Consider the following 115,343-nt stretch of genomic DNA (forward strand, 5'->3'; position numbering starts at 1 on the left):
AGGATGAACAAGTGTTATTTTTAACTGATATACTTCCAACATCCTACTGGGCAGTTGAAAATGGAGGAGTTAAATTAAATGACACAGTAGTAGTCTTAGGTTGTGGTCCTGTAGGCCTATTAACACAAAAGTGGGCCATTTTTCATGGAGCAAAAAGAGTAATTGTAGTAGATAGAGTAGATTACAGGTTGAATCATGCTAAGAAATTTAATCAAGTAGAAACAATAAACTTTGAAGATTATGATAATACTGGTGAATACATAAAAGAGATAACTGGTGGTGGTGCTGATGTAGTAATAGATTGTGTTGGCATGGATGGAAAAATGTCTGGTATAGAAAAGATGGAAACTATGCTTAAGCTACAAGGAGGCTCAAAATCTGCCATTGAAATTGCAACGCAAGCAGTAAGAAAAGGTGGTACTATATCTATAGTAGGTGTATATGGAAGTAAATATAATTTATTTCCGTTTGGAGACTTATTTTCAAGAAACATAACTTTAAAAATGGGCCAATGTCCGGCTCATTCTTATGTAACTAGAATATTGAACTTAATTAAAGAAAACAAGTTCGATCCTAGGGATATCATAACTCATACACTTCCATTAGTTAAAGGTGATTATGCCTATGAAATTTTTTACAAAAAATTAGATAATTGTATTAAAGTGGTTTTAAAACCATAAATATATATATATAATTAGTATAACTTTTTACTCTATGTATAATAATAATTTTAAACAATTATTTTTTCCGAGGAGGAATAGTATGGATAACGATACAATAAAAGTGAACACCCCAACTAAAAGAATTCCAATAGAGCAGCATAACACTGCTGCTTGGGCAAACATAGAGTATATGAAACCTGAATCCCAAGTTACTGTACCTAGCGAAGTAGAAACCTTTAACGCTAAGGAATGGGTAGATTCTAATCAAAAATAACATTGATATTTATTAAAAATCACAATATAAAGAGCACCATGAAATCATGGTGCTCTTTATATTGTTTAGAAGTTTTCAGACATTTTTTTATAGGTGACATATCTTTCCTTTGCATGCTTTTCTGCCGCAGCAAACATTTCTTCTGCGACTTCTGGAAATACATTAGCTAATGAAGTATACCTTATTTCTCCCTTGATAAAATCTTGGAAGGATGCTTCTGGCTCTTTAGATTCAAGAATAAATGCATTCTTTCCTTCTTCTTTTAACATTGGGTTATATCTATATAGATGCCAGTATCCTGCAGCTACAGCTTTCTTTTCTTCTGCTACACTGCTTCCCATACCTGACTTTATGCCATGATTTATACAAGGTGCATAAGCAATTATTAAAGATGGTCCTTTATATTCTTCAGCTTCTCTTATTACTTTTAATGTTTGATTCATATTAGCTCCCATAGCTATTTGAGCTACGTATACATATCCATAACTCATAGCCATAAGTCCTAAATCTTTTTTTCTTATTCTCTTCCCTGCTGCGGCAAATTTAGCTACTGCTGCAGTAGGTGTAGATTTAGACATCTGTCCTCCAGTGTTGGAATAAACCTCTGTGTCTAATACAAGTACATTCACATCGTCTCCTGATGCCAATACTTGATCTAATCCACCAAAACCAATATCATAAGCCCAGCCATCTCCACCAATTATCCATATAGATTTCTTAGTAAGATAATCTTTCTTATCCATTATTTCTTTTAATATTGGATCCTTAGCATAATCCTCTTTTTTTAATATTTCTATAATATTTTCTGAGGCATACTTAGATTTTTCTCCATCTTCCATTGAATCTAACCAATTTGTAAACGCTGCCTTTATTTCTTCCTTATAATTGTTTGTATTTAGAGCTTCTCTAATTAATTCTTCTAATCTTTCTCTAATATGTTTAGTAGCTAAATACATTCCGTATCCATATTCTGCATTATCCTCGAATAAAGAATTTCCCCATGCGGGTCCTTGACCTTTGCTATTTGTAGTATATGGATTAGATGGAGCACTTCCCGCCCAAATAGATGAACAGCCTGTAGCATTAGCAATCATCATTCTATCTCCATATAGCTGAGTTATAAGTTTAACATAAGCAGTTTCTCCACACCCTGGGCAAGCTCCATTAAACTCTAACAATGGCTTTTTAAATTGACTACCTTTAACAGTATATATATCCATAGGAGATTGTTGATCTTCAATAGTCACTGCAAAATCCCAATTATCATTTTCCATTTCTATTTCTTCTTCTGCTGGCTTCATAATTAAAGCTTTTCCTGGAGCTGGACATATATCAGCGCAATTACCACACCCAGTACAATCTAGTGGATCAACTTGAATTCTATATTGATAATTTTCAAGCCCCTTACCTGTTGCCTGCTTAGTCTTAAATGTATCAGGAGCTTTCTTTAAGTCTTCCTGGGTAAGTAAGAATGGTCTTACAGTAGAATGTGGGCAAATATACGAACACTGATTACATTGAATACATCTATCAATTTGCCATTCTGGAATAAGTACTGCTATTCCTCTTTTTTCATAAGCTGTAGTTCCTAATGGGAATGAACCATCTTCCATTCCAAGAAAAGCACTTACAGGTAGTTCATCACCCTCATGTCTTGCCATAGGTATTTGAATATTTTTTACAAAATCTGGAACACTTCTTTCTACAACCTTTTCCTGCACTGCATTCTTCCATGACTCAGGAACATTTATCTTTATCAATCCATTTATTCCTTCATCAACCGCTTTCTTATTCATTTCAACAATTTTTTCGCCTTTTTTACCATAAGTAGTTTGTATGGAATCTTTTAAATATTTTGCTGCATCTTCTATAGGTATTATATTAGCTAATTTAAAGAAGGCAGATTGCATTACCATATTTATTCTTCCACCAAGACCAATACTTCTAGCAATACTTATAGCATCTATTACATAAAAATTAATATCATTTTCAGCAATATATTTTTTTAGATAACTTGGTAACTTTTCGTCTAATTCTTTTTCTTCTTTCCATGGACAATTTAATACAAATGTTCCACCTTTCTTTAATCCTTTTAATAAATCATAATTATACAAGAAAGATTTATTATGACAAGCTATATAATCTGAATTAAATACTAAGTAAGCCGATCTTATTGGCTTTTTACCAAATCTTAAGTGGGAAACTGTAGTACCTCCAGATTTTTTACTGTCATATGAGAAATATGCCTGAGCATATAAATCTGTTTTATCTCCTATTATTTTAACTGCAGTTTTATTTGCTCCTACAGTTCCATCAGATCCAAGTCCCCAGAACTTACAGCTTATAGTTCCTTCTGGCGTAGTATTTACTATTCCTTCTGAAGGAATAGATGTATTAGTTACATCATCTACTATTCCTATAGTAAAATGATCCTTAGGATCATCTTTTTGTAGATTTCTAAATACTGCAATTAATTCTGAAGGCGTTGTATCTTTAGATCCTAGTCCATATCTTCCACCAACTATTATAGGTTTACTTTCTTTTTTATAAAACAATTTTGCTATATCTAAGTACAAAGGTTCTCCTATAGAACCAGGCTCCTTTGTTCTATCTAAAACTGCAATTTTTTCTACAGTTTTTGGTAATACATTAAAGAAATACTTTTCTGAGAAAGGTCTATATAGATGTACTTTTATAAATCCTACCTTTTCTCCTTGAGTTAACATATAATCAACAGTTTCTTCTAAAGTATCACATACAGATCCCATAGCGATTATCACATATTTTGCATCTTCTGCACCGTAGTAATCAAATGGGTGATATTCTCTTCCTGTTATATTCTTTATTTCTTTCATATATTCTTCTACTATATCAGGCACTGCATCATAAAACTTATTGGAAACTTCTCTTCCTTGAAAATATATATCAGGATTTTGAGCTGTTCCTCTAAGAGTAGGGTGCTCTGGATTTAATGCTCTTTTTCTAAATTCATCTATAGCTTTATAATCAACTAACTTTGCTACATCTTCATATTGAATTACTTCTACCTTTTGATATTCATGAGAAGTTCTGAAGCCATCAAAAAAATGTAAAAATGGTATCCTGGACTTTATTGCTGATAAATGAGAAATAAATCCTAAATCCATTACTTCTTGAACACTTGAAGATGCCAGCATAGCAAATCCCGTTTGTCTGCAGGCCATTACGTCTTGATGATCCCCAAAAATGGATAATGCATGAGCTGCAATAGCACGAGCACTTACATGGAAAACACCTGGTAACAATTCTCCTGCTATTTTATACATGTCAGGTATCATAAGCAAAAGTCCTTGTGACGCAGTATAAGTAGTAGTCAAAGCTCCTGCTGCTAAAGAGCCATGCACTGCTCCTGCTGCTCCTGCTTCAGATTGCATTTCTGCTATCTTTACCCTTTGACCAAATATATTCTTTTTACCATGAGCAGACCATTCATCTACCCCTTCTGCCATTGGACTAGACGGAGTAATAGGAAATATAGCTGCAACCTCAGTAAAAGCATAAGATGCATATGCTGCTGCACCATTTCCATCCATTGTTTTCATTATTTTTTTCATAATTCAACCTCCTTATGTAAAATTACAATACATATAGTTTATTATTGGGTTAATATTTATTTTTTATGTACCAAAAAATATGCTTTTTCCTATATAGATTTTGTATAAAAAATCATAAATAAAAAAACTAGCTCATAATACTTAAGAGCTAGTTTCGTTTTTTACTTAAATATTTCTTTTTTTAATTTTAAAGCTGTTGGAGTAATAGCTATACCTCCTAATGCAGTCTCTCTTAATTCTGGAGATAATTGTTTTCCAACCTTATACATTGCCCAAACTACTTCATCAAAAGGTATCATACTTTTAACTCCGCTCATAACAATATCTGCAGTAGTAAGTGCATTTACTGTTCCAGCAATATTTCTCTTAGCACAGGGTACTTCTACAAGCCCAGCTACAGGATCACATACAAGTCCTAATATATTTTTTATAACTATGGCTGCTGCATCCAAAGCTTGCTCAACAGTTCCTCCCATCATTTCTACTACTGCTGCTGATGCCATGGCAGCTGCTGATCCACATTCCGCTTGGCACCCTCCTTCTGCTCCTGATAAGGTAGCATTTTTAGCTATTATAATTCCCACTCCCGAAGCAGTAAATAATGCATTAACTAATTCTTCTTCTGATTTATTTAGCTTTTCTCCTGCTGATATTATTACTGCTGGTAAAATTCCACAAGAACCAGCTGTTGGACAAGCAACTATTTTTCCCATAGCTGCATTAACCTCTGAAGATGATATAGCTCTTGCCATTGCTCTTACCATAAATTCTCCAGTTAAAGTTTTTCCACTATCTGCAAATTCTTTAAGTTTTACAGCATCTCCTCCTATAAGTCCGCTTACAGATCTTACCTGATTTTCTTGAGCAAACTCTGATGAATTTTTCATTACATTTAAATTTTGAGCCATTTTATCCATAATCTTTTTTCTATCAATACCACTTTTAGATATCTCTTCTCTTATTGTATATTCACTTATAGTTAAACCTTCTTTTTTACATATTTCTATCAATTCTTTGCCGCTACTAACAAACATATTAAATATCTCCTTCCACAATAGGATTTATAAATTTTACATTTTCAATTTCAGGAATTACTTTTATTTTGTCAATTATTTCATGAGATATTAAACTATCAGTTTCTAAAGCCATAGTAGCCTGTTTCCCTCTACTATTTCTATAAACTCTCATATTTGCGATATTCATCTTTTCCTCGTATAATATGGAAGTTATTTTAGATATTACACCTGGCATATCTCTGTGCTGCGTAAGTAATGTTGGATATTCCCCTGTAAACTCTACTTCTTGTCCCTCTATATCAAATATAACTATATTTCCTCCTCCTATTGATGAACCAGATACTTCTGATGACTGACCATCATCTTTAGTTATTATAAATTTTACCGTATTAGGATGTACATCTCCTAAATCTGTCTCAATAAATACTACCTCAATTCCTTCCTTCTCAGCTATTAAAAAAGAGTCTTTTAAATTTTCATCCCAAGGATCCATTCTAAGAATTCCTGCCACTAAAGCTTTATCTGTACCATGTCCTTTATAAGTTTTTGCAAAAGAACCATGAAGTAAAAATTGAACTTTTTTTATTTTTCCTCCTGCAATTATACTAGCTACTTTAGCAAGTCTTGCAGCTCCAGCTGTGTGTGAACTAGAAGGTCCTATCATTATTGGTCCAACTATGTCAAACACTCCAAAATCCTTCATAAATTTTCCTCCCTTATATTCAATTAACCATTATATTATGCATATATTCTTTCACATTACACTTAATTTTTCATGATTATATATCATTATTATATAATAAATTTAAACTTTGTCATCATAAATTTAAAAATTAAATTTGAATTGTTATAAAATTTCGAATTGAATACGCAAATGTGTGACAATAAGGCACTTGTTAATACATAAATGTAAAAAAATATAAAAAAAGTTATTTTTAGTTGAAATTTAAAATCTAGTATGATATACTTCATTTGAATATAAATCTGTATGATATTATTCATATAAAATATCAGAAATTTTCAACAGATTAATCGATTAATCTAAAACTAATTTTCAGTAATTAAAACAATTCTAGGGGGAATATTTATGGGTAGTAAAAAATTTCATTTAGGATTAATTCCTAAAATTTTAATTGGTATTTTAATTGGTGTACTAATCGGTAAATCATTGCCGGTTTGGTTTACTAGAATTTTTATAACATTTAGTTCTATATTTGGTAACTTTTTAGGATTCATTGTTCCACTTCTTATCCTAGGTTTTGTAACTGCTGGTATAGCTGAACTGGGTACTGGAGCTGGTAAACTTCTAGGAATAACAGTAGGAATAGCATATTTATTTACCCTAATCTCAGGTTTTTTTGCATATGGTGTTGGAAAAACATTATTACCTTTGATAATAACTAATGATACTACTAAGCATATATCTTCTGCCGCAAAAGATTTAGAACCTTTCTTTAAAGTTGATATGCCTCCTGTTATGAACGTTATGACAGCTCTTATTTTAGCATTCTTATTAGGTTTAGGAATTGCAGCTATTAACAGTAAGCCTCTTAGAAAAATAGCTGAAGATTTTCAAGCAATTATAACAAAAGCAATCGAAAACATTATTATACCATTACTTCCAGTACACATAGTTGGAATATTTGCTAATATGACATATACAGGACAAGTTGCAACAGTATTTTCTGTTTTCTGGAAAGTATTTATTATAATAATTTGTTCTCATATTATTATACTGTTATTTCAATTTACAATTTCATGTTCTATCAGTAAAAAAAATGTATTTAAATCTCTAAAATTACAAATACCTGGATATCTAACTGCTTTAGGAACTCAATCCTCAGCTGCAACCATTCCTGTTAATTTAAAATGTGCAGAAAATATTGGTACTTCTAAGGGTATAAGAGAATTTGTAATTCCACTTTGCGCTACCACTCATATGTCTGGTAGTACAATTACTTTAACAACTTGTGCTATGTCAGTTATGATGCTTAATAGTATGCCTGTGACTTTAGGTAATTTTGCTGGCTTTATTGCAATGTTAGGAATTTCAATAGTAGCTGCTCCTGGTGTTCCTGGTGGCGCGGTTATGGCATCACTTGGCGCATTGGAATCAATTTTAGGATTTAGTAAACCAATGCTTACTTTAATGATTGCTTTATATATAGCTCAAGATAGCTTTGGAACAGCTTGTAATGTTTCAGGTGATCAAGCTGTTGGTATGATAGTAGATAAAATTCAAAAAAATTCTTCCACTATTGAAGAAAGTTCCTCTGTAAAAGCATAATTATTTTCAGTTTGTTTAAATAATTTAATAAAAACATGCCCTAAATTCATAGCAACTAAATTTGGGCATGTTTTTTACTAAATTTTATATCCATTCTTTTTAGTTTGTAATACGCTATCATTCAACTCCCTTTCTTCAATAGTTTGAGGTATTTGATTTATATTAAATTGTCCTTGATTTTTTTCTCCTTTTTGATTATAGTTTTTTCTATTTTGGCTTTTCACTTCATTTCTATTTTTCACATTTCATCTTCCTTTCTAAAGATATTTTTATCAGCTTCAATATATATTTATATTACCCACAATATATTTAATCTATCCTAAGTATAAATAACTCCTTTATATAAAAATAGAAAAAATAGACTAAAAAACTTAGTCTATTTTATAAAGCTATTAAAATACTTATTTATTGAATTTAATATTCTTTCTTGTACATTAAATCTATTTTTTAATCTTTTTTCTGTAGGTGTTTCTACTAGTATTTCATCAGGTTCCATCTCCTTAATTAACTTCTTAAACTTCTCTATAGAATCATAGTCATTAGAATAATTTTTCAATATAATTATATCTAATATAAATCTGCCTTTATATTGCTGTCTAAATATTTTTAAATTTTTTATGTATTCATTTAATGTAAATTCCTCTAAAGGTCTTTGTAATTTTTTAAAATATTTATTCTCCATTACTGCAATCTCTGCTATAACTTCATCACAATAATTATAAATATTTATATACTCACTCATATTAAAAATATATCCATTGGTTATTATTCTTACTTTAATTTTTTTCTCTTTGATATAAGTTATTATTTCTTTTATCTTGTTATTTAAAATAGCTTCCCCACTTGGATTTATGAATACCATATCCACTGAATTATTATTTAAAAAGTTTTTTAATCTTTCTAAAAATTCCTGTGTCCCTTTAAAATCAATTGCCTTATCAGTTTTTATATCCGTTTTGCCTATAGGACAGAATACACAATCAAAAGTGCAACAATTCTTTCCTATTGGATTTATATCAACAATTCGCATATTATTATCATCATAATATATATCTCCTATGGAAAACGGCTGCATATAATCCCTCCTTAAATTAAATCCTAACTATATAAATATAATAACATCAAATATAAAATTTACAACATTATTTGACAACAAATCTTGTAAATTTTCTCAGATTGTAATCCATTCTTAACAATATTCTATTGTCGCCATATAAATAGAAATATTTATATATAGACTACTGTAACACTTTAATCTTATGAATCATATTTTTTACTATCAATACTTTTTTGGGAGTGCATTTATGATAATCCATTTAAGTTTATTACACTATATTTATCTTCTTATAATATTTATAATTCTTGTACTTATGATATTGAAAAAAGATATAACTTTAGTATGTATATTAGGTATATTTATTTTAGGATTATTTGCAACATCTTCACTTTCTAGTGCTATAATTGGAGTTTTTAATAGTTTCATTCTTGCTATAAATGAGCTATTAGGAACTATACTTATTATTTCTGTTATAACTGCCATGGGAATTATTTTAAACAAGACAGGTATTAACACAGCTATGGCTAGTCCTTTTACTAGATTCATGAAAACTCCTGCTCTTGCTTACTGGATAATAGGTATATTTATGATGATAATATCTTTTTTCTTCTGGCCCTCTCCTGCTATAGCTTTAATTGGTGCTATATTGGTTCCTGCTGCAGTTAAAATAGGGTTGCCTGCCTTAGGTGCTGCCGTAGCTATGAACTTATTCGGTCATGGTATAGCTTTATCTGGTGATTTTGTAATCCAAGGTGCCCCAAAACTTACAGCAGATGGAGCTGGTATACCAGTAAGTGAAGTTATTTTAGCCTCTATTCCTTTAGTAATAGTAATGGGACTAGTAACCTCTATAACAGCTTTCCTAATGATAAAAAAAGATATGAAATCTGGTAAACTTACTCTAGATAACAATGAAATTAATTTAGAAGAAGATAATCAAGAATTTAAACACCTTATTTCAGAAAAAGGTAAAAAATTTTTTGCTTTTTTAATAACAATTATATTTATTTTTGATATATATATAATGTATAAACTCAAATTACAAGGAGGAAATGCTACAGCTTTAATTGGAGGTACTGCTCTCCTTATACTTGTAGTATTAACCCTATATATAAAGAAAAAAAATGCATCTTCTTTAATAATTTCATATATAGTTGAAGGTTTTGTTTTTGGATTTAAGGTGTTTGGTCCTGTAATTCCTATAGCTGCTTTTTTTTACTTGGGAGATACAGGTTTCATAAAAATATTTGGTGACGTATTGCCTAAAGATTCTACTGGACTTGTTAATGATTTAGGAATAGCTCTTGCAAATATAGCCCCAATTAATGCTCCAGTAGGAGCTACTACCATTACAGCAGTGGGTATAATAACAGGATTGGATGGATCTGGATTTTCTGGAATATCCTTAGCTGGCTCTGTAGCTAAAATATTTGGAATTTCATTAAAAAAAGGTACCGCCACTTTGACAGCTTTAGGTCAAATATCTGCTATTTGGGTTGGTGGTGGAACAATTGTACCTTGGTCCTTAATTCCAGTAGCAGCCATATGTAAAGTCCATCCATTCGAATTAGCAAAAAGAAATTTAAAACCTGTTGCTCTAGGATTGATAATAACCACTATAGTTGCTATATTTTTAATGTAGCTATCAAGTGATTCTTATTTTGAGATGGAGTTTGCTTAATAATCATCATATAAAAAGGACTAAGTATAAAATATTTAGTCCTTTTTATATGAATTTTTTACTATACTAATATTATATAAAATGTTATGTATAATATTTGCAAAGTATTAGATATTATTCTAATTTCATATTTCTTAATTTATCCTTAAATAAATCTCCTAATGTAAGTGCTTCACTTTTATCATTATATTTTGAAATTTCTTCCTCCAAAATATTATTTGCATTCTTAATACTTAAAGACAATTTTCTGTTTTCTTCATTAATTTCAATTATTTTCACCTTTACTCTATCATTTAATTTTATTACATCAGAAGGCTTTAATATTCTTTCTTCACTAATTTCAGATATGTGTACAAGTCCTTCTATTCCATCTTCTAATTGAACAATAACTCCAAAATCTAAATTTTTAACAACTTTTCCTTCTACTATATCTCCTATCTTATATTTTGCGGATATATCTTTCCATGGATCTTGTTCTACATCTTTAAGTCCCAAAGATATTTTATTCTTTTCATTATCAAAATCTAATACATAAACTTGTACTTTATCTCCAATAGATACTACTTCTGAAGGATTATTAACTCTTTTCCAAGATAAATCATTTAAGTGTATTAGTCCCTCAACTCCACCTAAATCTACAAAAGCTCCAAATTTAGCAAGTCTAGTTACAACTCCTGATCTCTTTTCTCCCTTTTGAAGAGATTTCCAAAATTGCTCTTTACTTTTTTCTATTTGTTCTTTTTCTAATTCTTTCGCTGATAATATAACTCTCCTTTTATTTTTATCAAATTCTATTATCTTTACCTTCAAATTTTTATTTAAAAATGAGCTTAAATCCTTAACATAAGAATAAGATAGATGAGACGCTGGTATAAAAGCTCTTATTTCATTTATATAAGTTACAGCACCACCTTTAACAATTTCTTTTACTATAACATCATATACAGTTCCTAACTTAAAATCTTTTTCAAGCTTATCCCAAGTTTTTATTTCGTCTGCTTTCTTCTTAGAAAGTAGAACATTCCCTTCTCCATCGTTTACTTTAATTATATAAACATATATTTCATCTCCAGATTTTATAGTATCTTTTAAATTACAATCATTATTATTTATCTCTTCTTTATTTATAATCCCATCTGCCATATATCCTATATTTACCATAATCTCTTCTTCTGAAACAGATATAACATTTCCTTTTACTATTTCTCCTTCATGAATTCTTTTCATAGATTTCTCTATTTCCCCCATCATATCCATCATTGAAACTTCTTTATTATTATTTTCCATTTTTCTCTCTCCCTATCTTATAAAATGATTTTAAAATTTTATTTACTATTCTGTATTTTCTCCATATAACAAATTAAATATATTATATTAAATTATTTTTCTATAAAACAATTAGTATTATAAAATATAATATATTATTTAATCTTTAATCACACTATACAGTATTTATTATATTGTCAATTTCTCCTCTATTTTCTTCAACTATTTCTATAAATGCTTCAACTATTTTAGGATCAAATTGGCTCCCACTACACCGCTTCAATTCGAAAATTGCATCTTTATAATTCTTCTTCTTATTATAAGGTCTGTTAGATGTCATTGCATCAAAACTGTCTGCAACAGTTAATATCCTTACAAGATAAGGTATTTCCTCTCCTTGTAATCCTTCTGGATATCCTTTTCCATCATACCTTTCATGGTGATATTTTATTAATGGTATAACCTTTTCTAAAGAATTTACAGATTGAAGTATCTTAACTCCATTTTTAGGATGGCATTTTATTATATTCCATTCCTCATCGCTTAAAGGTACCTTCTTATTTAAAATATCTGCAGATATATTTATTTTTCCAATATCATGCATATATGCACCATACTCAAGTACTTTTTTATCTTCCTCACATAAATTTAGCTTACTTCCTAAAAGTTTAGAATATACTACTACTCTTTCTACATGTGCATATGTATATCTATCTTTAGCATTTATAATACCAATTAATGTTTTAATTGAACTTATTAAATTTACATGTTCTTTTTCAATGTCATTTTTCAATTCATCTAAAACAGAATAATAACATTCTACTCTATTTTTATTAAAAAATTTTGCTCTATACAAAGCATCATCTGCACTATTTACTAATTCATTTTCATTTTTAGACTTGTTTGGAAATATAGATACTCCTATTGATACAGTTACTTTACCATTTGGTTGATTTTCTTCTCCTTCAAATTTATATTCTTCTATCTTCTTCCTTATACTTTCTGCTAAATTTAATGTATACTTTTCATCCTTATAAGGTATTATGATGGCAAACTCTTCCCCTCCGTATCTACAAGCAATTTGTCCATCTTTTACACTATTTTTTAATATAAATCCAATAGTCCTTAAAACCATATCTCCTTTTTGATGTCCATATAAATCATTATAATTCTTAAAATAATCAATATCTATTAAAATAAGTGCTACATTTTTCCCTAATCTTCTACATCTTTCTATACTAGTTTTTAAATATTCATGAAAATATCTATGATTATATAATTCTGTCAATCCATCAATATTAGCCAAATAGGATAAATATTTTATATGTTTATTCTCAATTTTGCTATAATACCCTAAAGTACAAGCTGTTAGTAAAAATACTCCAACCAAGATTAAATCATTTTCAAAATATTGATTTATTTCTATTTCAGTTCCACTAATTAAATCCATTGTAAGTAACATTAATGAACAAACCATAGCTAAAGTAACTCCATATTTTATACCAAATTGTATACTTGAAGTAATAATAATAAATAAAAAAATGAACTTATAATTACTTTCATTAGCACCAGACATTAAAACTAAGATAAAAAAACATAAAACAAACAAAAAATTTTCAACATATTGAATCCATTTAATCCATTTCCATTGAAATTTATTAATTATAAAAAATGACCATACTCCATATAAAAAAGTCAACATTAATGCTATGGATACGCATATAATCATATTAAAATATCCACCGCTAGTAGTTATATCAAAGTTTGAACATCTACTTATAAATATAATTGAACTAAAAAGCAACGAAATTAATTTTACAATAGATAGAGTTTCTAAAATTACTTTTTGCCTGTTCATTTTATTCTGATTCATTTCTCCACTTCCATACTTTTAAATAAAAAATCACTTTAAATATAAAGGACGGAAATACCCGCCCTTTATATTACTTTTCTTGCAAACATTTAGGCTCTTTAGGTTGATAATAACTCCATATACAAGCAGAAGCTGATGTAGAAAGTGCAAAAAAAGTAAAAGCACCTGCTAAAAATCCTATAATTTTATTAGTTAGTTTAAATTTCACTTAAATCACCTCCTCTACCCCATCTCATCTATTCTTATAAATCATATAAAAATTCATGTTTTTTTACTTATCTGGATTTTTTTATGAAAGAAAAATAATACTATTGAAAATATCAATAATGATGGTAATCCATATAATGTTTTTAAAATAGGGTCTTCAAAAATGATTTTAATATTAACATGTAAAATATTTACTAATATTATTGCATTAATACCTTCACAAATAAGCAAAAATATTGTAGATACAATTACAGATCCAATAGATTCAATAACTCCTATTTTATTAATAAAGACTGAAATACACACATAAAAAAAGAATAAAATTATTGTATGTACCCCTAGGTGAATAGGTAACATTCTTATAAAAAAGTTACATATAGATAATAGTACTACAGATATAATTACTTTTTTAATACATATATCCCTTTTATTCAGTATAAAAGATACTAAAATAAGCAATATCCATTCTGGAATAGTCCTAAAGAAAAATTCTATAAAAGTTAATTTCAACAAATTCATCACCTTTTACGCCATAAATTATTGCTCGTTATATTATACTACTATTTGCATACAATTTAAACCATTTATAATATATTTAATATATATATTTTATAAATAAAAAAGTAGAGCTTTTTACTACTCTACCTTTTATAATTATAAATTTCTTTATTTAATGAACTTATCTATCAAAGAATTTTTATTGAATATACCTAGTTTATAATTATTATCAGCAACCAAGCTTTCACTAAAAATTAATTTATCTTCTTTAAATACAAAAATACTGCCAATTTTATCTCCTTTTGCTACATCATCCTTTATTTCTTCTGGAACTTTAACACTTGTTTTGTAATTACAATCTTTTTTTATAGGTATTACTATATCTTTGCTACAAGTTAATTTTATATTCTTTTTATCTCTAGGAGCTTCTCCAATTATTTCTCCTTTTGAATATAATTTTTTATATTCAAAATTTTTCTTTACATATTCATTAATTTTAATAGTTTCATTCCATCTACTTGGTGAATTTAATACTACTATAATAACATCATTTCCATAATTATTTACTGATGTAACAAGGCATTTTCCTGCACCTCCAGTATATCCAGTTTTTACTCCATTGGCTTCTGGTATCTTCCATAATATTTTATTTATATTATGATAACTTCTAGTAAATCCATTACTCTTTCCATCAACATCTTTAGAACTAACAATTTGATCAAATAATTTATGTTTTTTACTTTCGGCTGTAACTACTGCTAAATCATATGCTGTAGAATAATGATCAGAATTATCCAATCCATGAGGGGTATGAAAATGTGTATCAATAAGTCCTAGTCCCGCTGCATATTCATTCATAAGCTTCACAAATTCCTCTACACTTCCACTTATACCCTCTGCAATAGCAATAGCTGCATCATTACCTGATCGCAACATAAGACCATATAGAAGCTCTTTTAGAGTTACCTTCTCTCCCTTTCTATATCCAACTGTTGATCCATGTATTGCTGCTGCTCTCGAAGATATCTCAATTACTTTATCTAAATCTCCATGATTTAATGCTACTAAAGCTGTTATTATCTTTGTTGTACTTGCCATAGGCATAATAATCTCTGAATTTTTCTCCGCAAGTACTACTTTTGAATTAGCATCTAATGCTATATAAGCTTTTGCATTTATTTGCAAATTATTTATATTAGTTTTATTTTTCTTTTCTGGAATTATCACTTGTGATACATAATTTTTACATATACTATCTTTGCTATAAGCTTTTACAACTTTACAACTATAAAGTGTACTATAAATAATCATTGAAAAAATAATAATATAACATATGTTTATTTTTCTTTTTTTCAAAGTTATCACCTCTCTCTACTTCAATTATTTTTCCACCTATATATATTTATTACTCATAAAATTATTTCCATATAATTTTGTATATTATATCCTTCTATGGATATAATATTTAAATGTCATATGGAGGATAAATTATGATTGAGTTATGGATTTTTATATTACCCCTAATTCTCATATTTATAATTCCCTTTCCTATAAAGCTTTATTTTATGTATGACATAGATAAACTTGTTATAAAAATTTTATGGAAAACTTATGAGTTTACTTCTAAAAACTTAAATAAAAAGCGAAGGGATATTATTAATAAAGCAGAAGAAAATACTAAAAAAGATTCAAAAACAAAAAAATTTAAACAAATAAAATATATTGCACTAAATTTAAAAAATAATAAGCTTAAACCTAGTATAAAACTTTGCTGTAATTTAACTTATGGTTTAGGAGATGCAGCAATTACAGGTATAGTTTATGGATTGATCCATAATATTTATTCTTACATACAATATTACATTTACTCCTATTTTAAAGTAAAACAAATAAAATTTGATGTTCAACCTGAATTTAATAAAAAAACAATTTATACAGAAATAAACAGTATAATTTATATAAATTTAGTTAAAATTATCTATATATTCATTATCATACTCATAAGCTTACATAAATTTAATAAAAAATATAAACCATGCTTAACAAAAAATTAATATTCTATAATAGAGGAGGTATATTAAATGGAAAATCATCCAATTGAAAATTTAATGAAAACTACCATGGAAAATATCAAAAATATGATAGATGTTAATACTATAGTTGGAGATCCTGTTGAAGCAAAAGATGGATCATTAATTATACCTATTTCTAAAGTATCCTTTGGCTTTGCCTCAGGTGGAAGTGAATTTAATACTTGTCTTAATACTGACAATGCTAAATATCCTTTTGGAGGAGGCTCTGGTGCTGGTGTTTCAGTTAAACCTGTAGCTTTTTTAGTTATCAAATCTGATTCTGTAAGACTTCTTCCTCTTGAGCAAAATGGAAGCTATGATAAACTTATAGATTCTTTTCCTCAAATAATAGATACGCTAAAAGGGCTAGTAAACGAAGATTCTTCAAAGAAAAATGAAAAAAATCAATGTAAATCTAATGAATCTCCACATATAAATTAATATCATATTATAAAAATAGTGTAGAGGACTTAAAACCCTTTCTACACTATTTTTCTTATTCTGAACTATCATTTACTTTATCCCCGAAATTATTCAAAATATCCTCTAAACTAGGCATTTGATTTAAGTTTTCTAATCCAAAATGTTTTAAAAATTCTTCTGTAGTTCCATAAAGTATAGGTCTACCTGGTACATCTAATCTACCACATTCTTTAATTAGCTTTTTCTCTAATAAAGTTTGTATAGCTCTATCACTCTTTACTCCTCTTATATCATCTATATCAATTCTAGTTATAGGTTGCTTGTAAGCTATAATAGCTAAAGCTTCTAATGCTGCTTGAGAAAGTGTTTGTCTTACATTTGTCTTAAGTAATTTTTCAATAAATTCACTATTTTCTTTTTTGGTAGCTAATGCATAGCTATCATCTATCTCTATTACAACTATTCCCCTATCTTCTGCTTTATATATTTTTTTCATTTCATTAATAAGATCTCTAATAAATTTAACATCACATTCTAATATGTTAGCTATTTCTTTAGCTTTTAAAGGCTCCCCACTAACAAAAAGAAGTGATTCTATAACAGAAATAAGTCTATTTTTAACTGAAACCTGTTCCATCTCAATTTGATTCATATTTATGTTCTTCATTTGAATCTGTCCTTTCTAAATGTATTTCTTTAAAATTACCTTCTTGAGCAACTCTTATAATCCTTAATTTTATTAACTCTAAAAGTGCTAAAAAGGTTACTACAATTTCCATTTTTGCTGAGCAGCTTTTCGTTAGTTCAGTAAAAGACACCCTCTTATTTCTAAGAATCCTATCTTTTATATATACCATTTTGTCCTCTATTTTGTATTGATCCACTATTATTTCTCTGGAAATTATATTAGTATTTATCTTATTCTTATATATTGTAACTAATTCATTATAAAGGTTGTACAAATCTAACATACTAATATTTTTTAAAATATCTGTATCTTCACATTCCTTTCTATTTTCTATTATCTCCGGCTTCTTTGTAAATCTAATACCTTCTATTGCCATTTTTGATTTAAAAAATTCTGCTGCTGCTTTAAACTTTTTATACTCAATTAGCTTTTGAATTAATATCTTTTCTGGATCTTCATCTTCTTCAGCAACTATATTTTCATCATTTTTAATTTTAGGTAATAATTCTTTAGATTTTATCTGTAATAAAGTAGCTGCAATAACTATAAATTCTGATGTAATCTCCAAATCCATTTCTTTTAATGTATTTATGTATTGAATATATTGATTGGTTATTTCAGATATTCTTATATTGTATATATCCATTTCATTTTTCTTTATAAGATGTAATAACAAATCAAAAGGTCCTTCAAAATTATGTATCTTTATTTTTAATGCCATTTAGTATCTCTCCTAGATCATTTATAATATAAATTATATCATTTTCTATAAACATTTTATGAAAAATTATATGATAGCCTAGGCTATCATATAATTAAAAGGATTTATATTCCGTTGTTAAAAAGATTATTAAAGTTATATTTCAAATTATCAAAAAAACCAGATTTTTTTATTTCTCTATCACAATATATTTTTCCTTTTCCTATTAAATTCTCATTTAAATATACTTCACAATATCCAATTACTTCTCCTTTATTATAATGTTTCTTATCCAAATTGACTACACATTTTTTAGTTATCTTGTTCTTAGATCCTCTTTCTACTACTACATTTAAATCTTCCAAAGCTTTAGCCATGAAAAATTTATCGTCTCTTTTACCAAGTTGTATCTTTTCTACATTAGAATCTTTAGTCAGTATTTTTTTGCATTCGAATTTAGAAAAGCCATGATTCATAAGCATACTTGCATCTCTATTCCTTACTTTATATGTAGGGGCTCCCATAATAACCGCTAACATTCTTACACCATCTCTTACAGCTGTTGCAGAAATGCAATATTTAGCCTCATTAGTAAAACCAGTTTTAAGTCCATCACAACCTTTGAAAAATCTAACTAATTTATTATGATTTACAAGTCCAATAGGGCTTTTTCTCCCTTCGGATATGGTTTCCATATAAGTACCTGTATATTTTAGTACTTTGGGATGTCTTAAAAGTTCCCTAGACATTAAAGCTATATCATATGCTGTAGTAAGGTGTCCCGGTGCAGATAGCCCACTACAATTTTTAAAACTAGTATTTTTCATTCCTAAAGACTCAGCTTTATCATTCATCATTTTTACAAAGGCTTCTTCACTTCCACCAATATACTCAGCCATAGCAGTTGCAGCATCATTACCTGAAGCTATAGCTATTCCTTTAAGTATTTCTTCTACAGTTCTTATTTCTCCTGTATCCAATAACATACTGCTATTTCCGCCTTTTCCTTTCATTTTAGCATTCTCACTTACTGTTATTTTATCTGTTAACTTTATTTTACCTGAATCAATAGCTTCCATAGCAATAAGCATAGTCATTATTTTTGTTACTGAAGCTGGAGCAAACTTTTCGTGAGGATTTTTTTCGTATATTATTTTCCCTGAAATAGGCTCCATTAAAAGTGCAGAGGATGCCTCCACATTTATTCCTTCTCCTTCTGCCTTTACTTTAATTGGTACAAATAAAATTTGTACAGCAAAAATTAATAATACAATAATACTAATTAATCTTTTTTCTTCTCTTTTCATAACACAAATTCCTCCTTCCTTCAATAATATTTTCTCCTGGATTTTAGAAATTTATCCATATAAAAATATTCATAATAATCCTTATGATGCAATGGAAATTATATAAATAACTGTAAATTTTTCAAAAATAAATAATTATCCCTAAGATTTAAATCTTAGAGATAATTATTTATTTAACTATACCATATATTAATGGCACAGTTTCATTATATATATCACTTATTATATAGCTTTCCAATATATCTTTTTCAGCTTTTTTTGCCTTTTTTATATCATTAGCATATATATATGCTAATACATCACCTTTATATACTTTATCTCCTCTTTTTTTACTTAAAACTATTCCTACAGCAAGATCTATTTTATCTTCTTTTGTAGCTCTTCCTGCTCCAAGGTCCATAGCAATTACTCCTATATTTTCTGCATGAATTTTTCTTACATATCCATCTATTTTGCTTTTAACAGGTATTATATATTCAGCTTTAGGAAACTTATCAGTATAGTCTACAAAAGACGAATCTCCTCCTTGTGCTTCAACAAATTCCTTAAGCTTAGATAGCGCTTTACCAGTTTCAATTGTTTCTATAAGCATTCTTCTTCCTTCTTCTTCATCTTTAGCCCTTTTAGCAAGTACTAACATATGTGAACCTAATGTTAGACATAATTGAAGCAAATCATCTGGTCCTTTTCCTTTTAATGTATTTATAGCTTCCTTTACCTCCAATGCATTCCCTACTGCAAATCCTAATGGCTGATCCATATCAGATATCACAGCTACCGTAGTCCTATTAACATTCTTCCCTATACTAACCATTTCTTCTGCAAGGTGAAAAGCATCCTCCTTTGTTTTCATAAAAGCTCCTTCTCCCACTTTAACATCAAGAACTATGCAATCTGCACCTGCTGCTATTTTTTTACTCATTATACTAGAAGCTATTAAAGATATATTATCAACAGTAGCAGTTACATCTCTTAAGGCATATAGTTTTTTATCAGCTGGAGCCAAATTTCCTGTTTGCCCACCTACTACTAATTTTATCCTATTTACATTTTCTATGAATTTATCTTCTGGCATTTCCACGGAAAAGCCACTAAAAGATTCTAATTTATCTATAGTTCCCCCTGTATGACCAAGACCCCTACCGGACATCTTAGCTACAGGTATTCCAAGAGATGCCACCATTGGACCAAGAACTAAAGTAGTAGTATCTCCTACACCTCCAGTGCTATGTTTATCTACCTTTATTCCATTTATAGAAGATAAATCCAATACATCTCCTGAATGAGCCATAGCCATGGTTAAATCTGCCGTTTCTCGTTTATTCATTTTCTGAAAATATATTGCCATAATTAAAGCAGCTGCCTGATAATCTGGTATATATCCTTTAGTATAATTGTCTATAAAATAATTTATTTCCTCAGAAGTTAATTCTTGTCCATTCCTCTTTTTTAAAATTATATCGTACATCCTCATTTTGCTTTCACCCCATTTATCCATAGTTGCTATCATTTATATATTATTCTAATAATTTTTATTAAAGGCTAGATACTATTTCTTTGACTAAAGATACAAATCTTGTCATAGCTTTATTAGCTGTTTCTACTACTCTTGCATGATCTAAAGGTTCTAGATTATCTCCTAAGGCCATATCCGTTATACAGGATATTCCTAAAACTTTCATACTCATATGATTAGCTACAATTACCTCTGGTACAGTAGACATTCCTACTGCATCTCCTCCTACAGCTCTTAACATTTTAAGTTCTGCTGGTGTCTCATAAGTTGGCCCAGATACTCCTATATATACGCCTTTTTGTAACTTTATATTCAATCTATCTCCAGCACTTTCAGCAAGTCTTAGCAATTCTCTATTATAAGCTTGTGACATATCTGGAAATCTTGGACCAAATTCTTCATAGTTTCTTCCTATTAACGGATTGTCTCCCATAAAATTTATATGATCTGTAATCATCATTAAATCTCCTGCTTCAAAGCTAGGATTCATTCCTCCAGCAGCATTAGTAATAATTATTTTCTCTATTCCTAAAGCTTTTATTACTCTAACTGGGAAAACTACTTCCTTCATTGCATATCCTTCGTAATAATGAAATCTTCCATTTAACGCCAAAACTTTTTTCCCCATAAGTTCTCCAGTTATAAGCTCTCCTGCATGACCTACTACAGTTGATACCGGGAAATTAGGAATATCTTTATATTTTATAATCTTCTTATTCTCTATATCCTTTACTATACTCCCAAGACCAGTACCTAATATTATTGCAATATCAAATTTTGAAGAGTCAATAGATTGTATATATTCTTTTGCTTCTTTAACTTTTTCTATTAAATTCAAAGTTACCATCCTTCCTTAAAAATCAATAACATATCATCTTTATTAATAATCGTATTATATTTCTTTAATTATACCGCTTACTAATTTTATAAACTTATCTTTTACTTTATTGGAAGTTTCCATAACTTCTGCATGATTTAAAGGTTGATCTAAAATTCCTGCTGCCATATTAGTAATGCAAGATATTCCTAAAACTTTTAGTCCACAATGTTTAGCTGTTATAACATCAGGAACTGTAGACATTCCTACTGCGTCTCCTCCTAATATTCTTATCATTCTAATTTCTGCTGGTGTCTCATAAGTTGGACCTGTCATCATTACATATATTCCCTCTTTAACTTCTATCTGCTCATTCTTAGCTACTTTATTAGCCAAATCAACTAAATCCTTGTCATATGCATTACTCATATCTGGAAATCTTGGTCCTATTTCTTCTTCATTTTTACCTATTAATGGATTAGTAAATGCAAAGTTTATATGATCCTTTATAATCATTAAATCTCCTGGTTTAAAACCTTCATTTACTCCTCCTGCAGCATTGGTTACTATTAATGTTTTTATCCCTAAATATTTCATTATATGTATTGGAAGAGATAATTCATCCATTTTATGACCTTCATAATAATGAACTCTTCCTTGCATCATAACTACACTTTTACCATTTAATTTTCCAAAAACATATTGTCCTGCATGCCCAACTACTGTTGACTTAGGCATATTAGGTATATTTTCATATTTTATATTAATTCTTTCCTCAACTTTATCCGCTAAATCTCCCAAACCTGAGCCAAGTATTATTCCTATTTCCGGTATCATGTCAACTTTTGATTTCACATAGTTTACACTCTCTTTAATTTTAATTATATTCATTTTATAAATCCTCCTTTTATATTATCAAATGGTTCTAAGTTTCATATGAACTTCGCTTAAAAGATCATTAATATTATATCCAAATTATATATTTAATTAGACTTTTTCTATTTACTCTTCTAAGCTCTTGGATGAGTTTTCTTATATATTTCGGCAATCTTACTTTTTCTAGATATAGTAGAGTAAATTTGAGTAGCAGACATGTCACTATGCCCTAATAATTCTTGTACTGCCTTTATATCCGCTCCATTTTGAATTAGATGGACTGCAAAAGAGTGCCTTAATGTATAAGAATTTATCTCTTTATTAATTCCTGATAACTTAGCATATTGTTTAACTATTTTCCAAAATCCTTGTCTTGTCATTTTTGTTTTTTGAAGATTTAAAAACAAATAATCTAAATTATAGCTATTTAAAGAAGGCCTAATTTTTAGATATTCATTTAAACAATTAACAGCATAGGATCCTATAGGTATTATTCTTTCTCTATTCTTAGTTCCCTTACACTTTATATAACATAATTTTAAATTAATATCAAACATGGTTATATTTAGTAATTCGCTCACTTTCATTCCTGTAGCATACATAACTTCTAGCATTGACTTATCTCTTATTCCTTTTTCTGTATTTAAATCTGGTGCTTGCAATATTTTATCTACTTCTTCTATTGTTAATATTTGTGGAATATTTCTTTTTAGCTTTGGCATTTCATAATTTATAACTGGATCTTCTTCTAATATTCCCTGTTTATTTAAATACTTATAAAAATTTCTTATAGAAACTATGTTTCTTACTATAGAAGAATTAGCTTTTTTACTTTTTTGAAGCTCCTGTACATATGCCATTATAGTTACTTCTTCTACTAATTTTATATCTTCTTTTCTATCTTTTAGAAACTCATAAAATTTCTTAATGTCTCTTTCATATGCATCTAATGTATTTTTGCTTAATTTTCTTCCTTTTAAAAAATTTATATACTTGTTTATTAATTCATCCATAGTATTTCTCCTACTATAATCTATTTTTCTATTATATTAATTCAACAAAAGAGAAAAAAAACCTTCACATCTTTACAAATTCATTGAAAATATATATATAATTATATAATATTTTTTTATTTTTGGTAATTATATTGTAAACTAAAATACTGTTATGATGAATACTTATCTTTTCTAAATATTTATATAATATGTAATCTATTACTTTGGGAAGAAACTCTCCTAAAACTAACAATATAAAAAAACATTTTAATATACATATAAAAAATTCTATTAGATATATATTGTTTTCTCTCATATTGTCACTCTCCAAAATCAAATTTATTTCCTATTAAATAATTATTTTTAGTATGTTAGGTGTTCCATAGGCTTCAAAAATAAATCCTAAAAACATAATGAGGACTATAAATAGAAAAGATAATGAATATGAAAAAACTCTAATCCACAATCCATTATTGGTTCTTTTTCCAATTCTTTCTCTTAAAAAATTAAGTGAAAACTCCATAGCCAGTACTGATGATAATATTATACAGGGTATATAAATTACATTTTGCGGAATCACTGTTAACAATGATATTAATAAGCCTTTCGTTCCAACACTGTTAATCATAATACTAACTGTAAATCCTAAAGTATATCCTTTTATTAAATCTATAATGAGAATTATAGGAATTCCTATCATAGTCATACCTAAAAACCAAATTAATATTATAAATGGCATATTATTTTTTATAGTTCCTAACAAAACAGTTTTATAATCTATATCTCTATTTCCTATATATTCTGTAAAACTAGTTATATAGCTTAAAAGATCATTTTTATATACTTCACCCATATACTTAACACTATATATTCCTAAAACTATTCCTGTAAAAATACACAGTAAACTTATTATGTAAAGCCAAAAATTTTCTTGTAAATGTCCACCAAATTCACTTGTTAATCCATTTTTTATCATATATATCCCCCTTTGTTATTTATCTTTTTCAAAGCAAAATATTATCTATCTTTTTATATTTATGATTTTTATAATAACTATATGAATATTAATATTTAAGCTTCTCAATTATAAAGAATAATTTTTATACTAAATAAATTTATTTTGCACATAATAACATGGAGGTGATTAATTATGATATCTACTATAAGCAAAAAAATAATTCCTTTTCTTTTAGTATCTTTTATATCCTTAAATATAACAGCATGTACAAATAAAACTACACCACCACCTTCTGACACTGGTAATAAAACTGTAGAAAAAACAAATGATTTATCGTCTAGAGCAGATAAAATAGCAAAAGAATTAATTACTATAAAAGGAATAAAGAGTGCTAATGTGGTAATTTCTGAAGAAAGGGCTCTTGTAGGTGTAAATTTAGATGAAAAAGCAGAAGGAACTTTAACAGATAACCTTAAAAATGAAGTAGATAAAAAGGTAAAATCAGTAGATCCTAAAATAAAAACTGTAGCTGTATCTGCAGATCCAGATGTAATCCAAAGGATCACTAATGTTGGAAAAGGAATTAATGAAGGAAAACCTTTATCTGAATTTGGAAATGAAATAGAAGAAATTTTTAGAAGGATTATGCCTAAATAAAGTAAAATTAAAAATACTCCTTTAGTTAAATAAAACTAAGGAGTATTTTTAATTGAAATTTGTTACTTTAAGACACCCTATTCTTTAATCTTAATTTATCTGCTACCATAGCAATAAACTCTGAGTTTGTTGGCTTACCTTTATCATTATGTATTGTATATCCAAATATCCTATTTATTGTGTCAACTTGTCCTCTAGACCATGCTACTTCTATAGCATGTCTTATAGCTCTTTCTACACGACTGGCTGTTGTATTATATTTTTTGGCTATTGATGGATAAAGTTCTTTAGTTACTGCTGATAAAAGTTCCATATCATTTACTACCATAGTTATAGCTTCTCTCAAATACATATATCCTTTAATGTGTGCTGGTACACCAATTTCATGAATTATATTTGTTATTTCTGCTTCTAGATCTATGGGTTCATTTCTATTTATTCTTATTTCACTACTTTCTATTACTGGAATTGTTCTTTTAACTTCATCACCACTTGAAATTGTATTATTAAACATCTGTCTTATTCTTTTCGTGAAAACATCCATATCAAATGGCTTTACCACATAATAATCAGCACCTAAAGTAATAGCTCTTTGAGTTATCTTATCCTGTCCTACAGCTGATAATACAATTATTCTTGGCATTGGTTCTATATCCATGCTATTTAATTTTTCTAGTACACCTAAACCATCAAGATGTGGCATTATAATATCCAATACAACTAAATCTGGTTTCTTTTCTTCTATTAACTTTAATGCTTCAACTCCATCTTTTGCTACACCAACTACTACAATATCTCTTTGATTTAAAAGATAATCATTAAGAATATTACAAAACTCCTTATTATCATCAGCAATAACCACACTAATCTTTGAATCTTCCATAAAACTACTCCCCTTTACAATAAATTCCCATATCTTAGCAATTAATAAATTCGACAAAAGAATGATAATTCCTTCTTAAACAAGAAAATATTTTCAATTAACTATATAAAATAATAGATAGCAGTAGAAGCTATCTATTATTTTGATTCTATGTGTAATGAATAGACTTTTATTTTAATATATCAGCATCCTTAAGCATCCATTCAATATAAATTCCATACCCTGTATCTGGTTTATTTATTAATACATGAGTTACTGCTCCAATTATTTTATTATCTTGAATTATTGGACTTCCACTCATACCTTGAACTATTCCGCCAGTCTTTTCTAAAAGTTCTTTATCAGTAACTTTTATTACCATACTCTTAGGCCCAGGTGAATTCTGAGGTAATAACTTTTCTACCATTATATTATACAACTTAGGCTCACTTCCGTCAATTGTTGTATAAATTTGAGCTGGTCCTTCCTTTATTTCGTCTCTTAAAGCCAATTTCATTTTTTTATTGTTTTTATTCTTTATAGGAAGATTGCTTTTTCCAAATATTCCACACTGTGTATTCTTAATTATCTGTCCTAATACTACATCTTCGTCAATAAATATACCTTTTAATTCTCCTGGCGTTCCTCTTACTCCTTTTCTTACAGAAACTATGGATGAATTAACTATTTGTCCTGAATTTACATTTAATATTGTTCCTGTATCTACATCAGTTATAGGATGGCCTAAAGCTGCAAAAGTACCTGTTTTATTATCATAAAAAGTTAATGTACCTACTCCCGCAGTAGAATCCCTTATCCATAGCCCTATTTTGTATTGATTATCTTTTGATTTTACAGGTTTTACTTTTTTCTTCAAAGTAGTTCCTTTTCTTTCTATTGTAACTTCTATTTCTTTTCCTTCACATTCATTAATTAAGGAAGCTGCTTTCTCTGAATTTATAACTTTTTTATTATTTATTTCTACTATACTATCTCCTATTTCAAGACCTGCTTCAGATGCTGGACTTGTTACTTTCCCATTATCTGTATCTAAATCTGATAACGCAACTATTAGTACACCTTTCGTATTAAGTTTAACTCCTATTGGCTGTCCTCCAGGATATACTGATAATTCATTAGGTATTGATTTTATAGCTACAGATTTTACTTTAAATATTCCAAGTAAACTTACATCTGCATTTTGATCAGTTCCAGTTACTCCTTTTGAAGTATTAACACTATCATCTTTCACCAACTTTACAATATTATTAGATTTTAATGATTTACCTTCTCTTAAAAATATAGTAGTTGGTACATTAAAAGCTTTGTAATAGGCAACTAAAGTTATTAACAGGATGGATATTATAAAAGGATAAATAAACTTATTTTTTTTATTTTTCATGCTTATACCTCCTGTTTGTTTCCTTTGTATATTTTTAAGTTGCCCTGTGCAAGCTCTTCTTATGCTATAATATCTTTGTATAAGTAGTTAACAATTACTTTTAAAAACTAAATTTAAGAGTAAAAATAAAAAGGTTACAATAATATTAATATTGTAACCCTTTTAGTAAAAAATATATCAATATGTAATTATGCAATTATAAATATTTTTTTACATCTGAGATATGCTTATTACAATTATGATAATAATTGTAATTTTTTTTCATCTGCCATGTTAATCATTTCTTGAGCATTTTTTATTGTCAATTCTGTTACTTCTGTTCCTCCTATCATCCTTGCTATCTCTGCTTCTTTTTCTTGTTTACTTAGTTTCTTAATTAAAGTATAAGTTTTATTATCCAATACTTTTTTAGATACTTGATAGTGATTATCTGATATACAAGCTATTTGAGGAAGATGAGTTACACAAAACACTTGATGTAAGCCAGATATACTGTACATTTTTTCAGCTACACTTTGAGCAATTCTTCCACTTATTCCTGTATCTATTTCATCAAAAATAACAGTAGGGATCTTGTCCTTATCTACAAATACAGTCTTTAATGCTAACATTATTCTTGAAAGCTCTCCACCAGATACTATCTTCTCTAAAGGCTTTAATGGTTCTCCAGGATTTGTAGATATTAAAAATTGAACTTTATCCAATCCATTTTCATTAAATTCTTCTTTTAATTCTATGGATATTTTAAACACACTCTTCTCTAATCCAATATAACTTAACTCTTCTTTTATTTTTTTCTCTAGCATATCTCCTATACTTAATCTTATATTATGAATTTCCATAGCCTTATGTTTAAGTTTATCTAACAATGCTTTCTTTTTATTATTTAATTCTTCAATTATTTGGCCACTATTTATAAGTTCTTCATATTGATGAGTTATCTTATCTCTATATTCTAATATACTTTTTATATCTGGAGCATATTTCTTTTTTAATGAAGCTATTTGAAACAATCTACTATTTATAGAATTTAACTCTTCTTCATCATAATATGTTTCATCTTTTATTTTCCTTATTGCTTCTATATTTTCTTCTATATTATAATATATTTCTTCTAAAGAATTGCTTATATTCTCTATTTTACACATATGCATTTGTACAGATTTTAACTCTTTTACAATAGTTCCTATACTATCCAATATAGATAATGTATTTTCATCTCCATTATAAAGATTTTGATAACTAAAATTTAACACTTTGCTTATCTTTTCTGCATTAGATAATACATCATAGTTTTCTTGTAATTCTTTTTCTTCCCCAATTTTAAAATTAGCATTATTTATTTCATCTATTTGAAATTTTAAAAAATCAATTATTTTTTCTCTTTCTCCATCTTCTCCTGAAAGCTCAATTATCTTTTTATCAATTTCTTTTAACTCTTCATAATACTTCTTATAACAACATAGCAGCTCTAAAATATTTTTCTCTCCAAAATAATCTAAGTATAAAATATGTTTTGAAGAATCTAAAAGATTTTGATTTTCATGTTGTCCATGTATATCTAATAAAGTTTCTGTTATAAGTTTTAATTGTGAAATTAAAATAGATCTACCATTTACTTTAGTTATACTTTTACCTGATTGAAAAGTTTCTCTGCTTATAATTATCCAGTCTTCATATTCTATTCCTTGCTTAATAAGCTCTTCTTTTGATTTTTCATTTTGAAGCGTAAATATTGCCTCAACAAAAGTTTTATCTGTGCCTGTTCTTATTAAGTCCTTATTAAATTTCCCTCCAAGCACATAATTAATAGCGTCAATTAATATAGATTTACCTGCACCAGTTTCTCCAGATAAAACATTGAATCCATTTTCAAAAGAAATACTTAAATCTTCTATTAAAGCAAAATTCTTAATATTTAATTGAAGGAGCACCCTTAATCCTCCTATTCTGTAATCATTTTTTTCATCCTTTGAGTTATTTCAATCGCTTGCTCATTAGTTCTTGTCATTACAAAGATGGTATTGTCTCCTGCTAAGCTTCCAGCTATTCCCTCAAAATTCAAAGAATCAATAGCTTCAGCAGCTGCAGAAGCTGATCCTGATAGGGTTTTTATAACTACAAAGTTTGATACATTCTCTACAGTAACCACAGACTGTGAAAAAATATTCACAAGTTTATTAGAAAGATAATTTTCCGTATGGCTTATAGTTGAATATTTATACTTACCATTACTAGACAGTACTTTTATAAGCTTTAATTCTTTTATATCTCTTGATACTGTAGCTTGAGTTACATTCATACCCGATTTTCTTAATTCTTCCGCTAATTCTTCTTGAGTTTCTATATCCCTTGAAGTAATTAACTCCAATATTTTAGCATGACGGGTTACTTTCATATAATTTCACCTTCACCTTCTTAAAGTTTATAAATGTAGTTTTTTTCTTAATATGTTAAAATAATCGTTATGCTCCTCTTTTAATTTTATAAGTTTACACTTATAAGGTGAAGAACATATATCCACATATTTAGTGTCGTCTAAATTTATAATTTCCTGACCATCCACAGCTAAATGTACATCTCCACGTTTTCTTTCCATAATAACTTTTATACTGCAGTCTCCATTAAGTACTATACTTCTCACTCCTAAAGAATGTGAACATATAGGTGTTAAAGAAATAACATCTAATGTAGGATATATAATAGGTCCTCCAGCAGATAACGAGTAAGCTGTAGATCCAGTAGGAGTAGATATTATTACTCCATCAGAAACAAATGTTGTATAATAATTATTGTCTATATAAATTTTACATTTTACAACTCTACCAATTACTCCCTTTGCAACTACTATATCGTTTAATCCATGAAATACTTTTATTTCATTCTTAAGTTCTACTTTGCACTGAAGCATTTTTCTTTCTTCTATGTAATAATCATTATTTAATATGCTTTTTATCGCATAAAAAAAATTTGAACTATCTACTTCTGTTAAAAAACCTAAATGTCCTACATTTATTCCTAAAATCGGTACATTATATTTAGCCAGAAACTTTGACGCTTTTAAGATGGTTCCATCACCACCAAGAACTATAGCTGCATCTAATTTTCTAGTATCTTCACTATCCAATCCTATAGAATCTTTATATATTTTAACATTAACATCATAATAGTTTTTTTTTATATTTTCAACTATTCTTTCTAATATTTCTCCTCCAGCATCCTTATTAGTATTAACATTAATACCTATAATCTTCATGTTATAATTTTTCATCTAACTTTCTATGAGATAATTCTACTATTTCATATACACTATCCATTGAAAAAGTTTCCTCATATTTTTTATCTTTAGTAAAATATATAAGATATTCTATATTTCCTTCTGGTCCCTTTATGGGAGAATACTGGAGTCCTATTATTTTAACTTGTAATTCTTTTAAAAATTTAATTATTTTTGAAATAACTTCTTCATGAGTACTTTTTTCTCTAACAACTCCTTTTTTGCCTACTTTTTCTCTTCCAGCCTCAAATTGAGGTTTTATAAGAGCTACCATAGAACCTTTTTCATCTAGAATGTTTAATGCAGCAGGTATAACTTTTTCTAAAGATATAAAGGAGACATCGATACTTCCAAAATCCGCATATTCACCTATTTGTTCTAAAGTAACATATCTAAAATTAGTTCTTTCCATACATACCACTCTAGGATCTGTTCTAAGCTTCCAAGCTAATTGTCCATACCCAACATCAATTGAGAATACCTTTTTAGCTCCATTTTGAAGCATACAGTCAGTAAAACCTCCTGTTGATGCTCCAATATCAAGACATATTTTATCCTTTAGTGTAATATCAAAACTTTTTATAGCTTTTTCTAATTTATAACCACCACGACTAACATAAGGCATTTTTTGCCCTTTAAATTCTATATTAGCGCTTTCCTTTATTTTCTCTCCACATTTATCAACTCTAATACCATTAACAAATATTTCTCCTGCCATTATACTAGCTCTAGCTTTTTCTCTAGAAGAAAAAAGTCCTTTCTCCACAAGTAAAACATCAAGCCTAACTTTTACTTCAGCCATATTTAACCCCTTTTCTATTAGCTTATAATAACTTCATAATACTCTGTATGATTCCATCTACATCTAATCCATAACTTTTATACAAAATATCTACTCCTCCATGAGGTATAAATTCATCTTTAAAACCTAAGTTAATAAGTTTTGTTTTTTTATTTAATGTTCCTATATATTCTGTCACTAAAGAACCAAATCCACCATATAAAACGTTATCTTCTAAAGTAACAATTTTTTTACCATTATAGACCAAATTTTTTAGTAAAGATACATCTAAAGGCTTAATAAAACTAGCATTTATTACCCCTATATCTATACCAGTCTTTTTCAATCTTTCTCTAACTAACACTGCTTGTTGCACCATTCTCCCTACAGCTATAAGGGTTATTTCTCCTTCGTTACTTATAATTTCCCATTTCCCTTTAATAAATTGTTTCAGCGGCACTAAACTAACATTAGGGTTATCTCCACCTCTTGGATATCTTATAGCTATGGGATAGTTTTGTTTCACTGCCCAACTAAGAATATATTCTAATTCTAATACTGATTTTGGTGCTACTATGGTCATATTAGGTATATGCGATAAATAAGACAAATCAAATACTCCTTGATGGGTTTCTCCATCAGCTCCTACAATTCCTGCCCTATCTATAGCTAGAATTACAGGTAGATTTTGTATACATACATCATGTAATATTTGATCATAAGCTCTTTGAAGAAAAGTAGAATAAACAGCAAATACAGGTTTCAATCCAGATGTAGCCATACCTGCTGCCATAGTTACAGCATGCTGTTCTGCTATTCCCACATCAAAAAATCTATCTTTAAATTTTTCTGCAAATCCTTCCAATCCAGTACCATCTCTCATAGCTGCTGTAATAGCCACTACTCTTTTATCTTCTGATGCAATTTTTATCATAGCATCTCCAAATGCTTTAGAATAAGTTAAACATTTTCCAGCACATACTTCCCCACTTATATAATCAAAAGGTCCTATGCTATGAAATTTTCCTGAATTCTTTTCAGCATATTTATATCCTTTTCCTTTTTTAGTTACCACGTGTATTAAAACAGGTCCTTGAATTTCTTTAGCATTCGAGAAAACCTTACTTAATTCTTTTATATTATGCCCATCTATAGGTCCTAAATACTTTATTCCCATATTCTCAAAAAGCATTCCTGGAACAACCATTTGTTTAATACCATTCTTAACTTTTTCTAAAGTCTGAGCCATACCCTTTCCAATGTTAGGTATTTTTCTGAGAGCTGAATCTATCTCTTTCTTAAATTTATTATATCCAGGCTCTATTCTTATTTTGCTTAAATATGTAGATAATCCTCCTACATTTTTTCCTATAGACATCTGATTATCATTTAATATTATAATCATCTTCGATTTTCTATCTCCAACATCATTTAACGCTTCTAAAGCCATACCTCCAGTCAAGGCTCCATCACCTATTACAGACACTACTTCATAATTTTCTTTCTTTAAATCTCTAGCTCTAGCCATTCCTAATGCTGCTGATATTGAAGTGCTACTATGTCCTGTTTGGAAATGATCAAAGGAGCTTTCACACTTTTTAGGAAATCCACTTAGCCCTCCAAATTTTCTTAAAGTGTGAAATTGTTGTTTTCTTCCTGTAAGAATTTTATGTACATAACTTTGATGTCCTACATCCCATATTAATTTATCTCTTTTAAAATTGAACACATTATATAAACTTATAGTAAGTTCTACCACTCCTAAATTTGATGCTAAGTGTCCTCCAGTCTTTGATACATTATCTATTAAAAATTGTCTTATTTCTTCTGCAAAAATATCTAGTTCTTGCAAAGACATAGCTCTAATTTGGGTTGCATCTTTATACTTTTCTAAAAATCGGGTCATATTCATCTTTCCTTTTTTATTAAATATATTAGCCTTGAAACTTTATCTATTATTACTTCACTTTCATTCATTGCAAAACTTTTTCCTAATGCTTTACCTCCAATTGTAGCTGCTGCAATAAGAGCTCCTATTATTGCTGTTACTATAGTTACACTTGTATTTGAAAATGTGATTATAATCTTACTTACAATTAGCGTTCCTACAGAACCACTCACAATTCCTGAAACATCCCCAACTACGTCATTGCAAAAATTAGAAACCTTGTCTGCATTTCTTATAAGCTTTACTGCTATTTTAGCTCCAGGAATTTTTTTTGCTGCTCTAGCATGAAAAGGCGTTTCATCCGCTGCTGTTACAGCTACTCCTATTATATCAAATATTATCCCTATAAATATTATAAAAATCAATATAATAAAAGCTACTAATATATTTACATTTCTTAGTAGCGCATTAGAAAGAAGATTTACACTTCCTGATATTAATATTGTCCATAGAACAATTGTCATTACCCATTTTTTATTAACCTTAGATTTATTATCTTTAACTACACCTTTTTTAAAATTTTTGTTATTTTTAAAACCATTATCCAAAAAACTTCCCCCATTTTATATAACTATCAATATGCAATTTATTTAGTAAAAACATACTTTATGTATTAGAAAAAGTGGCAGCAATTTGAGTAAAACTTGCGGCTTAGGTCTAGTAGGATTTCCCATAGAATAACCAAAATGTCGCCATTTTAGCGGTTTCCCTTTAATATTCTATCTGCTATGTCACCATAAACAGGACTAGATTACCACTTAGTCCGCACTGCAATCCTCAAAATACTTCCTTATGGAACAGTCTAGGAGATTTCCTCAACAGTTAGGTATTCTTCTAGCCTCTTTTGCAGTATAGGTTTCAGTAAGCAAAGCCTTCAAACTTTTGGCCAAAATTTAAAGGTGTTATTACCTCTCCCTACACCACTCAAGGCAGGCTACACTGCACATAGCTTTTACACCACAATACAGGTTTAATCCGTTTTCGTGCAATAGGCGACTAACCTAAAACACAAATAACGGTCTCCACAGAAGTAGGGTCAGTTGTCGCATGCCATTGCGGCCGCCCCATCTTCCTTACTCCCAGCACCAACCCATGACTGGGCGTCATAAGCCAGCACAAGGAACTTCATCGATATGCCCTTTGGCGGATTTTTAGCCCCGCCTTCAAAGAATACTTACCTGACTAGAATACTGCGCCACCTTTCCTATTAAGATTAACTAAACTAAATTTTATATAAACTTATGTTAACTTCAAAATATTACTTATATATTCATAAATAGGCATAATTATTAATGCTGATATTTCTTAATTTTACAGTATGAAATATATAAAGTCAATGTGCTAATAATCTCTTTTTAATAGAAATAAAGTTAATTCTTCTAATTTAGAAGTATCTTTATCTATATTATTTAAAAGCTCTACACACTGCTCTGTTAATTCACAACACATGTTTTTACATTTTTCTAATCCATATATACTAACAAAGGTATTTTTATTGTGATATTGATCCTTTTTGGTTGTCTTCCCCAACTTAGATTCATTACCTACAACATCTAAAATATCATCTTTAATCTGAAAAGCCAAGCCCAATTTTTCACCAAATTCCTGTAAAATATTTAAATCCTTTTCCTCTGCTTCTCCTAATACACTACCAGATAGTATAGCTACTTTTATAAGCTCACCAGTTTTTTTTCTATGCATATAATATAATTCTTCTATATTTATGTTCTTATTTTCTCCTAAAATATCTACTACCTGTCCTCCTATCATACCATCGGCTCCTGAAGCCTCTCCTATTAAACTAGCTGCTTTAACCCAGCTTTTTCCGTTACTTAAAGAATTTTTAAGTAAAATATTAAAAGCTTCATTTAATAATGCATCTCCTGCAAGTATTGCTAACGCCTCTCCAAATACTTTATGATTAGTTGGTTTTCCTCTTCTTAAATCATCGTTATCCATAGCTGGTAAATCATCATGTATAAGAGAATAGGTATGTATCATTTCTAAAGCACAAGCTGCAGGAAGAATCTTTTTATAATCCTTGTCATACATTTCATAGGTAAGTAGCATAAGAATAGGCCTTATTCTCTTTCCCCCAACATTTATACTATAAGCCATAGCTTCATATATTTTTTTATTATAGGAGCCTTTATTCTTTAGGTATTCATATAAATAATCATCTATTTCTTTTTTAATTTTTTCTATGCACATTATTTCACCCCATTTTACAAAGAATAAACTTAAATAGTTTATATAAAAAACTATTTAGTGTTCTATTATTTCATTAAATTCTTTTTCTCCTTCTTTTGTAAGAATCTTAATTTTCCCTTCAGCTTCATCTAACATTTTATATAATTTATTACAAGTCTTTATTCCCTCTTCATATTTTTTCATAGAATCTTCCAATGATAGTTCCCCTGTATCCATTGAGTCTACAATATCTTCTAATTTCTTTATGAGGTTTTCATAATTTTCTGTTTTCTTAGGCATATATTCACCACCTTTTTAGACAAATAGTTAAAACTTTACTTTTATTCAACTCTTCACTATATTAAAGTTATTTTCCCCATCTTTTAACTTAATTTTTATACTTTTAGTTTCATTTAACTTATCTATGCTATTAATTATATTATTCTTTTCATCCTGTATTATAGCATAGCCCTTGTTTAATATATTTAAAGGATTATGTGCAGATAATAAAGATTTCATATTATTAAGCTTCTCTTTTTGCATATCTACTTCCCTTTTAATCTTATAATTCAATGTATCCTTGAATGTATCTATTCTATTATATTCATTCACTATATTTTTGCTAGGACTATTTAAATTTAGAGTTTTCTTAAGAAGATTAACTTGATTTATTCTTTCTTTTATATTATTTAAAGCATTAATTTGTAAATCTTTTTTATAGTTTTCTATCATAGTTTCCAATTGTTCCAAATCAAATACTGCTATTTCCGCCGCTGCTGATGGGGTAGGAGCTCTTCTATCACTAACAAAATCTACTATTGTATAATCTATTTCATGACCTACTCCTGTAATAATAGGTATTTTTGAATTAAATATTGTTCTTCCTAGCTTTTCATCATTGAAGGCCCATAATTCTTCTATGGACCCTCCTCCCCTTGCAATTATTATGATGTCTATATCCTTTCTTCTATTTAACTCCTCTATTCCCTTAATTATTTCTTCACTAGCATCTATCCCCTGTACCGCTGCAGGATATACCAAAATTTCACATTTATTATTTCTTCTTTTAACAACATTTATTATATCTCTTATTGCCGCTCCAGTAGGAGAGGTTACTATTCCTATTTTTCTTACATATTTGGGTATATCCTTTTTATATTTTGAATCAAAAAGTCCTTCTTCTTCTAATTTCTTTTTCAACTTTTCAAAGGATACATATAGTTCTCCTAATCCCTCTGGCTGAATATCTTCACAATAAAGCTGATATACTCCTTCTTTACTGTATAATGATACTTTTCCTTTTACTATAACTTTCATACCATTTTCAGGAGTAAACTTTAGTGAATTAGCATAACTTCTAAACATAACACAATTTATTTTGCTAAAAGAATCCTTTAGCGAGAAATATATATGTCCAGAAGAATGTAACTTAAAATTAGAAATTTCTCCACTGACAGAAGCATTATTTAAAATAAAATCGTTATCTATAACCTTTTTAATATAATTATTTACATCTGATACCGTTAGGGTTTTAATATACATTATTCAAAACCTCACATGTATTTTTTATAAGCATTATAGGAGTCATAGATCCTACTCCTCCTGGAACTGGTGTAATAAAGCTAGCTTTAGGTAATACTTTTTCATAATCCACATCTCCTACCATCTTTCCATTGACCACAGAAAATCCTACATCAATTACTACAGCTCCATCTTTTATAAAATCTTCTGTTACAAATTTGCCTTTTCCTATAGCAGACACTAAAATGTCGGCTTCTCTACATATTTTTTCAATGTTATTTGTTTTTGAGTGGCATATAGTTACTGTTGCATCTTCATTTACCAATAACTGTGCTACTGGTTTTCCTACTATAGTACTTCTTCCTAACACTACAGCATTTTTACCACTTATTTTAATGCCAGTACTTTTTATCAGCTCTATTATCCCTTGAGCTGTACATGGAAGAAAACACTTTTCTCCTTTATAAAATTTACCTGCATTTACATCTGTTAATCCATCTACATCCTTTAAATGATTTATTCTATTTATAATCTTTTCTTCATTAAGATATTCAGGTAATGGAAGTTGAAGTATTATTCCATCTATATTATCATCTATGTTTAGTTTATCTATAGTTTCTAATACACTTCCCTCTGGAACATTTTCTTCTAAAATTATGCTTTTAAATTCAACTCCTACTTCTTCACATAGTTTGCTCTGATTTTTTATGTAAAATAATGAGCCCTTATCCTTACCTATTAATATACTAGCAATACAAGGTGGTCTCAATCCATTTTCTACTCTATGTACCATGAAATTTTTTAACTTCTCCTTATAGCTAATAGCAACCTCTTTCCCATAAATAGCTACTCCCATTTAAACTACAACTCCTCTTTATTGTTCTTTTACTATCTTATCTAATACTGCATTGATAAAAGCTGGTGATTTATCTTCTCCATATTTCTTTGCTAACTCTACCGCTTCATTTATTGAAACCTTATTTGGTATATTTTCTTCAAATAATATCTCATAAGTTGCTAGCCTTAAAATGGCTAAATCTACCTTAGCCAATCTATTTAGTTTCCAGTTACTAAGATATTTCTCTATTGTTTCATCAATTTTCTTTTCATTATCCTGTATGCCCTTCAGTAACCTAATAATATAACCCATATCAACTTCATCTAAATCCGTACTTTCAGGATCCTTTTCTTTTTTTATTCCCATTAATTCAGTTACATTTTCCTCTTCCTTATTTGCTTCTTTTAAATCCTCCAATATATTTATGTACTCTTCTTTTTTTATAATCATCTCAAATAAAAGTTTCATAGTAACTTCTCTAGTTTTTGTTCTGTTCATCATATTCCTCCTATATACTTATCATATTTAAAATTATTGTCATATAATTCATAATTATACTAACTTATTTATAACATGGAAACACCCTCTGAAAACAGAGGGTGATTAAACTTTCTTTACTCTTCTAATTCTGCTACATTATTTTCTTCTGATTTAGGAATTAATACATTTTGTACATGTATATTTACTGCTGCTACAGTAAGACCTGTCATAGATTCAACTGCTCTTCGTACATTTTCCTGTACTTTAAGTGCTACGTCAGGAATTCTTATTCCATATTCTATAACAATATATAAATCTATAGTGGCATTATTTTCCCCAACAGTTACCTTTACTCCCTTTGATAAATTCTTTTTGCCTGTTAATATTTGTGTAATTCCGCCTACAGGACCTGCACTCATTCCAACTACTCCTTTTATTTCCGTTGTGGCAAGACCTGCTATAACTCCTATTACTTCATCTGATATCTTAACTATACCCATATCCATTTCATTATTCATATTCTCTTCCATATTTTCTACCCCCTGGTTCTTTTTTATTTTATCTTCCAGCTAATTCTTCCATATACCTCTCCCTCATTATTAGGTATATTATATCAAATACCTTTTATTTTTACAATTATTATTACTTAGTTTGGATTTCCACATCTTTTATTTTAGTTTCATTCATTACTACACTTTGTATTTCCTTTAGCTGTTTGTCTGTTAACTTTTCACTGGATTTAACTGTTATAGTTGCTTTGTTTTCATTTAAAAGACATACTACATCATCATAACCTTTTGCTTGAAGATTTAATTCAATTTTATTTTCATAATTTACGGCCATAGCTAAAGCTGCATATTTTTCTGCTGTCTTATCCCTTTGCTGTTGAGATATGTTCTTATCTTCCATTATGCTCTTTAAACTCTGTAATGTTTGCGCATTTCTATTATCTCTTGACATTTTTGCTTCTGCAAAATAATTAGAGCTGTTGGAATTTTTCTTATTATCATTGTTCTTCAAAGAAATAGCACTTTTTTCGCCTTCTCCCTGAACATATAATGGATTATTTAGTCTTGTTGCTAATAGCCCCATGCATACAATAAGAGCTAATAATGTGACAATAATAACAGCCTGTTTTTTATTCATAAAAAATTCCCCCTATCTTTCTTTCTACAAAATTATATGCTTTAAACTTAAAATATATACTATTTTTTCATTGGATAAACATTAACCTTATTATCAGGTATATTGAAAAGATTGATAACTGCCTTCTTTATTCTATATTCTGTAACTTTATTTTCAGCCCCTTCAGCTACTATAAATACTCCTGTTACTTTAGGTTTATTCTTTTTGACTATCAAAGGTTGAGTTTTATCTCCATTATTAGTTATAACCACTGTAGAACCATTATTTTTTTGTGTTGTTTGCCTCCTCCCTCCTTCATTATCTATTTCTTCTGTAGAGTTAGTTGAATCATTTATATTTACTGCTGGTATTTGCTCCTCCCCACTAGCAAAATAAATCATTACTTCTACTCTACCAACCCCATCTGTTTGTTGTAATATATTCTTTAGTTCATTTTTTAACTCTTTTTCAGTTTCTTCTTCTGGTTCTTTTATGGGCTCCTCTACTTGATCATTATTATTGTTTTTGGACACTGTTTCCTTAACTGAATTACCTGTAGTCTTAAAAAAGCTTCCTGTTATTAGAATAAGTACTCCTATGAGAAAAACAATAAGTAAATTAATAGTAGTTTTATTACTCAGCCCCTTCTTCCCTTCATTCTTTTTAAGTTTTTCTAAAAGCTTTTTAAGATCCATGGTTTCCCTCCTTTTAAATCTTATATATGTTAATAATATTCTTATGAATCTTTAATTCTTTACTTAAATACTCTCTAATATCGTTAGTCATTTTGTCTTTATCCTCTTTATTTAGTTCATTATTTTTTTTAAAGTTTATTTGTACTTTTTTTACCTTCCTAATCTTTTTATCTTTTATCCCTATATTTACGTTTTTTATATTAAACTTATTATCCTCTTCGCTATATTCTGCCTTTACCTGAACTTTTGAATTTATCCCTTCAAATCTATCTTTAATTTTTTCCTCTACTATCTTCTCTAAGTTTGCTTCAAAAGTTTTAATAGTATTTTCTACACTTTTTTCTTTATATTCCTTTAAATCATTTTTATAGCTCTCTTCATCAATAGATTTAGATATGTTATTACTATATATGTTAATATCAAAATTCTTATTAAATATTTTAATCAATGGATTTATTAAAACCGTTATAAGTATCAATCCCAAAACAAATTTTGAATACTTTTTAAGACTATTATCTGGAAGTAACATTTCAACTGCAGTAATAAATAACACTACTGTTGATATATTTACTATCCATGCTCTTAAAGTTTCAATCACATTTTCATCCTCCTATAGCAATTTTCCCTCCTGCAGCAACTATACAAATCATTATAAAAAACATTACAGATACACATATAAGACAAGAAGTAATCAATATAAGTGAATCTCCTGCAGAACCTATACAATTTACAAGTCTTTTGTCTCCTATAGGTTCTATTAAAGCTGCAGTCAATTTATATAAGAGTGCCGTTACCAATATTTTCAACACTGGAAGTATTACTATCAATATAAGAATAACTAAACCTATGCTACTTAGTGAATTTTTTAATAGCAGTGAATACCCTGCCACAGTAGCAACTGCATCAGAAAGGCATTTTCCTACTATTGGAACAAAATTATCCACAGCATATTTAGCTGTCTTAGCCACTACTTGATCTAAAGTTTTAGAAGCAATTCCTCTCACCGTCATTATTCCTATAAATATGGTCATTAATATACCTTGTCCCCATAATACTATTTGGTTTAAAAGCTTTGTTAATTTATCTATCTTGTACTCTTCAGTAATATTATTTACAAACTGTAATACAAAGGTCATAGATATTAAAGGAATAAGTATATTAGAAAACAGCCTAGCACTTATATTTATGGTTCCTATTATAATTGGATCCATTACCGCAGCTTCTGCTATTCCTCCTATGCTGACAAGAAGCATTAAAATTACTGGTATTAAAGCTAACATAAAGTCTGACATTTTATTTATAGTATCTCTGGCTAAATCCACTCCAATATAAAAACTTCTGGCCATAATAATTATTATTAATGAATAACATGCAAAATAAGCTATATTAGATAAATTTTCATTGGTAAAAGCCTTTTCTAAATTAGTTATTAATGCACAGATTATGGATATAATAACAAGTATAGACATAAGTTTTATAGATAAAGCTGTTTCCCTTAATAAATAGGATATAATAGCTTTAGAAAATTTTTTTATTGAAAATTTACCTTCCCCTTTTTTCATATAATTATTTACATAATTTTTAATATCCATATCCTTCATCAATTCATGTTCGCTCTTCATATTTGTAATATAATCATACAATTGTTCAACTTCTTTATTGCTTTTATATGAAGCTTCTTCGTTAGAAGATGCTTGTACATTATAAGGAGTAAAAAAAATTGTGATAAAAATTGTTAATAAAATTATTATCCATTTCTTCATGTTTCTCTCCTACATTATCCTTAATATTGACTGCAAAACTGCCATAAGAATTGGTACAGCCAATACAAGTATTAATATTTTACCTGCAAATTCTACTTTTGACGCAATACTTGATTGTCCAGCATCTTTACATATTTCACTACAAAAAGAAGCTAAATAGGCAATTCCTAATATTTTAAATACTGTAGTTAAATATATAAAATCTATGTTAGCTTTCAATGCAAGTTGCTGTAGTAAATTCATAACGGATGTTATTTTATTTATCATAAAAAGGAAAATTAAAACTCCCGTACATATGCTTATTTGTATAGCTAATTCTTCTTTTTTACTATCCTTTACTATGATAACAATAAATAAAGATATAAAAGCAAAAGCAACTATTTTCACTATTTCCATAGCTTCCTCCTATAACTGGAACATAGTTTTAACCACATTAAATAATTTATTTACTAAATTTATTACCATCATTAAAATTATAACTATTCCAGCTAAATTAGTTATTACTGCATAATCATCATATCCACTAGTTTTCAGTATTTTATCAAGTATAATAACTAGAATACTTACCGCCCCTATTTTAAATATTAAATTAATATCTAACATCCCAATCTTCCCCCTTTTAAATAAACATAATTATAATAATCATGCCTAATGTAAAACCTAAGTATCTATACATCTTTACATTTTTTTTCATAGATACTTCAGCTTCTATTATTTGTTTCTTTAAATTTTCTAAAGTTAGAGAAAACATTCTTTTTTGTCCTTCAATGTCTGATTCCCCAAGAGTTTTTCCAAGACTTAAAATTATATCCTTATCTTCTTTATTTATATATAAAAATTCATTTACTTCTATAAATGCTTTTTCAAATGCTTCATATACACTATCTACTTTATTTGAATACAACATATCTGATATAATTTTAAAAAATTCATTTAAAGGATAACTACTTTTTTCATATACATTAAACAAAGAAGCCGGTAGAGGAGTATGGGTATATATTATTTCATTTTGCAATTGGTGTATGTCTCTTTCCATTTCTTTTAGCTGAAATGTCCTTTTTTTAAATCTCTCACTAAATATAAATCCTATCCATACAGATGAAATTAACACCAATACACTTCCTGTAAACTTTAACATATTACCTCCTTATAATTACCTTTTCATCATTAAAGTTATATATATATTCTATAGTTCCTACACCCTCTTTATTGCTTAAAACAACAGCTATTTTAAAAACTTTATTATTTATAATTTCTTTAAAAACTGATCTTTCATAAAGATCATCTATTCCATATCCATGTATAGTTGTTATAAGATTTACTCCTGAGTTCATTGCCATTATCATACTATCTACATCTTGTACTGTCCCTATCTCATCACATATTATTACATCTGGAGACATACTTCTTATAGCCATCATCATTCCTTTACTTTTAGGGCAGCTATCTAAAACATCTGTTCTTAATCCTACTTTCAGTTGAGGCACTCCATTAAAACAAGCAGCTATCTCACTTCTTTCATCAATAACAGATACTTTCCTTCCTTTAAAATTCATATCATTAATTCCATTAGATACATTCCTAGCTATATCTCTTAAAAGAGTAGTTTTTCCACACTTTGGTGGAGAAATAATAATTGTATTTTGTATAGTATTTTTTCCAATTATATAAGTCATTATTTTATTAGAACACCCAATAACTTCTTTACATATCCTTATATTTAAAGAAGCTGGTTCTCTAATAGTTTTAATTTCATTATTTTCCAGTACACATCTTCCACATATACCTACTCTATGTCCGCCTTTTATAGTTATATATCCTTGTCTTATTTCCTCATCATATGCATAAATAGAGTAATTACTCATCCTTTGTAAAATACTTTTAATATCTTCTAGAGAAGCTACATAATTTGTTATAATTTCTTTTTCTCCTACCTGTAAAATAATTTGTGATTCTGCTCTTATTCTAATTTCCTGTAGATTGTTAACATTGTGTAAGCTAATACACTTTTTTATATTGTCAGGTAATATATGTAATACTTCTTTAGTGTTTATCATTTTTATCCTCCTCTCTTATTAAAAGGTATTTTTTTTAAAGTAAAAATATGCCTATGAGCAAAAATTTTTATAAATAATTTATAATCTTACATATAAAAAACAGGTTGATTTTATTAATAAAATCAACCTGTTTTTATGTAATTAATCTCTAATCACATTCTTCACAATCACAATTTAAATGAAGTTTAATTTCTTTATGACAATTAGGACAAGTTATCTTATCTTTTCCTTGAAGAATTGCTGTATCAATATATACAGTTTCACCACAATTATCACAAGTCATATCTACAAAATCTTCAATTTCCTCCTCATCATAATTATCATCTTCATCATACAAGTCATCTTCTAAAGAAGTTAAATCCTCATCCAAAGCGTCAACATAGTCTTGAATATCTCTCTGAGAGTCTTTAATCTCTTCAATTTCTTCTGCCATTTCATTCAAAACATTAACTATCTCTCTAACTACTTTTCCCTCTTTGCTTTCCGCGTCTATCCCTAGTCCGTCAACTAATCCGTTTAAATAAGAAACTTTTGAAGTCATTGAATCCATAAATTCCACTTCCTTTTTATTTATTTATTTAAAAACAACGGCATACATATATGTATGCCGTTATTAAAATAGGCTGTTTATAGTATAGCCTAAACTCTTTCCATATATTCACCTGTTCTTGTGTCTATTCTTATAATATCGCCCTCATTTACGAATAATGGAACTGAAACTACAGCACCAGTTTCAACAGTAGCTGGCTTTAATACATTTGTTGCAGTATTTCCTTTTGCTCCTGGTTCTGTATGAGTTATCTGCAATTCAACAAAGTTTGGAGCTTCCACTGAAAAAGCTTCTCCTTTATAAAACTTTATCACCGCAAACATATTTTCTTTTAAGAACTTTATTGCATCTTCAACCTGATCAAAATTTAATGGAATTTGCTCGAAAGTTTCTTGATCCATAAAGTAATATAATTCTCCGTCAGAATATAAATACTGCATTTCTTTTCTTTCTATTACAGCTTCTTGGAATTTAGCTGTTGGGTTAAATGTTGTTTCAGTAACTCCACCAGACATAACATTTTTCAATTTTACCCTTACGAAAGCTGCTCCTTTACCAGGTTTTACATGTAAAAAATCTACTACTGTATAAACTTGTCCATCTAATTCAAAAGTTGTTCCTTTTCTTATATCTCCTGCTGATATCATTTTTAAGTATCCCTCCAAAACTATTAATTCATTTATATTATAACCTTATCAGGTAAGTTAATACTTATTAATTTTATATACATATCATACTTTTTGGTGATTTTGAAAGTACCTCACATCCATCTTCTGTAATAAGAATTAAATCCTCTATTCTTACCCCAAATTCATTCGGCAAATAAATACCTGGTTCATCTGTAACTATCATTCCAGATTGAAGTATTATATTTCCCATAGGGCTTACTCTAGGATTTTCATGTATCTCCCTTCCTACTCCATGACCTAAACCATGACCAAAGTAATCACCATATCCATTTTCTTTTATAATGTCTCTAGCAATTTTATCAACTTCTGCACCTGTTACACCAGGCTTAAAAAATTTCAAAGCAGATTCTTGAGCTTTCAAAACTATATTATATACTTTTTCCATTTTTTCTGTAGCATTTCCCATAACTATAGTTCTAGTCATATCTGAACAATATTCATTATATATACATCCAAAATCTAATGTTAAGAAATCCCCCATTTTTATTACCTTATCTGTAGGTTGGCCATGAGGCAATGAGGATCTTTCCCCTGAAGCCACTATAGAAGGAAAGGATACTCCACTAGCTCCAAATCTCTTTAACCAATATTCTAATTCCACTCCAACTTCTTTTTCTGTCATTCCAGGCTTAACAAACTGCAGTATCTTTAGAAATGCTTGATCTGCAATAGATGCTGCTTTTTTTATTGCCTCAATTTCATCATTGTCCTTTATTAATCTTAACTCCTCTACCATTCCTTCTATTGGCACAAGATCACAATCTATTTTTTCTTTATATGTACTATAAGACTTATAAGTAAGTATATTTTCCTCAAAACCAAGAGTTTTTATCCCTAGTTCTTTGACTAAATCCCTTAAATAATCTTCTATTCTTCCTTTATATTCTCTTATACTATAACCTTTAACTTGATTTATAGCCTGCTCAATATATCTTGAATCAGTAATAAAAACTGCCTTATCTAAACTAATAATAACAAAGCTTTCATCACCAGTAAAACCACTCATATAATTTCTATTAGGATCTCCTATTAACAAGACACCATCTAGACCCTTTTCTCTCATTTTTTTCCTTAATTTATCAATTCTCTTTTGGAACATATTTTCACCCCCAAATACAGCTATCAATGCTGAACAATGATATTTTATCAAAACTTGTGATTATTTGCAAATAATATTGCATAATATTTTCTATGCCAAACCTGTTTTTATCATTAATTGTTAGTCCATAGCTACTCTTCCCAATACTCTCCCTTTTTATATTAGTACTATAGTTGATACTGCACTGTCTAGTTTTCTTTTAAAGAAAATTTAAAAGTTCCTTTAATATCCTGGTCATCCTTTTCTATTGTCAAATATATAATTTCTTTAAATTCAACTTTTTCTTTTATACGTTTTATAAAGTTTATACATGTATTTAAATTTCCTCTAAATTTTAGTTCTACTTTTATATCATTATTTTTTTCCTTATTTATATTTATTATACTAAAATTCTTATTTTCTTCTACTAATCTTATAATATCACTATAAGTACATTTTTTCACTTGTTTTTGAAATAAGCTATCATATGCTATCTTTATTTCATTGTCTATATATTTCTGTTTTTTTAACTTAGCATAAACATTATGATTAGCCAAAACACTTATAATTAAAAATACTATGGAAATTGATAATAGCAATAAATAATTTTTATTTTCCATTTATTGAAACACCTACTCTATAAATATAATCTTCCTCTTTTTTAATTGGGGATTGCAAAGTTATAATTTTCAACCCATATTCTTTTTCTAAAAATATAACTATATCCTTATAACTATTACTGTCACTATAATTACCTTCTATCCATAAAATATCATTTTCAATTTTCAAATTTCGAAACGTATTTATATTGCTTGTAATTTCTGATATAATTTTATTTTGCTTTTGTAACTTATTGTTTTTATTTTTTTCTTTTGAAACTATCTCTTCTATTTTTTCTTTTACAATATGCTCTTCTTTTTGTAAATTATTTAGTTTTGTTGTATTAAAAATAAATATCCAAAATAAAATTATTATTAATATTATATTTACTATAGATGATATACAAATTAAGCTTTTTCTCTTTTTATAATTTTCCTCTAAATACCTATAAGGCATAAAATTTAATTTATTCATAAACAAATCACCTCATAGTTATAAACTTTTTTACAATATCATCTCTGCTTAAAGTGCCCAAATCTTTGCAATTATAAGTAGATGAACATGTTTCCAAAATTTTTTTGTTTTTAAAATTAACAAAATATATGACTTTAAATTCTCCTTCATTAATTTCTTCATTACATTCTTTTATAAATTCTTTTAAATTGCTGAAAAAATTATCTTCGTTAAAATCATTTATGATATTATTACTAATTAAATTGTCATTATTACAGGCTATAAAATATAAATTATCATTATATATAAATGTTAATATGAATCTCTCATCAGTAAAACTTTTTTTAAAATATTCCAAAATACAAAATTGTATTAACCATACCCCTTTTATGATATTATCTTTACATTTTATATTTTTTAATATGTCAATTTCTCTCCAATTAAGGCAAAATACTAATATTTCTATAAGTTCTTTTTCTTCCTTATTGATTCTATATGAATATATAAGATTGTCTATTTCTTTAAAATAATATTCTACTTCTTTTCTCACTATTTTATCTATATATGATTTTCTAACTTTAGGTATAGTTATTAATTTTACAAAAATTTTTTTACCATCTAAAATTAAATGTACTTTTCTTTTTTCTAAACTTATTTCTAAACTTTTAGTAAAATTTATATTTCCAATAATCTTTCTCTCTAAATCTTTCTTTGTATTTTTATGGATGTTATTTAAATATACATATTTGTTATCTATTTCTATAACACTATTCTTTTTAAACAATAACTTCCCTCCAATACATATCTATTGTTATTTAGTTCTTATTATAGAATTTATGAGTAATTTATTATTTTTAAGTTTCATCTGCTCCACTGTAAACAAATAAGTTGATATAACTAAGCAAATACTACTAATTAACAAAGTATAGATAATAATATATCCTTTTCTTCTCTTATTCCAAAACATCTTTCATATTCCTTTCCATGTTTAGTTATTATCTTTACAAATACTAGGTTACCTGATTTTTCTACTAAAAAATCTTCTAACTCCAACATTATATTATTAATATATCCAGAGTCACTTTTAAAATAGGCAATAACTAATTTACCATTTTTTATTTTTATGTAATTGCTCTTATCTTCATAATTAATCTTTAGTTCATTGTTATTAGCATCTCCTAACACTTGAACTGAATTAGCTTCATTTATTTGTTGCTCTATAAATATTAAAGCTTCATTAACATAAAATTCTTCCATAGCTATATTACTTTCTTTATTATATAAAGTTAAATATACAACTAAGTTTTTAAATAGAATTAAAGAAACTATAGATATTATACTTATACTCATAAGTACTTCTATTAAAGTAAATCCTTTCTTCATACTTCTTTATCCTTATTTAATTCCCACTTTTTAATAAACTGTGATCTGATATCCTCATCCTCTGTTAATTTCAAATTAATATTTATTTTATAATATTTATCTTTATTTTTTATCTTTTTTATATTTATACAAGTATAAATTTCTCCTGAAATATTTTCATCTAATGTATTTTTTAAATTTCCTTTCTTTAATTTTTCTAATTTCATATTGTTTTCATTTATAAAAACTTTACTTTTATTATTTAAATATAAAAAATCATCATCATCTAAATCATATAATATTACATTTTTTAATCCTTCTAAAAAATATGCATACTCTTTTAATTCTTCATTATAAAGTTTTAATTTAAAAGAGTTTAAAATAATAGCCGTAGAAGTTACCAACATTATAGAAAATAAAGAAATACTACATAATACTTCTATTAAAGTGAATGCACTTTTACTTGATTTGTACATGGGCAGTTCCAACACATATAGTGATTTCATGAAAATTCCCCTTTCTATCTTTATAGATTACTGTACATGCATCATTAGTCATTCCATTTGCATTAATTTTCAGCTCTCCTCTACTAGCATTTACATAAGTAAATTTAAAATCTCTTGGTAACCTATATTTATCTACTGTTTTAGCGTTAGCATAAAAAATAATGCTATTTTCTCTTAATGAAAAATAAATTCTTCCTCCTGTACTTTTTGTTCTACAATACTGCTTACCATTATTTATAAAATTTATTATTGATTTATCACATAATGTGGAATCCATATTGTTAGTAATATTTTTTATTCCTTTAATATTTATAGCTATAAAAGTTGAAGCTATAGATATGAGAGTTATAACAAATAATGTTTCTATAACAGTAAATCCTTTTTTAATATATAAATTATTTATATATATTTTCTTCATAGATATTTCCATCATATACTCCCGTTACTATTCTTTAAGGAATATCCATCTTCATCTATATTAACTTCATAATTATTATTTTTAATAGTAAAAGTAATGGTGGCAGACTTTTCATCTGCTGTTACATTAATATGGTCTTCACCACTTTCTTTTTTATTCCCTGTAATATTTATTAAATTTATAATATTATCTTCAATATTTTCCTTTACAAATTTACCATCCATTTCTGAATAACTAGCCATTGTTGCAGTATATATCTGCCTTGCATAGTTTTCTATTTTTAAATTTTCTGCTTTCATCCTATATCCTTTAAATCTAGGTACTAATAACCCCATTAGAACAAAAATAATAGACATTACTATTAACAGTTCTATTATGGTAAAACCTTTCTTAAAACTTTTCATATTTTATCCTCCATAAGATACTTAAAGATACTTAAATTTTATATAATCAAAGAATCCATTATATTAAGCATAGGAAGCAATATAGATACTATGATAATCCCTACTACTATAGAAACTACTATAATTATACTTGGCTCAACAAATTTTACTAATTCACTAATATTATCTAACGCTTCTGTTTCATATCTTTCTGACAATCTAATAAATATTTCTTCTAAATTTCCTCTCTCCTCACCGATATTTATAATAGCTATAACTCTTTCACTAAATAATCCTGTTATACTAAAAGCTCTATGCAAGCTATTGCCTTTACTTACTAAATCTTTAATACTCATAATTTTGTCCACGGTTTTTTTATCTTTAATTACAATACTTGATTTTTCTAAAGCACTTACAATATTCATACCTGAACTCATCATAATTCCTATAGCCATAAATAATCTTGACTTTTGTAATTTCATATATATAATCCCTACATAAGGTAACTGAGCTATTACATTGTATAATTTTTCTGTTATATTACTATTTTTTAACAAATAAATACCTATTGAAATTATAATTATAATAAAAGCTATAATCTTCATAATATATTCGTTTGTAAAATTAACTATATTAAATATTGTTCTGGAAAAATGGGGAGTTTCACTTTTGAAATCTTGTAGTAAATTTATAAACTTAGGAATAATACTAAACAAAAGAAAAATTATTATAACAAAGGATATAATAGAAATTATAATTGGATATGAAAGGGATTTTCTTAGTTCTTTCTTTATTTTTTCTTGAGACTTATAATAATATGATATTTTACTTAATACTTTTGGTAATTCACCACTTTCCTCCCCTATTCCTATCATCTCTATTAATAATCTAGGAAACATATAATTATATTTATTTATGCTAGAATATAAGCTTTCTCCTGAAAATAATCTGTTTTTAATATTTTCTAGATTACCTTTAACAGTTAAATTAATAAAACATTGTTTTAGGAGGTTTATTGATTGTGGTAAGCTTATGCCTGAATGAAGCAAAATTGATAGTTCATTACAGAACAGAAATAATTCCTTATAAGATAACTTTTTTTTCATTAAAGATTTTCTTAAATTACTTATGGGTTTTATACTAATAATTAAAAATCCTTTAGTTCTAAGTTTTTCTCTTAAGTCTTCTATATTCCCTTCTGTATATACACCTTTTATTTTTTCTCCTTTTATATTTGCTGCTTTATATAAATATATATCTTACTTCCTCCTCTCTTATATATTACAACTTCTCTAATTCCTCTAAAGACGTTATACCTTTTTCAACTAACTTTAGTCCATAATCTTTTAACAGTGTCATACCTTTTTCTATATTGTAATCTCTTAGTTTTTCAACAGTATAATCTTTTGTTATTATATTTCTGCAATTTCTATCTATCTCCATTAGCTCATAAATTATCGTTCTTCCATAATAACCGCTATTACTACATTTTATACATCCTTTATTTTGTTTATACAACATTCTATTATTGCAATAAGGACATATTTTCCTAACCAATCTTTGGGCTATTACTGAAGTAACGGCATCTGCAATTAAATATTTAGGCAAACCCATATCCATAAGTCTGAGTATAGAAGAAAAGGAATCTTTTGTATGAAGTGTTGCTAATACTAAATGTCCTGTTATTGCTGCTCTAACAGCTATCTCTGCAGTCTCCTCATCTCTAATTTCTCCAATCATAATTACATCTGGGTCTTGTCTTATAATATTTTTTAATCCTTTTGAAAAAGTTAGTCCTATTTTATTATTTACATTTACTTGACTTATCCCATCAATAGCATACTCTACTGGATCTTCAATAGTAATCACATTTCTATGTTTTATATCTAATTCATTTAACATAGCATACAAAGTAGTAGTTTTTCCGCTGCCAGTAGGTCCTGTTATAAGTATCATACCTTTAGAACAATTTAGCATTTTTTTTATATACTTTACCCCTTTTTCATCAAATCCTAAAGATTCTAGTTTGGTACACTCATCTTGTCTATACAATATTCTTATAGCAACTTTTTCTCCATTAATTGTTGGTAAAGTAGCTACTCTTAAATCATAATTTTTATTATTATAATTATATTGAAACTTTCCATCTTGAGGTATTCTTTTTTCTGTACTATTCATATTAGATAACAATTTTAACCTGCTAATTATTTGTTTATAAATATCTACTGGTATACTTTCAGTTTTATATAAAATTCCATCTATTCTTATTCTAATAATAACTTCATTTTTTAAAGGTTCTATATGTATATCACTAGCCCTTCTTAATATTGCTACATTTAATATATAATCTGTAATTTTTACTATAGGTTCCTTATTTAAATCAACATTAAACTTTCTATGATAGTCCTTAATTTCTTTTTCTTCTTTTATTAGATTATTTAATAGCTTATTTTTCTCTTCCTTACTGTAAAATCTATCTATGTAAAAATTCATAATGTCTTTTTCAATTTCATAGGTGTCTATTTCCATTGAAGCTATGAATTTCAGTTCTTCCTTTATAGAATTATTAAAGTTATTAGTTGTAAACAAACAAAGTTTATTGTTTACTATATTGAAAGGAATAACTTTATACTTTCTTGCTATGTTTAAAGGAATATATTTTATAGCCTCATAATTAATTTTCATATTATTTAAATCCATTTTATTTTTATCATATTCCATTTTAAATTCACCTCCCTCTTTATCCATTTATTCGAATTATATCCATATACTTACTTTATAAACACTTCTATTAATCTTTATATAAAAAACCCATTTTTGTTCTTATATGACTTAAGTCTCTAAAGAACAAAAATAGGTTTTTACTCTTGTTTACTTCCAATTATTTTATACTTAGAAGGATTTATTGATATAAGATTATTAGATCCATCTTGTGGATTATACATAAAAATTTCATTCTTATGTTCTATATTTTCATTTATATTATCTATTCCGCAATAATATACTAATCCATCAGAGTCTATTTGCAACCCTCCATTTTTATCTACAAACTTAGGAAAATCATAATTAATTCTATCCATTGAAAAGGTCTCTAAATCTATTTTATATAGCGCTACCATATCAGTGTTTACTTCAGAAGCTATTATATACATTTTTTTATTTTTCTTATCATAAGTTCCTTTATATATATTTTCTATATTATTACTTATGTTTATTATTCTATTATCTTTCTTTCTATAAAAGGATAAATTATCATCATCCTTAGTTCTAGAAAGAATTAAAATTCCTTCTTCAAAAGACTTGAAATACATACAGTATCCCCTTATATTTTCCATATATGTTTCTTCTTTATCATTATTTACATTATATTTAAATATAGCACTAATATTATCTTTAACTCCATAATAAATTATATTATCATCATCAATCCATTCATATAAATTTCCAGAAACCAGAACTTGGCTTTTAATATTTATTTTTTTATTTTCTTCTATATTGTATAAAGATAATCCCTCTGCACTATCTAAAGATTCATTTTTAAAACTTCTATAAGCTATTCTTTTTCCATTGCTTGATAATTGTAAATCTTTAGCAAAATAAAAATTACTAATTATAGTTTCTCCTTTATTGCTAATTAGCTTTATATTATTTTTCTTTAACTCCTTATTGTCATGAACTAAATATGCATAAACAGAGTTCTTTCTATCATATATTAAATCAGACATATATTCTAGTTCTCCAACCTTTTCTTTAATTTCTTTATTAATTCTATATAAATTAATTTTTTCTCCCTTTGTTTCACCAACCATAGTATAAGGATAATTAGGTATAACAATTCTGTTTTTATCTATAAAATTGTTTTCTTTTTTGCTGCAGGAGGAGGAAATTATCATTATAAACACATTAAATAAAATTAATAAGGTTCTTTTTATAAAACTCATATCATATATCTATATTCCCTGTAAATACAATTTCTGCAGGTCCTGTCATTAATATTCCAGCATCGGTAATTTCTATATATAGTACTCCTCCTGGCAATTCTACTTCAGCTTTAGAATTTATGAGATTAATTTTATTAGCAGCTATTACACTAGCACAACTTCCTGTACCACAAGCAAGGGTAGCTCCAGCTCCTCTTTCCCAAGTTTTTACTCTTATTTTTTCTTTATTTATTACTTCACAGAAATTAACATTAGTTCCCTGTGGAAATATTTCATATTTTTCTATAGCACTTCCTTCCAATATATCAAAATCATCTAAATTACCAAATATAACTGTATGTGGTACACCCATAAGCATAGAAGTTATTTTATATTTTTTATTACCTATTTCTATGGATTTTTCCATTACTTCTTCTGTTGAATTACATGGTATATCTATTGGATGAAAGGAGGGTATACCCATATTTATAGTAATATTTTTTACTATAGTATCTTCTACTTCTAAAAAAGCTTCCTTTACCCCATCTCCTGTCTCTATTTTAATTTTTTCCTCTTTTGCTATACCTTTTTCATAAACATACTTTGCAAAACATCTTATACCATTTCCACACATAGAAGCATAAGATCCGTCAGCATTAATTATTATCATCTTTACGGCAGCTATATCACTATTCCTTACTAAAAGGATTCCATCTCCACCTATACCAAAATGCCTATTACAAAGTTTTATTCCTAGTTCCTTTTCTTTCCCTAAATATAAATTATTAAAATCTTCTACAACTATAAAATCGTTCCCATTACCTTGCATTTTAGTAAAATACATAATTTTTCCCTCCTAAAAAAATATCAGAATTAGTTTACTACTTTAAACAAACAATATCAATAATAAATATATCTTTATTTTAAATTTTTATAATGTTATACTATATAATACAATAATAGTGAATAATTTCTGGGAAAATATTTTAATAAATATGCAGAAACTTTCTACTAATACCCTATTGAAAGGATGATGATTTTGGCCTTAGATGGTATTTTTTTATATAGTATAACTGAAGAACTAAAAAATTTAATTTTAAATGGAAAGGTAGAGAAAATAAATCAGCCTGAAAAAGATGAACTTATTATTTCTATAAAAAAGGATAGAAATAGTTATAAATTGCTTCTTAGTGCAAGTGCTGTATACCCTAGAATACATATTATAAAAACTTCAAAATTAAATCCAATTTCTCCACCAATGTTTTGCATGTTACTCAGAAAACATCTAAACAATTCTAAGATAGTTAACGTAAGACAATTAGATACAGATAGAATATTATTCTTAGATTTTCAAACTAAAGATGAATTAGGATTTAACAGTATATATTCATTAGTAATAGAAATAATGGGTAGACATAGTAATATTACTTTAGTGAGAGAAAGAGATAACATAATTATGGATAGCATTAAACATGTCACATCAGACATGAATAGCTTTAGATGCTTATACCCAGGTATACCTTATGTATTTCCTCCAGCTTCTCAAAAATTAAATCCTTTAAATTATACATACGAAGATTTAGCATCATTCGTCAGCAATAAAAATATTAAGTTTGATAAAAATTTTTCTTCTAAAGTTTTTACTGGTATAAGTACACAGTTCTCAAGGGAAATTTTTTATAGGATTTCAATTTTAAATATAGATATTAATGATTTAAAGTTAATTCATAAAGAACTAGAAAACATATTTTCAAATATAAAGAATAAAAACTTTTTCTTTGCTTCATATTTACAGGATAATATTTATAAAGACTTTTATTGTCTTAAACTTACTAATTTAGAAAACTGTAGTTTTCAGAAGTATTTATCTCCTTCTGAATTATTAGACAAATATTATTATGACAAAGACAAAGAAGACAGATTAACAAGTAAGAGCGCTAACCTTCTAAAACTTATAAATAATAATTTAGATAGATGTTATAAAAAAATCGAAATTTTAGAAGATACTCTAAAAAAATGTGACAAAAAAGAAAAATATAAAACTTATGGAGAATTACTTACAGCTAATATATATAGTATAAAGCAAGGACAAGAAAAAGCAAAGGTATTAAATTATTATAGTGGAGTTGAAGAATACATTGAAATACCTCTTGATCCTAATAAAACCCCTGCTCAAAATATTCAAATTTATTTTAAAAAATATACTAAATTAAAGAAGTCTGAAGAAGCTTCCACTTATCAAATTGAAGCTACAAAAGATGAAATCAACTATCTTCAATCTGTATTTACTAGTATTAAAAATGTGGAAGATTACAAAGGTATTGAAGACATAAAAAATGAACTTATGGAAACAGGTTATATTAAATTTAAAAAAATTTTAAAGAAAAAACAAAAAGAAAGTAAGCCAATGCACTTTATATCTTCAGAAGGTGTAGATATATATGTAGGAAAAAATAATATACAAAATGATTATCTAACTTTAAAATTCTCTAATAATCATGATATATGGATGCATACAAAAGATATACCAGGTTCTCATGTTATTATAAAAACCACAAAAAACTTTTCAGACAAAACTTTAGAAGAAGGAGCTAATTTAGCTGCTTATTATAGCAAAGGAAAAGACTCTTCCAAAGTTGCTGTAGACTATACTGAAATAAAAAATGTTCATAAACCTAATGGTGCTAAGCCTGGAATGGTAATATATTATACAAATAAAACTATTTATATAACTCCTGAAAAACCTAATTTAAAAAGACTTACTTAATTTTTTATTAATTAATGTAAAAGGGCTAGCAAGCTGCTAACCCTTTTTTCTATTTAATTATAAATTTCTTTCGTAGGCTTCTACCATTCTTCTTACCATTTCTCCACCTACAGAACCATTTTGTCTTGAAGTTAAGTTTCCTTTGTCTATAGTATCATAATTTGATAATCCTAATTCATTTGCTACTTCCATTTTAAATTGATTTAATCCCTGTCTAGCTTCTGGTATTAATACTCTGTTTGAACTTCCGTATGCCATAAGATTACCTCCTTATTAAACTCTTTATTTTTTCTAGCTGTTTTTTATTTGTGTATTATAAGTTTGTACAGAAATGCACTTAAATATAATATAAAATTAGAGGTAATTATAACAATTAATTCTTAAAAATCCTAATCTTTCATTATTAATTCTATAGGACAATGATCAGAACCATATACATCAGTAAGGATTCGTGCATCTTCAATTTCTTGTAATAAATTGTCTGATACAAAAAAATAATCTATTCTCCATCCTGCATTTCGTTCTCTAGCTTTAAATTTGTAACTCCACCAAGAATACTCTACCTTATCAGGATATAATTTTCTAAATATATCTATATATCCATTTTCTATGAATTTATCAATCCAAGCTCTCTCTATAGGTAAAAATCCGGAAGTTTTCTCATTTGTTTTAGGATTTTTCAAGTCAATTTCTTTGTGTGCAGTATTATAATCACCACAAATTATTAATTTTTTACCTTGTGTTACCATATCATTACAATATTCTAAGATAGCATCATAAAATTCTAATTTATAATTTAATCTTTCCTCATTCATTTGTCCATTGGGAAAATATATATTCAAAAGTGTAAATTTATCATATTCTGTTAAAACTATTCTTCCTTCATTATTAAATTTATCTATATGAATTTCATGTTCTATTATTTTAGGTTTTATTTTGGTATAAGTAGCCACTCCACTATATCCTTTTTTTTCCGCAAAACTAAAATAAGAATAATATCCATCTATATTTTTTAAATTTTCTTCTAATTGTTCATTTTGCAGTTTAGTTTCTTGGATACAAAGTATGTCCGGCTTTTCTTCTTCAATCCAATTAAAAAAATTTTTTTTAGCTATAGCTCTTAAACCATTTACATTCCATGAATAAATCCTCATTTTATCACCTTTTTCTTAATTTTAAATAATTTAGTTTATAAAATTAATCAGTTAACACTAATAAATTACTTATTATTTTTACTTATATAAACATTCATAGCTTGCATTCCTTTATATGCAAAAAATACAAACGCCATTTTAGCCATTATAGTAACAACTGGGTCTATTATAGCGCATATTGATATTAATTGTGTCATTATGATTTTCCCCCTTTAATTTTACTAAATAAATATATATTGCTTAAAACCAATAATACTACAGCAACTATTAAAAACTCTATATATTTTTTATTTTCCTCTATTTCATTTTTCCCTAGGGCATAAAACTCAAACTTAATATTTCCTTTTTTAATATCTTTAAAATTATTAGTTCTATAGTATATAAAAGGTATACTTTCTTTATCACTTATGTATAATTCTTTTTCTATCACTTCTCTCTTATTTAAAACTTCTACCCTTATTTTATTATTTGTTATATTTTTTGAATTACATGGTAAGTTCATAGTAAAATTAAAATTTTCTAATGGATACTTCGAAATGTTTCTATCATAAAAAGGAATATTAATTTCAAACCTTTCTCCTTGCTTTCTATTCCACCCAAAACCACATAATCTAGTATTACCTTCTACAATAAATCTAATGTTTTCATGTTCTTTTATAGTTCCCTGTATATTTACACCACTATAATTTTCTTTCACTTTTAATCCTTAAGATAACTCTTTAATCCTTAAATTAGTTATAGTGAAATTACCATTTGGCTCCATATAATACTTGTCTTTAATATCCTTTTTATCACTTTCCCTATTTATATAGCTTATGCTTATTTCTAAAGTTATTTTTCCATTATTATCTACATTTCCTGTTATATGCTGATTGGTAGTAATACCACTTACTTTGCCATTATTGATATATAATCCATTATCCGATTCATCGCTGTAAGCAATAATTTTTCCATCTTCTCCAAATGCTCTAAATGTATCAAATAATTTATCATTTTCTTTTAATGTAAAAACAGCCCATCCATTTTCCACTTCTGTAGTCTTATAAATATTTTGTTTGCTTTTAAAATAATCATAATTATATTTTTTGTCTTCATTTTTCTTTGAATCTAGATTTAAATAAGCTGCAGCCATATATTTTATATTATCATCCTTTACTTTTACTCCTATAAGTTCCCTATTATCACAAACCGAGAAAGGTGATTTTATAACCTCTTCCTGAATGTCTCCGCTACTTCTGCCACTGATCCATAAAAGGCCTCCTAGTTTTTTCTCTACTTTAAAAATTCCATATCCCTTTCCACTGTTTGTTTCTGCCATTACATACTTTCCCCAAGAATAGTCTTTAACTCTATCAATCTTTAATTCTTTATAATATTGTTTCAAACTTGGTAATCCTACTTTTATGGCGCTTTCTACTGTTAACCTGCATCCTGAAATTGTAAAATAAAAAATAACTAACGCTACTATAACTATCAACCATCTATACTTTATAATTAATTTTTTCATAACTCCCCCATTCTCACACATTACATTCTCCATTTATTTCTATACTATTTTTCATACCTTCCCAATTTCTAATATTAACTTTAAATAATTTGCTAAAATCATTTACTATTCCATCCTTTGTCACATCTGTCCTCAATAGCAAATATACTTTAAAATTATCTTCTCTATTTATAAAATAAAAAAACTTTTCCCAACTTTCTTTTTCTATATTAGACAGGAAATATACTTTTCTATTCATATCTAGTCCCCTAAATAATATAATTCCAATAGGCCATTACCTATATTATACAATATTTATATAATAAAAAAAGTAAGAAAGAATACATAAGAAAGATTTTTAAACTTTCACTATCTATTCTTCATTATTTTATGTTTTATTAGGCATTTTCTATAAAAAACACAATGTACTATATGGTCTTAAAGTTGTATCCTTCAATACAAATCGCATACCAGTTACACAATGAGATACTGCTACAATCTTTATATCTTCATATATATCTATATATATTTTTTTCATTTTCCCTCCATTGATAATCTATACTTTATAGTTTAATTAGTTTCATTAAATATATAAATTTATTATGCATCTGTTAACTATATATTCTATCACATACTTTTAGTAATTCTAATATAAATTAATATACTAAAAAACCCACGACATCTTGATATGCTCCCCTTATAGGAGACAGTTGAAATAATATAACTGTTTACTGAAGGGGAGTTTTATATTATGGTAAGAAAACCTAAGATATTATTTGAAGTAAAAGTAGCAGCTGTTAAAGACTATTTAAATGGAGAGAAAAGTGTTACTAAAATAAGTGATGAATTATCTGTTAATCCGAGTACCGTTGCAATGTGGATTAGACTTTATAATGCACGAGGCGAAGCCGGATTATTAACTAAAAGAAAAAATACCTCTTATCCTAAAGAACTTAAAATTGAAGCTGTTGAAGAATATTTAGCGGGAAATGGTTCTTTGAGAGATATTAGCCTCAAATATGGATTGTGTTCAAAGCGTCAACTTCAAAACTGGATTATCAAGTATAATAGTCATGAAGAGATTAAATCATCAGGATCTGGGGGAAATCAAATCATGACTAAAGGACGAGTTACAACTTTAGATGAAAGAATTACGATTGTGGAGTATTGCATAGAAAATAATAAGAATTATACTGTGACAGGTAGAAAATATGAGGTTTCATATCAGCAAGTTCGAAATTGGGTTCTAAAATTCGAAGAATTGGGTGTTGATGGACTTATTGATTGCAGAGGGAAACGCAAGTCAAAAGATCAATTATCTGAGATTGAGAAACTTAAAACAGAGATGAAACTATTAGAAGCTAAAAACAAACGTTTAGAAATGGAAAATGAACTATTAAAAAAGTTAGAAGAAACCGAAGGGTGGCGATATTAAGTCCTGTTAAAAATGAGAGTAAATATATTGCTATTAAAACACTACATTCTGAAAAAAATATCCAATATCGATACTTTGTGAAATTTTGCGTATTAGTCGTTCAGCATACTATAAATGGCTTCGCCGAGAAAAGAGTCAGAGAGAAATACAAAATGAACATTTCTTAAAGCTTATTACTGAAGCATATGAAGAAAGAAATGGTATACTTGGCTACCGCCAGGTAACGATTAAAATTCGTCATGAACATAATATAATTGTTAATCCTAAAAGAATATACCGCATTATGCGTAGCATAGGTTTGAAATCTATATGCCGTAGAAAGAGAAAAAAATATATCAAATCTACTCCAGAGATTACAGCTCAAAACATATTAAATAGGGAGTTCAATGCGAATGACATTCATGAAAAATGGCTAACAGATGTTACTGAATTCAAATATGGTGATGGCAAGAAAGCGTATCTAAGTGCTATTTTAGATCTTGGAGACAAGAGCATTGTTTCTTATGTGATTGGCAAGTCAAATAACAATGAACTTGTGTTTAAAACATTTGATATAGCTACTAAAAATCATCCAAATGCAAAACCAATTTTCCATAGTGATTGTGGCTTTCAGTATACCAATAAGATATTCAAAAAGAAACTTGATCAAGCTGGAATGGTTCAGAACATGTCTCGTGTAGGACGTTGTATTGATAATGGACCAATGGAAGGGTTTTGGGGAATTTTGAAATCAGAAATGTATCATCTTCAAAAGTTTCCTGATTATGAGAGTCTAAAGTCTGCCATAGAAGAGTATATCCACTACTACAACAATAACCGTTATCAGAAACGCTTAAATTGCATGACTCCATTAGAGTATCGCAATTATCTGTCCAAGCCCGCGGCATAAATATAGCGCCAATCGCTAAATGATTGACGCTACACATTTTTAATTATTTCCACTGTCTACTTGACAGGGAGCAGTTCACATTTGTCGTGGGTTTTATTCGTGGAGACAATAGAAAAGTCTGCTCCTTATTTATGTTCCATATTGTAAAAACTAGTACAGTTTATTAAATTGCCTTTTTAACATTTGCTTCATTATCACTACTATTTGGGGATTCATCATCTTCTGTTCTACTTTTTGCTGGAAGTACTAAATTAAGTATTATTCCAACTAATGTAGCTAGTGCAACTCCTGCTATTTCTACCTCTGAACCATTAAATTGAAATTTAATAGCTGCTCCACCTATTCCTAATACTATTATTACTGAAGCTATTACCAAATTTCTTTTTTTACTAAAGTCTACTTTATCTTCCACAAATACTCTAAATCCTGAAGATGCTATTATTCCAAATAATAATATACTTACTCCACCCATTACTGGCATAGGCATTGTTTCAATTATAGCTGCTACTGGACCAATGAATGATAGTATTATAGCAATTACTGCTGCTACACCTATTACCCATACACTATACACTTTAGTTATAGCCATAACACCTACGTTTTCTCCATAAGTAGTGTTTGGAGGACCACCTATAAAACCTGCACATATAGTTGCTACACCATCTCCTAATATAGATCTATGAAGACCTGGATCTTTTGTAAAGTCTTTTCCTACTACATTATTTGTTACATAAACATGCCCTATATGTTCTGCTAAGGTTACAAAGGCTACAGGTGCCATAAGTATCATAGCATTTATATTAAATTTCGGTGCCATAAAAGGTGGTAGTTGAAATAATTTGGCTTCCATAATCCTATTTAAGCTTTCTTGTGATATAACGCCTAAAGCTAAGGCTGATACATAACCAGTAATCATTGCTATAAGAATTGGAATTACTCCTAGAAATCCTTTAAAATACATAGTTCCAAATATTCCTATTCCCAATGTTATCATGGATACTGCTATCCATGCCAACCTAGGCACATGTTCCATAGAAGGTACTGTAAATGCACTATTTAATCCTGCCCAATTTATAGCAACTCCTGCCAATCCAAGACCTATTACTATTACAACAGATCCTACTACTACTGGAGGTAGTAATTTATTTAGCCAATCTGTGCCTGTAATACTTATTATAAAAGCTACTATCATATAAACTAAACCTGCTGCTATAACTCCTGACATCATTGCATTTGCACCATAAGCTGCTGATGCTACAGTCATAGGTCCTATAAATGCAAAAGATGATCCAATATATGCTGGTAATTTAGCTTTAGTACATAGAATATAAAGAAGTGTTCCTACACCACTACAGAACAAAGCTATGGATGGACTCATACCTGTTAACATTGGAACTAGTATTGTAGCTCCTACCATAGCGAATAAATGTTGAAAACTTAATGGAATAGTTTTTAAAATAGGTAATTTTTCATTTACATCTACAAAATTTTTCATTAATTTTTCCTCCTTTTTAGTCTCACTGGACTAATTTAAAAGTTTTTATACTTCAAATATCTTTACAGCATCTTCTCCATCAATTTCAGCTACTTCCACAGAAACTAATTCACTTTTAGATGTAGGTATATTTTTTCCTACATAATCAGCTCTTATAGGTAACTCCCGATGTCCTCTGTCTACCATTACTGCAAGCTGTATCATCTTAGGTCTACCATTATGGAATATAGCATCTATAGCTGCTCTTACAGTTCTTCCTGTATATATTACATCATCAACTATAATAACATTTTTATCTTTTACATCTACATCTATTTTTTCACTTATTATATGTGGTTGTTCATATTCCTTGGTTAAATCATCCCTATATAATGTAATATCTACACTTCCTACTGGAACCTTTACTCCTTCAAAAGATTCTATATTTTTTGCTATTCTATTTGCTATTGGTTCTCCTCTTCTCTTAACCCCAATAAGTACAATATCCTCTACACCTTTATTTTTTTCTACTATTTCATGAGATATTCTAACTAAAGCTCTATTTACTGCTTTTTCATCTAATATTGAAGCTTTTAGTTTCATTTACACACCACCTTTATCCAAATTTAATTTACATTAAAACAAAATATTCATATCCATTAAATATGGATAAATAAAAAACGTCCTGATCCAAAATCAAGACGCACTATTTGCCTAAAACTCATTACATGTATCACGCCTTATGATCTCTCTGGATCACTTAAAGGATTTATTTTCATCATCATATCACATTACTATAATTATTTCAACTATTTCTCTAAAATTTCAAGTATTTTTTTAAAATAATCAGGTAACTTAGTGTCAAATTCCATATATTTGCCCGTAGACGGATGTATAAAGCCTAATTTTTTGGCATGAAGCATTTGTCCCTCCAAATTAAATTTTTGCTTTTTATATCCATATACAGGATCCCCTACTAATGGATGACCAATATATGCCATATGTACTCTAATTTGATGAGTTCTTCCTGTTTCTAAACTACATTCAATTAATGTATTACATGGATATCTATTCAAAACTTTATAATGGGTCACTGCTCTTCTTCCTTGCTTCACTACCGCAATTTTTATTCTCTCAACAGGATGTCTACCTAATTGAGCATCTACTGTTCCAGAATCTTTCTTTAGTATTCCTTCTAGTAATGCCACATAGACTCTAGTCATGGAATGATCCTTTAATTGCTCTGCTAATTTATTATGTGCTAAATCATTCTTGGCTACAACTAAAACTCCTGATGTATCTTTATCAATTCTATGTACTATTCCTGGACGTGTAACCCCATTTATTCCCGATAAATCTTTACAATGATTTAAAAGAGCATTTACTAGCGTACCATTTAGATTTCCTGGTGCAGGATGGACTACCATGCCTTGTGGTTTGTTTACCACAATAATATCCTTATCTTCATATAAAATGTCTAATGGTATGTCTTCAGGTATAACATTTAAAGGTACTGTTTCTGGAATATTTATATGAACTATATCTCTAGCTCTTAATTTATAATTGCTCTTTTTAACTTTTCCATTTACTTTTACCTCTTCTTTTCCTATTATTCCTTGCACATAAGACCTAGACTTTCCTTCTAAATTTTCTGTGAGAAATATGTCCAATCTAACCCCTTCAAATTCTTTACTTATTAAAAATTCTTTTTTCTCCATATTCATCTTCCTTTATAACAAAAAGTGCCAATAATAAAGTTCCCAAAGTGACTAATATATCCGCTATATTAAAAATTGGAAAATAATATGCATCTTTATAATGTAATGAAATAAAATCCACCACATATTTATATTGAATTCTATCAATAAGATTTCCAATAGCTCCACTTATTACAAAAGCTAAACTCATTCTTAAAAGTTTAGATTGAGGTTTATATCTAAATAAATAAACTATTATTCCTATTACAACTACTAATGTGATAGTTATAAGGAATACTGATTTATCTCTAAAAATTCCAAAGGCCGCTCCATTATTTTCTAGATAGGAGAATTGAAAAAAATCTTTTATAATTACTATATTTTCACCGGAAGACAATTCTTTCGTAGCCCATATTTTAGTTAATCTATCTAAAATTATACCTAGTATAATGATAGTTAATTCCATAAAACCCCCCCACTCTCCATTATATAAAAAATTATCTTTTTACATCAAGGTATTTTTATACTGCTGATTACTTATTTTTTCTACCTCTTCTACATATCCTTCATTCTCATCATCAAAATAATCATCATAGTAGATATTATCACGCCTATTAAATCTAGCTACACTTTGGTAACTATCTTCACCATCAAATTCAACTCTATTTTTATAATCAAAATCATTATTAACAAAACCAAAAGAATCGTCACTTAATATCTTTTCCTCAACAGGCCTATTTTTAGGCGCAAATGCTCTGGTATTACGATCATAATTAACCGCACTATTAATCTCTTTTTGACAATCTACACAATACTCAGCATAAGGAATAAATTTAAGTCTATCTTCATTTATTTCCTTACCGCAATTTTTGCATATTCCATACTTACCTTCATCTATCATTTTTAAAGCTGAATCTATCTTATTTAATATGTTTAACTCATTTTCTTTAAGTGCCATGCCACTTTCTTTAGCATAAAGCTCCGAAGCAATATCAGCTGGATGGTTATCATATAGAGATAGTTCAGCGGTATCTGTTATATTTGAATCTATAGTTTCATTTTTCTTCATAAGTTTAAGAATATCCTCTACATCTTTTCTTTCTTCTAATAGTCTTGTTTTAAAACTATCTATGTTTTTCTTATCCATAATTACAGTTATCCCCTTTCTTTAAAGTGGTTTTTAATAACTATAATTATTTTATCTTTAATCTATTAAATTATTCTAAAATCATGGTCACGTAAAAATTCTTAATTAGAATAACTTTCTTGTATTTATTCTATCTATTATTTTTTTCATATTATCCACAGATATTGTTTCTCTTGAATCAGACACAGAATTATCAGGACTAATATGACTTTCTATCATAAGCCCATCTGCTCCTACCGCTATTGCTGCTAAACTCATAGAATATACAATTTCCCTAAGTCCTGTTCCATGACTTGGATCTACTATTATAGGAAGTCTATATTTTTGCTTTGCTACAGCTACGCTATTCAAATCTAAAGTATTTCTTGTATAATTTTCAAAAGTTCTAATACCTCTTTCACATAAAACTACATTCATATTTCCTTCTGCCATAATATATTCTGCAGCATATAACCATTCAGCCAATGTAGCGCTCATTCCTCTTTTTAAAAGTACAGGTTTATTTGTTTTACCCACTTCTTTTAATAAACTATAATTGTACATATTTCTTGAGCCTATCTGTATCATATCTACATAATCTAAAGATCTTTCTACATCCCTTGTATCCATTATTTCCGTTACAAATGGAATATTTTCCTCTTCACTAACTTCTTTTAATATTTTTAATCCTTCATACTGTAGTCCTTGAAAATCATAAGGAGAAGTTCTAGGCTTAAAAGCACCTCCCCTTAGCATATGAACCCCAGCATTCTTCAATTCTTTTGCAATAGTCTTCATGGTAACATAGTCTTCAACAGAACAAGGACCAGATATAAATACCTTTTCCTTTCCACCAATAACTATATCTTTTACTTTTACCTCTATTTTATCTCCACTTTTTAAGTCTACTAATAAATCATCTTTCATTAATTATCACCTACATAGTTTTTAACATGTTCTCAAGAATCTTCACTGAATTCTTTACCGCCACAGGCTTAAATTCTTCATATTCCATATGAGCTCCATTGTTAGCATTATCTGATGCAGATCTTATAATAACAAAAGGTACTGAATTTAAATAACATACTTGAGCTATACTTCCACCTTCCATTTCACAAGCTAAAGCATTAAATTCCTCATTTAACCATTTTATTTTTTCTGGATCTGCTATAAATTGATCTCCGGTAACTATTCTTCCTATAAAACATTTGCAATGAGTTATTTTTTCACAAGCTCTCTTTGCTTTTAAAACCAATGTTTCATCACATTTAAAATCAAAAGTATCCATTCTTGGAATTTGACCTTTTTTTTCTCCAAATGCAGTAGCATCTATATCATGTTGAACTAAACTATCTGCAATCACTACATCTCCAGGATATACATCCAATCCTACTCCTCCAGCTACTCCAACATTTATAACTACATCAACATTAAAATCATCTATCAATATTTGGGCACAAATTGCTGCATTAACTTTTGCTATTCCACTTTTAACTATAACAACTTTTTTTCCCCACAAATCACCTAAATTAAACTCCATTTCAGCTTTTACAAGTTTTCTATCCAATTTTAATTCATTTAATAGTGGTTCTACTTCCTCAATCATAGCTCCAATAATTCCAATTACCATTATTATTCCCCCTTAGATATACTTTCTTCTATTCCTTGTAATAATTGTTCTTTGTTTACTTCTACTTTTATTACTCCTTTTTCTACATTTTGTAGTAAAATAAATCTTATTTTATCATTATTTTTCTTATCATGATTAATAGCATACATAAATAAATTGTAATTGTCAACTTTGTATTTTATAGGCAATCCAATCTTTTTATATAGTTCTATTGTTTTTATATATACTTCTTTTTTTAATCCAAATATTTTTTCTGATAATTTTAAAGATACTAATATTCCTAATGCTACACATTCTCCATGAGTTAATTTCCCTCCTGAAGTCATTTCTATTCCATGTCCTACAGTATGCCCAAAATTTAAAAATTGTCTTATTCCTCTATCTTTAAAATCCTGTTCTACTATAGCTTTTTTCAGTTTTAGGCAATTTCTAACTATATATGCCATCTTATCATTTTCTTTCTCTAAAATACCCTTGTAGTTTTCATTCAGATAATTAAATAAAGAATTGTCCTTAATCAAAGCATATTTTACAATTTCTCCTAACCCATCTGTAAAATGTCTTTGATCTAAAGATTTTAGAAAATTAGTAGATATATATACAAAATATGGGTTATAGAAATTCCCTATTACATTCTTCAGTCCATTAAAATTAAATCCTACTTTCCCTCCCATACAACTGTCTACTTGTGAAAGTAATGTAGTAGGAACATTTATATACCTTATTCCTCTCATATAAGTAGAAGCTACAAATCCAACAATATCACTTACAACTCCTCCACCCAAAGCTATTAATACACTATCTCTATTAGCATTATTCTCTATTAGAAAAGAATATATTCCTTGTATTGTATTTATATTTTTGCTTCTTTCTCCATTATTAAAATAATACACTTTAATAGTATACTTTTCTTTTATCTTTTCTATATAGTTTCTATATAAAGAATATACCTTATCATCGGTAATTAAAAAAATATTGCTATTAGTCTTTATTTTATGCTCTACTAATGCTTGATGAAGTTTGTCAATATTATTATCTATATATATTGTATAGTTATTATTACCTATAGTATCTATATTAACCTTTAACTCCTTCATAATGCACCTTCCTAAATCATAATTTATTCAACAACTGATTTAACTTATAGAAAAAATCTCACTCTTATGAGCGAGATTTTAATCCTTTACAAAAAAGTTTTTTATTTCCTCTAAACTATTACCCTTGAATTCTTCTACAGAAGGTTTCTTTTCTTCTAATTGTAAACTATTTTCTATGTCTTTTGGTACATTTTCACTATAGTGAGTTTCTATATCTTTTTCTCTTAAATCCACATTCACCATTTCATTACCAATATTGTAATTCTTTAAAAAATCCTTTTCCATATTTTCAAACATTTCTAACTGCGACTGCATAAATGTTTTGAATTTAGTCTTAAACATTACAAATTCATGCTTTGTTCTTTCAAAATCATCATTTATTTTTATCACATCTCCATGAGCTTTATCTAAGAGCTTTTGAGAGGTTTCATTAGCATTTCTAATTATAAGTTCAGCTTCTTTTTGTGCTGCCTTTTTAGATTGATCCGCAGCGTTTTGAGCTAGAAGAAGAGTATTTTGTATTGTTTCTTCCATTTTAGAATAATGATTCAAATTTTCTTCAATAGAATTCAACTTTTCTTTTAAAGATGAATTTTCTTTATATAATGCTTCATATTCTTCTGCAATTTTATCTAAAAATTCGTCTACTTCATCCATGTCATATCCTCTGAATCCTTTTTTAAACTCTTTACTGGTAATATCCATTGCAGTTATTCTCATTGCCAACACCCCGAATCAAATAAATTTTTTAAATAATAACTTTAATTTTCCCTTTGCTGTATTTCCAACTTCTTCTACAAACTTAAATTTTCCAAAACCTCTTACTGTAATTATAGAATTCTTTTTTATCATTTTGTCTTTATCTTTAACAGGAAAATAATTTATTAGAACCTTTCCAGACAAAATTAAATCTAACGCTTTATTTCTAGAAAGATTAGTAATTGCACTTATCATACAATCTATTCTATTAGAAGTAGCCATTACTGTAATATTTTCAAAAGTATATTGCGGAAGTCCTTCTTCATAGATATTAACCTTTTCTATATTACAAGGGCAATTTCCTACATTTTTTAAATTATCAATAACATAATCCACCAACTCTTCATTTATAGGAAAATAACAACCATCTTTCTTTAATATTATATCCCCAAACTTTTCCCTTCTGATGCCTAATGACATTATAGCTCCCATATATTCCCTATGAGAAAGTTCTCTAAAAGCAGACTTATTTACTACTTTTATTAATTCAACAGGATAATAATACAACTCTTCTTCTGATGAAAATGCTATTACTCTTCTTTCAGAATCTTCAAAGAATCCATTATTGTATATATTTACATCTATACATGCTTTAAATTCCTCTAACTTTTTCCATACATTAGGTGGGTAAAATTCATTAGTATATATAGTTTTGCCAGTCTTATTACAAAGTAATATTTTATCATATAACTTTGATATCCTATTTTTATCCTCATATTCTATGCCACTTATAAACGTTCTTTTATCTATCATAATATTAAAGTAAATAGGATTCGTCTTAATAAATGTAATATTAACAACGCAATAACAGGCGAAAAATCAATCATAAGTCCAGGAATTAATTTTTCTTGAATTTTTCTACCTGGCGCTAAAAGTGGCTCTGTAATAGTATGAATTAATTGGGTAAATCCATTACCTCTACCTAATGGGATAAAGGATAAAATCACATCAATTAGTATTGCCCATTCCACTACATTAAATAGAGTATATATGATTCTATATAAAGTATAATTCATTTCTACCTCCAATTTTTTTATCTATTCCAATTAAATATACCTTTATTAGATAACTCACTCTTCAATTCACTATCTACTTCCACATTTGAAGGAGAAACAATATAAATACCTCTTTCAATTTCTTCAAGACTTCCTCCTAAAGCATATGTTGCACCACTTACGAAATCTAGTAGCCTCTGTGCAATTTTTTGTTCTAATGATATAGAATTTACTACTATAATCTTTCTACTCTTTAGATTGTCACAAATGTCAACTACTTCATCATAAGTTGTTGGTTTTACTATAACAACTTTAGCTGTAGATGCCGTATGTATACTTACAACTTTACCTTGCTTTTTTGAAGACTGAATAATTGGTTCATATTCTTCTTCATTACTAATGTCTTTTCCTTCAAACTCATTTTCGTTTTCTTCAAATTCATCTAATTCATCTTCTAATCCTAATAATCCCATCATTTTATTTAATACTTTACCTGCCATTTGTTATCCTCCTATACATTATAATTTCTCTTCCCAAAAATCCCCTCACCGATTCTTACCATATTTGCTCCTTCATCCATAGCAATTTCATAATCATTTGTCATTCCCATAGAAAGATATTTCATCTCTATATTTTTAAACGTTCTTTCTTTTAAATTATCGAATATTTCCTTCATTGCTTTAAAGTATTTTCTACTACTTTCCTCATCTCCTATTGGAATTATTGTCATAAGTCCTTTAACTTTAACATTGCTACATTCTTCGCAAGCATTAAGAATTTCTTCTAAATTTTCTAAAAAAATTCCCGTTTTGCTTTCTTCTCTCCCTATGTTTATTTGAATTAAAACTGAAGCTATCTTATCTTTTTGTTTATATTGCTTTTCTATTTCTTCTAGAAGTCTCACACTATCTAAGGAATGTATTAAATATACCTTTCCTACTATATATTTTACTTTATTTCTTTGGAGATGTCCTATAAGATGCCACCTTACATCTTTATAAGGGAAATTCTCTATTTTCTCACTTAATTCCTGTACTTTATTTTCTCCAAAATCTCTAATTCCAGTATTATATACTTCCTCTATATCTTCTAAAGGCTTAGTTTTAGATACTGCTATTAAAGTTACATCCTTGCCAATAGTGCTCTTTATTTCCCTAATATTCTCAGTCAATGACAATATCATCATCCCCCTAGACTAAATTATCTTAATTTTAATATTCTTCATAAAGTTTAAAATTCCTTCAATTTGTACTATTTATTCATAGATTTTATAAATTTATTTTCCATTTTCCCCATATACGCTGGTATTTTAATATCTTCCTTATCTTCCAATTCAACTTCAATTCCCCTAATCATCAATGATTTAAGGTAATTTTCATCTGCTAATATATACTTTTTCAAACTTTCCTTATTTCCAATGGCATTTATATAAAAAGGTGCACATATTTGAATACCATTTATTCTTAAAAAAGCACCATTACAATTTATAGATGAAGAACTAATTAATCTAACTTCATTTATGGATATGGCCTCAGCTCCCGCATTTAAAAGATCATTTACTACTTGTATCATATCTTTATTATGTATTAACTTCTGCTCATATTCATAAGGATCCTGTATAAATTCTGTACTCGCATCTACAAGGGTTATTTTTATTCCTGGCCCCTCAAGGGCAGTGAATCCCATAATTCGTTTATTCTCTATTATTTCTTTATTTATTTCATCAATTATTTGATTGTTATTTTGTATATTTTTTTCATATTTAGAAAGCTTATCTTTGTATTTTATATACTGATTATTTAAATTACTTATTCCGTTAAGCAATTCATTTCTGTATACATAAGCATCTTGATATTGTTTGCTACTCAAAAAAACCGTTTTATTTTCTCTTGTAAAACTTATATTCATTGAAATTAATATACCTATTACTATAGAAGCTATAAATACAAATACATTAGCCTCGTTACTTCTCATAGCCTTCACCTCATTGACGTGACTTAGCTTTCTCTATTAAAAGCCTTCTTACTATAGCAAAATTGTCAAATATTCTCCCTCCAAATACTATTACTGCCGCTATATATATAGGAACTCCTAGTTTATCTCCCAAATAAGCTAATCCTGCTGCTAATACAGAATTACCAAAAAAACCTGAAATAAATATATCTGCTTGAAAGTTTTTAGAAAGTCTTGCCCTAATAGCTCCAAAAACTGAATCCAAGCAAGCTAATATTGCTACAGACATATAGGGTGAAAATTTTTCTGGAATATTTATATTCCATATGGCCCCTACTATTATTCCAATTACTAAACCCAAAAATGCAATCATTAAATAACTCACCCCTATATAAATTAAATTATTCTTATTTTACTGGTTTTGCATATTCAAATTTATATGATTTATTATATCTATCTATCTTTATGTTATCAGATGGCTCATATTTAACTTCACAAACTCCTCTGAAATCTGATAAAGTTTCCGGAAATTCTAACACCGCTTCCAAATTCTTTTTATATCCTATAGCTTTTATTACAATTCTCTTGGAAGGTGATACTCTATCCTCACCATTTATTGATATAGTATTTCCAGAAATTCTAATTCCTGTTCTTCCTGTAATCCTTATATCATTTATAGATATAGCTTCTGCCCCTGCATACTTTAACTCATTTATTAAAATTATCAAATGTCTATCAGTTATTTTAAAGTCTGTTCCACTACCAAAAATATTACTATTAGGCGTTAAATATATTACAATTCCTTCTCCTTCCACATCAGTAGTCCCCGTTAATATTCTTGTATCTTCTAATTCTTTTAAAAGCGTTTTAGTAGAATCATCCCTTCCCGCTGCAGCATCTTCATATGCCTTAATTTTAGTTTCAAGCTCATTTACCCTTGTATTAAGTTTCTCTTTCTCTTTTTTATATTGTTCTATTTGTGCAGTAATATCTGCACTATTATAGGGATTTACATTTATTCTATCTTGCTTAAAAAGCATTTTAAATTGATACGCTAACATAAAACCTAGTATAGCGCAAACTAACGCCACACTAACTTGTGAACTCCATTTACGCATTAATCATTTCCTCCTATTTTTCTATAAAAACTACTGGATTTCCATTAAAACTTACATCCACATACCCTTTTTTAGCAGATTTTACCTCTTCTTTCTGTAGTATTATATTAAAAGCTTTATTTAACTTATTATTTAATTCATCACTATTACCTAATTTAATTAAAATATTTTTATAATAAAATTGTATATTATTTAAATCTTGCAAGTTTACAAGAGAAATATTATAATTATCTTTTTTAGAACCTACTAATAGACTTATCTCCTTTATCAATTCAACTTTTCTATCATCATCCACAAAAATAGTTTTTCCCACTTCACTTTTTTCTAATTGAAATCCTTGAAGCTTCACTAAATTCATATTTTTTATATCTTTTCTTATCTCTAATACAACTCCATTCTTATCTACAATTATATATTCTCTATTTTTTTCTCCATAAAAAATTGCTTCCCTTTCGCTTATATCAATTAATATTTTATTAGGAAGTTTCCTCTTAACTTCAGCCTTTAATATATAGGGATTATTTAAAATGTCTCTTTTAGTCCTATCCATATTAATATAAAAGATATTGTCACCTTCATAAATTCTAGAAAGTTTTATAATCTCCTCTTTAGATATATTTTTATTATTAATAACTTCTATTTTCTTAACGTTAAAATATGGATGCTTTAAACAAAGTCCTGTTAACGTAGAAATAAGTAGAATCAATAATATAAAGCATTTTTTAACAAACTTTCTTCTTCTTCTCTTTATTATTAATTGATTTTTACTCTTCTTCTGAAAATCTATATTTTCTATCATATTATTACCACCTTCTAAATAATAGGCTATATATATAATAACACGATATATAATTAATTTCATTAAATTTATTATTAAATTTACACATTTTTTTACATAATTATAGCATTGCCTTAAAGCAATGCTATTTAATCTAAATATTACTTTTTTGTCTTGAGATATTTAGTAACACACCTATAGCCGACATATTAATTACCAAAGAGGATCCGCCAGAACTTATAAAAGGAAGCGGTACTCCTGTTACAGGAATAGAACCAGTAACAACTGCTATATTTATTAATGCCTGAACTGCAATAACTGAAATAATACCTGTAGCAAGTAAGGTTCCAAAAGTATCTTTAGCTTTAACTGCAGTGACAATTCCTCTCCAAATCAATAAAGCAAAAAGAATAATTATAAATGTGCATCCAATCAATCCTAACTCTTCTCCTATTACTGCAAATATAAAATCATTATGAGGTTCCGGTATATAATAGCATTTTTGTCTAGACTGACCTAATCCTACTCCCCATATTCCTCCAGATCCCAATGCCAAAAAAGATTGAATTAATTGATAGCCAGTCTTCTGGGGATCTACCCAAGGATTTCTATAGGAAAAAAACCTTGCTCTTCTAAATGGAACCAAAAGTATCGCTGCAGCTCCTGCTACTATTACAGGAAGTACTACTGCAACAAGATGGTGAAACTTAGCTCCTCCCACAAATAATACAAAAAAAGTTACTGCCATAATAACCGTTGCTATACTCAAATTCTTTTCTGCATACACCAACCCTGCATAAAAACCAGCTACTAAAAGATATGGAATTACTCCATAAGAAAAAGTTTTTATTTTTTCTCCTTTTGCATCAATGCTTTTAGCTAAATATAATACTACAAAATATTTTGCAACTTCTGAAGGCTGAAAAGTTGCTGGTCCTAATGGTATCCATCTTCTTGCTCCATTTCTTTCTGGAAAAATAAATACTACTAAAAGCAATATAGTTGTAATTATCATAATTAGTTTAGTATATTTTTTTAATTTATGATAATCATAATTTATAAAAATAAACATAAAAAACACACCTATTATAGCCCACAATCCCTGTCTTTTTAAATAGTGCATACTATCCTTATATTTATAAAACGCAAAGTACGAACTAGCACTATATACCATAATTACTCCTATTGCTACTAATAGCATTATTATAGAGAACATTAAAAAATCTATGCTTCCCATTTTGTTTTGGAGTTTCTTCATAATTACCTCCTAAAATAATTATTTAAAAGATAAAAAAGCAATCATACATAAAATAACTGTTACTATGGAAAATATTGATACAATTTTTGTCTCATGCCATCCACAAAGTTCAAAATGATGATGTAAAGGACTCATTTTAAATATCCTTTTTCCGGTTAATTTAAAGGAAGCTACCTGCAATATTACAGATAATGTTTCCATAACATATATACCTCCTACTATTATAACCAAAAGTGGTAATTTTAATATCATTGCTACAGCAGCTACAGCCCCACCTAAAGCTAAAGATCCTGTGTCTCCCATAAAAATTTGAGCAGGAAATGCATTATATTTTAAGAACCCTAAAAGTGACCCTGCAAGCACTGCGCAAAATATTGATAAAGTGTAATGTCCCATGTTAAAACTTACTATTACAAAAAATGTCATAACTAATATAGTAATAGAAGTAGCCAATCCATCTAATCCATCAGTTAAATTCACCGCATTAGTAGTGGCTGTAAAATATATTATTATACAAGGTATATAAAACATTCCTAAATCAAAGGACATTCCACTAAAAGGTATTATAATTGAGGTTCCTATATCTGAATTGTTTGCTGCATAATATGCAAAGGCAAAAGATACAACAAGTAATAAAATCATCTTTTGATAAGCTCTTAATCCCAAATTTTTCTTATGTACTATCTTTAAAAAATCATCAATAAATCCTATAAAACCAAAAGCGATAAATGCATAAAGTGCAAACATAGCTTCATCACTAGGTTTTTTTACTAGTATTATCATAGATACTATAGATGCAATTATAAATATAATTCCTCCCATAGTTGGAGTTCCTGCCTTTTTTTGATGACTTTTAGGGCCTTCCTCCCTAATACTTTGACCAAACTTCAATTTATGAAGTAATGGTATTAATATAGGTCCTATTACTATTGCTAAAAAAAATGCTACAAGTACTGAATATATTATTTTACTATTATTCATTATATAATGCTCTTAAAATAGAGCATATTCACCTCCTTAAGCCCTAGTTATTCTTTAGTTTCTCTACCATTTTTTCAAATTTCATAGCTCTAGATGCTTTAAATAATACCACATCCTCTTTTTCTAAATAAGATAGTAGAAAATCTATTACTTCATCATAATTATCTAACTTTAAATATTGTTTTTCAGAATTTTGTATAGATTTTTCAACATGACTATCTTCAAATCCTTCTATAAATGCTTTATCAAATTCTCCTAAAGCTATAAGTAAGTCTACTCCATTTTCTTTAGCATAGCTTCCTACTTCTTTATGAGCTCTATAAGCTTCTTTGCCAAGTTCTTTCATAGTTCCTAGAACTGCCACCTTCTTTTTACCATTAATCCCAATTAACACATCTATAGCAGCCTTCATAGAATCTGGACTAGCATTATAACAATCATTAACTATAGTAAAGCTATCATTCTTTATTATATCTAATCTCATAGCGGTAGTTTGTAAATTTTTCAATCCTTCTTTTATTTCTTTAAAACTCATATTTAAATTTCTTCCACAAGCTATGGCTAAAAGGGCATTCCATATATTGTGCTTTCCAGGAAGATTTATGTATATTTCTTCTTCTTCTTTAGTTGTTTCTTCTATTACTTTAAAACTTAAATCACTTTCATTCAATACTATATCATATGCATAAAAATCCCATTTATTTTCAAATCCTGTTTTAATTATCTTAATTTTATTGTTTTTTAAAGCTCCTAACAAGTCATTATCTCCATTTACTATTAACACATTTTTTTCTTTAAAAAAGTCTGTAATCTCAAGTTTTGCTTTTAATATATTTTCTCGTGTTTTTAAGTTTTCTATATGAGAAATTCCAATATTAGTTATAATAGCTATATCCGGATTTGCTACCTCTGCCATTCTATGTATTTCTTGTAAATTGCTCATTCCCATTTCTAAAACTGCTATTTCATAACTTTTATCCAATCTAAATATCATAAGAGGTAATCCTATTTCATTATTGAAGTTTCCTTCAGTTTTAAATACTTTATATTTGCCACTTAAAACTGATGCTGTTAAATCTTTAGTGGATGTTTTTCCTGTGGAACCAGTAATTCCGATAACTTTAATATTTAATTTACTTCTATAATATTTGGCTAAATCTAAAAGGGCTTTCCTTGTATCTTTAACTTTAATTATTGATGTATGTTTTTGTATTTCTTCTCTAGTAAATAAAACCTCATCTATTATGCAAATTAACGCACCTTTTTCACTTGCTTGTTTCATATAAGCATTTCCATTAAAATTTTCACCTTTTAATGCAATAAATATATTTTTTTTCTCTATTTTTCGGGTATCTGTGGAAACTCCATCATAATCAAATCTATCTCCTTTTACTAATACTTCCCCTTCTATTGCTTTAACAATTTCATCAAAACCTAAATATTCCAAGTGAAAAACTCCTTTCTAATATAATTCTTCAACTATTTCTTTAATTATTTCCCTTTCATCAAAATGTATAGTTTTATCTTTTAATATTTGATAATCTTCATGACCTTTACCAGCTACTACTATTACATCATCTTTTCTTGCAATCTCCATAGCTTTTTTAATTGCCTGTCTTCTATTCTCTACAACTATATAATTATCCTTTTTTATGCCATCTTTTATATCTTTTATTATATCTAAAGGTTCTTCACTTCTTGGATTGTCTGAAGTTATAATAGCTAAGTCACTAAGTTCTGTTCCTATCTTGCCCATAATAGGTCTTTTAGTTTTATCTCTGTCTCCCCCACATCCAAATACACTAATTAATCTTCCTTTAGTAAATTCTCTTCCAGTTTTTAATATATTCTCTAATCCATCAGGTGTATGAGCATAATCTACTATTACTTCATATCCTAAATTATAATCCTTAGTTACTATTTCACATCTACCAGGTACTCCACTCATACTCTCTAATCCACTCTTTACAGAATTAATATCTATCCCTTCATTTAAACATGCAAGTATACTTCCCAATGCATTTAAAATATTATATCTTCCCGGTATGTGTATATTAATGTCTATGCTTTTTCCTTCATATTCTATGTTAAATTTTACTCCTCTAGCACTCATTTGTATATTTTCAGCTTTCAAATTTGATTTCTCTTCTATAGAATAAGTTGACTTACTTCCAGGTATATCATCATATACTCTCTTACCATACTTATCATCTATATTTATTATTGAATTTTTACTATTCTTAAATAATAATAGCTTTGATTTATAATAGTTTTCAAAAGTTTTATGAAAATCTAAATGATCCTGAGTTAAATTTGTAAATACAGCTTGTGAAAAGTTTATACCATAAACTCTATCTAAATAAAGGGAATGAGATGAAACTTCCATAACACAATAATCTACATTTTCTTCTACCATATCTTTAAAAAGTCTATGTATCTCCAAGGACTCTGGAGTGGTTCTATCTGCATGGATTTTTCTATTGCCAATATAATTAACAATTGTCCCTAAAAGTCCTACTTTAAATCCAGCTTTTTCTAATATTGACTTAATCATAAAAGTTGAAGTAGTTTTACCATTAGTTCCTGTAACTCCAATAATCTTTAATTTGTCTTTAGGATTTCCATAAAAATTTGATGCAACTTCAGCCATAGCTTTTCTGCTATCCTGAACCTTTATTACTGTACATTTAGGTAAATCTTCTATATATTTATCACAAACCACTACTTTAGCTCCATTTTTATAAGCTATAGGTATATATTTATGTCCATCTGTACTATATCCCTGTATAGCAAAAAACATATCTCCTATTTCAATTTTTCTAGAATCATATTGAATATTATTTATTTCAATGTCATCTGTTCCATTTAAAATATCATAATTCAAACCTTTTAATATTTCTTTTAATTTCATAATTACACCTCTCTTATAGATTAGTTAATAATTAATTACCATTTTAACAGTACAACAGTGAACGGCTTAGCCGTTCACTGTAAATTTAGTCTCCTACTTGTTCCAGTTTTACATTTACAATAGTACCTTTTGGCACTTCTTCCCCTTCTTTTATGTTTTGGTCATAAATAAGGCCATTTCCACTATAATCTATTCTTAATCCAATGCTATTCAATAGTTCCGATGCTCTTTCTAAACTATATCCTTTTACACTAGGAACTACTACTACTTTATTATAATTAGATGTACTTCCTGTGTAAAGAACTATTTTACTACCTTCTTTTACAGTATAACCAGGTTTAGGATTCATGTCTACTATATACTCACCACTGGAATCAATTTTATAATCTAAATTTTTCTCTTTTAGTATCTTTAAAGCTTCACCTTTTTTCTTTCCTCTAATTTCTGGTATTATTATATCTTTTTTTAAACTTTCAGCTATTTCCTCTGAAGAAGCATCAGATTTAAAAGATAAATAATTAAAAATATCATTTAACACCTGTTGAGCTACTGGCGCTGATATTTGCCCAGCATAGTAATTAGATGGGTCAGGTTCATCTATGGATACAAGTAAAGTTATTCTTGGTTTATCTATTGGTGCCATAGCTGCAAAAGAAGAAATATATTTTCCTTCACCATATCTTCCATTGACAACTTTTTGAGCGGTACCAGTTTTCCCTCCTATATGATAACCTTCTATAAAAGCTTTCTTACCTCCACCTTCGGATACTACTCTTTCAAGGTAAGTTCTCAAAGTAGCAGCTACTTTTGGATCCAGTACTTCTTTTTCTCCATAATTATCAAACTTTTTGTCTGTTATTTCTTTATTATTCTCTTCATCATAGTGAGCTACTTCTTTTAATACATGAGGTCTTATCCATTTGCCGCCATTTGCTACTGAATTAAAAGCTGCTAAATATTGTACAGGTGATACTGTATTAGCCTGCCCAAAAGAAATAGTAGCAAGGTCTACATCTGACATGGCTTGTGGTTTCTTTATTATACCTTTTGCTTCTCCTGGTAAATCCACACCTGTTTTTTGTCCAAATCCAAATTTTTGTATGTAGCTATAAAGTTTTTCCTTTCCTAACTTTTTACCTACTTCTGCAAAACCTACATTACATGAATTCTTAATTATATCAGGAAAAGTTTGTATGCCATGTCCTGTTCTTTTAGCACAATGTATAGTTCTTTTTCCTATAGTTATAGAACCAGTACAATTAAATTTGTCATTTTCTGATACCACATTCTCTGCCATAGCTGATGCTGCAGTTATTACTTTAAATATAGAACCTGGCTCAAATGTATCATTTACTGCTCTATTTCTCCAAGCTGCCTGAAGTTCATCGGAAGTTTTACCTTCTATCCAAGGATCATTAGGATTATAATCTGGTTTGTTTACAAGAGCTAATATTTCTCCATTATTAGGATCCATAGCTATTATAGAAACAGCTTTTGCTTTATTGTCACTTAAAGCCTGAGTTGCAGCTTTCTCACAAAAATGCTGTATCATCTCATCTATAGTTAATATCACATCTTTTCCATCCTGTGGTTTAGTAAATTCAGAAATTATATAAGGAAGTTCCCTGGACCTAGTATTATCCATTTCTGCTATTCTTTTTCCAGGTTCTCCAGATAATATTTTATCATACTGCATTTCTACTCCTGTAAGTCCTTTTCCATCTGAATTAGTATGTCCTAGTACATGGGCTAAAAAATTATTGTTAGGATAATATCTCTTAGTATCAGCAGATACTATAACACCTCTTATTTTTAATTTATTAACTTTATCAGCCATAGGCTTCTCTATTCTTCTCTTTAAAGTAGCAGAACCATAGGGAAGTCCATTTGGAAATTTTTTGTTTATTATTTTTTTAACATCTTCTACATCCATTTCTAAAGCTTCTGAAAGCTTTGATGCTACAGTATCCACAGACATCTTCTTATCTTCCATGGTATGTCTTAAAGTATTTAAATCTAAATCCACTCTATATACATTAGCACTTAAGGCTAATTCATTTTCATTTCTATCTAATATTCTGCCCCTCTTAGCAGATATTTTAACTTCGCTTGTCCATTGTTCTATAGCATCTTTTTCATACTCAGGAGATTTTTTAATCATTATATAACTAAGTCTTCCTACGAGACAAGTAAATAAAAATATAAGCCCTAAAAGAATTATAAACATCCTCTTCTTTATAAGAACCTTGTCTCTATATGCTTCTTTACTCAAACTTTTATACCTCCGCTAAAATAACTTGCTTAAAAATTTTTTCAATTCACTTTCCTTATTCTTGTTATCAGACTTATTTTTATCTTCATATTTAAATATCTCTTTATCCATATCACAATAAAACACATCTCCTTTAGTAGGATTAACCATTTTTAATTTATTTTTAGCAAATTCTTCTATATATTGAATATTGCTATATTTTACTAAATCAACTTTTAAATTTTCGTTCTCCTTATTTAAAAGGGTCATGTTGTGATTTATGTTATTTAGTTCTTTTTGTAAATCATATATTATACTGTATCTAGCTACTAAGGTAATTCCAACTATAAAAAGAATAGAAATATTCCGTATAGTTTTTAATTTATTTTTAGTTCTTTTAATCTTTAATTTCTTTGCTTTATTTCTTTTAACTTCATTATCCTTTTTTTCATTTTCCTTTGGTTCAAACTCCGGAGCAAGGACAGTATTTCCTTTAATATAATAGTTGTCTTTACCTGTTATTATCACTTTATTCACTCCCCTTCATAATTAGAACATCAAGTTATAATTTTTCACCGATTCTTAACTTCGCACTTCTACTTCTTGAATTAAATTCTATTTCTTCTTTTGTAGGTTCTATAGCTTTTTTTGTAATTACCTTTAAACTAGGCTTCTTACCACAAACACAAATTGGGAAATCCTTAGGACATACACAAGGATCTTGAAGTTCTTTAAATTTAAGCTTTATAATTCTATCCTCCAATGAATGGAAGGTTATTATTCCAATTCTTCCTCCACTGTTCAAACAATTAACTCCATCTTCTACAGCTTTATTTAATATCTCCAATTCCTTATTCACTTCAATTCTTATGGCTTGAAAAGTTCTTTTAGCGGGATGTGGTCCTTCTCTTCTAAACCTAGCTGGAATTGCATTTTTTATTATTTGAGCCAACTCTCCTGTGGTCTTTATTGCTTCTTTGTTTCTACTTTCTATTATGAATTTAGCTATTCTTTTAGCAAAGTTATCTTCTCCATACTCTCTTATAATCTTTGTTAATTCTTCTTCACTATATCCATTTACTACCTCATAAGCAGATAAGCTATTTCTTCTATCCATCCTCATGTCTAAAGGTGCATCTTGCATATAACTAAATCCTCTTTCACCTTTATCCAATTGATAAGAAGAGACTCCTAAGTCTGCTAATATTCCGTCGACTTTTTCTATATTTAAATCTTTCAATATTCTTTCTATATTGTAAAAGTTATCATGTACATATGTTACATTATCATAATCTTTTAATCTTTCTCTTGCGGCTTTTAACGCGTCTTCATCTTGGTCAATGCCTATTAGCTTTCCTTCTTTTGATAATAATTTCAATATTTCTGATGAATGTCCTGCTCCACCTAAAGTACAGTCCACATATATACCATTTTCCTTAATATTCAATCCTTCTATTGTTTCTCTTAGTAAAACCGATACATGTTTAAATTCCATATTCTTTTCTCCATTCTTTTAACTAACAAATATATTACTTGCTTTTTATTATTTACTACTTAACTTAAATTCCTAACTCACTCATTTTTTCTGCAATTTGTTCAAAATCTATATTAGATTCATTGTATTCTTCCCATTTTTCTTTACTCCAAATTTCAATTCTGTTAGATACACCTATACTTACTATTTCCTTTTTTATATGCGCATATTCTAATAGACTCTGAGGTATTAAAGCTCTTCCTTGTTTATCTACTGTAATTTCATTAGCCCCAGAGAAAAAAAATCTGACAAAGGCTCTAGCATCTCTGCTAGTTAATGGAAGCTTTTTAAGTTTTTCTTCTAAAATAGTCCACTCACTTAAGGGGTATGTATATAAACATCCATCTAGTCCTTTAGTCAAAATAAACTTTTCACTTAATTCTTCTCTAAACTTAGATGGTATAATCATTCTATTCTTAGCATCTATTGCATGGGCGTACTCACCTATAAACATTTTTGCACCCCTAATTTCTATTTCACTCCACTTTAAACCACTTTAAACCACTAACTTTACTATTCTATAATAAACTAAAAATTCCTTCTTTAAAAGAGTTTTTTAATAAAAAATTTAAGAGCATTAAATTTTATTATTCGATTTTTATTTATCTAATACTACTTTCCATTTTTATGAAATTAAATAGTTCATTTATAAATACAATAAACTATTTTTTTACTACAAAAATTTTAATATTAAATTTATAAATGAAAATACTATTATTAATATCTTTAATATTAGGAGGTTAATTTATGTTTATAAATAATAAAATGATTAAACGTCATAGATTTAGATGTTTAAGCAATGGTGAAAAAATGTGTATAGCAGGAATGATAGTAATGAGCTACATGAAAGGTATATTGCTTGGTATGTATTTAAATGAAAAATAGCCTTACTTTACTGTCAATTAAAATAGCACTTCTAGAACTGTGTTAAAAAGTTTCTAGAAGTGCTATTGTTATTTTATTAATTTTCTTTGACGATTTAGTTATTTCTTATAGAATTCTTTAATTTTTTCACATACATATTCTACTTCGTCTTCAGTTATCTCTGGATATATTGGTAAAGCTAATACTTCGTTACAAGCTTTTTCTGCTATTGGGAAGTCGCCCTTCTTATATCCTAGATAACTAAAACAATTCTGCAGATGAAGTGGAATTGGATAGTAAATACTTGTTCCCACTCCATTATCTTTTAAATATCTATTCAAATCATCTCTTTTTTCACAACTTAGATTAAATACATAATAAACAGGTTTTTGTTCTCCTTTTATTTTTGGAATTTTTACATATTCTATATCTTTTAATCTATCTTTATACCAATTGCTAATTACTTCTCTTTTTTCTATAGCTTCATTTATATACTTCATTTTCACAAGAAGTATAGCTGCCTGAATTGTATCCAATCTTGAGTTGTATCCTATATAATCATAATTATATTTTACTTTTGCTCCATGCACTCTATATATCTTAGAAAGTTCAGCTAATTTATCACTATTAGTAGTAATTATGCCACCATCGCCATAACCACCTAAGGTTTTAGTTGGAAAAAAAGAATATATTCCCATATGACCTATGGTTCCGGCAGTCCTATAAATTTCCCCATTTCCTTTCCATTTCATTCCAAAAGCTTCAGCTGCATCCTCAAGTACAAATAAATTATATTTCTCTGCATATTTCATTATATCATCCATATTAGCCATTTGACAGAATAAATGAATAGGAATGATTCCTACTGTATTTTTAGTTATTTTTTCTTCAATCTTTGTTGTATCTATATTAAAGGTTTCTTCATCAATATCAACAAAAACAGGTTTACCACCATGTTTAGCAATACAGGAAGTAGAGGCAAGAAAAGTAAAAGGTGAAGTTACAACTTCCTTTCCATTTTTAAATCCCATAATATCTGAAGCCATAACTAAAGCATCTGTCCCAGAAGCAACACCTACTGCATGTTTTGCTCCCGAGAATTCTTCCACAGCTTTTTCTAACTCTTTAACTTCTTTTCCCAAAGTTTGTATCCCATTTTGTAGCACATTTTCTATTGCTTGATTAAATTCATTCTTCTTTTCTAAATATTCCCTTTTCGAAGTATAAAAGCCTACTTCCATGAATAGTCCCTCCCTTAAATTTCAAATTATAAATAATAAAGAATAAATATATCATAAACTTCCTACAGGAATTTCTATAACCTTAGAATTTATGCAGAGTAAAAATTCTTTCCTTATTTATTATTTATTATCTATTATTTAGTTATAGGTTATTTTCCACTGCTTTAATAAGCTCTCTTACTACATAATCAGCATCTTCTAATGAAAGTGTTGAATAAACTGGAAGAGTTATTTCATTTTTGTACTGATTGTACGCATTTGGATAATCCTCTATTTTGTACCCTAAGTTTTTATATAAGGTAAACATTGGTAATGGAATAAAATGTACATTTGTAGCTATATCTTTCTCAGCTAAAGTCTGTATAACTACATTTCTATTTTCTTCTTCAAAACCTTTTATCCTTAGTGTATATAGATGGTATGATGTTTCCATCATATCATTTTTAGCCACAGGAATTATTGCCCATTCTTTTTCTTTTAATGCATTAGTGTAAACTTCAAATATTTTTCTTCTATGTTCTAACATATTTTCATATCGTTTCATTTGAACTACACCAATAGCAGCCTGTAAATCTGTCATATTACATTTAAACCCATCAGTTAAGATATCGTATTGCCAAGCTCCTGCCTTCATTTTACTAAAAGCATCCTTTGATTGACCTTGTAGGGAAGTTATCTTAAACTCACGTAATAAATCTTCCTTACCGTGGAAGTTATTATCATTGTAAGTAATTCCTCCACCTTCTGCAGTAGTTAAATTTTTTACTGCATGGAATGAAAATACATGAAAATCATATTGTGCTCCTACTTTTGTGCCTTTGTATGAAGCACCATAGGAATGAGCTGAATCCGCTATAAGTATTATATCTTCTCTTCCTAATTTTTTAAGTATAGCTTTAACTTTATCATAATCTACAGGCACTCCTGCAATATCTACTGTTATTATGGCCTTTGTTTTTGGTGTTATAGCTTTTTCTATCTTTTCTATATCAATTAAAAAACTGTCCTTTTCTACATCCACAAATGTAGGCTTTATACCTCTGTGTACAATTATATTTGCTGTAGCTGTATAAGTATAAGGAGTAGTAATTATTTCATCTCCTTCTTTTATATCGAAGACCTTTAATATAAGCTCCATTCCTGCAGTAGCACTACCTAAAGCTACTGCATAATTTGCACTACAGTAATTTCTCATTTGTTCCTCAAATTCAGCAACTTTAGGTCCGGAAGTAATCCAACCGGATTCTAAAACTTTCACTACTTCTTCTATCTCTTCTTTAGTTATGTCTGGTGGTGAAAAAGGTATTTTCTTTGTCATTAAAATCCTCTCCTTTTTATTAATATAAACAATTCATTATGAATTGAAATTTATATGCTAATTTTTTCTTCCCATAAAAAAACCTGTATCCTTTGTTATATAAATATATTTCTTATTGATTATAATCTCTTTTAAAATTTTTTCCAATTTTTTCAACTTATATTCATTAAATCTTTCCTCTATATTACCTGGCATAGAAAATATATAATCTATAAAAGGAGTCCATTCCGTTAGCTTTAGACTATCTTCATATCTTTTGACACAAATATGGTTAAACCAATTTTTTATTATTTCCCTGCCATTTTCTAATCCAAACTTATTAGTTAATGTAAAACCTTCTAACTCTAATATACTTTTATCAACTAAACTAACAATATCTCTCATTTCTTTCATATGATTTTTCCCTACAGTAGAAGCAAAAAAATATCCATCTTTTTTTATAACTCTACTTATTTCCTGAATTCCTTTATCTATATCATTTAAATGATATAACATGTGATTTGCAATCACTACATCAAAGCTTCCATCCTTATAAGGTATTTTTTTCTCTATATCTACCACATTAAATTTAAATTTATGTGATGAGTTCTTTAAGTTTTTTTTTGCATCTTCTAACATACCTTCTGAGAAGTCTGTTAAAATTACATTCCATGATTTGGGTATCTTGTGTAAGTTTTCAGCCCACAGGCTTCCATCTCCACACCCTACTTCTAAAATATTAACTTTATCTGGCAATTTTAATTGATTAAAAAACCAATTCATCCATCCTTCTTTATTAGTACTAAAGTTATTATGAATGTTAATTCTAGCTCTTAAATTAGAAGAATTTTTATATTGTTCTAACCACTTCTTATCAAAGTTAATTACATTTATTATATTTATAAAATTATCCCAATTAAGTGTATCTTCTTTTTCTACCATATAAAGAGTTTCCTCAATGGCTTTTATTACAGTATCCATATGCTTTACTTTTTCTTGTATAATTTCTTTTTGTATTTCCAAAGATTTTTTAAAATCTTTATCATTTATGTCATATTTCATAATATCTCCTATTTCTTCTAGAGATAAACCAATAAATTTCAAAGTCAATATTTTCTGAAGTTTTCCAAAATCCTCTTTACTGTAAATCCTATGACCTAAATCATTATAAGAGGAAGGTTTTAATAATCCTATTTTGTCATAATATCTTAAGGTTCTTATAGTTACATTTGCCTTTTTAGCAAATTCTCCTACACTATAAAACTCCTCTGTATTAATTTTCAAAATTATCACCTCTGTATTTTTATTTTAACCCATGACGTTAGGTAATGGTCAATACTTTTTTGCTCAGAAAATAAAAAATATGTAATATGAATAATAATTTTAAATACATCATCCATATTACATAACATCAATTATAAAATTAAAACCTATTGTTAAATACTTCTTCTATTTTTTCCTTTGAAAGAGGTTTACTGAAATAATACCCTTGTACCTTATTACATTTCATAGTCTTTAATATATCTACCTGTTTTTCATTTTCTACACCTTCTGCTACTACTTCCATATTCATTTTATGAGCAAGTTCTATAATTCCTTCTGCAACAGATTTCTCATTTTCATTGCAACAAATATTATCTAAAAAAGATTTATCAATTTTTAAAGTATTTATAGGTAATTTTCTAATATAATTTAATGAAGAATATCCTGTACCAAAATCATCTATGGCTATTTTAATACCTAAATCCATTAACTTTTTTAGTATTTCTCTACTGCTTTCTAGTGATTTTATTAATACATTTTCAGTAATCTCCAACTCTACAAACTCTGGCTTTATGTGTGTAATATCTAATATATTTTTTACATTTTCAAAAAATCCAGGATGTTGTAACTGAATAGCAGATATATTTACTGCTATGTGCTCATAATTATATCCTTTATCTTTCCATAACTTATTTTGCCTACATACATTTACTAATACCCATTCCCCTATAACATTTATTAATCCAGTTTCTTCTGCTACCTTTATAAACTCTGCGGGTGACACCATACCAAGTTCTTTATTATTCCATCTTATTAATGCTTCTAAAGCACAAATTTTCCCTGATTGTAAATCTATTTGAGGTTGATAATGCATAAATAACTCATTATTTCTTAGAGAATTTCTTAATCTCTTTTCTATCTCTGCTTTTCTTAATATTTCTTTTGACATTTTCTTATTATAAAATTCAAACCTATTTTTACCGTATTCTTTTGCCTTAAACATAGCTAAATCTACATTTTTTAAAATAGAAATTACATCATTTCCATCTTCATTAAAAATAGTAACTCCTATACTAACAGAAATATACAAAGGCTTATTGTTTATATAAAAATACTTATTAAAAACCTTAATTAACTTTTTAGCAAATATAATAGCCTCTTCTCTACCATTAATATCTTCCTTTAGAATTAAAAATTCATCTCCTCCAGCTCTAAATAATCTCAGTTCATGAGAAACTAAAATTCTTAATTTAGAAGTAATAGCCTTTAATAATTCGTCCCCATCATCATGACCTAGGGTATCATTAATATTTTTAAAATTATCAATATCTATTAAATATACAGCTCCTATTTTATTATATCTGTTAGATTCTATAGATTCCTTTAACAACTCTATAAAGCTAGTTCTATTTGGCAAATTTGTTAGAGAATCATAATATGCTAAATGTTTTATTTTTTCTTGATTTTCTACTAATTCTTTATATCTATCTCTTAGTTCCTCATCTGTTGCTGATAATTCTTCATATACAGCTGAAAGCTCTTCATAACTAGCATTAAGCTTTCTTTCATCTTCTTTTTTTCTCTTTATACTAAATGATAATATAAATATTATTATTAAAAGCATTGCAAATATAATAGCTGCACTTATTACTAGATGTTTATAGTTTTCATAAAATGAAAAAGGCTTATTAACTAAAATGCTATTCCCAGGAATTTTATCCATATCTATATTAAATTTAGTTAAGAAATTATAATCAAATATATATTTATTAGTACAATAACTTATAAAAGGTATATCCTCAAATCTATTATCTTTTAAATATTTTAATGCAATTAATGCTGCAGTTTTACCTTGATCAAATCCGCTACTCATCTTTCCCCCAACTATGCCATGTCCTATACTAAAATTCCAAAAAGTATACATAGGGATTTCCATGTTCTTCTTTATACTATCTTCATATTCATTAATATATACAGGATTATTGTTTTCATCTCTTAATGGATCTATCATGAGAAGTATGGCAGTTGTTTTATCGGATTTGTCGCATTTATCTAAAAATTTTTCTATTGTAAAATCTTCCAAAAATTCAAAATCTAATTTCCCTTTATACAAATACTTTATTTTTTGAACCGCATTTGAACTTAATTTCCCTGATAAAGTACTACTGCTAAACACTTTAATATTTTTTAAATTAGAATGCAGTCTAATCATAACATCTATAGTATCTTTAACTTGTATTTCTTCTATAACCCCTTTGAAAATATTTCTATCTAAATTAAGCAATGAAACTTCTTGAAAATTAATACCAGTGAAAATAACAGGAACTTTGGGAAAAATTTCTTTAGAATGCATTCGTAAATACTCTAAAGCATCATTATCTACACATATAATAAGATCAAATTTTAGATTTTTATATTTGTCTTTTAAAAATTTATTAAAACTATCTAAATATTTATTATCATAATTTTTTTTCATATCCATATAATTAAAATACAAATTAATTTTTTGTCTATTATTATAAAATATTGATTTTATACCTGATGAGACATCATTAGTCCATTCTAAACTTTCATCATAAGAGTGGAGGACTAGAACATTTTTTCTAAGATTATTGTTATACTGAGCATAAGATTTGCTATTAGAAAATACGCATAATAAAATTACTATGAAAAAGATAGTTATTAGCATTGCATTTCTTTTCAAGCTTCATCACTCTTTCAATTTAAACTTCTATAACAAATTATATATAAAATATATCATTTTTTTCACTAAATTTCTATATCTTCCTTAACATTTAAAATTTAAATGTATTCATATTAAATTACTTACAAATAAAAAACCCCCTTTAATGGGGGAAATTTATTTGGCATTTATCATTGTTAATATTGCCATTTATTAAGTAATAATTACGCACTATCACAAACCTAAACAAGTTTTTCTATCCAAATAAATCAAAGTATTTCTTTTAAGCAAACTTCATTTTTTAAACATTAAACCTAAATAACACTATATCTCCATCCTGCATTATGTAATCTTTTCCTTCAAGTCTATAATATCCTTTTTCTTTAGCAGCTGTTTCTGATCCGCACTCTATAAGTTTATCATAGGATATTACCTCTGCTCTTATAAATCCTCTTTCTATATCAGTATGAATCTTTCCTGCAGCTTTAGGTGCCTTAGTTCCAATTTTTACAGTCCACGCTCTAACTTCATCAGAACCTGCTGTTAAGAAACTCATTAACCCTAAAAGCTTATAACTTGCATGTATAAGCTTATAAAGACCTGGTTCTTCTATTCCATATTCCTTTAACATCTCTTCTTTTTCTTCTGCTTCTAAAGAAGATAATTCTTCTTCTATTTTACCACTTACAATTATAACTTCTGAATTTTCTTTTTCAGCATATCCTTTTACTTTTTTTACATAGTCATTTTCCATATTTCCTGAAATTAAATCATCTTCGGAAATATTTGCTACATATAAAACAGGTTTAGATGTAATTAAGAAAAATCCTTTTATAATTTCATTTTCATCTTCTGTTACTTCTAAAGTTCTCACAGGCTTTCCTGATTCTAAATGAGCCTTTACTTTTTCCATTAAAAGAAGTTCTTCCTTTGCCTTTTTGTCTCCACCTTTAGCAGCCTTATTTGTTTTTTCTATTCTTCTATCTAAAACTTCTATGTCAGAAAAAATAAGTTCAAGATTTATAGTTTCTATATCTCTTATTGGATCTACAGTTCCCTCTACATGAACTACATTTTCATCATCAAAACATCTTACTACATGAACTATAGCTTCAACTTCTCTTATATGTGAAAGAAATTTATTTCCTAATCCTTCCCCTTTACTTGCTCCTTTAACCAACCCTGCTATATCATAAAATTCTATAGTCGCATATATTTTTTTCTTTGGATTATACATTTTTTCTAATACATCTAATCTCTTATCAGGAACAGTAACTACTCCTACATTTGGTTCTATAGTACAAAATGGATAATTAGCCGCTTCAGCTCCTGCATTTGTTATTGCATTAAACAAGGTACTTTTACCTACATTTGGTAAACCCACGATTCCTAACTTCATATATGTATACAGTCCTTTCCTAACTTTAGTTAATTCTTTCTAAATTATACTCTACAACAAACTTTATTTCAACAAAACTGTTTATATTTTATATTTTATAGTATAATGTAAAATGAATTTTAAAAAAATTTCAAGGAGATAATATGGAAACTTTAAAAAATATTAATTTAAAACAAAAACATAATTTATTTGATAAATTTATTTATAACTTATATTTAGCTTATAAAAATATAAAAGAAAATAAACTATTTATATATACATTTATTTTTTTATTTATAAAAACTATATTATTTATTTTACTAATTTCCACAGATAAAGCCACTAACATAACTAATAACATAGTTTTTCATAGCGTTCCTCCTATATTAGTTTATATAAGCTTTCTATTTTTAGCTCTTTCCTTCTCATTCTTATTTAAAGGAAAGTTTCAAATATTATACTTTTTATTCATGAATGTGGTTATTACTGTTATTTTTATAGGAGATATTTGGTACTATAGAAGTAATCATTCTTTTCTAAGCTATCATATGTTAAAAGCTACATCAAATTTAAACAATTTAGGAGATAGCATATGGGCTATGTCAAGAAAAATAGATATCATGTTTTTAATTGATATATTAATATTAATTTTTCTTTGTATAAAACATTCTAATGTTTATAAATACTATAAAAAAAATTTTTTATCATTCTGTATTTTATTTATATTATCAATATCATACTTATGCTATGCTCATTATAAAATAGATATATTGAAAAAAGGTTATGAAAATCAATTTTTATTTAGAAACAGTTGGTCTCAGAATCAAACTATGGCATCTCTTACTCCAATTGGCTATCACATTTTTGATGTATACAGATTCTATAAAGAATCTCAACCATATATAATGAGTACAGATGAAAAAAATAATATAGCTAACTGGTTTAAAACTAAATCAGAAATACTACCAGATAATAAATATAAAGGTCTACTTAAAAATAAGAATTTAATTGTATTACAAATAGAATCTCTTGAAAATTTCGTTATAGGTAGGAAAATAAATGGTGAAGAAATTACACCTACTCTTAATAAACTTTTAAAAAATAGTCTATACTTTGATAATTACATAGAGCAAACTTATAATGGAACAACTTCTGATGCGGAACTTTTAACTAATACTTCTCTTTATCCTGTAAGAAGCGGAAGTACTTTTTTTAGATATCCAGGAAATGCTTATATAAACTCTTTACCTAATATTATGAAGAGATTAGGATATAGTACTGTAGCTATTCATCCCGATAAAGGATCTTATTGGAACTGGCTTCCCTCATTAAAATCCATAGGATTTGATAAATGCTTTGATTCCAGTTCTTTTAACATAGATGAAATTATAGGACTAGGTCTTAGTGATGAAAGTTTCTTAAAACAACTTCCAGAAATATTGGAAAATGAACAACAACCTTTTTATAGTTTTTCTATAACGCTGACTAGTCACTCTCCTTTTAATATTCCTGAAAAATATAAGGAATTGAAACTTAATGATTCATTTAATGGAAGTAAAATTGGAGGCTACTTTCAATCTATAAGGTATACAGATAAACAAATAGGTAATTTTATAAATATTTTAGATAAAAAAGGACTACTTAATAATTCAGTATTAGTTATATATGGAGATCATGAAGGAGTTCATAAATTCTTTAGTGATGAAGTAAACTCTATGCAAAATAAAGAATCTTGGTGGGATAATAATTTAGAAGTTCCTTTAATAATATACTCTAAAGATATAAAAGGCGAAACTATATCTACAATTGGTGGACAAGTTGATTTACTTCCTACTATAAGCTACTTGATGGGAGCTAATTCTTCAGATTATTTATTAACATCTATAGGAAGAAATTTATTAAATACAAACTTTAATTTTGCAGTAACCTCTAATCGTAAGTATATAGGGAAAGAATATAAAAGTTTTCATAAAGAATTTTTCTTAAATGGTATAGATATTAGCGACAAGATAATAAGAGCAAACTATTTTAAAAAGTAGGTGAAGTCTATGGAATTTATATTACCTAAATGGTGCTTAGTATTTATATTTTTATGTATTTTAATACCTATTTTTTCTATAGAGAGCATATTCCCTTGGATTATATGCATATTCTTTTCATCAAAATGTATAAAAGTATCTATTAATAATTATAAAACTACAAAAATAAAATTATTAAAATGTATTTCCTATTGTGCCACAGCTATAGTTTTAGGTTTAATTTTTAATCTATTAGTTCTAAAAGGCACTACTTTCTTTATGCAAAATATCTTATAAAAAAGATAACAATAAATGAAATTTTATAGAACCACCTCATTTATTGTTATCTTTTTATTTATACTTCTTTATGTAGTTTAGGTGCAATACATACTTCTATAAGTATATATATTAAAAATTACATGATAACTTTTTTAATTATTAACTAAAACTGCATAGCTTTTTCTTTTATATATACTCATAATAATCCCTATAGACGCTGTATTTATTATCATAGAAGTTCCACCATAACTTATGAAAGGACAACTTACCCCCATTATTGGCATCAAATTCAAACTCACAAGTATATTCCCACTGAATTCTATAATAAATAGAGTAGTGAAAGCCTTAACTATTGATTTACCATAACTATCTTTTACTAATTTAGAAGACTTAATTAAACGAACTAAGAAAAATATTGTTAAAGCTATAAAAGTAAGAGCTACTATCCATCCACAGCTATATACAATAGTCATAAATATGAAATCTGTATGAGCCTGTGGCAAAAGTTTTACATTGTTATCTATTCCATTTCCAAAGAAACCTGATAATTTCATTAAATTATCTATTTGTTTATAAAAGTACCCCATTCCATTAGGATCCCTATTAATATCAAAAAAACAAATAACTCTTTTCATTATAAAAGGCGAACTTATAATTTTAATAATTATAATGCTAGCACTTGCTACAGGCATTGGAATAACATATTTCCAAGAAAATTTACTGTTTATAGCAACTACTATAAATATTGAATTATATATTATAAGATCCATCATAGAGGGCATTAATATTGTTAAAAATGATGGTACAGCATATATAGCAATTAAATAAAATATTTTTTTATTTTTTTCAGTTTTAACTTTTTCCAACACTCCTGGAAGAGTTATACATATTAAAAATAAATATATTGATATAACATCAACACTGACATTTCCTATATGAATAACTCTTTTAAGACCATTAGTAGTATTCTGATAGAGTAATCGAAGAAATAACATTAAATTAGCTCCAATAAATATTTTTATACAATATTTTTTTATTCTTCTATAATCAAATTTATATAAGATAACTGCAAATGTCAACCCTATTATCCATGATATTATAGTTTTTATTCCCATAGTTTTGTTAAAATATCCATTATAGCCTACCATAAAAAACATTAAAAAAACACCAAAGAAGCCCATTAAAATAGAAGGAATTACTATACCTAATTCTATTTTACCTTTATGAACTTTATTTAATTTTTCTCCTATTATCTTAGCCTCTCCCATTTCTAAAATTGCCTTTTTTATAGATTCTTCACTAGTTACTCCGCTATCTCTATATGCATTATATAAGTCTTCTATATGCCCTATAATTTCTAATTCAATTTCTTCATGTACTTCTTTATTTTTTATTTCTAATAGCACATTATTTAAATATTCTTTAACTATTTTATTTTCTTTTATCCCCATACTATTCCCTCCCATAATATTTTATCTACAGCTGAGCGAAAAGTTACCCACTGTTCTTCCTTTTCTTTTATATATCCCTTTCCCTTCTCTGTTAACCTATAATATTTTCTTTTTCTTCCATTTTGCCCATTGCTCCAAAAAGATTCCACTACATTTTTATCTTCCAAAGAATGTAATATGGGATATAATGTACCTTCCTTAAATACAAATATTCCTGAAGATTTTTCTTCTAATTTTTTAATAATTTCATATCCATACATAGGTTCATCTTTCAAAAGAGTCAATATAAGTATTTCTGTACTTCCTTTAAGTAACTCTTTATCCACTTTCATTTTATCTCCTCCTGCAAATTGATACATAGGTTTACTATGCATAGTAAACCTATGTATCAATTATAGTAAATATTTACTCCAAATTCAATAGTTAGTATTTTTTAATGTAAATAAAAAAGACCTATCTCAAAATTCTATTTTGAAATAGGCCCTTTTACATTTTATATTAAAATTTAAAAATATTATTTATTATTTTGTACTTTTTCTACTTCTTGAACTATATTTTTTTAATTCTTTATCTATAGATTCTATTACTTCTTTATATATATCCTTACCTTCACCCATTAATATATTAACTGCATCTTCTACATTTTTCATAGTATATATATGAAAATTTCCTTTTTCTATTTCATTTTCTACTTCTTCATTTAAAACTAAATTATCTACATTTGAGTAAGGTATTAGTACTCCTTTATTATTAATTTTGTCTAACTTTTTACATACCTTGAAAAATCCTTCTATTTTCTCATTTACTCCACCTATAGGTTGAACCTCTCCTAATTGATTTATTGAACCTGTAACAGAAATATTAGTATTAACTCCTTTTTTACTTAAAGCTGAAAGTATAGCTACAACTTCTGCTACAGAAGCACTATCTCCATCAACTTTTCCATACACTTGCTCAAAACTTAAATGAAAATCAACTGGTAATTTAATATACCCACCAATTAAACTGCTTATATAACCTTTCAATATATTTATTGCTTTACTGTGTATTTTTCCACTAAGCTCACTACTTTTTTGCACATCTATTATATTTCCATCACCATAATAACAGCTACAAGTTATTCTTACGGGTTTTCCAAAACTTGTATATCCTGTATCCAACACAGTAAGTCCATTGACTTCACCTATTAGATTATCTTTTACATTTAAAAATATCTTATTTTCTTCAAAAGCCTCTAAAATTTCCTTTTCTATAATATCCTCATTATAAGCTATTGATATTATATCTTTAGCATCTATAAAATCTTTTTTTTCATTTTCTACTTTATTATTGGCTAATATTAATATTTTATCAAGTTCTTCTAAATTAAAATACATTTTATTTTTATTTTCTGCTTTTCTTGAAAGATATTTGGCTACTTCTTTAATTCCCTCATCTTTAACTGACTTCAAATTATTATTTTTACATATATTATATATATTTCTTACAAGATAACTTTTAATATCTTCATCAATTTTTACTATAGGATTGAATTCTGCCTTTATTTTAAATATCTTCTTGAAATCTTCATCATAGGAATACAAAATATTGTATGTTTCATAATCCCCTATAAGAATTACCTTTTCATTAATGTTTATAGGTTCCGGATGTATTCCACTTAATGATACTACTTCTAAATATCCTCTATTATGATTTATATCTACTTTTTCGTTTATTAATGCTTTTTTTAAATTATAATATGCTGCCGGATTAGCTAGCAAATCATTTATGCGCATTATCAAGCATCCTTCATTCGCTTTTAACATTGATCCTGCTTTTATAAAATTTACATCTGTAACATAAACTCCATTTTTATTCTCATATTCTATATCTCCTAAAAGATTTGTAAGACTTGGATCATCTTCATATATACATTTAGGTTTTTTAATATTACTATTATCTACTATTACATTAATATTGTATCTATATATAATTTCACTTATTATCTCTTCATCATCTTCATAGCTCATTGAATAATTATCTATCAATTCCTCCTCTATTTCCTTACACATATTTTCCAAAAAATCAAATATATTTTTTTCCTCTAAAAATTCTTTTCTATAATTATCTTTCATTTTCTCCATAGTATCTGCATAATATTCCTTCATGAGCTCCTTTATGCTTTGTATTCCTTCCTCTTCTTTCTCCTTCATTTTTTCTAATATGATCTCCGCTTCTTCTTTTAACTCTGTAACCTTATTTATTATAATATCTTTTTCTTGTTTTTCTAGAGATTCATATTCTTTTTCAGTCATAGCTTCTCCATTTTCTTTAAGTGGAACAAAGGTAAATCCTGATTGTGTCACCCTTATATCAAACCCATTGTCTTCAGCTACTTTTATCATATTATTTAAAAGTTCACTTCTATTTTCTTGTACTGATTTTAATAGTTGTTCTTTTTCTTTATTATCTGATGAATTATAAAAATCATAAGTTTTCTCTGAATAGCTTTCTTGTATTTCTTGTATATATTTACTAAATGCTTGCCCTTTTCCATTATATAAAAATATTGATTTAGGGCTCTTTCCATCTTTTCCCACTACATAACATATATCCTTTGGAGGGATATCCTTTAAATTGTTTTCAATAAAACTCATTATATTTTTTAATTTATCTTTTGAAAAATCATCTATTAAATAAACATTATATCCTGGTTTATCTATTTCTAAAGCTCTTTTTATGGACTTATATACTTCATTATATTCTGGTATATAATCATCATCTTTATTCTTATTAATATTTAAAAAGTCTATTTTATATTTTACTTCACTAATTTTAAGTTCACTCATATAATCACCCCTTTTCTCCCATTAGTATAATAATATTCTCTTACTTTATTTTTAGGAACAAAATTTAAAAAATTGCAGATAAATTTAAAAGAGTACCTAGAAATTAGGTACTCTTAATATAAACCTGCTTCTTAATCTTGAATTTTTTCACAAATTTGTATAGATGCTGAAGCTCCTATTCTTGTGGCACCAGCTTCAATCATAGATAATGAATCTTCATAAGTTCTAACTCCTCCAGATGCTTTTACTCCCATGTCATTTCCTACAGTATCTCTCATAAGTTTAATATCAGAAATAGTAGCACCTCCTGTTGAAAATCCAGTGGATGTTTTTACATAGTCTGCTCCTGCTTCTTTTGCAATTTTACATATGATAACTTTTTCTTCATTGCTTAGAAGACAAGTTTCAATAATTACTTTTATCAAAGCTTTTCCTTTTACCGTCTGTACAACAGACTTGATATCATTTTTTACATATTCATAATCTTTATCCTTTAATCTTCCTATGTTAATTACCATATCTACTTCTTCAGCACCATTCTTTACAGCTTCTTCTGCTTCAAATACTTTAACAGCTGTAGTAGTAGCTCCTAATGGGAATCCTATAACTGTGCAAACCTTTACTTTACTACCATTCAATATATCTGAAGCTACTTTTACATTACAAGGATTTATACAAACAGATGCAAAATTATATTTTAAAGCTTCTTCACATATCCTTTTTATGCTACTTAAGTCAGCTTCCGGTTTTAATAATGTATGATCTATCATTGCTGCTAATTCATTTTTATTCATCCTTAAATCCCCCTGTCCATTTTCTCTTTTTATATTGTTCTGATATAATTTGTAAACTATACTTTATATTTTATACCAATGAAAGGTAATTTACAATATTTCTTCATTTTATGGTGCTTTTTTTAGTAAAAGTCCCTTCTTCGAAAAGTGTTTTTTTATCTCTAGATACTAAAGAATAATCCTTTGTAAGCTTTATGCTTTTTTTAGGGCAAAAATCTTCGCACATTTTACAAAAAGTACAAGAACCTAAATCGAAATTCATAGTTACTTTTTCTTCTCCATCTAGTTTTTCTACTTTTTTTGTTATAGCTTGTGGAGCACAAACTCTAATACACATTCCGCATCCAATACAAGTGTCCTGATCAAATTTTATTCTACCCCTATAAAATTCGGGTGCATCTACTAATTTATAATGTTTTTTTTGTGTTTCTGCTGGCATAAATATGTGTTTTATTGCTTGCTTTATATATGGTACTTTAGCCATGATTATCTCCGCCACCCTTTTCCTTTAATATTTCTACTGCTTCAAGTATTCCTTGTATCATAGCCTCTGGTTTTGGTGGACATCCTCCTACAGAAATGTCTACATTAGTCCATTTATCCAAAGGCCCTTCTACGCAGTAACTTCCCTTAAAAACATTACAAGACATTGGACAGGACCCTAAAGACACCACTACCTTAGGTTCAGGAACTTGAGATAATATTCTTAACATCCTATCTTTAGACTGGGTTGTTACAGGGCCTGTAACCACTACTATATCCGCATGTTTTGGAGTACCAGTTAACTTTATTCCGAATCTTTCCAAATCATATTTAGGGCCTAGTAATGCCATTAATTCAATGTCACATCCATTACAAGATCCTGTATTTAAATGATATATCCAAGGTGATTTCGTTCTACTCCACCTTAGTAATCTTTCCATAAAATTCCCCTCCCTTATATATAAGCAAATACTAAGCTTATAGCTGCTAATATAGTAGGTATAGTCCAAAAAAATCTCAAAGTTTGTTCTATTCTTATTCTTCCTACAATAGATCTCACAAAAGAAATTGATATTATTATTACTAGTATTATAAGTAATATATTAAATAATACATTTAATATTATATTTCCAAAATTTATTCCTCCTAAAAATAGACTTACAAATAAATTTCCCATTATAAACATTTTTACTGCTCCAGTTAACTTATATATACCTAGATAAATTCCACTATATTCCACTAATGGCCCTTCACAAATTTCTGTTTCTGCCTCTGCTATATCAAAAGGTACTGTACCCACTTCTGCAGGAATTATAAACAAAAACGCTAATGCTGCTGGTATAAGATATATATTAAACATATTTATCCCTTTTATTCTTTGATATTCTTCTATTATCTTTAATGAAAAAGTTACATTGCCTTGCATAGAAAAACCTGCTTTTGCTCCCACCGCTAATAATATTATTACTAAAGGTACCTCATAAGATAACATTGTCACCATTTCTCTTGATATACCTATACTTGCATAAGGCGACCCGGATGCAGCTCCACCTATTATTAAAGCTACTGCAGGTATAGTTAGAAGATATAATATTACTATTATATCTCCATATTCTCCAGGAAAAAAATTCATACCATAAAAAGGAATAAATAAAGAAATAGTAATAACACTTATAAGTCCTATTAACGGTGCCAATATAAATGTATTTTTAGCTGCTCTTCTAGGTATTAACCTTTCTTTTCCAGTCAATTTTAAAATATCATAAAAAGGCTGCATTATAGGAGGCCCTATCCTTCTTTGCATTCTAGCAACCATTTTTCTATCTATACCTGAAAGTAATAATCCAAAAATAATACTAAAAATTAAACCTGGAAAGATAAATACATAAAATAAATTCTTTAGTATCTCCACAAATATCATCCTTTCCTCTAAAGTACTGCAAAAAAATATAAAGTAAGAATGGCAGTACAGGAAATAATCCATATTACATAGTCATTTACTATTCCACTATGAGCTACTTGTAAAAAATTAAAATATCCTTTTAAATTATGTCTTAAACCCCAAAAAAGATCTGCTCCAGCAATTGGAGTAAATTCTTCCTTTTCTCCTCCTGTAAACACTCCATATTTATCATAAGATATATTCATTTGTTTACTACTAGTTTTCTTTCTAAATGTCAAACTTATTCCTGTTCCTATAATAAATCCAATAAGTATTACTATAAATAATAAAAACCATGCTTCTGGTCGCCAATATCCCGCCATTTCATAAGTCATGTTAGGTATTGGTACTTTACTTTTAAACATACTTTCTGCAAAACCTTTAGTAAACATGACATCTATATAATTTCCAATATTGTATATAGAATAGGCCGCTGGTTCCAACAAATATTTAGATATAACCTTTGGAAATAATCCTTGAATTAAACAGATTATTGCGAAAATACTCATTGGTATTTTCATAGATAAAGGTATTTCCTTTACTTCATTTAATTCCTCTCTCAATTCTCCAAAAAAAACCGATTGTGCAAGCTTCATCATATAAGCTAAGGTAAACACTGAAACAATTAATGATATAATAGTTACTATGGCATAGCCTTCCTTATAAGTAGCTTGATATATCATCCATTTAGATACAAAACCATTAAAAGGAGGTATTCCACTTATAGAAAAAGCACCTATTAAAAATAATATTGTAGTATATGGCATTTTCTTTGATAAACCACCTAACTTTGTTATATCTGTAGTACCTGTCATATGTAATACAGCTCCTGCACACATAAACAGTAAGCACTTAAATGATGCATGATTAATCATATGATATAGTCCACCTAATGTACCTAAAACTCCCACTTCACTTTTCGAAGAAAGTCCTATTCCAAAGGCTACTATTATATACCCTATTTGAGAAACTGATGAAAATGCTAATAGTCTTTTAAAATCCGTTTGTATTATTGCCATAGATGCACCTATTATCATAGTTAAAGTTCCCCATATTATTACTAAAAACTCAACTTTAACTACACCTATACTAAAAAATATCATAAATAAGATTCTTACAAATCCATATATACCAGTTTTACTCATAACTCCCGATAATAACATTGATATAGACGATGGCGCAGACATATGCGCATCTGGTGGCCATGTATGACACGGAACTAGAAAAGCCTTTACTCCATAACCTGTCAACATAAATACTAAAGCTAATATAGTTACGGGAGTATGATTATTATGTAACATAGCAGCTATTTGCGCCATATTTAAAGTAGCTGTTTGAGCATATATAAGTATAGTACCTATTAATATTAATGTAGATCCCAATGACCCTACTACTATATATTTAAAAGCAGCTTCTAATGATTTATATATATCATTTCTAAAAGCAGTAAGTGATATAGCTGCAAAAGTCATAATTTCTAACATAACATACATATTAAATAAATCTCCAGTAAGTACAAAACCAACCATACTTCCTAATAACATTAAAAATAACGTATAATATTTATCCAAAGAATTATCATTCTCCATATACTTTATAGAATAAAAGCTAGATAATAAAGCACAAAAAGTTATTATAAGAGCTACAAAAAGACTAAATGAATCTACTTCTAATCCTATTCCTATAGCCATTTGTTCTTGAGGCATCCAATTGCCCAACCAATATGTTACTATTTTACCATCAATAAGCACAGGTTTTATTAATGCTACTAAGCTAAAAAAAGATATACAAGCACTAACTATAGCAACTGCTTTTATTAAAATTAGTGACCTTTTATTTTTCCTTATTAGTCCTATGGCAAAAGCCCCTATAAAAGGTATTATTATGGAAATTATAGGTGAATTGCTTACATAATTCATCCTCTTAACCTCCTAACTTTATCTGCATTTATAGTTCCATATTTTTCTTTTATCTTTATAACTAAAGATAATGCTAATGCTAATACACAAGCTCCGATTACAATAGAAGTTAAAGTCAAAGCTTGAGGTACAGGGTCAACAAAAAAAGCTCCTTTTTTCAAATCTGTAATAAATATAGGTGCAGTACCCCCAGCTCTAAATCCAATAGATACTAATAGTAGGTTTAATCCAGAATCCAATAGAGACATTCCAATAACTATTTTTATCAAATTCTTTTTTGTCATCATAATATATAATCCTAATAATATTACAATAAAGGAGCCTATATAATTTACAATCATTTTTTCACCTCTATTTCTTTTCTTCAGTATTTAAAGTACCAAGCATATTTATAAGTAATAATCCAATTCCTGCTAAAACCTTATAACCTACAGCAAAGTTCATCCAAAAAATTGTACCAGAACTATATAGCATTCCTGCTTCTCCCTGATTATATATTACATTTTTGAAAAAATTATATCCATATACCACTCCTAAAGTTGCTAAAAGTAAAAGACTCAAAGCTCCTATATTTTCATAGAACTTAATTTTTTCTATATTAAATACTTTAGCTACTTTTCCAATACCATAAGCTAGATATATGATAGTAACAGCTGAAGCTATTAAAACTCCTCCTTGAAACCCTCCTCCTGGGCTCAAATGTCCATGCAATATAACATATACTCCCAAAGTTAAACTAATAGGCAATACTATATTAGCTGTAGATACTATTATTGAATCTCTTTCAATACCCACTTTAGTTTTGTTATCTATTTCTTTCATAACTTCAAAATTACTTTTAAATTTCTCATCCTTCTCTAAATTCTTATCTTTTGATTTAGTTGAATTTTTTTTATAACTTCTAAGTATTGCTGCAGACCCTGATACTGCTGTAAATAATACAAATGATTCTCCTAATGTATCATATCCTCTAAAATCAAAGACAATAGCAGTTACTGCATTTATGGCTCTGGTCTTTTCTAAAGTATTTTTTACAATTATGCTGCTTATTCCTCCATATGTAGATGGCAAAGTTATCATGGAAAAGCTTATGTATATAAAAAAAAGGAAAAGCACACTCAATGAAAACCATGTTAAAAATCTTTTCATTTCTCCTCTTCCTCCCTTTCTGCTACTTTTTTTAAAGTAATTATAAATATAAATGGTGTAAGTATTGCTCCAACTGCTCCTTCTGCTATAGCAACATCAGGAGCTCTTAATAATAAAAATTCTAAGGCAATAAATGTTCCTACTGCAGAAGATGCAATTATACACGGTAAAATATCATCAATTATTGCGGTAAAAATAGCTGACACTACTATTCCTATTACTACTATAATGTTTAAAAAACTAATATTAAATAATGACGTCATCTATTTTCCCTCCTCAGCTTTTTCATAAGAGCTTTTTTGTAACATAGATGTTCCAATTTTATAGGCTGCTTTAGTCATTGCATGAGATGCAGCTGGATTGGTTAAAATAATAAATACTCCCATAGTTATAGACTTTATCCCTATAGCTGTATTACCAATATAAAAACCATAAATAGATGCTGCTATAAGTACGGGAAGTCCTCCCATAGTTACTATATTAGTTGAAGAATGAATTCTACAAAAAGTATCTGGCATTCTTAACATTCCTACAACCCCTGCTAATATAAAAAATAAACCTATGATTAGAAATAAATCTATAATAATTTTTACTATCATAGTTTCCCCTCCAAGTATTTAGAAATAAGAATAGTACCTATAAATCCAAGTAAAGTTATTATAAGTCCTAAATCTATATAAAGAGATCTTCCCTCATAACATCCAAATAAAACCATTACAAGTCCTACCATAACATCAATAGAATCTACCGCTACAACTCTATCAATAATATTAGGTCCAATAAACACTCTATATAAAAGTAGAAAACTTAAAAAGATTATTAAAATAGATATGAAAATAAATTCAAATGACATATCCATTACTTAAAAATCCTCCTTATCCACGGTTCAAATGTTCCCTTTATAATTTGGGATGCTGCTTTTTCTTCTTTTGTTTTTACATCAATCCAATGTACATACATATATACCTTATCATTCTTCTCAATTATATTCATAGTAATAGTACCTGGAGTTAAAGTTATGCAATTTGCTAACATTGCTAAGCCATAATCTGATTTTAAATCTGTTTCTATTTTCACAATACCTGGATTAACATTTATCTTAGGTGAGAGCGCTCTTTTAGCTACATCCCAATTGGCTTTTACAAGTTCTAATGTATAGCTAGGTATAAACATTAGTAACCACAATATTCTATTTTTTTTTAATATCCAAAATGGATCTTCTTTAATGAAAAAAGATGAAGCAAAGATTCCTATAAATACAGAGACTATAATGCCTCCAATCAGCTCTTCTCCTATATTAGATATAGAATAACTTCCAATATAGATAAGCCATAGAATAAAAGAAAATATAGCTGTTGAAAATATGGATTTAGCTTTCATTTTATTCCTCCTTATCTATTTTTCATCTTACTTTGCAACCAGTTTACAAATTCATCTACTCCATCACCAGTAATAGAGTTAACACTAAATATTTGAATATTGGGATTAGCTCCTTTTCCTTTTTCCTTAATTCTTTCTTCATTAAAATTAAAATATTCTTTTAAGTCATATTTACTAATTATCAAAGCATTTGCATTGGCAAACATCAATGGATATTTTTCCACTTTATCGTCTCCCTCAGGAATACTTAATAAAGCAATTTTTAAATGCTCCCCTATTTGAAATTCAGCTGGACATACTAAATTTCCTATATTCTCAACTATTAATATATCTAAATCATTTAAATTAAACTCTGGTAATATTTTCTTTATAGACATAGCCTCTATATGGCAAGCCCCTTCTGTATTAAGTTGAACTACAGGTATATTCATTGATGCAATTTTTTCAGCATCCAATTTCCCAGCTATATCTCCTTCTATTACAGCCACTTTATATTCACTTCTTAATTTTTCAATTAATTTAGTTATAAATGTAGTTTTACCACCGCCAGGTGATCCCATAACATTTATCATGAATATACCTTTTTCATTTAATAATTCTTGTATTTCGTTATGACAATTTTCATTCCACTCCATAATTTGTCTAACAACCTTTATTTCCATAGTTTACTCTCCTTTTATAGAATCTATATAAAATTCATTTCCCTTTAAAATTTTAATATTAAAACTATTACAATTTGGGCAACAAAAATTTATTTTTTCCATAACACATATATTATTGCAATCTCTACATTGTATTTCTATTGGAATTCTTTCAACTTTTATTTCTGCTCCCTGTAATATAGAGTCTTTGCTTATTATGTCAAAATAATATTGTATGCACTGCGGTACTATTCCAGATAGCTCTCCCACCTTTAGTCTTATTTCTTCAATCTTTTTTAAATTATTTTTATTTCCTTCTTCTATACAAATCTTTACAATGCTTTGTGTTAAAGATAGTTCATGCATTTTATCTGTCCAAGCATGAGAAACAAGGATCAATGCTTGCTACTATAAGTCCAGCATCTGCTATAGTATTTCCTTTAAGCATGGCTGGCAATGAAGCTGCATTTCTAAAGGTAGGCACATGTATATTTACTCTTCTATTCCCTTGTCCTCCGTCTGTAACTATATAATAAGTCAATTCACCTCTTGGCGCTTCAATTCTAACACAATATTCTCCCGCTGGAACCCTTGGAATTTTAAAACCTAAATTTATTGGAGTATCAGGCATATTTTGAGCTGCTTGAGTTATTATTCTAATACTTTCTCCAATTTCTAAAAGTCTAACTAATACTCTTGAAAATACATCTCCATTCTTCTGTACAATCATATTAAAATTGAAATCTTCATAAGAACAATATGGATCTATTTTTCTTACATCAACTTCTAGTCCTGAAGCTCTTCCATGTGGCCCTGAAAGTCCATATATCCATGCCTCATCATAACTTAATATCCCAACTTTTTTTGTTCTCATGGCTATAGTTTTATCTCCTCCGAATATATCTAATATTCTTTCATAAGGCTCTTTCATTTCTTCAATAATCATTAAAAGATCATTTAATGATTTTTCGTCTATATCTCTTCTAGCGCCTCCAATTATATTCATTGCATAATTTACTCTATTTCCAGTTAAAGTTTCTAAAGCTTCCATAACCTTTTCCCTTGCAGAAAAAGTGTACATAAAAGCACTATCAAAACCTATTATATGAGCAGCTAATCCTAGAAGTAAAAAATGAGAATGTAATCTTTCTAATTCAGAAATTATTACCCTTATATAAGACCCTCTTTTTGGCACTTCTAATCCAGCAATATTCTCAATCCCTAAACAATAAGCTAAACTATGTGAGTGAGAACATATACCACATACTCTTTCTACTAAAGTTATAGTTTGTATAAAGTTTTTTTCTTGTGCTAATTTTTCTATTCCTCTATTGTTATACCCAATATAAACCTGTGCATCTTCTATAGATTCGCCATCAGTATAAAGTTTTACATGTACTGGTTCTTCTAAAGCTGGGTGATATGGTCCAATTGGAATTACGTAACTCATACTTCATACCTCATCTTTCTAATATTGATGTTATATAAATTTTTATCCTTCATTTTTTACTTTATACTTTTTTCTTAATTCTTCCATAGGTGTTACAAGTATCTGTCCAGAGCCATCAAAATCATCTGGCAAAAATAGTCTATCTCCCTTATTTAATCCGTCAAATTCAATGTCCATTACTTCACATATATCCTCTTCACACCACTGTGCAGAACCTTTATATATATGGGTAATTGTGGGAAGTACTTTCTCTCCTTTGCATATAAATGTTTTTAGATTTCCATCTATATCAAAATTATATGCTATTACATTGTTTCCTTCTTTATCTACATATCCATTCATAATTACAAGTCTTCTCTTTTCATTTAACATATTTTCAGCCATTTTTATAATTTCATCTTTAGATACATATGTTATATCACTTTTATGCATAACTACATTCTCCTTTTAACATATTCTAGGTAAAAGATCATAGGTTAACTTATTTAAAATCCTTTTTCCTCCAAAAGCTGTGTTAAGAAGTATTTTAGAATTTGTATAATCTACTACTTCTCCTATAATTCTTGCATTTGTACATCCAATATTCATTAAATCTTCTATTATATTTTCACAGACTTCTTCTGATATAATTGCCACAGCTTTCCCTTCATTTGCTATATATAAAGGATCTAATCCTAATAATTTACATGCTCCTATTACTTCTCTATCTATTGGTATCTTCTCTTCCTCAATTTGTATAGAAAAATTTTCTCTTTCTACAAATTCATTTAAAGTAGTAGCCAATCCCCCTCTAGTTGGATCTCTTAGTATTTTTACTTTCTCCTTATATTTTAAAATAGTATATACTATTTTATTTAAAGGAGCACAATCAGACTTTATAGTATTTTCTAACAAACTTTCTCTTGCACATAAAATTGATATACCATGATTTCCTATACTACCAGTTAATATTACCTTATCACCTACTTTTATTCCTTTTTTATCTAAATCTACACCTAAAATTTTTTCTCCTATACCAGCAGTATTTATATATATCCCATGGCCATGACCTTTATCTACTACCTTAGTGTCTCCGGTTACCACTTGTACTTTAGCCTCTTCTGCTGTTTTTTTTATAGAAAAAATTATTTTCTTTAGTTCATCTATTTTAAAACCCTCTTCTAAAATTAATGATAGACTCAAATATTTAGGAACACTTCCACACATTAATAAATCATTTACCGTACCACAAACACTTAATTTACCAATATCTCCTCCTGGGAAAAAATAAGGATTAATTACAAAACTATCAGAAGAAAAAGCTATTTCCTCTGATATATTAAGTAAAGCACCATCCCCTAACACATTTAATTTTTCATTTCCTATAGCAGGTACTATTATTTCTTCAATAAGATTAGAAGTTTTTTTCCCTCCATTACCATAAGACATAGATATAAATTCATCCAAAAATAAAACCCCTTTTCTTTTCCATTCAATCTAAATACTTATAATAAGATGCACAACTGCCCTCTACGGATACCATACAAGGACCTATGGGATTTTCTGGAGTACATATTTTTTTAAATAGTTTGCACTCTGTAGGTTTTTTAATACCCTTTAAAATCTCACCACATTGACAAATATTATGTTCATTAAATTTATATTCAAATGGATATATATTTTCTATATCATATTGTTTATATTTGTGTTTTATTTTAAATCCACTATCATTTATAATGCCAATTCCTCTCCAGTAATCTTCTTTCTTGCAGAATACCTCTTCTATAGTTCTCAAAGCCATTGTATTTCCTTCTTTACTAACAACAGATGTATAGAAATTTTTTAATTCAATCTTTTCTTCTTTAATCATTTTTACTATGTGAAAAAGAGCTAAAATTATCTCATCCATATTAAATCCCGCTATTACACCAGCACATTTATAATGTTTTAAAAACTTAAATCCATTTTCACCTATTATCACTCCAACATGCCCCGGACATAAAAATCCTTGAATATTTAACTGCCTATCTTCTAGCAATGATCTCATTACAGGTTCTACACTTTTATGCAAAGATAAAACATAAAAGTTATTAACTTTTTTATCCTTAGCTTCTTTTATAGCTACAGCAGTATGAGGAGTAGTAGTTTCAAATCCTATTCCTAAAAATAATATTCTTTTATGTGGATTTTTTATAGCTAAATTTAAAGCATCTATACTAGAATAAACTATTCTTATATCTGCCCCTAAAGCTTTAGCTTTCTCTAAAGATATATTTAATTTAGATCCTGGTACTCTTATCATATCTCCATATGTGGCTACAGTAATATTTTCATGAAGAGCTAAATTGTATATATAATCTATATATTGATTATGGGTAACACATACAGGACATCCTGGGCCAGAAATAAGATTTATATTAGAATTCAATAAACTTCTTATACCAAATTTACTAATAGCTTCAGTATGGGTACCACATACTTCCATAATGTTAATTTCTTTATCATAAGAATTTATTTCATCTATAATCTTTAAATATTTATTTTTATAAAAAATATAAAATTACCTCCTTTAATCTATATTGATTTATTATGATATTCTATAGTCTTCATTATATCTATTATTTCATTAGCTTCTTTTTCTTTAATTAAGTCCAATGCAAATCCTGCATGTGTCATAACATAATCCCCTATTTTCACACTAGGTAAAAAATCTATTCTTATTTTCTTCTTTATTCCATAAACTTCTCCTAAAGCTTCTTTATCATTAACCTCTAATATCTTAACTGGAATACCAATACACATAAAGTACCTCCCTTAGATTAGATTAAAGTATAAATTTAACATTTAACCATATATTCCCCACAAAATTAATTTAATATACTTGCTAATAATAAAACTAGTTTATTCTCTTAATAATATATGTTATACATGGTTAAACTAATAATTATAAAAGGGGTTTTTTAGTTTTAAATTTTAAAATACTATGTTATAATATAGCTAAATACTGCCATAACTACTATAATAGAGATTTTAGAAATAATTTTTATTATTAATTTATTAAGAAAATCTAATTGAAAAGGAGTCATACATATGGGTTTCACAGACAAATTAAATAAATATTATGCAGAAAATTATATAAAAAAATATGGAGATAGATTAGCACAAATTCAAGGTAATGTAGTCTCCGTTAAAATTGAAGAAAAGACTATTCTTTGGATTCTTCATAAAATAACCGTTACATTACTAGTAAGACCTGACAGAAGCAAAAATATAGTTAAATGTACTTATAAGAAAAAAAAGTGGTTTAAAAAATTAGATTTTATTTCTATTTCTCAAGGAAACTATGTTTTAGTACAAGGACTTAAAGGTAAAAAAGGAAAAGAAAATAGAGAACAACTTGAAATTATGAATATAAGAAATCTTACTACAAAAAAAGATTTAATCCCTATTGAAGGTAAAGAGCCTAAAGTTCAAAAAGTTAAAACTCGATACAAATAGATTGAAGAAAGGATTTTTGCAATGCAAAAATCCTTTTTCTAATATTGTACTATGGATAATACCCTATATGATATAAATAATATAAAAATATCTACAATTCTTAAAAGTAATTCTAAACTTCAAATGGATAAGCATCTTTTATAATAAAAATCCCACCTAAGATTAGAATCACTCGACTTTTCTATTTTTTTCTATGGGAAAATAATAAATACATACTATTTATAAATGCAATTATTCCTGAAAAAAATATTACTATACACCATTGAGCTAAAGTTAATGCTACTGTATGAAATACTTTCTGTAAAAATGGTATATAGAGTATTGCCATAATCATAATAATTGATACAGTAACTGCTCCTACCAAATATATGTTAGTAAATAACTTAATTTCAAAAATTGAATGTCTTTCAGACCTGCATTCAAAAACATGTATAAGTTGAGACATAACCAAAGTACATAAAGCTAAAGTTCTGCAAACTTTCAAATCCATTTGATATACATATCCCATTAGAAATGCTGCTACAGTACATATCCCTATCAAACTTCCTCTTATTAATATCTTTTCTTTAAGTCCTCTGGCAAATATACTTTCATTTTTAGGTCTAGGTCTTTCCTCCATTATATCTATATCTGCTGGATCTACACCTAAAGCTATAGCTGGAAGACCATCCGTAGCTAAATTTACAAATAAAATTTGTATAGGTAATAACGGTATTGGTAAATTTAATAGTGAAGCTAAAAACATAGTTAAAACTTCCCCTAAATTACAAGAAAGCAAATACCTTATAAACTTTCTTATATTATCATATATTACCCTTCCTTCCTCTACTGCTGCTACTATAGTTGCAAAATTATCATCCAAAAGTATCATTGAAGAAGCCTCTTTTGTAACATCAGTACCTGATATTCCCATAGAAATTCCTATGTCAGCCTCTTTAACTGCTGGAGCATCATTTACTCCATCTCCTGTCATAGATACTATATTATTTGTATTTTTAAAAGCTCTAACTATTCTTAATTTATGATCAGGATTTACTCTAGCAAAAACTTTAAAATTATCTATATTCTTTATTAAGGCCTTATCATTTAATCTATCTAATTCTTCTCCTGTTATTACCTGCGATTCATCTTTTACTATATCTAACTCTTTTCCTATAGCGTAAGCAGTATTTTTATGGTCACCAGTTATCATTACAGGTCTTATGCCTGCTAATTTACACTTAAATACCGCATCCTTTACTTCTTTTCTTGGAGGGTCAATAATACCTGCTATTCCTATAAACACTAAATCATTTTCCAAAGAGCTATCCCTATAATTTGAAGTTTCCTTATAGGCTGCTGCAATACATCTTAAAGCTTTAAAAGACATATTCTCTACAGCTTTTAATACCTTACTTTTATAAACATTAGTAAAATTTTTCACTTCTCCATGAATTAATATATATTTACATCTTGCAATTACCCTTTCAGGTGCTCCCTTTAAGTATACATTAGTTTTAAATCCCTCTTTTATTACTACAGACATCATCTTTCTTTCAGAAGTAAAAGGTTTATCATATATTCTTTTTCCCTTGCTTAAAAATTCCTTTAATTTATTAGTATCATTAAAGAAGGCTTTTATTAATGCTGTTTCAGTAGGATCTCCAACAAGTCCTTTTTCTAGTTTTCTTTCATTATAATCAATATTACAATCACTACAATATGTAACTGCTTTTTTAAACATAATATTTTCAGATACAGTATCTTTATCTATATTATATAAAATATTATTAAAGTAAAAAGCCTTTACTGTCATTTTATTTTCTGTTAAAGTACCTGTTTTATCGCTACATATTACAGATGTACACCCTAAAGTTTCTACTGCTGGTAATCTTCTTACTAATGCATTCTTTTTTAACATTCTAGATACACCTAATGCTAAAGCTACAGTTACTATAGCAGGTAATCCTTCTGGAATAGCTGCTACTGCTAAGCTTACACCTAAAAGAAACATTTCATATTTATCCTGTCCCCTACTTATGCCTGTAATAGTTACTATAATGCAGATGATTATACATATTATTACTAATACTTTTCCAAGAGAATTCAATTTTTCTTTAAGAGGAGATTTATCTTTTTCTATACTTTGCAACATATCTGCTATTTTTCCCATTTCTGTTTTCATTCCTGTAGCTATAACCTTAGCTTTAGCTTTACCTGTAAGAGCTACTGTCCCCATATATATAATATTTTCTTTTTCTTTACTACTTTTACTTACTCCTACTGATTCTCCTGTAAGTAAAGATTCGTCTATCATAAGCGATGAATCTTCTATTATAATACAATCTGCAGGCACCCTGTCTCCACTTTCTATAACTACCAAATCCCCAATAACAATATTTTCTGCATTTATTATTTTTAAACTTCCATTCCTTATTACTTTAGCTGTAGGTGCAGCTAAAGTATTTAGTGCCTCTAAAGATTTCTCTGTTTTAAATTCTTGTATAAAACCCAAAATTCCGTTCATAATAATAATCACAAGTATTGTTATGGCATCTGCTTTTTCTCCCATAAACCCAGAAATTGCCGTAGCTGCAATAAGAACCCATATTATAAAATCATTAAACTGCTGTAAAAAAATTCTTATTGGAGATATTTTTTCTTTTTGTTCTAAAACATTCTGTCCATATTTTTTAAGCCTTCTCTCTGCCTCTAGTGAACTCAATCCAGAGAAAAGCTCTTTTTCGTTAACCATCATTAATCCCCCCGTATCTCTTTAAATTAATAAAGAACTTTTAAGTTTGAAATTAATTATTATATTTATTTAATTTTTAACTACAGTTAAATATATGTTCCAAATTAGGAAAATATTTTTAATTTTTAAAATAGACTAAATTATACATTTTCCCCCTTTAATCTAAATGATACTTTAAATTTATGTATTTTTTTGATATTATAAGTAGGTGATTTAAAATGTGTGAAAAATTTTTTTCACCTTATAAAAATTCATAGATGCAAATATATAATACAGGAGGTTCTTTTATGAAGGATATTATATACATAAGTGGACATAAAAATCCTGATACAGATTCTATATGTTCCGCTATAGCTTATGCTGAATTTAAAAATAAAACCAGTGACATACCTGCTATTCCTATAAGACTAGGAGAATTAAACAGAGAAACTCAATTTGTACTTGATTACTTTAATGTTAAATCACCAGAACTTATTGAGACTGTAAGAACACAAATAAAAGATTTAAAAATCGATAATGTAGCCCCAATATGTCCTGAAATATCATTAAAAATGGCTTGGTCTATAATGAAGAAAAACAATGTGAAAACTTTACCTGTAGTAGATGGAAATGATAAACTTATAGGACTTGCGTCTCTTTCAAATATAACTTCTACTTATATGGATATATGGGATAACAATATACTTTCCAAAAGTGGCACTACATTAGAAAATATCGTAGAAACACTTTCAGCAAAGTGCATATATGTAAGTAAACAAATGAATAATTTTAGCGGAAAAATTGTTGTTACTGCAATGCAACCTGAGAGTGCTCGTGAAATTATAGATGGAGGAGATATAGTTATCTGTGGTGATAGAGAAGATGCTCAAGAAATAATACTTGACTCTAAAGCTTCTCTTATGATTATTACAGGTAAACATGATGTACCTGAAAAAATAATAGAAAAGGCCAAAACTATA

General features: G+C 27.9%; 127 protein-coding genes and 1 pseudogene (2 of these 128 cut by a window edge). 15 read left to right on the forward strand and 113 right to left on the reverse strand.

The features are described from left to right. A protein-coding gene (locus tag J2Z24_RS07410) for a zinc-dependent alcohol dehydrogenase (RefSeq protein WP_035148632.1) crosses the window boundary here: on the forward strand, positions 1-680 show its 3' portion. 451 nt of this gene lie to the left of the window's left edge; 680 of the gene's 1,131 nt are visible here — the last part of the coding sequence; the start codon falls outside the window, past its left edge; it ends in the stop codon at positions 678-680. Positions 681-762: 82 nt separating this feature from the next. Then, complete coding sequence (locus J2Z24_RS07415) at positions 763-936, forward strand: CDIF630_02480 family spore surface protein (protein WP_085059077.1); 174 nt, start codon at positions 763-765, stop codon at positions 934-936. Positions 937-1,001: 65 nt separating this feature from the next. Here the strand turns inward: J2Z24_RS07415 and nifJ are convergent, their stop codons facing one another. The 3 genes from nifJ to sdaAB form a co-directional block, all read right to left on the reverse strand. Beyond that, positions 1,002-4,529 carry a pyruvate:ferredoxin (flavodoxin) oxidoreductase gene (gene nifJ / locus J2Z24_RS07420; RefSeq protein ID WP_035148634.1) on the reverse strand — a complete coding sequence of 1,176 codons (3,528 nt, stop codon included), beginning with the start codon at positions 4,527-4,529 and terminating at the stop codon, positions 1,002-1,004. A 161-nt stretch (positions 4,530-4,690) separates the two neighbouring features. Next, positions 4,691-5,563 (reverse strand): L-serine ammonia-lyase, iron-sulfur-dependent, subunit alpha, encoded by an 873-nt coding sequence (gene sdaAA / locus J2Z24_RS07425; RefSeq protein WP_035148635.1) that lies wholly within the window; start codon positions 5,561-5,563, stop codon positions 4,691-4,693. A gap of 1 nt (position 5,564) precedes the next feature. After that, positions 5,565-6,248, reverse strand: coding sequence for an L-serine ammonia-lyase, iron-sulfur-dependent subunit beta (gene sdaAB / locus J2Z24_RS07430; RefSeq protein WP_035148636.1), 684 nt, complete (start codon positions 6,246-6,248; stop codon positions 5,565-5,567). Positions 6,249-6,632: 384 nt separating this feature from the next. On the opposite strand from sdaAB, the gene J2Z24_RS07435 reads away from it, so the two are divergent. Next, the gene (locus J2Z24_RS07435; protein ID WP_035148637.1) at positions 6,633-7,832 is read left to right on the forward strand and encodes a dicarboxylate/amino acid:cation symporter; all 1,200 of its coding nucleotides are present in this window, start codon (positions 6,633-6,635) and stop codon (positions 7,830-7,832) included. 77 nt (positions 7,833-7,909) lie between these two features. Here J2Z24_RS07435 and J2Z24_RS07440 read toward each other — a convergent pair whose 3' ends face one another. Continuing rightward, a complete protein-coding gene (locus J2Z24_RS07440; protein WP_156950247.1) occupies positions 7,910-8,074 on the reverse strand; it encodes a hypothetical protein in 165 nt (54 codons plus the stop codon). 134 nt (positions 8,075-8,208) lie between these two features. Beyond that, the gene (locus J2Z24_RS07445) at positions 8,209-8,907 is read right to left on the reverse strand and encodes a radical SAM protein (protein ID WP_035148638.1); all 699 of its coding nucleotides are present in this window, start codon (positions 8,905-8,907) and stop codon (positions 8,209-8,211) included. Positions 8,908-9,136: 229 nt separating this feature from the next. Here J2Z24_RS07445 and J2Z24_RS07450 point away from each other — a divergent pair, with 229 nt between their 5' ends. Then, the gene (locus J2Z24_RS07450; RefSeq protein ID WP_035148640.1) at positions 9,137-10,531 is read left to right on the forward strand and encodes a hypothetical protein; all 1,395 of its coding nucleotides are present in this window, start codon (positions 9,137-9,139) and stop codon (positions 10,529-10,531) included. Between the two features lie 153 nt (positions 10,532-10,684). Here the strand turns inward: J2Z24_RS07450 and rpsA are convergent, their stop codons facing one another. The 3 genes from rpsA to J2Z24_RS21605 all read right to left on the reverse strand — a co-directional run bounded on the left by rpsA (position 10,685) and on the right by J2Z24_RS21605 (position 13,917). Further along, the gene (gene rpsA, locus J2Z24_RS07455; protein WP_035148642.1) at positions 10,685-11,857 is read right to left on the reverse strand and encodes a 30S ribosomal protein S1; all 1,173 of its coding nucleotides are present in this window, start codon (positions 11,855-11,857) and stop codon (positions 10,685-10,687) included. A gap of 154 nt (positions 11,858-12,011) precedes the next feature. After that, entirely contained in the window at positions 12,012-13,709 is a 1,698-nt protein-coding gene (locus J2Z24_RS07460) for a diguanylate cyclase (protein ID WP_035148644.1), read from the reverse strand. A 70-nt stretch (positions 13,710-13,779) separates the two neighbouring features. Next, positions 13,780-13,917, reverse strand: a complete 138-nt coding sequence (locus J2Z24_RS21605) for a cyclic lactone autoinducer peptide (RefSeq protein WP_085059078.1) — start codon at positions 13,915-13,917, stop codon at positions 13,780-13,782. A 162-nt stretch (positions 13,918-14,079) separates the two neighbouring features. Between J2Z24_RS21605 and J2Z24_RS07470 the strand changes: the two genes are divergently transcribed. Beyond that, a complete protein-coding gene (locus tag J2Z24_RS07470; protein WP_156950248.1) occupies positions 14,080-14,226 on the forward strand; it encodes a hypothetical protein in 147 nt (48 codons plus the stop codon). A 356-nt stretch (positions 14,227-14,582) separates the two neighbouring features. Here the strand turns inward: J2Z24_RS07470 and J2Z24_RS07475 are convergent, their stop codons facing one another. Next, complete coding sequence (locus J2Z24_RS07475) at positions 14,583-15,725, reverse strand: D-alanyl-D-alanine carboxypeptidase family protein (RefSeq protein ID WP_051593297.1); 1,143 nt, start codon at positions 15,723-15,725, stop codon at positions 14,583-14,585. Positions 15,726-15,904: 179 nt separating this feature from the next. Between J2Z24_RS07475 and J2Z24_RS07480 the strand changes: the two genes are divergently transcribed. Both J2Z24_RS07480 and ytfJ read left to right on the forward strand, forming a co-directional pair. After that, entirely contained in the window at positions 15,905-16,468 is a 564-nt protein-coding gene (locus tag J2Z24_RS07480) for a DUF2953 domain-containing protein (RefSeq protein WP_035148650.1), read from the forward strand. Positions 16,469-16,495: 27 nt separating this feature from the next. Further along, complete coding sequence (ytfJ, locus tag J2Z24_RS07485) at positions 16,496-16,927, forward strand: GerW family sporulation protein (protein ID WP_035148652.1); 432 nt, start codon at positions 16,496-16,498, stop codon at positions 16,925-16,927. A 55-nt stretch (positions 16,928-16,982) separates the two neighbouring features. Here the strand turns inward: ytfJ and scpB are convergent, their stop codons facing one another. The 8 genes from scpB to spoIIM form a co-directional block, all read right to left on the reverse strand. Then, positions 16,983-17,576, reverse strand: a complete 594-nt coding sequence (scpB, locus tag J2Z24_RS07490; protein WP_035148653.1) for an SMC-Scp complex subunit ScpB — start codon at positions 17,574-17,576, stop codon at positions 16,983-16,985. Further along, positions 17,548-18,318 (reverse strand): segregation/condensation protein A, encoded by a 771-nt coding sequence (locus J2Z24_RS07495; protein ID WP_035148654.1) that lies wholly within the window; start codon positions 18,316-18,318, stop codon positions 17,548-17,550. The genes scpB and J2Z24_RS07495 overlap by 29 nt, the downstream gene beginning before the upstream one ends. Positions 18,319-18,422: 104 nt before the next feature. After that, positions 18,423-19,604, reverse strand: coding sequence for a D-alanyl-D-alanine carboxypeptidase family protein (locus J2Z24_RS07500; protein WP_035148694.1), 1,182 nt, complete (start codon positions 19,602-19,604; stop codon positions 18,423-18,425). A 169-nt stretch (positions 19,605-19,773) separates the two neighbouring features. Then, entirely contained in the window at positions 19,774-21,078 is a 1,305-nt protein-coding gene (locus J2Z24_RS07505) for a pyrimidine-nucleoside phosphorylase (protein WP_035148696.1), read from the reverse strand. A gap of 61 nt (positions 21,079-21,139) precedes the next feature. Then, positions 21,140-21,958, reverse strand: coding sequence for a purine-nucleoside phosphorylase (locus J2Z24_RS07510; RefSeq protein ID WP_035148655.1), 819 nt, complete (start codon positions 21,956-21,958; stop codon positions 21,140-21,142). 54 nt (positions 21,959-22,012) lie between these two features. After that, complete coding sequence (locus tag J2Z24_RS07515) at positions 22,013-22,828, reverse strand: purine-nucleoside phosphorylase (protein WP_035148656.1); 816 nt, start codon at positions 22,826-22,828, stop codon at positions 22,013-22,015. Between the two features lie 119 nt (positions 22,829-22,947). Continuing rightward, positions 22,948-23,826, reverse strand: coding sequence for a site-specific tyrosine recombinase XerD (gene xerD, locus J2Z24_RS07520; RefSeq protein WP_173680329.1), 879 nt, complete (start codon positions 23,824-23,826; stop codon positions 22,948-22,950). Positions 23,827-24,157: 331 nt separating this feature from the next. Then, positions 24,158-24,781, reverse strand: coding sequence for a stage II sporulation protein M (gene spoIIM, locus J2Z24_RS07525; protein ID WP_372440078.1), 624 nt, complete (start codon positions 24,779-24,781; stop codon positions 24,158-24,160). A gap of 177 nt (positions 24,782-24,958) precedes the next feature. Here spoIIM and J2Z24_RS07530 point away from each other — a divergent pair, with 177 nt between their 5' ends. Beyond that, positions 24,959-25,423 (forward strand): YhcN/YlaJ family sporulation lipoprotein, encoded by a 465-nt coding sequence (locus J2Z24_RS07530; RefSeq protein WP_035148659.1) that lies wholly within the window; start codon positions 24,959-24,961, stop codon positions 25,421-25,423. A 67-nt stretch (positions 25,424-25,490) separates the two neighbouring features. Here J2Z24_RS07530 and spo0A read toward each other — a convergent pair whose 3' ends face one another. The 37 genes and pseudogenes from spo0A to dapF all read right to left on the reverse strand — a co-directional run bounded on the left by spo0A (position 25,491) and on the right by dapF (position 55,165). Next, positions 25,491-26,306: a sporulation transcription factor Spo0A gene (spo0A, locus tag J2Z24_RS07535; protein WP_035148660.1), complete on the reverse strand. Its 816-nt coding sequence runs from the start codon at positions 26,304-26,306 to the stop codon at positions 25,491-25,493. Positions 26,307-26,475: 169 nt separating this feature from the next. Continuing rightward, positions 26,476-27,687, reverse strand: coding sequence for a SpoIVB peptidase (gene spoIVB / locus J2Z24_RS07540; protein ID WP_035148661.1), 1,212 nt, complete (start codon positions 27,685-27,687; stop codon positions 26,476-26,478). A gap of 236 nt (positions 27,688-27,923) precedes the next feature. Then, the gene (recN, locus tag J2Z24_RS07545; RefSeq protein WP_035148662.1) at positions 27,924-29,621 is read right to left on the reverse strand and encodes a DNA repair protein RecN; all 1,698 of its coding nucleotides are present in this window, start codon (positions 29,619-29,621) and stop codon (positions 27,924-27,926) included. 11 nt (positions 29,622-29,632) lie between these two features. After that, on the reverse strand, positions 29,633-30,085 hold the full coding sequence (locus J2Z24_RS07550) for an arginine repressor (RefSeq protein ID WP_035148663.1): 453 nt from the start codon (positions 30,083-30,085) through the stop codon (positions 29,633-29,635). A 27-nt stretch (positions 30,086-30,112) separates the two neighbouring features. Continuing rightward, the gene (locus tag J2Z24_RS07555) at positions 30,113-30,943 is read right to left on the reverse strand and encodes an NAD(+)/NADH kinase (RefSeq protein ID WP_035148697.1); all 831 of its coding nucleotides are present in this window, start codon (positions 30,941-30,943) and stop codon (positions 30,113-30,115) included. Position 30,944: 1 nt separating this feature from the next. Next, a complete protein-coding gene (locus tag J2Z24_RS07560; RefSeq protein ID WP_035148665.1) occupies positions 30,945-31,766 on the reverse strand; it encodes a TlyA family RNA methyltransferase in 822 nt (273 codons plus the stop codon). A gap of 22 nt (positions 31,767-31,788) precedes the next feature. After that, positions 31,789-33,651, reverse strand: a complete 1,863-nt coding sequence (gene dxs, locus J2Z24_RS07565) for a 1-deoxy-D-xylulose-5-phosphate synthase (protein WP_035148667.1) — start codon at positions 33,649-33,651, stop codon at positions 31,789-31,791. A gap of 2 nt (positions 33,652-33,653) precedes the next feature. After that, positions 33,654-34,157, reverse strand: a complete 504-nt coding sequence (locus J2Z24_RS07570; RefSeq protein WP_051593298.1) for a hypothetical protein — start codon at positions 34,155-34,157, stop codon at positions 33,654-33,656. Positions 34,158-35,034: 877 nt separating this feature from the next. Continuing rightward, positions 35,035-35,904, reverse strand: coding sequence for a polyprenyl synthetase family protein (locus J2Z24_RS07575; protein WP_035148669.1), 870 nt, complete (start codon positions 35,902-35,904; stop codon positions 35,035-35,037). A 54-nt stretch (positions 35,905-35,958) separates the two neighbouring features. Beyond that, on the reverse strand, positions 35,959-36,183 hold the full coding sequence (locus J2Z24_RS07580; RefSeq protein WP_035148670.1) for an exodeoxyribonuclease VII small subunit: 225 nt from the start codon (positions 36,181-36,183) through the stop codon (positions 35,959-35,961). Positions 36,184-36,228: 45 nt separating this feature from the next. Continuing rightward, positions 36,229-37,425 (reverse strand): exodeoxyribonuclease VII large subunit, encoded by a 1,197-nt coding sequence (gene xseA / locus J2Z24_RS07585; RefSeq protein ID WP_035148671.1) that lies wholly within the window; start codon positions 37,423-37,425, stop codon positions 36,229-36,231. After that, complete coding sequence (locus J2Z24_RS07590; RefSeq protein ID WP_035148672.1) at positions 37,415-38,260, reverse strand: tetrahydrofolate dehydrogenase/cyclohydrolase catalytic domain-containing protein; 846 nt, start codon at positions 38,258-38,260, stop codon at positions 37,415-37,417. Before J2Z24_RS07590 ends, xseA begins: the two co-directional genes overlap by 11 nt. A gap of 18 nt (positions 38,261-38,278) precedes the next feature. Further along, positions 38,279-38,740: a transcription antitermination factor NusB gene (nusB, locus tag J2Z24_RS07595; protein ID WP_035148673.1), complete on the reverse strand. Its 462-nt coding sequence runs from the start codon at positions 38,738-38,740 to the stop codon at positions 38,279-38,281. A 116-nt stretch (positions 38,741-38,856) separates the two neighbouring features. Beyond that, a complete protein-coding gene (locus J2Z24_RS07600; protein WP_035148674.1) occupies positions 38,857-39,252 on the reverse strand; it encodes an Asp23/Gls24 family envelope stress response protein in 396 nt (131 codons plus the stop codon). Between the two features lie 112 nt (positions 39,253-39,364). Beyond that, on the reverse strand, positions 39,365-39,868 hold the full coding sequence (locus J2Z24_RS07605; RefSeq protein WP_035148675.1) for a SpoIIIAH-like family protein: 504 nt from the start codon (positions 39,866-39,868) through the stop codon (positions 39,365-39,367). A gap of 59 nt (positions 39,869-39,927) precedes the next feature. Continuing rightward, the gene (gene spoIIIAG, locus J2Z24_RS07610; RefSeq protein WP_035148676.1) at positions 39,928-40,542 is read right to left on the reverse strand and encodes a stage III sporulation protein AG; all 615 of its coding nucleotides are present in this window, start codon (positions 40,540-40,542) and stop codon (positions 39,928-39,930) included. Positions 40,543-40,555: 13 nt separating this feature from the next. Next, positions 40,556-41,140 carry a stage III sporulation protein AF gene (gene spoIIIAF / locus J2Z24_RS07615; protein ID WP_035148677.1) on the reverse strand — a complete coding sequence of 195 codons (585 nt, stop codon included), beginning with the start codon at positions 41,138-41,140 and terminating at the stop codon, positions 40,556-40,558. A 4-nt stretch (positions 41,141-41,144) separates the two neighbouring features. Next, positions 41,145-42,305, reverse strand: coding sequence for a stage III sporulation protein AE (gene spoIIIAE, locus J2Z24_RS07620; protein ID WP_035148678.1), 1,161 nt, complete (start codon positions 42,303-42,305; stop codon positions 41,145-41,147). A 9-nt stretch (positions 42,306-42,314) separates the two neighbouring features. Further along, complete coding sequence (gene spoIIIAD / locus J2Z24_RS07625) at positions 42,315-42,701, reverse strand: stage III sporulation protein AD (RefSeq protein ID WP_035148680.1); 387 nt, start codon at positions 42,699-42,701, stop codon at positions 42,315-42,317. A gap of 9 nt (positions 42,702-42,710) precedes the next feature. Then, on the reverse strand, positions 42,711-42,908 hold the full coding sequence (spoIIIAC, locus tag J2Z24_RS07630; protein ID WP_035148682.1) for a stage III sporulation protein AC: 198 nt from the start codon (positions 42,906-42,908) through the stop codon (positions 42,711-42,713). A 16-nt stretch (positions 42,909-42,924) separates the two neighbouring features. Then, the gene (gene spoIIIAB / locus J2Z24_RS07635; protein WP_035148683.1) at positions 42,925-43,443 is read right to left on the reverse strand and encodes a stage III sporulation protein SpoIIIAB; all 519 of its coding nucleotides are present in this window, start codon (positions 43,441-43,443) and stop codon (positions 42,925-42,927) included. Between the two features lies 1 nt (position 43,444). Beyond that, the gene (gene spoIIIAA, locus J2Z24_RS07640) at positions 43,445-44,362 is read right to left on the reverse strand and encodes a stage III sporulation protein AA (protein ID WP_173680332.1); all 918 of its coding nucleotides are present in this window, start codon (positions 44,360-44,362) and stop codon (positions 43,445-43,447) included. Positions 44,363-44,510: 148 nt separating this feature from the next. Further along, positions 44,511-44,912, reverse strand: a complete 402-nt coding sequence (locus J2Z24_RS07645; RefSeq protein ID WP_035148685.1) for a CD1247 N-terminal domain-containing protein — start codon at positions 44,910-44,912, stop codon at positions 44,511-44,513. A gap of 89 nt (positions 44,913-45,001) precedes the next feature. Next, positions 45,002-45,559, reverse strand: coding sequence for an elongation factor P (gene efp / locus J2Z24_RS07650; protein WP_035148687.1), 558 nt, complete (start codon positions 45,557-45,559; stop codon positions 45,002-45,004). 73 nt (positions 45,560-45,632) lie between these two features. Beyond that, entirely contained in the window at positions 45,633-46,700 is a 1,068-nt protein-coding gene (locus tag J2Z24_RS07655) for a M24 family metallopeptidase (protein ID WP_035148689.1), read from the reverse strand. 188 nt (positions 46,701-46,888) lie between these two features. Next, positions 46,889-47,299, reverse strand: a complete 411-nt coding sequence (locus tag J2Z24_RS07660; RefSeq protein ID WP_035148690.1) for a hypothetical protein — start codon at positions 47,297-47,299, stop codon at positions 46,889-46,891. Beyond that, positions 47,289-47,753 carry a hypothetical protein gene (locus tag J2Z24_RS07665; RefSeq protein ID WP_035148691.1) on the reverse strand — a complete coding sequence of 155 codons (465 nt, stop codon included), beginning with the start codon at positions 47,751-47,753 and terminating at the stop codon, positions 47,289-47,291. The genes J2Z24_RS07660 and J2Z24_RS07665 overlap by 11 nt, the downstream gene beginning before the upstream one ends. A 7-nt stretch (positions 47,754-47,760) precedes the next feature. Then, on the reverse strand, positions 47,761-48,516 hold the full coding sequence (locus tag J2Z24_RS07670; protein WP_035148692.1) for a hypothetical protein: 756 nt from the start codon (positions 48,514-48,516) through the stop codon (positions 47,761-47,763). Positions 48,517-48,647: 131 nt separating this feature from the next. Beyond that, positions 48,648-49,115: a prepilin-type N-terminal cleavage/methylation domain-containing protein gene (locus J2Z24_RS07675; RefSeq protein ID WP_035148693.1), complete on the reverse strand. Its 468-nt coding sequence runs from the start codon at positions 49,113-49,115 to the stop codon at positions 48,648-48,650. After that, positions 49,112-49,600 (reverse strand): type II secretion system protein, encoded by a 489-nt coding sequence (locus tag J2Z24_RS07680; RefSeq protein WP_085058973.1) that lies wholly within the window; start codon positions 49,598-49,600, stop codon positions 49,112-49,114. Before J2Z24_RS07680 ends, J2Z24_RS07675 begins: the two co-directional genes overlap by 4 nt. After that, complete coding sequence (locus J2Z24_RS07685) at positions 49,554-50,018, reverse strand: type II secretion system protein (RefSeq protein ID WP_035144986.1); 465 nt, start codon at positions 50,016-50,018, stop codon at positions 49,554-49,556. Before J2Z24_RS07685 ends, J2Z24_RS07680 begins: the two co-directional genes overlap by 47 nt. Before the next feature lie 11 nt (positions 50,019-50,029). Further along, complete coding sequence (locus tag J2Z24_RS07690) at positions 50,030-50,422, reverse strand: type II secretion system protein (RefSeq protein WP_035144969.1); 393 nt, start codon at positions 50,420-50,422, stop codon at positions 50,030-50,032. Positions 50,423-50,460: 38 nt separating this feature from the next. Beyond that, the gene (locus tag J2Z24_RS07695) at positions 50,461-51,507 is read right to left on the reverse strand and encodes a type II secretion system F family protein (protein ID WP_035144968.1); all 1,047 of its coding nucleotides are present in this window, start codon (positions 51,505-51,507) and stop codon (positions 50,461-50,463) included. Between the two features lie 39 nt (positions 51,508-51,546). After that, positions 51,547-51,657 (reverse strand): annotated as a pseudogene (locus J2Z24_RS22005) (hypothetical protein); the annotation flags it as partial. Between the two features lie 25 nt (positions 51,658-51,682). Further along, the gene (locus J2Z24_RS07700) at positions 51,683-53,122 is read right to left on the reverse strand and encodes a GspE/PulE family protein (RefSeq protein ID WP_162175670.1); all 1,440 of its coding nucleotides are present in this window, start codon (positions 53,120-53,122) and stop codon (positions 51,683-51,685) included. Positions 53,123-53,262: 140 nt separating this feature from the next. Then, entirely contained in the window at positions 53,263-54,342 is a 1,080-nt protein-coding gene (locus J2Z24_RS07705; protein ID WP_035144965.1) for a hypothetical protein, read from the reverse strand. Position 54,343: 1 nt separating this feature from the next. Then, complete coding sequence (dapF, locus tag J2Z24_RS07710; RefSeq protein ID WP_035144963.1) at positions 54,344-55,165, reverse strand: diaminopimelate epimerase; 822 nt, start codon at positions 55,163-55,165, stop codon at positions 54,344-54,346. Positions 55,166-55,360: 195 nt separating this feature from the next. Between dapF and J2Z24_RS07715 the strand changes: the two genes are divergently transcribed. Further along, the gene (locus J2Z24_RS07715; RefSeq protein ID WP_035144961.1) at positions 55,361-57,088 is read left to right on the forward strand and encodes an Rqc2 family fibronectin-binding protein; all 1,728 of its coding nucleotides are present in this window, start codon (positions 55,361-55,363) and stop codon (positions 57,086-57,088) included. A 57-nt stretch (positions 57,089-57,145) separates the two neighbouring features. Here J2Z24_RS07715 and J2Z24_RS07720 read toward each other — a convergent pair whose 3' ends face one another. The 7 genes from J2Z24_RS07720 to J2Z24_RS21615 all read right to left on the reverse strand — a co-directional run bounded on the left by J2Z24_RS07720 (position 57,146) and on the right by J2Z24_RS21615 (position 60,266). Further along, on the reverse strand, positions 57,146-57,346 hold the full coding sequence (locus tag J2Z24_RS07720) for an alpha/beta-type small acid-soluble spore protein (protein ID WP_035144960.1): 201 nt from the start codon (positions 57,344-57,346) through the stop codon (positions 57,146-57,148). 131 nt (positions 57,347-57,477) lie between these two features. After that, complete coding sequence (locus tag J2Z24_RS07725) at positions 57,478-58,242, reverse strand: exodeoxyribonuclease III (RefSeq protein WP_035144959.1); 765 nt, start codon at positions 58,240-58,242, stop codon at positions 57,478-57,480. A gap of 65 nt (positions 58,243-58,307) precedes the next feature. Then, positions 58,308-58,439 (reverse strand): hypothetical protein, encoded by a 132-nt coding sequence (locus tag J2Z24_RS21610; protein WP_276512153.1) that lies wholly within the window; start codon positions 58,437-58,439, stop codon positions 58,308-58,310. Next, the gene (locus J2Z24_RS07730) at positions 58,439-58,939 is read right to left on the reverse strand and encodes a hypothetical protein (protein WP_035144958.1); all 501 of its coding nucleotides are present in this window, start codon (positions 58,937-58,939) and stop codon (positions 58,439-58,441) included. Before J2Z24_RS07730 ends, J2Z24_RS21610 begins: the two co-directional genes overlap by 1 nt. Positions 58,940-58,948: 9 nt before the next feature. Then, positions 58,949-59,749, reverse strand: coding sequence for a hypothetical protein (locus J2Z24_RS07735; protein WP_146750577.1), 801 nt, complete (start codon positions 59,747-59,749; stop codon positions 58,949-58,951). Between the two features lie 13 nt (positions 59,750-59,762). Beyond that, complete coding sequence (locus tag J2Z24_RS07740) at positions 59,763-59,987, reverse strand: hypothetical protein (RefSeq protein ID WP_035144953.1); 225 nt, start codon at positions 59,985-59,987, stop codon at positions 59,763-59,765. 150 nt (positions 59,988-60,137) lie between these two features. Next, positions 60,138-60,266 carry a hypothetical protein gene (locus J2Z24_RS21615; protein WP_276512154.1) on the reverse strand — a complete coding sequence of 43 codons (129 nt, stop codon included), beginning with the start codon at positions 60,264-60,266 and terminating at the stop codon, positions 60,138-60,140. Positions 60,267-60,479: 213 nt separating this feature from the next. Here J2Z24_RS21615 and J2Z24_RS07745 point away from each other — a divergent pair, with 213 nt between their 5' ends. Together J2Z24_RS07745 and J2Z24_RS07750 are read left to right on the forward strand one after the other, a co-directional pair. Beyond that, complete coding sequence (locus tag J2Z24_RS07745) at positions 60,480-61,163, forward strand: helix-turn-helix domain-containing protein (RefSeq protein ID WP_035144951.1); 684 nt, start codon at positions 60,480-60,482, stop codon at positions 61,161-61,163. Positions 61,164-61,227: 64 nt separating this feature from the next. Then, entirely contained in the window at positions 61,228-62,052 is an 825-nt protein-coding gene (locus J2Z24_RS07750) for an IS3 family transposase (RefSeq protein ID WP_111947471.1), read from the forward strand. A 163-nt stretch (positions 62,053-62,215) separates the two neighbouring features. Here the strand turns inward: J2Z24_RS07750 and uraA are convergent, their stop codons facing one another. The 25 genes from uraA to mraZ all read right to left on the reverse strand — a co-directional run bounded on the left by uraA (position 62,216) and on the right by mraZ (position 84,068). After that, entirely contained in the window at positions 62,216-63,547 is a 1,332-nt protein-coding gene (gene uraA / locus J2Z24_RS07755; protein WP_035144948.1) for a uracil permease, read from the reverse strand. A 45-nt stretch (positions 63,548-63,592) separates the two neighbouring features. Then, complete coding sequence (gene pyrR, locus J2Z24_RS07760; RefSeq protein ID WP_035144945.1) at positions 63,593-64,129, reverse strand: bifunctional pyr operon transcriptional regulator/uracil phosphoribosyltransferase PyrR; 537 nt, start codon at positions 64,127-64,129, stop codon at positions 63,593-63,595. A gap of 206 nt (positions 64,130-64,335) precedes the next feature. Next, a complete protein-coding gene (locus J2Z24_RS07765; protein ID WP_035144942.1) occupies positions 64,336-65,244 on the reverse strand; it encodes an RluA family pseudouridine synthase in 909 nt (302 codons plus the stop codon). Continuing rightward, the gene (gene lspA / locus J2Z24_RS07770) at positions 65,216-65,689 is read right to left on the reverse strand and encodes a signal peptidase II (RefSeq protein WP_035144940.1); all 474 of its coding nucleotides are present in this window, start codon (positions 65,687-65,689) and stop codon (positions 65,216-65,218) included. The genes J2Z24_RS07765 and lspA overlap by 29 nt, the downstream gene beginning before the upstream one ends. Positions 65,690-65,728: 39 nt before the next feature. Next, positions 65,729-66,370, reverse strand: coding sequence for a TraR/DksA C4-type zinc finger protein (locus tag J2Z24_RS07775; protein ID WP_035144937.1), 642 nt, complete (start codon positions 66,368-66,370; stop codon positions 65,729-65,731). A gap of 105 nt (positions 66,371-66,475) precedes the next feature. After that, positions 66,476-67,276, reverse strand: coding sequence for a 3-deoxy-7-phosphoheptulonate synthase (gene aroF / locus J2Z24_RS07780; RefSeq protein ID WP_035144935.1), 801 nt, complete (start codon positions 67,274-67,276; stop codon positions 66,476-66,478). A 10-nt stretch (positions 67,277-67,286) separates the two neighbouring features. After that, positions 67,287-67,979: a 5'-methylthioadenosine/adenosylhomocysteine nucleosidase gene (locus J2Z24_RS07785; RefSeq protein ID WP_035144933.1), complete on the reverse strand. Its 693-nt coding sequence runs from the start codon at positions 67,977-67,979 to the stop codon at positions 67,287-67,289. Positions 67,980-67,981: 2 nt separating this feature from the next. Continuing rightward, on the reverse strand, positions 67,982-69,076 hold the full coding sequence (gene aroB / locus J2Z24_RS07790) for a 3-dehydroquinate synthase (RefSeq protein WP_035144932.1): 1,095 nt from the start codon (positions 69,074-69,076) through the stop codon (positions 67,982-67,984). Positions 69,077-69,154: 78 nt separating this feature from the next. After that, complete coding sequence (locus J2Z24_RS07795) at positions 69,155-69,796, reverse strand: DivIVA domain-containing protein (RefSeq protein WP_035144931.1); 642 nt, start codon at positions 69,794-69,796, stop codon at positions 69,155-69,157. A 15-nt stretch (positions 69,797-69,811) separates the two neighbouring features. Further along, positions 69,812-70,588, reverse strand: a complete 777-nt coding sequence (locus J2Z24_RS07800; RefSeq protein WP_051593117.1) for a YlmH family RNA-binding protein — start codon at positions 70,586-70,588, stop codon at positions 69,812-69,814. Next, positions 70,585-70,851 carry a YggT family protein gene (locus tag J2Z24_RS07805; RefSeq protein ID WP_035144930.1) on the reverse strand — a complete coding sequence of 89 codons (267 nt, stop codon included), beginning with the start codon at positions 70,849-70,851 and terminating at the stop codon, positions 70,585-70,587. Before J2Z24_RS07805 ends, J2Z24_RS07800 begins: the two co-directional genes overlap by 4 nt. A 17-nt stretch (positions 70,852-70,868) precedes the next feature. Beyond that, positions 70,869-71,330, reverse strand: a complete 462-nt coding sequence (locus J2Z24_RS07810; RefSeq protein ID WP_035144929.1) for a cell division protein SepF — start codon at positions 71,328-71,330, stop codon at positions 70,869-70,871. A gap of 11 nt (positions 71,331-71,341) precedes the next feature. Continuing rightward, on the reverse strand, positions 71,342-72,007 hold the full coding sequence (locus tag J2Z24_RS07815) for a YggS family pyridoxal phosphate-dependent enzyme (RefSeq protein ID WP_035144928.1): 666 nt from the start codon (positions 72,005-72,007) through the stop codon (positions 71,342-71,344). Between the two features lie 74 nt (positions 72,008-72,081). Beyond that, entirely contained in the window at positions 72,082-72,804 is a 723-nt protein-coding gene (locus tag J2Z24_RS07820; RefSeq protein WP_035144927.1) for a DUF881 domain-containing protein, read from the reverse strand. 10 nt (positions 72,805-72,814) lie between these two features. Then, complete coding sequence (locus tag J2Z24_RS07825) at positions 72,815-73,156, reverse strand: small basic family protein (protein ID WP_035144925.1); 342 nt, start codon at positions 73,154-73,156, stop codon at positions 72,815-72,817. A gap of 34 nt (positions 73,157-73,190) precedes the next feature. After that, entirely contained in the window at positions 73,191-73,901 is a 711-nt protein-coding gene (locus tag J2Z24_RS07830; protein ID WP_035144923.1) for a DUF881 domain-containing protein, read from the reverse strand. 13 nt (positions 73,902-73,914) lie between these two features. Beyond that, the gene (locus J2Z24_RS07835) at positions 73,915-74,700 is read right to left on the reverse strand and encodes a cell division protein FtsQ/DivIB (protein WP_035144921.1); all 786 of its coding nucleotides are present in this window, start codon (positions 74,698-74,700) and stop codon (positions 73,915-73,917) included. A gap of 133 nt (positions 74,701-74,833) precedes the next feature. After that, positions 74,834-75,937 (reverse strand): stage V sporulation protein E, encoded by a 1,104-nt coding sequence (gene spoVE, locus J2Z24_RS07840; RefSeq protein WP_035144919.1) that lies wholly within the window; start codon positions 75,935-75,937, stop codon positions 74,834-74,836. Positions 75,938-75,955: 18 nt separating this feature from the next. After that, on the reverse strand, positions 75,956-76,918 hold the full coding sequence (gene mraY, locus J2Z24_RS07845; protein ID WP_035144916.1) for a phospho-N-acetylmuramoyl-pentapeptide-transferase: 963 nt from the start codon (positions 76,916-76,918) through the stop codon (positions 75,956-75,958). Positions 76,919-76,961: 43 nt separating this feature from the next. Beyond that, a complete protein-coding gene (locus J2Z24_RS07850; protein ID WP_035144915.1) occupies positions 76,962-78,365 on the reverse strand; it encodes a UDP-N-acetylmuramoyl-tripeptide--D-alanyl-D-alanine ligase in 1,404 nt (467 codons plus the stop codon). A 15-nt stretch (positions 78,366-78,380) separates the two neighbouring features. Then, complete coding sequence (locus tag J2Z24_RS07855; RefSeq protein WP_035144913.1) at positions 78,381-79,829, reverse strand: UDP-N-acetylmuramoyl-L-alanyl-D-glutamate--2,6-diaminopimelate ligase; 1,449 nt, start codon at positions 79,827-79,829, stop codon at positions 78,381-78,383. A gap of 85 nt (positions 79,830-79,914) precedes the next feature. Next, positions 79,915-82,101: a stage V sporulation protein D gene (locus tag J2Z24_RS07860; protein WP_035144911.1), complete on the reverse strand. Its 2,187-nt coding sequence runs from the start codon at positions 82,099-82,101 to the stop codon at positions 79,915-79,917. Between the two features lie 15 nt (positions 82,102-82,116). Beyond that, on the reverse strand, positions 82,117-82,608 hold the full coding sequence (locus J2Z24_RS21765) for a septum formation initiator family protein (RefSeq protein ID WP_035144909.1): 492 nt from the start codon (positions 82,606-82,608) through the stop codon (positions 82,117-82,119). A gap of 34 nt (positions 82,609-82,642) precedes the next feature. Further along, positions 82,643-83,575 (reverse strand): 16S rRNA (cytosine(1402)-N(4))-methyltransferase RsmH, encoded by a 933-nt coding sequence (gene rsmH / locus J2Z24_RS07870; protein WP_035144907.1) that lies wholly within the window; start codon positions 83,573-83,575, stop codon positions 82,643-82,645. A gap of 64 nt (positions 83,576-83,639) precedes the next feature. Then, positions 83,640-84,068, reverse strand: a complete 429-nt coding sequence (gene mraZ / locus J2Z24_RS07875) for a division/cell wall cluster transcriptional repressor MraZ (RefSeq protein WP_035144904.1) — start codon at positions 84,066-84,068, stop codon at positions 83,640-83,642. Between the two features lie 293 nt (positions 84,069-84,361). Here mraZ and J2Z24_RS07880 point away from each other — a divergent pair, with 293 nt between their 5' ends. Further along, positions 84,362-84,499 carry a hypothetical protein gene (locus J2Z24_RS07880; protein WP_156950177.1) on the forward strand — a complete coding sequence of 46 codons (138 nt, stop codon included), beginning with the start codon at positions 84,362-84,364 and terminating at the stop codon, positions 84,497-84,499. Positions 84,500-84,597: 98 nt separating this feature from the next. Here J2Z24_RS07880 and J2Z24_RS07885 read toward each other — a convergent pair whose 3' ends face one another. The 5 genes from J2Z24_RS07885 to ychF form a co-directional block, all read right to left on the reverse strand. Continuing rightward, positions 84,598-85,719, reverse strand: a complete 1,122-nt coding sequence (locus J2Z24_RS07885; protein ID WP_035144901.1) for a DegT/DnrJ/EryC1/StrS family aminotransferase — start codon at positions 85,717-85,719, stop codon at positions 84,598-84,600. 142 nt (positions 85,720-85,861) lie between these two features. After that, the gene (locus J2Z24_RS07890) at positions 85,862-87,037 is read right to left on the reverse strand and encodes a DegT/DnrJ/EryC1/StrS family aminotransferase (protein WP_035144898.1); all 1,176 of its coding nucleotides are present in this window, start codon (positions 87,035-87,037) and stop codon (positions 85,862-85,864) included. Between the two features lie 57 nt (positions 87,038-87,094). After that, entirely contained in the window at positions 87,095-88,300 is a 1,206-nt protein-coding gene (locus tag J2Z24_RS07895) for a MerR family transcriptional regulator (RefSeq protein WP_035144896.1), read from the reverse strand. A 139-nt stretch (positions 88,301-88,439) separates the two neighbouring features. Beyond that, positions 88,440-90,983: an ABC transporter substrate binding protein gene (locus J2Z24_RS07900; RefSeq protein WP_051593116.1), complete on the reverse strand. Its 2,544-nt coding sequence runs from the start codon at positions 90,981-90,983 to the stop codon at positions 88,440-88,442. A 280-nt stretch (positions 90,984-91,263) separates the two neighbouring features. Beyond that, on the reverse strand, positions 91,264-92,361 hold the full coding sequence (gene ychF / locus J2Z24_RS07905) for a redox-regulated ATPase YchF (RefSeq protein ID WP_035144895.1): 1,098 nt from the start codon (positions 92,359-92,361) through the stop codon (positions 91,264-91,266). Positions 92,362-92,504: 143 nt separating this feature from the next. Here ychF and J2Z24_RS07910 point away from each other — a divergent pair, with 143 nt between their 5' ends. Then, positions 92,505-94,379, forward strand: coding sequence for an LTA synthase family protein (locus J2Z24_RS07910; RefSeq protein ID WP_051593115.1), 1,875 nt, complete (start codon positions 92,505-92,507; stop codon positions 94,377-94,379). A 410-nt stretch (positions 94,380-94,789) separates the two neighbouring features. On the opposite strand, the gene J2Z24_RS07915 is transcribed toward J2Z24_RS07910, so the two are convergent. The 21 genes from J2Z24_RS07915 to J2Z24_RS08015 all read right to left on the reverse strand — a co-directional run bounded on the left by J2Z24_RS07915 (position 94,790) and on the right by J2Z24_RS08015 (position 110,954). Next, entirely contained in the window at positions 94,790-96,088 is a 1,299-nt protein-coding gene (locus tag J2Z24_RS07915) for an FtsW/RodA/SpoVE family cell cycle protein (RefSeq protein ID WP_035144891.1), read from the reverse strand. Next, positions 96,079-96,420, reverse strand: coding sequence for a PadR family transcriptional regulator (locus J2Z24_RS07920; RefSeq protein ID WP_035144890.1), 342 nt, complete (start codon positions 96,418-96,420; stop codon positions 96,079-96,081). The genes J2Z24_RS07915 and J2Z24_RS07920 overlap by 10 nt, the downstream gene beginning before the upstream one ends. Before the next feature lie 189 nt (positions 96,421-96,609). Then, positions 96,610-98,916: an AAA family ATPase gene (locus J2Z24_RS07925; RefSeq protein ID WP_035144888.1), complete on the reverse strand. Its 2,307-nt coding sequence runs from the start codon at positions 98,914-98,916 to the stop codon at positions 96,610-96,612. A gap of 131 nt (positions 98,917-99,047) precedes the next feature. Next, positions 99,048-99,710, reverse strand: a complete 663-nt coding sequence (gene deoC / locus J2Z24_RS07930; RefSeq protein WP_035144887.1) for a deoxyribose-phosphate aldolase — start codon at positions 99,708-99,710, stop codon at positions 99,048-99,050. Positions 99,711-99,813: 103 nt separating this feature from the next. Next, the gene (locus J2Z24_RS07935; protein ID WP_051593114.1) at positions 99,814-100,194 is read right to left on the reverse strand and encodes a 4Fe-4S binding protein; all 381 of its coding nucleotides are present in this window, start codon (positions 100,192-100,194) and stop codon (positions 99,814-99,816) included. Further along, on the reverse strand, positions 100,187-100,633 hold the full coding sequence (locus J2Z24_RS07940; RefSeq protein WP_035144886.1) for an NADH-quinone oxidoreductase subunit B family protein: 447 nt from the start codon (positions 100,631-100,633) through the stop codon (positions 100,187-100,189). Before J2Z24_RS07940 ends, J2Z24_RS07935 begins: the two co-directional genes overlap by 8 nt. Positions 100,634-100,647: 14 nt before the next feature. Further along, the gene (locus J2Z24_RS07945; protein ID WP_207714609.1) at positions 100,648-101,613 is read right to left on the reverse strand and encodes a respiratory chain complex I subunit 1 family protein; all 966 of its coding nucleotides are present in this window, start codon (positions 101,611-101,613) and stop codon (positions 100,648-100,650) included. 8 nt (positions 101,614-101,621) lie between these two features. Continuing rightward, complete coding sequence (locus J2Z24_RS07950) at positions 101,622-103,553, reverse strand: proton-conducting transporter transmembrane domain-containing protein (RefSeq protein WP_051593113.1); 1,932 nt, start codon at positions 103,551-103,553, stop codon at positions 101,622-101,624. Then, positions 103,550-103,894, reverse strand: a complete 345-nt coding sequence (locus J2Z24_RS07955; RefSeq protein ID WP_035144884.1) for a sodium:proton antiporter — start codon at positions 103,892-103,894, stop codon at positions 103,550-103,552. Before J2Z24_RS07955 ends, J2Z24_RS07950 begins: the two co-directional genes overlap by 4 nt. Positions 103,895-103,904: 10 nt before the next feature. Then, positions 103,905-104,702, reverse strand: a complete 798-nt coding sequence (mbhE, locus tag J2Z24_RS07960; protein WP_051593112.1) for a hydrogen gas-evolving membrane-bound hydrogenase subunit E — start codon at positions 104,700-104,702, stop codon at positions 103,905-103,907. Further along, positions 104,699-104,965: a Na(+)/H(+) antiporter subunit B gene (locus J2Z24_RS07965; RefSeq protein ID WP_035144882.1), complete on the reverse strand. Its 267-nt coding sequence runs from the start codon at positions 104,963-104,965 to the stop codon at positions 104,699-104,701. Before J2Z24_RS07965 ends, mbhE begins: the two co-directional genes overlap by 4 nt. Then, positions 104,966-105,301 carry a monovalent cation/H(+) antiporter subunit G gene (gene mnhG, locus J2Z24_RS07970; RefSeq protein ID WP_051593111.1) on the reverse strand — a complete coding sequence of 112 codons (336 nt, stop codon included), beginning with the start codon at positions 105,299-105,301 and terminating at the stop codon, positions 104,966-104,968. Next, complete coding sequence (locus J2Z24_RS07975) at positions 105,298-105,561, reverse strand: MrpF/PhaF family protein (protein WP_035144881.1); 264 nt, start codon at positions 105,559-105,561, stop codon at positions 105,298-105,300. The genes mnhG and J2Z24_RS07975 overlap by 4 nt, the downstream gene beginning before the upstream one ends. Further along, positions 105,561-106,082 carry a Na+/H+ antiporter subunit E gene (locus J2Z24_RS07980; protein ID WP_035144880.1) on the reverse strand — a complete coding sequence of 174 codons (522 nt, stop codon included), beginning with the start codon at positions 106,080-106,082 and terminating at the stop codon, positions 105,561-105,563. Before J2Z24_RS07980 ends, J2Z24_RS07975 begins: the two co-directional genes overlap by 1 nt. 11 nt (positions 106,083-106,093) lie before the next feature. Further along, positions 106,094-106,744 carry a hydrogenase nickel incorporation protein HypB gene (hypB, locus tag J2Z24_RS07985; protein ID WP_035144878.1) on the reverse strand — a complete coding sequence of 217 codons (651 nt, stop codon included), beginning with the start codon at positions 106,742-106,744 and terminating at the stop codon, positions 106,094-106,096. A 3-nt stretch (positions 106,745-106,747) separates the two neighbouring features. Continuing rightward, positions 106,748-107,089 (reverse strand): hydrogenase maturation nickel metallochaperone HypA, encoded by a 342-nt coding sequence (hypA, locus tag J2Z24_RS07990; RefSeq protein WP_035144877.1) that lies wholly within the window; start codon positions 107,087-107,089, stop codon positions 106,748-106,750. 1 nt (position 107,090) lies between these two features. Beyond that, entirely contained in the window at positions 107,091-108,173 is a 1,083-nt protein-coding gene (locus J2Z24_RS07995; protein ID WP_035144876.1) for a hydrogenase large subunit, read from the reverse strand. Between the two features lie 42 nt (positions 108,174-108,215). Next, on the reverse strand, positions 108,216-108,605 hold the full coding sequence (locus tag J2Z24_RS08000) for an NADH-quinone oxidoreductase subunit C (RefSeq protein ID WP_035144875.1): 390 nt from the start codon (positions 108,603-108,605) through the stop codon (positions 108,216-108,218). Between the two features lie 15 nt (positions 108,606-108,620). After that, positions 108,621-109,619, reverse strand: coding sequence for a hydrogenase expression/formation protein HypE (gene hypE / locus J2Z24_RS08005; protein ID WP_035144874.1), 999 nt, complete (start codon positions 109,617-109,619; stop codon positions 108,621-108,623). A 25-nt stretch (positions 109,620-109,644) separates the two neighbouring features. Next, positions 109,645-110,706, reverse strand: coding sequence for a hydrogenase formation protein HypD (gene hypD, locus J2Z24_RS08010; protein WP_035144872.1), 1,062 nt, complete (start codon positions 110,704-110,706; stop codon positions 109,645-109,647). 20 nt (positions 110,707-110,726) lie between these two features. Beyond that, complete coding sequence (locus tag J2Z24_RS08015; RefSeq protein WP_035144871.1) at positions 110,727-110,954, reverse strand: HypC/HybG/HupF family hydrogenase formation chaperone; 228 nt, start codon at positions 110,952-110,954, stop codon at positions 110,727-110,729. Positions 110,955-111,242: 288 nt separating this feature from the next. Here J2Z24_RS08015 and J2Z24_RS08020 point away from each other — a divergent pair, with 288 nt between their 5' ends. Continuing rightward, positions 111,243-111,650: a hypothetical protein gene (locus tag J2Z24_RS08020; RefSeq protein ID WP_035144870.1), complete on the forward strand. Its 408-nt coding sequence runs from the start codon at positions 111,243-111,245 to the stop codon at positions 111,648-111,650. Between the two features lie 181 nt (positions 111,651-111,831). On the opposite strand, the gene J2Z24_RS08025 is transcribed toward J2Z24_RS08020, so the two are convergent. Further along, positions 111,832-114,384 (reverse strand): calcium-translocating P-type ATPase, PMCA-type, encoded by a 2,553-nt coding sequence (locus J2Z24_RS08025; RefSeq protein WP_035144869.1) that lies wholly within the window; start codon positions 114,382-114,384, stop codon positions 111,832-111,834. Positions 114,385-114,671: 287 nt separating this feature from the next. Here J2Z24_RS08025 and J2Z24_RS08030 point away from each other — a divergent pair, with 287 nt between their 5' ends. Beyond that, positions 114,672-115,343, forward strand: the beginning of a protein-coding gene (locus tag J2Z24_RS08030; protein WP_035144867.1) for a putative manganese-dependent inorganic diphosphatase. Its footprint extends 972 nt past the window's final position; only the first 672 of its 1,644 coding nucleotides appear in the window; it begins with the start codon at positions 114,672-114,674; the stop codon falls past the right edge of the window.

Source organism: Clostridium tetanomorphum, from assembly GCF_017873215.1.
Classification (GTDB): domain Bacteria; phylum Bacillota; class Clostridia; order Clostridiales; family Clostridiaceae; genus Clostridium_AO; species Clostridium_AO tetanomorphum.

Bases quoted from the DNA above. Each gene is read 5' to 3' on its own strand.
- J2Z24_RS07415 (WP_085059077.1), top strand. From the start codon at position 763: ATGGATAACGATACAATAAAAGTGAACACCCCAACTAAAAGAATTCCA.
- nifJ (WP_035148634.1), bottom strand. From the start codon at position 4,529: ATGAAAAAAATAATGAAAACAATGGATGGAAATGGTGCAGCAGCATAT.
- sdaAA (WP_035148635.1), bottom strand. From the start codon at position 5,563: ATGTTTGTTAGTAGCGGCAAAGAATTGATAGAAATATGTAAAAAAGAA.
- sdaAB (WP_035148636.1), bottom strand. From the start codon at position 6,248: ATGAAGGATTTTGGAGTGTTTGACATAGTTGGACCAATAATGATAGGA.
- J2Z24_RS07435 (WP_035148637.1), top strand. From the start codon at position 6,633: ATGGGTAGTAAAAAATTTCATTTAGGATTAATTCCTAAAATTTTAATT.
- J2Z24_RS07445 (WP_035148638.1), bottom strand. From the start codon at position 8,907: ATGCAGCCGTTTTCCATAGGAGATATATATTATGATGATAATAATATG.
- J2Z24_RS07450 (WP_035148640.1), top strand. From the start codon at position 9,137: ATGATAATCCATTTAAGTTTATTACACTATATTTATCTTCTTATAATA.
- rpsA (WP_035148642.1), bottom strand. From the start codon at position 11,857: ATGGAAAATAATAATAAAGAAGTTTCAATGATGGATATGATGGGGGAA.
- J2Z24_RS07460 (WP_035148644.1), bottom strand. From the start codon at position 13,709: ATGAATCAGAATAAAATGAACAGGCAAAAAGTAATTTTAGAAACTCTA.
- J2Z24_RS07470 (WP_156950248.1), top strand. From the start codon at position 14,080: ATGATTTTAATATTAACATGTAAAATATTTACTAATATTATTGCATTA.
- J2Z24_RS07475 (WP_051593297.1), bottom strand. From the start codon at position 15,725: ATGATTATTTATAGTACACTTTATAGTTGTAAAGTTGTAAAAGCTTAT.
- J2Z24_RS07480 (WP_035148650.1), top strand. From the start codon at position 15,905: ATGATTGAGTTATGGATTTTTATATTACCCCTAATTCTCATATTTATA.
- ytfJ (WP_035148652.1), top strand. From the start codon at position 16,496: ATGGAAAATCATCCAATTGAAAATTTAATGAAAACTACCATGGAAAAT.
- scpB (WP_035148653.1), bottom strand. From the start codon at position 17,576: ATGAAGAACATAAATATGAATCAAATTGAGATGGAACAGGTTTCAGTT.
- J2Z24_RS07495 (WP_035148654.1), bottom strand. From the start codon at position 18,318: ATGGCATTAAAAATAAAGATACATAATTTTGAAGGACCTTTTGATTTG.
- J2Z24_RS07500 (WP_035148694.1), bottom strand. From the start codon at position 19,604: ATGAAAAGAGAAGAAAAAAGATTAATTAGTATTATTGTATTATTAATT.
- J2Z24_RS07505 (WP_035148696.1), bottom strand. From the start codon at position 21,078: ATGAGGATGTACGATATAATTTTAAAAAAGAGGAATGGACAAGAATTA.
- J2Z24_RS07515 (WP_035148656.1), bottom strand. From the start codon at position 22,828: ATGAATATAATTAAAATTAAAGAGAGTGTAAACTATGTGAAATCAAAA.
- xerD (WP_173680329.1), bottom strand. From the start codon at position 23,826: ATGGATGAATTAATAAACAAGTATATAAATTTTTTAAAAGGAAGAAAA.
- J2Z24_RS07530 (WP_035148659.1), top strand. From the start codon at position 24,959: ATGATATCTACTATAAGCAAAAAAATAATTCCTTTTCTTTTAGTATCT.
- spo0A (WP_035148660.1), bottom strand. From the start codon at position 26,306: ATGGAAGATTCAAAGATTAGTGTGGTTATTGCTGATGATAATAAGGAG.
- spoIVB (WP_035148661.1), bottom strand. From the start codon at position 27,687: ATGAAAAATAAAAAAAATAAGTTTATTTATCCTTTTATAATATCCATC.
- J2Z24_RS07550 (WP_035148663.1), bottom strand. From the start codon at position 30,085: ATGAAAGTAACCCGTCATGCTAAAATATTGGAGTTAATTACTTCAAGG.
- J2Z24_RS07555 (WP_035148697.1), bottom strand. From the start codon at position 30,943: ATGAAGATTATAGGTATTAATGTTAATACTAATAAGGATGCTGGAGGA.
- J2Z24_RS07560 (WP_035148665.1), bottom strand. From the start codon at position 31,766: ATGGCTGAAGTAAAAGTTAGGCTTGATGTTTTACTTGTGGAGAAAGGA.
- dxs (WP_035148667.1), bottom strand. From the start codon at position 33,651: ATGACCCGATTTTTAGAAAAGTATAAAGATGCAACCCAAATTAGAGCT.
- J2Z24_RS07570 (WP_051593298.1), bottom strand. From the start codon at position 34,157: ATGACAATTGTTCTATGGACAATATTAATATCAGGAAGTGTAAATCTT.
- J2Z24_RS07575 (WP_035148669.1), bottom strand. From the start codon at position 35,904: ATGTGCATAGAAAAAATTAAAAAAGAAATAGATGATTATTTATATGAA.
- J2Z24_RS07580 (WP_035148670.1), bottom strand. From the start codon at position 36,183: ATGCCTAAGAAAACAGAAAATTATGAAAACCTCATAAAGAAATTAGAA.
- xseA (WP_035148671.1), bottom strand. From the start codon at position 37,425: ATGTATATTAAAACCCTAACGGTATCAGATGTAAATAATTATATTAAA.
- J2Z24_RS07590 (WP_035148672.1), bottom strand. From the start codon at position 38,260: ATGGGAGTAGCTATTTATGGGAAAGAGGTTGCTATTAGCTATAAGGAG.
- nusB (WP_035148673.1), bottom strand. From the start codon at position 38,740: ATGAACAGAACAAAAACTAGAGAAGTTACTATGAAACTTTTATTTGAG.
- J2Z24_RS07600 (WP_035148674.1), bottom strand. From the start codon at position 39,252: ATGGAAGAGAATATGAATAATGAAATGGATATGGGTATAGTTAAGATA.
- J2Z24_RS07605 (WP_035148675.1), bottom strand. From the start codon at position 39,868: ATGAATAAAAAACAGGCTGTTATTATTGTCACATTATTAGCTCTTATT.
- spoIIIAG (WP_035148676.1), bottom strand. From the start codon at position 40,542: ATGGATCTTAAAAAGCTTTTAGAAAAACTTAAAAAGAATGAAGGGAAG.
- spoIIIAE (WP_035148678.1), bottom strand. From the start codon at position 42,305: ATGAAGAAATGGATAATAATTTTATTAACAATTTTTATCACAATTTTT.
- spoIIIAD (WP_035148680.1), bottom strand. From the start codon at position 42,701: ATGGAAATAGTGAAAATAGTTGCTTTTGCTTTTATATCTTTATTTATT.
- spoIIIAC (WP_035148682.1), bottom strand. From the start codon at position 42,908: ATGTTAGATATTAATTTAATATTTAAAATAGGGGCGGTAAGTATTCTA.
- spoIIIAB (WP_035148683.1), bottom strand. From the start codon at position 43,443: ATGTTAAAGTTTACAGGAAGTGTATTGGTGTTAATTTCATCTGTATGG.
- spoIIIAA (WP_173680332.1), bottom strand. From the start codon at position 44,362: ATGATAAACACTAAAGAAGTATTACATATATTACCTGACAATATAAAA.
- J2Z24_RS07645 (WP_035148685.1), bottom strand. From the start codon at position 44,912: ATGGATTCAATGACTTCAAAAGTTTCTTATTTAAACGGATTAGTTGAC.
- efp (WP_035148687.1), bottom strand. From the start codon at position 45,559: ATGATATCAGCAGGAGATATAAGAAAAGGAACAACTTTTGAATTAGAT.
- J2Z24_RS07655 (WP_035148689.1), bottom strand. From the start codon at position 46,700: ATGTTCCAAAAGAGAATTGATAAATTAAGGAAAAAAATGAGAGAAAAG.
- J2Z24_RS07660 (WP_035148690.1), bottom strand. From the start codon at position 47,299: ATGGAAAATAAAAATTATTTATTGCTATTATCAATTTCCATAGTATTT.
- J2Z24_RS07665 (WP_035148691.1), bottom strand. From the start codon at position 47,753: ATGAATAAATTAAATTTTATGCCTTATAGGTATTTAGAGGAAAATTAT.
- J2Z24_RS07675 (WP_035148693.1), bottom strand. From the start codon at position 49,115: ATGAAGAAAGGATTTACTTTAATAGAAGTACTTATGAGTATAAGTATA.
- J2Z24_RS07680 (WP_085058973.1), bottom strand. From the start codon at position 49,600: ATGAAATCACTATATGTGTTGGAACTGCCCATGTACAAATCAAGTAAA.
- J2Z24_RS07685 (WP_035144986.1), bottom strand. From the start codon at position 50,018: ATGAAGAAAATATATATAAATAATTTATATATTAAAAAAGGATTTACT.
- J2Z24_RS07690 (WP_035144969.1), bottom strand. From the start codon at position 50,422: ATGAAAAGTTTTAAGAAAGGTTTTACCATAATAGAACTGTTAATAGTA.
- J2Z24_RS07695 (WP_035144968.1), bottom strand. From the start codon at position 51,507: ATGAAAAAAAAGTTATCTTATAAGGAATTATTTCTGTTCTGTAATGAA.
- J2Z24_RS07700 (WP_162175670.1), bottom strand. From the start codon at position 53,122: ATGGAATATGATAAAAATAAAATGGATTTAAATAATATGAAAATTAAT.
- J2Z24_RS07705 (WP_035144965.1), bottom strand. From the start codon at position 54,342: ATGAGTTTTATAAAAAGAACCTTATTAATTTTATTTAATGTGTTTATA.
- dapF (WP_035144963.1), bottom strand. From the start codon at position 55,165: ATGTATTTTACTAAAATGCAAGGTAATGGGAACGATTTTATAGTTGTA.
- J2Z24_RS07720 (WP_035144960.1), bottom strand. From the start codon at position 57,346: ATGGCATACGGAAGTTCAAACAGAGTATTAATACCAGAAGCTAGACAG.
- J2Z24_RS07725 (WP_035144959.1), bottom strand. From the start codon at position 58,242: ATGAGGATTTATTCATGGAATGTAAATGGTTTAAGAGCTATAGCTAAA.
- J2Z24_RS21610 (WP_276512153.1), bottom strand. From the start codon at position 58,439: ATGACACAATTAATATCAATATGCGCTATAATAGACCCAGTTGTTACT.
- J2Z24_RS07735 (WP_146750577.1), bottom strand. From the start codon at position 59,749: ATGAAAAAATTAATTATAAAGTATAGATGGTTGATAGTTATAGTAGCG.
- J2Z24_RS07740 (WP_035144953.1), bottom strand. From the start codon at position 59,987: ATGAATAGAAAAGTATATTTCCTGTCTAATATAGAAAAAGAAAGTTGG.
- J2Z24_RS21615 (WP_276512154.1), bottom strand. From the start codon at position 60,266: ATGAAAAAAATATATATAGATATATATGAAGATATAAAGATTGTAGCA.
- J2Z24_RS07745 (WP_035144951.1), top strand. From the start codon at position 60,480: ATGGTAAGAAAACCTAAGATATTATTTGAAGTAAAAGTAGCAGCTGTT.
- uraA (WP_035144948.1), bottom strand. From the start codon at position 63,547: ATGAAAAATTTTGTAGATGTAAATGAAAAATTACCTATTTTAAAAACT.
- pyrR (WP_035144945.1), bottom strand. From the start codon at position 64,129: ATGAAACTAAAAGCTTCAATATTAGATGAAAAAGCAGTAAATAGAGCT.
- J2Z24_RS07765 (WP_035144942.1), bottom strand. From the start codon at position 65,244: ATGGAGAAAAAAGAATTTTTAATAAGTAAAGAATTTGAAGGGGTTAGA.
- lspA (WP_035144940.1), bottom strand. From the start codon at position 65,689: ATGGAATTAACTATCATTATACTAGGTATAATTTTAGATAGATTAACT.
- J2Z24_RS07775 (WP_035144937.1), bottom strand. From the start codon at position 66,370: ATGGATAAGAAAAACATAGATAGTTTTAAAACAAGACTATTAGAAGAA.
- aroF (WP_035144935.1), bottom strand. From the start codon at position 67,276: ATGAAAGATGATTTATTAGTAGACTTAAAAAGTGGAGATAAAATAGAG.
- J2Z24_RS07785 (WP_035144933.1), bottom strand. From the start codon at position 67,979: ATGGTAATTGGAATTATTGGAGCTATGATTGAGGAAGTAGAACCACTA.
- aroB (WP_035144932.1), bottom strand. From the start codon at position 69,076: ATGAAGGAGTTAAAGGTTAATATAGATACTATAGGTAATAATAACTAT.
- J2Z24_RS07795 (WP_035144931.1), bottom strand. From the start codon at position 69,796: ATGAGAATAACTGCAATGGATATTACCAGTAAAGAGTTTAAAAAAGGA.
- J2Z24_RS07800 (WP_051593117.1), bottom strand. From the start codon at position 70,588: ATGATAGATAAAAGAACGTTTATAAGTGGCATAGAATATGAGGATAAA.
- J2Z24_RS07805 (WP_035144930.1), bottom strand. From the start codon at position 70,851: ATGAATTATACTTTATATAGAATCATATATACTCTATTTAATGTAGTG.
- J2Z24_RS07810 (WP_035144929.1), bottom strand. From the start codon at position 71,330: ATGGCAGGTAAAGTATTAAATAAAATGATGGGATTATTAGGATTAGAA.
- J2Z24_RS07820 (WP_035144927.1), bottom strand. From the start codon at position 72,804: ATGAGAAGTAACGAGGCTAATGTATTTGTATTTATAGCTTCTATAGTA.
- J2Z24_RS07825 (WP_035144925.1), bottom strand. From the start codon at position 73,156: ATGATTGCATTTTTGGGTTTAGTAATTGGAATAATAGTAGGGGCCATA.
- J2Z24_RS07830 (WP_035144923.1), bottom strand. From the start codon at position 73,901: ATGCGTAAATGGAGTTCACAAGTTAGTGTGGCGTTAGTTTGCGCTATA.
- J2Z24_RS07835 (WP_035144921.1), bottom strand. From the start codon at position 74,700: ATGATAGAAAATATAGATTTTCAGAAGAAGAGTAAAAATCAATTAATA.
- spoVE (WP_035144919.1), bottom strand. From the start codon at position 75,937: ATGAAGAAACTCCAAAACAAAATGGGAAGCATAGATTTTTTAATGTTC.
- mraY (WP_035144916.1), bottom strand. From the start codon at position 76,918: ATGAATAATAGTAAAATAATATATTCAGTACTTGTAGCATTTTTTTTA.
- J2Z24_RS07855 (WP_035144913.1), bottom strand. From the start codon at position 79,829: ATGAAATTAAAAGAAATATTAAAAGGTTTGAATTATGATATTTTAAAT.
- rsmH (WP_035144907.1), bottom strand. From the start codon at position 83,575: ATGGAATTTAAACATGTATCGGTTTTACTAAGAGAAACAATAGAAGGA.
- mraZ (WP_035144904.1), bottom strand. From the start codon at position 84,068: ATGTTTATAGGTGAGTACGCCCATGCAATAGATGCTAAGAATAGAATG.
- J2Z24_RS07880 (WP_156950177.1), top strand. From the start codon at position 84,362: ATGTTTATAAATAATAAAATGATTAAACGTCATAGATTTAGATGTTTA.
- J2Z24_RS07885 (WP_035144901.1), bottom strand. From the start codon at position 85,719: ATGGAAGTAGGCTTTTATACTTCGAAAAGGGAATATTTAGAAAAGAAG.
- J2Z24_RS07890 (WP_035144898.1), bottom strand. From the start codon at position 87,037: ATGACAAAGAAAATACCTTTTTCACCACCAGACATAACTAAAGAAGAG.
- ychF (WP_035144895.1), bottom strand. From the start codon at position 92,361: ATGAAGTTAGGAATCGTGGGTTTACCAAATGTAGGTAAAAGTACCTTG.
- J2Z24_RS07910 (WP_051593115.1), top strand. From the start codon at position 92,505: ATGGAAACTTTAAAAAATATTAATTTAAAACAAAAACATAATTTATTT.
- J2Z24_RS07915 (WP_035144891.1), bottom strand. From the start codon at position 96,088: ATGGGGATAAAAGAAAATAAAATAGTTAAAGAATATTTAAATAATGTG.
- J2Z24_RS07920 (WP_035144890.1), bottom strand. From the start codon at position 96,420: ATGAAAGTGGATAAAGAGTTACTTAAAGGAAGTACAGAAATACTTATA.
- J2Z24_RS07925 (WP_035144888.1), bottom strand. From the start codon at position 98,916: ATGAGTGAACTTAAAATTAGTGAAGTAAAATATAAAATAGACTTTTTA.
- deoC (WP_035144887.1), bottom strand. From the start codon at position 99,710: ATGAATAAAAATGAATTAGCAGCAATGATAGATCATACATTATTAAAA.
- J2Z24_RS07935 (WP_051593114.1), bottom strand. From the start codon at position 100,194: ATGGCTAAAGTACCATATATAAAGCAAGCAATAAAACACATATTTATG.
- J2Z24_RS07940 (WP_035144886.1), bottom strand. From the start codon at position 100,633: ATGGAAAGATTACTAAGGTGGAGTAGAACGAAATCACCTTGGATATAT.
- J2Z24_RS07945 (WP_207714609.1), bottom strand. From the start codon at position 101,613: ATGATATTTGTGGAGATACTAAAGAATTTATTTTATGTATTTATCTTT.
- J2Z24_RS07950 (WP_051593113.1), bottom strand. From the start codon at position 103,553: ATGAATTATGTAAGCAATTCACCTATAATTTCCATAATAATACCTTTT.
- J2Z24_RS07955 (WP_035144884.1), bottom strand. From the start codon at position 103,894: ATGATTGTAAATTATATAGGCTCCTTTATTGTAATATTATTAGGATTA.
- mbhE (WP_051593112.1), bottom strand. From the start codon at position 104,702: ATGAAAAGATTTTTAACATGGTTTTCATTGAGTGTGCTTTTCCTTTTT.
- J2Z24_RS07965 (WP_035144882.1), bottom strand. From the start codon at position 104,965: ATGACGTCATTATTTAATATTAGTTTTTTAAACATTATAGTAGTAATA.
- mnhG (WP_051593111.1), bottom strand. From the start codon at position 105,301: ATGATAGTAAAAATTATTATAGATTTATTTCTAATCATAGGTTTATTT.
- J2Z24_RS07975 (WP_035144881.1), bottom strand. From the start codon at position 105,561: ATGGATATGTCATTTGAATTTATTTTCATATCTATTTTAATAATCTTT.
- J2Z24_RS07980 (WP_035144880.1), bottom strand. From the start codon at position 106,082: ATGAAAGCTAAATCCATATTTTCAACAGCTATATTTTCTTTTATTCTA.
- hypB (WP_035144878.1), bottom strand. From the start codon at position 106,744: ATGGAAATAAAGGTTGTTAGACAAATTATGGAGTGGAATGAAAATTGT.
- hypA (WP_035144877.1), bottom strand. From the start codon at position 107,089: ATGCATGAACTATCTTTAACACAAAGCATTGTAAAGATTTGTATAGAA.
- J2Z24_RS07995 (WP_035144876.1), bottom strand. From the start codon at position 108,173: ATGAGTTACGTAATTCCAATTGGACCATATCACCCAGCTTTAGAAGAA.
- J2Z24_RS08000 (WP_035144875.1), bottom strand. From the start codon at position 108,605: ATGCATAAAAGTGATATAACATATGTATCTAAAGATGAAATTATAAAA.
- J2Z24_RS08015 (WP_035144871.1), bottom strand. From the start codon at position 110,954: ATGTGTATTGGTATTCCAGTTAAGATATTAGAGGTTAATGATAAAGAA.
- J2Z24_RS08020 (WP_035144870.1), top strand. From the start codon at position 111,243: ATGGGTTTCACAGACAAATTAAATAAATATTATGCAGAAAATTATATA.
- J2Z24_RS08025 (WP_035144869.1), bottom strand. From the start codon at position 114,384: ATGGTTAACGAAAAAGAGCTTTTCTCTGGATTGAGTTCACTAGAGGCA.